Source organism: Selenomonadales bacterium (genome assembly GCA_018335585.1).
Lineage (GTDB): Bacteria > Bacillota > UBA994 > UBA994 > UBA994 > UBA994.
The window spans coordinates 1-82,976 of record JAGXRZ010000052.1 but is presented as its reverse complement, the minus strand read 5'-3'; the positions used below and the strand labels follow the sequence as shown (position 1 = coordinate 82,976).

The 82,976-nt window shown below is 55.7% G+C and carries 87 protein-coding genes, 1 tRNA gene and 1 riboswitch; of the genes, 62 read left to right on the top strand and 26 right to left on the bottom strand.

The genetic code is table 11. The annotated features are described in order from the left end of the window. Positions 1–332, top strand: a 332-nt coding sequence (locus tag KGZ66_10150; protein MBS3985943.1) for a hypothetical protein, incomplete at its 5' end; no start/stop codon positions are given. Positions 333–406: 74 nt separating this feature from the next. Then, complete coding sequence (locus tag KGZ66_10145; GenBank protein ID MBS3985942.1) at positions 407–1,186, top strand: transposase; 780 nt, start codon at positions 407–409, stop codon at positions 1,184–1,186. Between the two features lie 107 nt (positions 1,187–1,293). Here the strand turns inward: KGZ66_10145 and KGZ66_10140 are convergent, their stop codons facing one another. The 4 genes from KGZ66_10140 to KGZ66_10125 are packed head-to-tail and all read right to left on the bottom strand — an operon-like array spanning position 1,294 to position 4,703. After that, positions 1,294–2,163 (bottom strand): ABC transporter permease subunit, encoded by an 870-nt coding sequence (locus tag KGZ66_10140; GenBank protein MBS3985941.1) that lies wholly within the window; start codon positions 2,161–2,163, stop codon positions 1,294–1,296. After that, a complete protein-coding gene (locus KGZ66_10135) occupies positions 2,154–3,071 on the bottom strand; it encodes an ABC transporter ATP-binding protein (GenBank protein MBS3985940.1) in 918 nt (305 codons plus the stop codon). The genes KGZ66_10140 and KGZ66_10135 overlap by 10 nt, the downstream gene beginning before the upstream one ends. Further along, entirely contained in the window at positions 3,071–4,204 is a 1,134-nt protein-coding gene (locus KGZ66_10130; GenBank protein ID MBS3985939.1) for a zf-HC2 domain-containing protein, read from the bottom strand. Before KGZ66_10130 ends, KGZ66_10135 begins: the two co-directional genes overlap by 1 nt. Then, positions 4,161–4,703, bottom strand: coding sequence for a sigma-70 family RNA polymerase sigma factor (locus KGZ66_10125; GenBank protein ID MBS3985938.1), 543 nt, complete (start codon positions 4,701–4,703; stop codon positions 4,161–4,163). The genes KGZ66_10130 and KGZ66_10125 overlap by 44 nt, the downstream gene beginning before the upstream one ends. Positions 4,704–4,859: 156 nt before the next feature. On the opposite strand from KGZ66_10125, the gene KGZ66_10120 reads away from it, so the two are divergent. Continuing rightward, positions 4,860–6,188: an alpha/beta fold hydrolase gene (locus tag KGZ66_10120; GenBank protein MBS3985937.1), complete on the top strand. Its 1,329-nt coding sequence runs from the start codon at positions 4,860–4,862 to the stop codon at positions 6,186–6,188. A gap of 344 nt (positions 6,189–6,532) precedes the next feature. Here KGZ66_10120 and KGZ66_10115 read toward each other — a convergent pair whose 3' ends face one another. Genes KGZ66_10115 through KGZ66_10090 form a run of 6 tightly spaced genes read right to left on the bottom strand, consistent with a single transcriptional unit; the run spans position 6,533 to position 11,249 of the window. Further along, entirely contained in the window at positions 6,533–7,207 is a 675-nt protein-coding gene (locus tag KGZ66_10115; GenBank protein ID MBS3985936.1) for a histidine phosphatase family protein, read from the bottom strand. Then, complete coding sequence (cobS, locus tag KGZ66_10110) at positions 7,204–7,956, bottom strand: adenosylcobinamide-GDP ribazoletransferase (protein MBS3985935.1); 753 nt, start codon at positions 7,954–7,956, stop codon at positions 7,204–7,206. Before cobS ends, KGZ66_10115 begins: the two co-directional genes overlap by 4 nt. A gap of 32 nt (positions 7,957–7,988) precedes the next feature. Next, positions 7,989–9,461: a cobyric acid synthase gene (locus tag KGZ66_10105; protein MBS3985934.1), complete on the bottom strand. Its 1,473-nt coding sequence runs from the start codon at positions 9,459–9,461 to the stop codon at positions 7,989–7,991. Continuing rightward, on the bottom strand, positions 9,454–10,017 hold the full coding sequence (gene cobU / locus KGZ66_10100; protein ID MBS3985933.1) for a bifunctional adenosylcobinamide kinase/adenosylcobinamide-phosphate guanylyltransferase: 564 nt from the start codon (positions 10,015–10,017) through the stop codon (positions 9,454–9,456). Before cobU ends, KGZ66_10105 begins: the two co-directional genes overlap by 8 nt. A gap of 25 nt (positions 10,018–10,042) precedes the next feature. After that, positions 10,043–10,777, bottom strand: a complete 735-nt coding sequence (locus KGZ66_10095) for a hypothetical protein (GenBank protein MBS3985932.1) — start codon at positions 10,775–10,777, stop codon at positions 10,043–10,045. Between the two features lies 1 nt (position 10,778). Beyond that, positions 10,779–11,249 carry an ECF transporter S component gene (locus KGZ66_10090; protein MBS3985931.1) on the bottom strand — a complete coding sequence of 157 codons (471 nt, stop codon included), beginning with the start codon at positions 11,247–11,249 and terminating at the stop codon, positions 10,779–10,781. A gap of 105 nt (positions 11,250–11,354) precedes the next feature. Then, positions 11,355–11,542: riboswitch (cobalamin riboswitch) on the bottom strand. Positions 11,543–11,631: 89 nt separating this feature from the next. On the opposite strand from KGZ66_10090, the gene KGZ66_10085 reads away from it, so the two are divergent. Further along, a complete protein-coding gene (locus tag KGZ66_10085) occupies positions 11,632–12,090 on the top strand; it encodes a hypothetical protein (GenBank protein ID MBS3985930.1) in 459 nt (152 codons plus the stop codon). A 31-nt stretch (positions 12,091–12,121) separates the two neighbouring features. After that, a complete protein-coding gene (locus tag KGZ66_10080) occupies positions 12,122–12,829 on the top strand; it encodes an HD domain-containing protein (protein MBS3985929.1) in 708 nt (235 codons plus the stop codon). Here KGZ66_10080 and KGZ66_10075 read toward each other — a convergent pair. Together KGZ66_10075 and KGZ66_10070 are read right to left on the bottom strand one after the other, a co-directional pair. Further along, positions 12,759–13,619, bottom strand: a complete 861-nt coding sequence (locus KGZ66_10075) for a GNAT family N-acetyltransferase (GenBank protein ID MBS3985928.1) — start codon at positions 13,617–13,619, stop codon at positions 12,759–12,761. The two genes, KGZ66_10080 and KGZ66_10075, sit on opposite strands and share 71 nt — an antisense overlap. Before the next feature lie 40 nt (positions 13,620–13,659). Beyond that, positions 13,660–14,505, bottom strand: coding sequence for an EFR1 family ferrodoxin (locus tag KGZ66_10070; protein MBS3985927.1), 846 nt, complete (start codon positions 14,503–14,505; stop codon positions 13,660–13,662). Between the two features lie 237 nt (positions 14,506–14,742). Between KGZ66_10070 and KGZ66_10065 the strand changes: the two genes are divergently transcribed. The 34 genes from KGZ66_10065 to KGZ66_09900 all read left to right on the top strand — a co-directional run bounded on the left by KGZ66_10065 (position 14,743) and on the right by KGZ66_09900 (position 47,999). Next, positions 14,743–15,447, top strand: a complete 705-nt coding sequence (locus tag KGZ66_10065) for a hypothetical protein (GenBank protein ID MBS3985926.1) — start codon at positions 14,743–14,745, stop codon at positions 15,445–15,447. 275 nt (positions 15,448–15,722) lie between these two features. Beyond that, entirely contained in the window at positions 15,723–18,362 is a 2,640-nt protein-coding gene (locus KGZ66_10060; protein ID MBS3985925.1) for a valine--tRNA ligase, read from the top strand. Then, positions 18,359–19,657: a bifunctional folylpolyglutamate synthase/dihydrofolate synthase gene (locus tag KGZ66_10055; GenBank protein ID MBS3985924.1), complete on the top strand. Its 1,299-nt coding sequence runs from the start codon at positions 18,359–18,361 to the stop codon at positions 19,655–19,657. Before KGZ66_10060 ends, KGZ66_10055 begins: the two co-directional genes overlap by 4 nt. A gap of 308 nt (positions 19,658–19,965) precedes the next feature. After that, positions 19,966–20,400, top strand: a complete 435-nt coding sequence (locus KGZ66_10050; GenBank protein ID MBS3985923.1) for an ATP-binding protein — start codon at positions 19,966–19,968, stop codon at positions 20,398–20,400. 16 nt (positions 20,401–20,416) lie between these two features. After that, on the top strand, positions 20,417–21,712 hold the full coding sequence (locus KGZ66_10045; GenBank protein ID MBS3985922.1) for a 4Fe-4S binding protein: 1,296 nt from the start codon (positions 20,417–20,419) through the stop codon (positions 21,710–21,712). 35 nt (positions 21,713–21,747) lie between these two features. Continuing rightward, positions 21,748–22,098, top strand: coding sequence for a serine kinase (locus KGZ66_10040; GenBank protein ID MBS3985921.1), 351 nt, complete (start codon positions 21,748–21,750; stop codon positions 22,096–22,098). Further along, positions 22,091–22,786, top strand: a complete 696-nt coding sequence (locus tag KGZ66_10035; protein MBS3985920.1) for a PHP domain-containing protein — start codon at positions 22,091–22,093, stop codon at positions 22,784–22,786. The genes KGZ66_10040 and KGZ66_10035 overlap by 8 nt, the downstream gene beginning before the upstream one ends. A 53-nt stretch (positions 22,787–22,839) precedes the next feature. Next, positions 22,840–23,328 carry an NADH-quinone oxidoreductase subunit NuoE gene (gene nuoE / locus KGZ66_10030; GenBank protein ID MBS3985919.1) on the top strand — a complete coding sequence of 163 codons (489 nt, stop codon included), beginning with the start codon at positions 22,840–22,842 and terminating at the stop codon, positions 23,326–23,328. Between the two features lies 1 nt (position 23,329). Continuing rightward, positions 23,330–23,872: an ATP-binding protein gene (locus KGZ66_10025; protein ID MBS3985918.1), complete on the top strand. Its 543-nt coding sequence runs from the start codon at positions 23,330–23,332 to the stop codon at positions 23,870–23,872. Next, on the top strand, positions 23,869–24,225 hold the full coding sequence (locus tag KGZ66_10020) for a (2Fe-2S) ferredoxin domain-containing protein (GenBank protein MBS3985917.1): 357 nt from the start codon (positions 23,869–23,871) through the stop codon (positions 24,223–24,225). Before KGZ66_10025 ends, KGZ66_10020 begins: the two co-directional genes overlap by 4 nt. A gap of 11 nt (positions 24,226–24,236) precedes the next feature. Next, the gene (nuoF, locus tag KGZ66_10015; GenBank protein MBS3985916.1) at positions 24,237–26,030 is read left to right on the top strand and encodes an NADH-quinone oxidoreductase subunit NuoF; all 1,794 of its coding nucleotides are present in this window, start codon (positions 24,237–24,239) and stop codon (positions 26,028–26,030) included. Positions 26,031–26,045: 15 nt separating this feature from the next. Next, a complete protein-coding gene (locus KGZ66_10010) occupies positions 26,046–27,797 on the top strand; it encodes a [FeFe] hydrogenase, group A (protein ID MBS3985915.1) in 1,752 nt (583 codons plus the stop codon). 152 nt (positions 27,798–27,949) lie between these two features. After that, positions 27,950–29,266 (top strand): electron transport complex subunit RsxC, encoded by a 1,317-nt coding sequence (gene rsxC / locus KGZ66_10005; protein MBS3985914.1) that lies wholly within the window; start codon positions 27,950–27,952, stop codon positions 29,264–29,266. A 17-nt stretch (positions 29,267–29,283) separates the two neighbouring features. Beyond that, positions 29,284–30,237, top strand: coding sequence for an RnfABCDGE type electron transport complex subunit D (locus KGZ66_10000; protein ID MBS3985913.1), 954 nt, complete (start codon positions 29,284–29,286; stop codon positions 30,235–30,237). Between the two features lies 1 nt (position 30,238). Further along, entirely contained in the window at positions 30,239–30,838 is a 600-nt protein-coding gene (locus KGZ66_09995; protein MBS3985912.1) for an electron transport complex subunit E, read from the top strand. Between the two features lie 11 nt (positions 30,839–30,849). After that, positions 30,850–31,425, top strand: coding sequence for an electron transport complex subunit RsxA (rsxA, locus tag KGZ66_09990; protein MBS3985911.1), 576 nt, complete (start codon positions 30,850–30,852; stop codon positions 31,423–31,425). Positions 31,426–31,437: 12 nt separating this feature from the next. Then, a complete protein-coding gene (locus KGZ66_09985) occupies positions 31,438–32,247 on the top strand; it encodes an RnfABCDGE type electron transport complex subunit B (GenBank protein MBS3985910.1) in 810 nt (269 codons plus the stop codon). Positions 32,248–32,296: 49 nt separating this feature from the next. Continuing rightward, the gene (locus KGZ66_09980; protein MBS3985909.1) at positions 32,297–33,331 is read left to right on the top strand and encodes an FAD:protein FMN transferase; all 1,035 of its coding nucleotides are present in this window, start codon (positions 32,297–32,299) and stop codon (positions 33,329–33,331) included. A gap of 5 nt (positions 33,332–33,336) precedes the next feature. Further along, positions 33,337–33,876, top strand: a complete 540-nt coding sequence (locus tag KGZ66_09975; GenBank protein ID MBS3985908.1) for a Gx transporter family protein — start codon at positions 33,337–33,339, stop codon at positions 33,874–33,876. After that, positions 33,866–34,117 carry a hypothetical protein gene (locus KGZ66_09970; protein ID MBS3985907.1) on the top strand — a complete coding sequence of 84 codons (252 nt, stop codon included), beginning with the start codon at positions 33,866–33,868 and terminating at the stop codon, positions 34,115–34,117. Before KGZ66_09975 ends, KGZ66_09970 begins: the two co-directional genes overlap by 11 nt. 3 nt (positions 34,118–34,120) lie before the next feature. Continuing rightward, positions 34,121–34,708, top strand: a complete 588-nt coding sequence (gene maf, locus KGZ66_09965; GenBank protein MBS3985906.1) for a septum formation protein Maf — start codon at positions 34,121–34,123, stop codon at positions 34,706–34,708. A gap of 65 nt (positions 34,709–34,773) precedes the next feature. Then, positions 34,774–35,379 (top strand): DNA repair protein RadC, encoded by a 606-nt coding sequence (gene radC / locus KGZ66_09960; GenBank protein MBS3985905.1) that lies wholly within the window; start codon positions 34,774–34,776, stop codon positions 35,377–35,379. Between the two features lie 17 nt (positions 35,380–35,396). Beyond that, the gene (locus KGZ66_09955; GenBank protein ID MBS3985904.1) at positions 35,397–36,425 is read left to right on the top strand and encodes a rod shape-determining protein; all 1,029 of its coding nucleotides are present in this window, start codon (positions 35,397–35,399) and stop codon (positions 36,423–36,425) included. A 20-nt stretch (positions 36,426–36,445) separates the two neighbouring features. Beyond that, positions 36,446–37,279: a rod shape-determining protein MreC gene (gene mreC, locus KGZ66_09950; protein MBS3985903.1), complete on the top strand. Its 834-nt coding sequence runs from the start codon at positions 36,446–36,448 to the stop codon at positions 37,277–37,279. Further along, positions 37,276–37,773, top strand: a complete 498-nt coding sequence (gene mreD, locus KGZ66_09945) for a rod shape-determining protein MreD (protein MBS3985902.1) — start codon at positions 37,276–37,278, stop codon at positions 37,771–37,773. The genes mreC and mreD overlap by 4 nt, the downstream gene beginning before the upstream one ends. Next, positions 37,773–39,794: a hypothetical protein gene (locus KGZ66_09940; protein MBS3985901.1), complete on the top strand. Its 2,022-nt coding sequence runs from the start codon at positions 37,773–37,775 to the stop codon at positions 39,792–39,794. The genes mreD and KGZ66_09940 overlap by 1 nt, the downstream gene beginning before the upstream one ends. 77 nt (positions 39,795–39,871) lie before the next feature. Then, the gene (minD, locus tag KGZ66_09935) at positions 39,872–40,663 is read left to right on the top strand and encodes a septum site-determining protein MinD (GenBank protein ID MBS3985900.1); all 792 of its coding nucleotides are present in this window, start codon (positions 39,872–39,874) and stop codon (positions 40,661–40,663) included. Positions 40,664–40,680: 17 nt separating this feature from the next. Continuing rightward, positions 40,681–40,959 carry a cell division topological specificity factor MinE gene (locus KGZ66_09930; GenBank protein ID MBS3985899.1) on the top strand — a complete coding sequence of 93 codons (279 nt, stop codon included), beginning with the start codon at positions 40,681–40,683 and terminating at the stop codon, positions 40,957–40,959. A gap of 2 nt (positions 40,960–40,961) precedes the next feature. Then, complete coding sequence (gene rodA, locus KGZ66_09925) at positions 40,962–42,062, top strand: rod shape-determining protein RodA (GenBank protein ID MBS3985898.1); 1,101 nt, start codon at positions 40,962–40,964, stop codon at positions 42,060–42,062. A 62-nt stretch (positions 42,063–42,124) separates the two neighbouring features. Next, positions 42,125–42,739, top strand: coding sequence for a M23 family metallopeptidase (locus tag KGZ66_09920; GenBank protein MBS3985897.1), 615 nt, complete (start codon positions 42,125–42,127; stop codon positions 42,737–42,739). Positions 42,740–42,795: 56 nt separating this feature from the next. After that, on the top strand, positions 42,796–43,656 hold the full coding sequence (locus tag KGZ66_09915; GenBank protein MBS3985896.1) for a hypothetical protein: 861 nt from the start codon (positions 42,796–42,798) through the stop codon (positions 43,654–43,656). A gap of 140 nt (positions 43,657–43,796) precedes the next feature. Then, positions 43,797–45,626, top strand: a complete 1,830-nt coding sequence (locus tag KGZ66_09910; protein ID MBS3985895.1) for a TIGR03960 family B12-binding radical SAM protein — start codon at positions 43,797–43,799, stop codon at positions 45,624–45,626. Further along, positions 45,623–46,294 carry a TIGR03936 family radical SAM-associated protein gene (locus KGZ66_09905; protein MBS3985894.1) on the top strand — a complete coding sequence of 224 codons (672 nt, stop codon included), beginning with the start codon at positions 45,623–45,625 and terminating at the stop codon, positions 46,292–46,294. The genes KGZ66_09910 and KGZ66_09905 overlap by 4 nt, the downstream gene beginning before the upstream one ends. Before the next feature lie 4 nt (positions 46,295–46,298). After that, on the top strand, positions 46,299–47,999 hold the full coding sequence (locus KGZ66_09900) for an Rne/Rng family ribonuclease (protein MBS3985893.1): 1,701 nt from the start codon (positions 46,299–46,301) through the stop codon (positions 47,997–47,999). Here KGZ66_09900 and KGZ66_09895 read toward each other — a convergent pair. Genes KGZ66_09895 through KGZ66_09885 form a run of 3 tightly spaced genes read right to left on the bottom strand, consistent with a single transcriptional unit; the run spans position 47,981 to position 50,629 of the window. Beyond that, positions 47,981–48,508 carry a cob(I)yrinic acid a,c-diamide adenosyltransferase gene (locus KGZ66_09895; protein ID MBS3985892.1) on the bottom strand — a complete coding sequence of 176 codons (528 nt, stop codon included), beginning with the start codon at positions 48,506–48,508 and terminating at the stop codon, positions 47,981–47,983. The two genes, KGZ66_09900 and KGZ66_09895, sit on opposite strands and share 19 nt — an antisense overlap. A 23-nt stretch (positions 48,509–48,531) precedes the next feature. Beyond that, positions 48,532–49,728, bottom strand: coding sequence for an ABC transporter permease (locus KGZ66_09890; GenBank protein ID MBS3985891.1), 1,197 nt, complete (start codon positions 49,726–49,728; stop codon positions 48,532–48,534). Beyond that, positions 49,715–50,629, bottom strand: coding sequence for an ATP-binding cassette domain-containing protein (locus KGZ66_09885; GenBank protein MBS3985890.1), 915 nt, complete (start codon positions 50,627–50,629; stop codon positions 49,715–49,717). The genes KGZ66_09890 and KGZ66_09885 overlap by 14 nt, the downstream gene beginning before the upstream one ends. A 592-nt stretch (positions 50,630–51,221) precedes the next feature. Here KGZ66_09885 and KGZ66_09880 point away from each other — a divergent pair. From KGZ66_09880 to KGZ66_09870, 3 genes are all read left to right on the top strand, one after another. Beyond that, positions 51,222–51,815 carry a TetR/AcrR family transcriptional regulator gene (locus tag KGZ66_09880; GenBank protein ID MBS3985889.1) on the top strand — a complete coding sequence of 198 codons (594 nt, stop codon included), beginning with the start codon at positions 51,222–51,224 and terminating at the stop codon, positions 51,813–51,815. 82 nt (positions 51,816–51,897) lie between these two features. Beyond that, complete coding sequence (locus tag KGZ66_09875) at positions 51,898–53,955, top strand: MMPL family transporter (GenBank protein MBS3985888.1); 2,058 nt, start codon at positions 51,898–51,900, stop codon at positions 53,953–53,955. Next, positions 53,949–55,685 (top strand): hypothetical protein, encoded by a 1,737-nt coding sequence (locus tag KGZ66_09870; protein ID MBS3985887.1) that lies wholly within the window; start codon positions 53,949–53,951, stop codon positions 55,683–55,685. The genes KGZ66_09875 and KGZ66_09870 overlap by 7 nt, the downstream gene beginning before the upstream one ends. 3 nt (positions 55,686–55,688) lie before the next feature. On the opposite strand, the gene KGZ66_09865 is transcribed toward KGZ66_09870, so the two are convergent. Continuing rightward, the gene (locus KGZ66_09865; GenBank protein MBS3985886.1) at positions 55,689–56,642 is read right to left on the bottom strand and encodes a hypothetical protein; all 954 of its coding nucleotides are present in this window, start codon (positions 56,640–56,642) and stop codon (positions 55,689–55,691) included. Between the two features lie 162 nt (positions 56,643–56,804). Here KGZ66_09865 and KGZ66_09860 point away from each other — a divergent pair, with 162 nt between their 5' ends. Continuing rightward, the gene (locus KGZ66_09860; GenBank protein ID MBS3985885.1) at positions 56,805–57,326 is read left to right on the top strand and encodes a hypothetical protein; all 522 of its coding nucleotides are present in this window, start codon (positions 56,805–56,807) and stop codon (positions 57,324–57,326) included. A gap of 12 nt (positions 57,327–57,338) precedes the next feature. Here the strand turns inward: KGZ66_09860 and KGZ66_09855 are convergent, their stop codons facing one another. Both KGZ66_09855 and KGZ66_09850 read right to left on the bottom strand, forming a co-directional pair. Continuing rightward, positions 57,339–57,644, bottom strand: coding sequence for a type II toxin-antitoxin system PemK/MazF family toxin (locus KGZ66_09855; protein ID MBS3985884.1), 306 nt, complete (start codon positions 57,642–57,644; stop codon positions 57,339–57,341). Beyond that, complete coding sequence (locus KGZ66_09850; protein ID MBS3985883.1) at positions 57,641–57,892, bottom strand: hypothetical protein; 252 nt, start codon at positions 57,890–57,892, stop codon at positions 57,641–57,643. Before KGZ66_09850 ends, KGZ66_09855 begins: the two co-directional genes overlap by 4 nt. Before the next feature lie 215 nt (positions 57,893–58,107). On the opposite strand from KGZ66_09850, the gene rplU reads away from it, so the two are divergent. The 9 genes from rplU (at position 58,108) to KGZ66_09805 (ending at position 64,667) form a co-directional block, all read left to right on the top strand. After that, on the top strand, positions 58,108–58,422 hold the full coding sequence (gene rplU / locus KGZ66_09845; protein MBS3985882.1) for a 50S ribosomal protein L21: 315 nt from the start codon (positions 58,108–58,110) through the stop codon (positions 58,420–58,422). Between the two features lie 13 nt (positions 58,423–58,435). Beyond that, complete coding sequence (gene rpmA / locus KGZ66_09840; GenBank protein MBS3985881.1) at positions 58,436–58,699, top strand: 50S ribosomal protein L27; 264 nt, start codon at positions 58,436–58,438, stop codon at positions 58,697–58,699. A 79-nt stretch (positions 58,700–58,778) separates the two neighbouring features. Beyond that, on the top strand, positions 58,779–59,453 hold the full coding sequence (locus KGZ66_09835) for a hypothetical protein (GenBank protein MBS3985880.1): 675 nt from the start codon (positions 58,779–58,781) through the stop codon (positions 59,451–59,453). After that, positions 59,444–60,724 carry a GTPase ObgE gene (gene obgE / locus KGZ66_09830; GenBank protein ID MBS3985879.1) on the top strand — a complete coding sequence of 427 codons (1,281 nt, stop codon included), beginning with the start codon at positions 59,444–59,446 and terminating at the stop codon, positions 60,722–60,724. The genes KGZ66_09835 and obgE overlap by 10 nt, the downstream gene beginning before the upstream one ends. 4 nt (positions 60,725–60,728) lie before the next feature. Next, positions 60,729–61,355 (top strand): nicotinate-nucleotide adenylyltransferase, encoded by a 627-nt coding sequence (gene nadD, locus KGZ66_09825; protein MBS3985878.1) that lies wholly within the window; start codon positions 60,729–60,731, stop codon positions 61,353–61,355. A gap of 71 nt (positions 61,356–61,426) precedes the next feature. Continuing rightward, positions 61,427–62,602: an LCP family protein gene (locus KGZ66_09820; protein MBS3985877.1), complete on the top strand. Its 1,176-nt coding sequence runs from the start codon at positions 61,427–61,429 to the stop codon at positions 62,600–62,602. A gap of 8 nt (positions 62,603–62,610) precedes the next feature. After that, positions 62,611–62,946 carry a ribosome silencing factor gene (gene rsfS, locus KGZ66_09815; protein ID MBS3985876.1) on the top strand — a complete coding sequence of 112 codons (336 nt, stop codon included), beginning with the start codon at positions 62,611–62,613 and terminating at the stop codon, positions 62,944–62,946. Between the two features lie 26 nt (positions 62,947–62,972). Further along, positions 62,973–64,520 (top strand): NAD(P)H-hydrate dehydratase, encoded by a 1,548-nt coding sequence (locus tag KGZ66_09810; GenBank protein ID MBS3985875.1) that lies wholly within the window; start codon positions 62,973–62,975, stop codon positions 64,518–64,520. A gap of 71 nt (positions 64,521–64,591) precedes the next feature. Beyond that, positions 64,592–64,667: transfer RNA gene (locus tag KGZ66_09805), tRNA-Ala, on the top strand. Between the two features lie 229 nt (positions 64,668–64,896). On the opposite strand, the gene KGZ66_09800 is transcribed toward KGZ66_09805, so the two are convergent. The 4 genes from KGZ66_09800 to KGZ66_09785 all read right to left on the bottom strand — a co-directional run bounded on the left by KGZ66_09800 (position 64,897) and on the right by KGZ66_09785 (position 67,709). Then, positions 64,897–65,676, bottom strand: coding sequence for an ABC transporter permease (locus KGZ66_09800; GenBank protein MBS3985874.1), 780 nt, complete (start codon positions 65,674–65,676; stop codon positions 64,897–64,899). After that, positions 65,651–66,598 carry an ABC transporter ATP-binding protein gene (locus KGZ66_09795; protein ID MBS3985873.1) on the bottom strand — a complete coding sequence of 316 codons (948 nt, stop codon included), beginning with the start codon at positions 66,596–66,598 and terminating at the stop codon, positions 65,651–65,653. Before KGZ66_09795 ends, KGZ66_09800 begins: the two co-directional genes overlap by 26 nt. Positions 66,599–67,207: 609 nt before the next feature. Next, positions 67,208–67,606: a hypothetical protein gene (locus KGZ66_09790; GenBank protein MBS3985872.1), complete on the bottom strand. Its 399-nt coding sequence runs from the start codon at positions 67,604–67,606 to the stop codon at positions 67,208–67,210. Then, a complete protein-coding gene (locus tag KGZ66_09785; protein MBS3985871.1) occupies positions 67,545–67,709 on the bottom strand; it encodes a helix-turn-helix transcriptional regulator in 165 nt (54 codons plus the stop codon). Before KGZ66_09785 ends, KGZ66_09790 begins: the two co-directional genes overlap by 62 nt. 183 nt (positions 67,710–67,892) lie before the next feature. Here KGZ66_09785 and KGZ66_09780 point away from each other — a divergent pair, with 183 nt between their 5' ends. The 5 genes from KGZ66_09780 to KGZ66_09760 all read left to right on the top strand — a co-directional run bounded on the left by KGZ66_09780 (position 67,893) and on the right by KGZ66_09760 (position 73,316). Then, positions 67,893–68,468 carry a helix-hairpin-helix domain-containing protein gene (locus KGZ66_09780; GenBank protein ID MBS3985870.1) on the top strand — a complete coding sequence of 192 codons (576 nt, stop codon included), beginning with the start codon at positions 67,893–67,895 and terminating at the stop codon, positions 68,466–68,468. 105 nt (positions 68,469–68,573) lie between these two features. Continuing rightward, complete coding sequence (gene sleB / locus KGZ66_09775) at positions 68,574–69,272, top strand: spore cortex-lytic enzyme (GenBank protein MBS3985869.1); 699 nt, start codon at positions 68,574–68,576, stop codon at positions 69,270–69,272. Positions 69,273–69,292: 20 nt separating this feature from the next. Then, positions 69,293–70,654, top strand: coding sequence for a germination protein YpeB (locus tag KGZ66_09770; protein MBS3985868.1), 1,362 nt, complete (start codon positions 69,293–69,295; stop codon positions 70,652–70,654). Between the two features lie 178 nt (positions 70,655–70,832). Beyond that, positions 70,833–72,473, top strand: a complete 1,641-nt coding sequence (locus tag KGZ66_09765) for a 2-oxoacid:acceptor oxidoreductase subunit alpha (protein MBS3985867.1) — start codon at positions 70,833–70,835, stop codon at positions 72,471–72,473. Continuing rightward, positions 72,474–73,316 (top strand): 2-oxoacid ferredoxin oxidoreductase, encoded by an 843-nt coding sequence (locus tag KGZ66_09760; protein MBS3985866.1) that lies wholly within the window; start codon positions 72,474–72,476, stop codon positions 73,314–73,316. Between the two features lie 726 nt (positions 73,317–74,042). Here the strand turns inward: KGZ66_09760 and KGZ66_09755 are convergent. From KGZ66_09755 to KGZ66_09740, 4 genes are all read right to left on the bottom strand, one after another. Then, complete coding sequence (locus KGZ66_09755) at positions 74,043–74,270, bottom strand: DUF1858 domain-containing protein (protein MBS3985865.1); 228 nt, start codon at positions 74,268–74,270, stop codon at positions 74,043–74,045. Then, on the bottom strand, positions 74,270–74,725 hold the full coding sequence (locus KGZ66_09750) for a hypothetical protein (protein ID MBS3985864.1): 456 nt from the start codon (positions 74,723–74,725) through the stop codon (positions 74,270–74,272). The genes KGZ66_09755 and KGZ66_09750 overlap by 1 nt, the downstream gene beginning before the upstream one ends. A 79-nt stretch (positions 74,726–74,804) precedes the next feature. After that, on the bottom strand, positions 74,805–76,487 hold the full coding sequence (locus KGZ66_09745) for a hypothetical protein (GenBank protein MBS3985863.1): 1,683 nt from the start codon (positions 76,485–76,487) through the stop codon (positions 74,805–74,807). 75 nt (positions 76,488–76,562) lie between these two features. Then, complete coding sequence (locus KGZ66_09740; GenBank protein MBS3985862.1) at positions 76,563–78,134, bottom strand: methyl-accepting chemotaxis protein; 1,572 nt, start codon at positions 78,132–78,134, stop codon at positions 76,563–76,565. Positions 78,135–78,348: 214 nt separating this feature from the next. Between KGZ66_09740 and KGZ66_09735 the strand changes: the two genes are divergently transcribed. The 5 genes from KGZ66_09735 to larA form a co-directional block, all read left to right on the top strand. Beyond that, positions 78,349–79,080: a FadR family transcriptional regulator gene (locus tag KGZ66_09735; protein MBS3985861.1), complete on the top strand. Its 732-nt coding sequence runs from the start codon at positions 78,349–78,351 to the stop codon at positions 79,078–79,080. A gap of 11 nt (positions 79,081–79,091) precedes the next feature. Then, positions 79,092–79,889, top strand: a complete 798-nt coding sequence (locus KGZ66_09730; GenBank protein ID MBS3985860.1) for an electron transfer flavoprotein subunit beta/FixA family protein — start codon at positions 79,092–79,094, stop codon at positions 79,887–79,889. A 12-nt stretch (positions 79,890–79,901) separates the two neighbouring features. Continuing rightward, a complete protein-coding gene (locus KGZ66_09725; GenBank protein ID MBS3985859.1) occupies positions 79,902–80,903 on the top strand; it encodes an electron transfer flavoprotein subunit alpha/FixB family protein in 1,002 nt (333 codons plus the stop codon). After that, a complete protein-coding gene (locus tag KGZ66_09720) occupies positions 80,904–82,319 on the top strand; it encodes an FAD-binding oxidoreductase (protein MBS3985858.1) in 1,416 nt (471 codons plus the stop codon). Positions 82,320–82,341: 22 nt separating this feature from the next. Then, positions 82,342–82,976 (top strand): nickel-dependent lactate racemase (larA, locus tag KGZ66_09715; GenBank protein MBS3985857.1); only part of this gene is annotated, 635 nt, incomplete at its 3' end.

The following is an 82,976-nucleotide window of genomic DNA, read 5'->3' as shown; positions in this document are numbered from 1 at the left end:
GCCAGGATACAATGGATGCAGTTGGCCAGGATACAATGGATGCAGTTGGCCAGGATACAATGGCTGCAATGCGCCAAGATGCAGTGGACGCAGTGCGCCAGGATGCGGTGCTCTTAGAAACATTACGCTTGGCGATCTACTATCGACTTGTCTTAGCTAAGCATTTGGCGGAGTATTTCTCTGTCCTCAAGCGGTCTCCGCACGAGAAGCACGCCTCGCTCTCTATTCCTTACTGGACCGACGAGGCAGAGAGCCGCAACTTCGCCGCTCTACGCTTCTACCTGTCGCAAGACAGCAATCTCACCAGCCTCCTCCAGGCCCTGCCGCGTTGAACTAGAGAACAAAAGGGACGGTTCTTCTTGTTTTTTTGTTGATGAAACGGTATCATTGGCGTGAGGTGAGGATTATGCCAAGAATAGGACGTCAAGCAAGCAGCACCGGTTATTATCACGTTATGGTTCGCGGAATCAACAAGGAGTTTGTCTTTCAGAGCGATAGCGAGAGACGACTTCTGTTAGAGCTACTCTGTGAACAGCACGCTAAGGATAGTTTCGAGCTGGCGGCTTGGTGCATTATGAGCAACCATCTGCACGCCCTTGTTAAGGCTGAACTTGCGACGCTATCACGCGCGGTTAAGGTGATCAACCTGCGGTATGCGGCTAGGTACAATAGCATGCATCAGCGCGTGGGTCCTGTTTTTGGCGACCGGTACCGCAGTGAGGCTATCGAGGACGAGGCCTACTTGCTAGGAGCGCTCCGTTACATACACATGAATCCCGTGCAGGCAAACTTAGTGCAAGACCCGGCAGACTATAGATGGAGTAGCTACAAGGAATATACTGCGGACGCAGTTCACATAAGCGAAACACAGAAGGCGTTTGTGTTAGGACTACTCGGTGGAAGTGCGCGTAGATTCACGGAGTTTCACCGCCAAAGTGATCTCACCCTGTACCTCGAAACCGGCGAAGACCGCGAAAGCTATCGGTTAGCTGTCGCACACAAGGTCTTAGAGCAATTCTGTGCTCTGCATGGCATAGAAAGAGCCGAGCAGCTGAAGGGCGACCCAGAACGCTTCTCGGCCATCAGTCGGCAGTTGACACAAAATGTCGGCCTTACGTTACGCAAGGCCGCGGAAATGCTTGAGACTTCTCATACCAAGGTGTATCAGGCGTTGCAGGAGGACTAGCAGCTTACAAGCGGGCAGCTGATTTCCATGAAGAACCGTCCCTTTTGTTCCCGAGAAACTATTGCTCTCTTTTGTCCGTCGCGCCGCAGTGGACCGCCGACATTCCTTCACACATCGCGGCGATTAAAGATGCGTATCGCCAGCGTGAGCATAACAACAATGTATCCTGCTGTGTAGACCAGCATCCAGTCGCTCGGGGTCGAGTGACTGCCAAACGGGCCAAAGACATGGGCTGGGTTAAAGAAGACCATGTCAGGGGAGGTCCCCTGCAATAACAGGTGATTTACTACCGTTGCCACCACCCGCCGGTACACTGCGTCCGCAGGCAGTATGAGGCTCGTAATGACGCCGATATAGATGGCGGCGGTGCTACCTAGCATGGCCCCAATTTGTTCGATCATGCCCCCCATCACGGACAGCGCGTACAGGCCAAACGCCAAGACGCCATTGCTCAAGGTAGGGAGCCTTGTAGTCCCAAGCATAGTCACGGATAAAAGCACTAACGGCTTTAAGGCAAATAGGGCGAGCGCCACCCAACGACCCGGCAGGAGCAGACCTGTCTGCCAGTACACTAGGCCGACAAGCGCAAGAAAGAATAAAGCCGCATAAGTGACCAGCATAGCTGCCAAGCCGAAGTATTTCCCCAGCAGCAGGTCACGGCGGGTAAGGGGACGCGCCGCCAGCGGATAAAGCGTGCCGTTCTCTATTTCCCCGGCAATACTGCCTACCGCGGCAAGGATTGCCAAACCCGCGACCAAGAAGCTGGCGAGGTAAATCCCCATACTGAAGAGGACAAGTGGTTCTATAAGCTCAAAGACATCGGCGGCGGCCGGGTCGGCAATCCTAGCATTTGTCCCCACCATAAAGTGTAGGCCGATACCATACAGGGTGAGAAAGGCTAGGGTGAGAAGCGCAGCAACAAGAACGACTCGCTTGCGCAAAGCTTCCTTAAATGTAAAGACGGCCATCAACCACATGTCTTTTCGCCCTCCTGCACTAAACGGACAAAAACGTCCTCAAGGGAATTGTGGTGTGGCGTCACTTCGTAGATGCGGCAGCCATGTGCCGCGAGTTTGGCCACGACATCGGCGACTTCCTCGGGACTTGAGGTGCGCAACGTGAGTAAGTCCCCCTCTATTTGCAGGTCGGGGTACTTTGTCTGCAATTCCACAGCGAGCACTACAGGCAGGTCGCGCAGTTTTATGGCGACGGCGGTTGATGCGGCTTGCAGTTCATGCGGCTTGCCGTCGGCGACCACAATACCGTGATTGATGATCGACACACGGTCACAGACCTGCTCTACCTCGCTTAGGAGATGACTGTTCAAAAACACAGTTTTGCCGGCCGCTTTAAGCGAGAGGAGAATCTCTCGCACTTCGCGTCGTCCAAGCGGATCGAGCGCTGAGGTGGGCTCATCTAAAAACACCACGCGCGGGTCCCCTACTAACGCCGCGGCCAGCCCCAGCCGTTGCTGCATTCCCTTGCTGTAATTTGCAATGAGCTTTTCACCCTCTTTGGCCAGACCGACCAGCTCTAGGGCCGCTGATGCGCTGCGCTTAGCGGCCCTGTGGTCTAAGCCTGCGAGGTGCGCGTGGAAGTTGACGAGTTCTCGCCCCTTTAGCCAACCGTGCAAGCGAAAGTTCTCCGGCAGGAAGCCTATTTGCCGTCGACTCCGCACATCCTCCGGCGCGTATCCCGCAACCACGGCCTCCCCGGCGGTAGGGTAGACGAGGCCGACCAGCATTTTAACCAGGGTGCTTTTGCCGGCGCCGTTGGGGCCAAGGAACCCGAAAATCTGCCCCTCCTCCACGGAGAGGCAGATGTCTCGGCAAGCTACTTGTTGGCCGTAGACCTTGGTAAGATGCGTAACTTTAATAATCGCCACTACCTTATCTCCCCCGCGATGCTTAATGCCGCCTCTAGGGACAGACCGCTAATGGCCCTCCAGCTACCGCCCTCGCGCCACGCTAGGACGACAGTCCTGTCGACCTCATTCATGAAGTAGACGGCGGGGCTGCCGTTTACTGTAGTGTCTGTCCAGCTCATACCCGGTAATGCAGGGATGGGCAGGGTTTGCCGCCAGTCGTGGATATCGGCGAGTTGTCGGCGAAAGTTTTCCGGCAGGAAGGGCACCCGCACGAGCGCCTGGCGCAGATAGGCAATGTCGACCCCCGGCGGAGCTTCTATCGTCAGGTCGCGGGCAGCATAAATGGCGAACCCTTGCCCCGTGGGACCAAAGTATTGCGCCCGGATTACGGGTGGAATGTTAAAGATAACGGATTGCCCCGCTAAGGCTTGCGGCAGCACCACAGCGCTGTTGCGGCGCAAGTAGTTGTTAAGATTCTCGACATCGGGGGTAAAGGTGATAGTCGGGGCCTGCTCCACGATAATCTCGGTCCGCGTCTGACCGGCGAGCGTAGCGGGCAGATTAAGCTTAACGCCGCTTAACCCCTCGACTTGTGAGGGATCGGCTTCGACCCTCCAGTCGGCGGCGGTCGGAACAGTAACTTGCACGCGGCCGAAGTTCCTGATGTCGACGGTGCCACCCTCGCCGTGAAAGTTATCAAGTAGCTGCCCTAACTCCAGCATGTCCGCGGAAGTGATCTCGACGAGCTGTATCCTCTCCATGCGGAAAATGTTCAGAAACTGCGCGGCTAGAGAGCGGCCCGGCGGTGAACTTAAGATGAGCGCAAGCGCTAGGACCGCTGCGCTTACGCCGGTCAGCCATCTATACTTTTGCATCATGCTAATTAGCCTCCTCTGTTTGTTTTGGGATGCCTGACGATGGCGCAAGTAGCTCATGGGGATGACGTGCTCAGGGCGGCTTATAGCTGCGGTTGCTTGCATGTACGATGTTAAGGAAACCGCCGTGCAATTGGCAAGTTCTGCTAAACTACGCAGACGTTCACGGCATGCGGCACACTCCGCTAAGTGAGCCGCCACGTCTCCGGCCTGCTGCACGTCTAATTCGGCGTCAAGATAAGTTTGCAGAATCCCTTCTTCCAGACACATAATCACCCCTCCCCTCCAGTTCGTTGTACAGGTCGCGAAAGTGCCGTCTAGCCCGAGCGAGAATCGTGCCCACTGAGCCCTTTTCCACCTCAATGACCGAAGCAATTTCCGTATAACTGTGTCCTGCGTTTCTTAGCAGCAGACACATGCGGTCGCGCGGCTCTAAATTCGCCAAGCAGCGATGCACTCGCTTCGCCTCTTGGTCGCGGATAACCGCTTCCTCTAAGGGAACTACGTCGGCTTCCTCGCGGTACTGCCCCTCCTCGCGGCGGCGACGACGGGCCTCGCCTCGCAAGTAGTTGTACCCCAAGTTAGCCGCCACTCGCAGTAGCCACCCGCCTAATCCGCTTTGGTCGCGGGGAGGACTGAGGTGCAGTTTTAGGAAAACCTCTTGGGCAATCTCCCGCGCCGCCTCCCGCTCTCCAAGCAGGTAGTACAGTCGTTGGTACACCAAAGCCTGATAGCTCTGATACAAGGCATCGAATTCCCGCGTCGTTTGCGCCACCCTCCTTCCTTACATGCAACGTCTATCTTTATAACACCGACGACGCGAACTTTGTGACATGGGGCGAGACATTTTGGGAATTGACAGCAGAGAGTATGAGTTGTAATATGGTAATGATATCACTATGATATCTACAGGGCAAAGGAGATGATTCTATTGCGTAGATTGCTGGCCACCGTGCTGTTACTTGCTGTTTTCCCCCTGGTTGCTTGTCGACCTGTCACTGTGCAGCCACGTCCCGAAGCCGAAACCGTTCTAGCGTCTGCGTTAGTCTCGCATCTAGCGGGCGGCCAATACGCTTTAGCGGTGGGCATGTTTGACCGCACTATGCGCAGGCAGCTCCCGGCAGCTACGCTTAAGGCCGCGTGGGAGAATGCGACATCACGCTTAGGCGAACTGCGAGCACACCAGCCAAGAGAAAAAACACCGCTGGGAGAACATATGGTGGTCTTAGTGGATGCGACTTTTGCGCAGGGAAGCATGACAGTGCGGGTCGTGTTTGACGCCTCTAAGTCAGTAGCCGGGTTATGGTTTGACAATATCCAAACCGCTTCGCGCTACCAGTCGCCCTCTTATGTGGATTTTACTCGTTTTACAGAAGAACCGGCAACTGTAGGCGAGGGCGAGTGGGCGATGCCGGGCACACTAACTTTGCCGCTGGGCGCCGCGGGGCCGGTACCGGCGGTAATCCTCGTGCATGGCTCGGGGCCACAAGACAGAAATACGACCATCTTGGACAACAAGCCTTTCAAGGATTTAGCGCATGGTCTAGCCTCACGCGGTATCGCTGTTTTGCGCTACGACAAACGCACCAAGGTGCATGGCGCAAGAATGCAGAGCGATTTAGTAACACCCCATGAGGAGACCGTGGAAGATGCGGTCTTGGCTTTAAGGCTCCTGCTAGCGGACTCGCGCATTGATTCACAGCGCGTTTTCGTGCTAGGCCATAGTCTTGGGGGGATGCTTGCCCCGCGCATCGGGGAACTGGAGCCGAGAGTAGCAGGGCTAATCCTTCTCGCAGGTGCGGCACGCCCCTTAGAAGACTTAGTGCTCGCGCAGTCCGAGTACCTGTACAATCTCGATGGCGAGCTAACGAGCATAGAGCGACGTCACCTGCAGGCCATCCGTGCACAAGTCAACCGTGTCAAAGACCCAAGGTTGTCTGCCGGAACGCGTAGTGACCAACTGCCGCTCGGCATTCCTGCCGCCTACTGGCTATGGTTACGCGATTACAGCCCCATTAATACACTAAGGCAACTACAAAAGCCCACCTTCGTGCTGCAGGGTGAGCGTGATTACCAAGTTACTATGGACGACTTTGCCCTATGGATGAGCATCGGTGACCCCGTCGAGGGCCGGTCGTACCCCCACCTAAATCACCTGTTTATGGGCGGGACAGGGGTGCCGTCCCCGGCCGAGTATGAAGTACCCGGCAATGTAGCCGCCGAGGTTATCGCGGATATCGCGGCGTGGTTAAACCGATAAGCTGTCCCTCTCTTCCGTCAGACTATGCGAAAACATGGCCACCTCTTGCTGGTAGAAAGCAGGAGACAACAGAGATCCTGTAGATTTCCGGAAACAAAAGAAACAAAAGGGACGGTTCTTTTTGTTTTTCTGTAAGGATCATTGGCTTGAGGCGGTGGAGGCATTCTTCCTCTACACAGCAGCACAAATTGTGCGCAGCGTCTCTAGCCCGCGCGCCTCTGCTTCTTTGGCCTTTAGTAATGCATGGATGGCGGCATTTCTGTCATTCCCGCTAGTTGAATCAGGAGGGAAGGGGTAAATGCTCTTTAAGGTTGACAGGTGGCACAGGACTTTTTCATAGTTGTTTAGAGCGTCAGCAAAGAGCTCGGGAGAGCCCAATCGCTCACCAAAACAAAAGGGACGGTTCTTCTTGTTTTTTGCTGATCGTAGGGTGCCATTGGCGTATTAAATAGCTGCCCCCTTAGCGTTATGAACCCGGATAGCGGTATGGGGTGTGCCCTGAAAGGCTGTCCTAGGGCGTGGGAAAGCAGGAGATTACACACGCCGCCGTGGGTAACGAGGGCGACTGCTCGATAAGGTAGCTCCGCAAGTTCGCTCAGAAACGAAAAGACGCGCTCCCGGAGGTCCGCAAGTGACTCGCCGCCGGGAGGGGCGCCCAGCTCAATGTCGTTATACCACTGGCGCACTTCCTGACCATAGGCGTCCATCGCCTCAGCATATGTCATTCCTTCGATGCGGCCGAAATTGAGCTCGCGTAACCTCGCGTCACGATGCACGGGTAGCTTGGCGCGGTTGGCTAGGGGATACGCAGTTGCTAGGGCGCGGGGTAGGTCGCTGGCAAAGACCGCATCTAGGCCTACATCCGCTAGCCTTTCTGCCAGTTCCTCCGCTTGTCGCACGCCGAGCGGCGTGAGCGGGCTATCAGTGTGGCCGAGGTAGCGCATCTGTGTGTTAGCCTTTGTTTCGGCGTGCCGAATTACATACAAGCACAGGGATGATGGAGGAGCCATATTCTTCATAACTCAGCACTTCCGCTCACACCTAGCATCCCTACGGCAATTAACAGAAACAGTGCTTCGGCGAGTTCATTGAGCGCCCCATAGGTGTCGCCGGTAAGCCCGCCAAACGTGCGGGCGAGGAGCCGTGCCCAGAGCATGGTCAAAAGCAAAGCTGCTGTCGCGGCTACCGCACCTAAGGCGCCTGTCAGCATAAGTAACGGGGCGACCAGCGTGGCCAGCGCAAAAATCCAAGACGTGCGCGCCAGCGGTTGTGTAAAGCACTTGCCCAATCCCTGTTCACGTACATATGAGGAGGTTTGCGTGGCAAACAAAATAGCGCTTCTCCCAACCGCGGGTGCCAACAAAATTAGTGCTGGGCGAGCGTGCAACTCCGTTAACAATGAGAATTTTAGGCCTAGCAGCAGTACTATAGCCAGCGCTCCCATAGCCCCTATGCGGCTGTCCTTCATTACGGCGAGCATTTCGCCCCGTGGCTTGCGCGACCCTAGCGCATCAAAAGTGTCCATCCAACCATCGAGATGAAGCCCTCCCGTTATTAGCGCGTTAGCAATTAAGCTTAACCAGGTGGCCACGGAAGTGGTAAAAAGGGACAAGCCCAGCAAGTAGCAGAGGACATTAAAGAAACCAACTACGAGACCAACGAAGGGGAAGAATGCGACAGTGCGGCTCATCTCTTCGTCTGAGACGGCTCCTAATCTCGGGAACGGTATAGTGGTAAGGAACGACAGAGCAAGTTGCAGCACCGCCATGGCAGACGCCCTACTCCTCGGCAAGCGCTCCATCAGTTCAATCCCACAATCTTAAGTACTTGCGCTACATCAAGGTGTGCTCGCACGTGGGCTGCAAGGCGATCTAGCTCCGCTACCCTAAAGGCTTGGTAGTGAAACGGCGCACTGAGCGGCGCCAGCCCTTTCTTGTTCCGCAAGTAATTAATAAAGGAATGGCGGAACTCGTCGTTGTCAAAGACGCCGTGGATGTACGTTCCCCAGATCTCCCCCTGTACGCACCCATCACATTTGCCATCTATGGCGAAGGCGGGGGTCCCCAGCGCACTTGACTCACCCATATGAACCTCATAGCCATGCACGATTCCAGAGTAAAACGGCAAATTGCACTGTGCTACAGAGCGGACGGTGCGCTTAGTTTTGCGAAAAACAGTGGTTACCGGCAATAGTCCCAGAGCGTCGACAAAGGCGTCGGCGCCCTCTACTCCATCCGGGTCGTATATGCGTTCTCCGAGCATTTGGTAGCCTCCACAGATACCGACAATGCACACTCCACGCAGAGCTGCCGTAGCGATGCTTTCTGTCAGGCCAGTGGCCTGCAGAAATCTAAAATCGGCTGCGGTGTTCTTCGTTCCGGGGAGGACGACTGCGTCCGCATTAAGGATGTCGCCTGGTTTGGTGGTGTAAATCACCCGCACGCCATTCTCTCGCCCTAAGGGGGCAAAATCCGTAAAGTTTGAGAGCCTCGGAAGCCTTGGCACGGCGATGGTAATCGCGGCGTCCGTCGTGGTGTGCGAGTAATCCTCTAGCGCTACCGAGTCTTCTTCGTCGAGGGACAGGTGCGGCAAAAAGGGGATAACACCTAGCACCGGTTTGTGGGTAAGGCCCTCCAACATAGCTACTCCATCCGCAAAAAGCGATAGATCACCCCTAAACTTGTTCACTATAATTCCGCGCACTAATCCTCGCTCTTCGCGGGGAAGCAGTTCCATGGTTCCATAGAGGGAGGCAAATACTCCTCCCCGGTCAATGTCTCCCACAAGCAACACCGGTGCATTAGCGAGCTTAACCGCCGCCATATTGACAATGTCCCTGTCCCTTAGATTAATCTCCACCGGGCTGCCTGCGCCCTCCATCACAACAACATCGAAGCGTTGCATAAGGCTATTTAGGGCTTGCTTAACGAGAGGAAGGGCTTTGTCGAGGTAGTACTCGCGGTATTCTCTTGCAGTCATATGGGCTAGGGGTTTGCCCATAACTACTACCTGTGCGCTCATCTCCCCCGCGGGCTTAAGCAAAATGGGATTCATTTCTATCTCGGGCTCGATGCCACAAGCTTCAGCCTGTAACGCCTGGGCACGACCAATTTCAAGGCCATCGGGTGTGACAAACGAGTTAAGTGCCATATTCTGCGCTTTAAAGGGTGCTACGGAATAGCCCTCTTGCACAAGAATTCGGCAGAGAGCGGCAGTAAGGAGACTTTTGCCTACATGTGAGCCTGTGCCCTGCAGCATAATGGCCTTACCCAAGGCGCACCACCCCGTCCTTCTTTAATGTCACGGGCATTCCCGCCACGCAAAGGTATACATCCTCTGCAGAGGTAGCTATCTGTGCATTGACTAGCCCTAAGCAATCGCGAAAGATTCGTCCGAGCTTGTATGGGGGAACAAGGCCAAAACCCACTTCATTGGTCACCAAAATGGCCTCCCCGGGGCGTATGGACAATTCCTCTAGTAATGCGCAGGTGAGGCCATTCATTTTTTCAATAAATTCCTGCGCATGGCGCACATTGTTCTCCTCGTCAGCCAAGAGGTGATTGCTTACCCAGAGCCCCAAGCAGTCAATCAACAGGCAAGTCTCTGGGTCTTGACGTGTTATTGCCGCCGGCAAGTCCAGCGGGACTTCCTCTGTTGTCCAATGCGCGGGGCGTCGCGCTTGATGCAGGGAGATTCTATCGCGCATTTCTTCGTCGTTTGCCTCGCAAGTGGCAAGATAGACTACGCTCCGAGCCTTCATAGCAAAGGCTTCGGCCAAGGCGCTCTTGCCGCTACGCACTCCTCCTGTTACAAGGGTAATGCGTCCCATATGCTTCTTCTGCCTCCTTAGCCCCTTACGCCATTTTTTCTAACCTGCCAATACACGTGAGCGGCCTTATTGTCGCCAAAGCCTCTCTGTAGGCGGCTTCATTACAGGCAAAGACCAAAGCAGTAGCGGGGCCTGCCGACTTGTGGTAGTCGTAGGTGCAACCCGGAGCTAGCGACAGGTGGAGGTTTGCGGAGCTAGCAATGGCTTTGGCTTCGTAAAGGACGCCCTTTGAGCCTGCGGGGCTTATGTCTTTAATGCCCTTGGTGCCTAGCAGCCATTTGAGTTTGGTCAGATCGGCATTCTCGTGGTCGTCAAGCGCTACTTCATCTCCCACTTTAGGGTGTCCCAAGGCTACCACTAAGTCGCCAGCTTGTGCTATGCCCACCCGCCAGGATTTGTTAGTAGCTAGCCCGATACATGTTATACCTACACCCGTCTGTCGCGTGGGGACATTCTTCTCCGTGCTAACGATAGTCACGCTCTCGGGTGAGCGGTGGAGAATCGCACTCTCCTGATAAACACCCTGCAAGATAAGGTCGGCGACATGCGGAGTTACAGAGAGAGTGCAGGAGAGTGCCGTCAGAGATGCTCCGGTGGCATAGAGTTCCATGAGCGCTACCCGCGCTAAAAACCTGCCAACGACCGCAGGCTCGGCGCAGACGACGTCTAACTCTTGGTTGCCGATGCCACCTATTGAGTCGCACGTGACAACTATGGTGGTGTCGCCCTTGGGGATAGCCAAAAAATCTCTACTTGGCATGCTAGATTTTAGTAAGTAGGGGCAGCTTGGCAAGGGCTAGAGCTACAGACACATTAAGAACTGATGCTCCCAATATCGATGGTGTTGCAGCTAAGAAGAAGGCCGTACCAAAATCTGGGATGACAATAAAGAGGGCCGGTAGCGCTAGGCCGTTAATAACAACACCTACGGCACATCCCAGCAATTTGCTGCGTTTGGCTGCTACGCCGGTTAGATAGCCCGCCAACACCATTCCGAGAGCAACTATGGCGTGAATCGGTGCGCCTAGCGGCAGGCCGCTGACAAAGGCGGTAGCAACGTGCCCAAGACCGGCGACCACGGCACCACTTAGCGGAGAAACAGCTAAAGCCGCGTAATAGCCAGGTACTGCGTCAAAGGCTAGGGAACCTACTATGCTTGGAATTCTTACAAACGAACCGAGAACGGAGAGTGCAACGAGTACGGCCACGCGTGTGAGTTGCTTGATTTTCATCCCGGAAGTCTCCTCTCAATCAAAAAATCCTTAACCACACTCGGTTAAGGTAAGGTGAAAGCTTAGGCTGCCCACAGCTTCGACCCTGTCCCTTCGGCCGAAGGACGGTGTCACAATCTGCGAGGCAGGTTTCCTGGCTCCGGGAATCACGCGCTTAGCTCCTTCCCATTCGCATGGCGAACAGTGGCTTAGGCCAAACACTACCCGTTACAGTGGCGGGACCGCTCAGGACTTAACCTGATTCCCTTTTAACCCCCAATGCACTCGGGGGCACCCCACAGCGATATTAAACTACAGCAGGAGTATAGCGCAGCAATGCAGAAAAGTAAACCAACAACGCGCAGTAGCCCCGTGTACCGTCCACTAAATCGGAGGTGTCCGCGTGAAAATTCTCATTAACCCCGTGATTTCCCCCGATCAGTTGTGGGACTTCTACGCCCGCAACAACATCTGTGAAGCTGGCTACGGCAAGGAGACTGCCGGTAAGGTGCTTGAGCACAGCAGTGTTGTAGTTGCTGCATTTGCAGGGGAGCAACTCGTGGGTATTGCCCGGGCAATGTTTGACGGCTTGTCTGCTGACATTGGGGAGTTTTGCCTAGAAAACACGCTTCAGGGGGAGGGGCTGGTTTACCAGAACGGCTCCCTTATGGAGAAGGACCTTCAGGGCGTGGGCAAGGCCATGGGTGAGGTGCTGCTGGCGGAGCTGATGCGTATGGGAGCAACGTTTATTAGCTGCTACTTGGTTGGAAACTGCGAGGAACGGTTCTACGAGAGCCTCGGGTTCCGCGAGAATACGGGTCATAAGGTCTATGTAATAGATAAGCGCCCTTACATAACCTAGTGAACCAAAGGGGGGCGATTAAGAGGCCATTATGGACACTGAAAGAATTATGGCTTGGGGCCTTGAAAAAATGAAGTTTACGGACGAGAGTCCGCTTGAGACCGGGTATAGGTACTACCATGGGCTAAGAACGGCACGCATCGCCATATCCTTAGCTGACGGTTTGAACCTAGCTATAGACCGCGATGTATTGTTTGCGGGAGGCTTTCTGCATGATGTAGGCAAGGCAGGCTATAGGGGGCCGGATCACGGCGCGCGGGGCGAGGCGATGATTCGCAGTGAGATCCCAAGCTTGTTCGCAGATACCGAGCTTGACGCGGTGTGTAGTATTGTCAGGAATCACTACCATCGGCCGAACAGCCGGCATTATTGCGGCAAGGAGAAACCGTCCTTCCCCGCTCCGGTCTTACTCGTTCAGGATGCGGACACTTTGGATCACTTTGGTGGCAATGCGCTCTGGCTGGCGTTTCGCTGGGCGGTGGCGCATGGCCGCACTCAAAGCGATGCGTTGGAGTTTCACCGCGAACAGGACGCGACTTGGCGGCGCGAGGCCCTCGAGGGGCTGAACTTTTCTCTTAGCCGCCGCGAACTCGAAGCGCGTATTGCTCGTATCGACGCCTTCTTTGCGCTGTGGGAGAAGGAGGAGCAGGGAAAGTTATCAACGCCAATCACTTGCCAACGTACTCGTAGAGGAAGATATTTGTGTCGTGGTCGTCCCACTCCCCAAAACCTTTGTTAACAAGGGAGTCGCGTAAAGCAGTGTTTTTGGGACACATGGCAATGATCTCTTCTACCATGAGGCTCTCGGCTCGTGCAATGGCCGCGTCGATAAGCGCGGAATAATGCTCTTCGCCCTGAATGTAGCTAAGGAAGAGCGCTGAAACCTTGGAATGCCTAGTGCTGGCAATAGCCATGCCTTGTATGCGACCATCAATGCACAGTCCGTATACAGCCCCCTCGCTGACAAGACACTTTAGTAGGCGAGGAGTAATTTTCTCGAACGTAAAGTCAAAGGAAGCGTATCCATAAAATTCGCCTAGTGCCTCTCCGCTGAGAGCTGCTTCTACTAAGCTAGGGTCGCTCAAAGTTTGGTAGCATGCGGGAGTGGCCTCGCACGGGTTGATGGGACGAAACAAGGCCTTATATTCTGCCACTCGCTTAAAGCCATGGCTTTCAATGATGCCGATGCTTTCGTGATTGCCAATGTAGGTGCTGAGCCTAATATTTTCAATGTGGCGGTTGAGGCATCTCTCGATACAATAGCGGGTAAGCTGTTTTCCTAAGCCTAACCCGCGCTTGCTCGGGTCTACCCGCAGGCCCTCAAGCCAAGCATCGTTATCGCCATGCATGCTCACCTTAGCAAACCCTGCTATAGCCGAATCGTAAGTGACGCAAACAAAAAACCCGTCAATATCTGCTACCCACTTATCGTAGACAGTGCTAACATAGTCATGGCCATCCCAGATTTTCTTCGATATTGCTATAATCTCGGCTTTGTCCTCTGGTCCGGCGTGCTTAAAACCTATCATCAATATCGCTCCCTTATAATTGGTCGCGCCAGCTAACGCCTCAATACCGTTTACAGGGGCCAGTCAAGACCTCGGGGTCAAAGCCTGGCAGCGGGCCTCTATAAGGCGGGCCGTGACGCTTACGGTGAGACTTACCTCTGTATACGAAAGCGCTTACAGGGCAGAAGTTATAGCAGCGCATGCAGTTTATGCAGTGCCCTTGGGTTACTATTGTACCATTCTCAAAAACTAGGTTATCTGCGGGGCAAAGTCTAGTGCACAGCCCACAGCTCGTACAGACGGTCTTGTTTACTGCCATATCATTACGCCTGCCCTCTAAGAACCTGCGATAGGGGGCTCGCTGCAGGAGTCCGCTGAGTTCGGATAGTATGTTAAATCCGCGGGTTAAGGGCTTCTCTTGAACAATGTGCTCAGATAGCCTCTGGAGTCGGCGCTTAGAAAAGGCTAGGTATTTTGTCTTTTTACTGTGGTCGTCAGTGTGGATGGCAATGGGCAAGAGCTGTACCGAAATGTTGTTAGGCATATGCAGGTGCTCTCCCCATTTTACAGCAAACCTCTTTTCCTTTAACATAGCGGCTCCTATGCGTGCGCCATCACCTGACCACAGCCATTGCGTGCAAAAAACCATGGCGCACTTGCCCGTTGCAGGCTCGAGCTCTTCAATGAACTTTTTCATGGGAATGGGCAAATCAGAGCCATAGATGGGGTAGCCAAATCCCACTAATGTGGAGGTCCTTACAAGATCATTGGCAATGGCTGCAGGTAGCTTCTCTATCGAATGGGCGGTGGTTGCTAGACCGCGGTCACCGAGTTGTCTGCTAAGCTCGGCAGCCGCCCACCACGTGTTGCCGGTTCCCGAGAAGTAGAAAATGCTTGCTGTTTTCACTGCGTTCCCCCCTACATGTGAATTATACCATGGGCATAGGCCAGACGTGGTAAGACGGAGTTCTACACCCCGGCTCCTTCTGCGGCTGTGTACCACGCCTTACGGGACGACTAGGCGGTAGTATGGATAAGGATGCGTTATTTCCACGAGGAACCGTCCCTTTTGTTTCACTTTTGTTTCATTTCCACGAAGAACCGTCCCTTTTGTTTCTTTTGTTTCTTATAGAGGAGGGAGCATGTGAATCGAGTCCGAAGAGTCTGGGTCTATGTTCTGGCATGTACGGCTCTAGTTGTCTTAGGCGGATTGCTGGCACCTTTACATCCCAATGTGATGCCTATTCAAGGATTTATCGCAGCATTCCCTAATGACAGAGTAACTATTGTTATCCCGTACCGCTTTCCTTGGTGGAACTTTCTTGGAAGAACTCCGAGGATTGCAGAGATAGACTTGGCTTCGAGCGCCTCTGTGATTTCCTATAGTGTCGACAGGAGCACGCTGTTTTCTGGAACCATTAATATCCTTATCAGACCGGACGATGCGCAGGATAGCCACCAGCTCAAGGAGGCCAAGTTTCGTTATGCCCAAACATGGCATTCCGTGCATATTGGCGATGTCAACATCGAAATCATTGAGGATACAGGCGACAGAAGCCTGTTGTTGTCAGAAGGTGCGATAATCAGACATAGCCGCTTCGAGGAGCCGTATGAAATGGCTGTAGTTAATGTCTCTCAAGAGAGCGTATCAGTGCTTGATGTTGGGGGACGTGGGATCACGTATTTGGGCGAAGGAGTTGTATTAGAGCCCGGGACGACAGCAGTCTTGGCTGTGAATATCGATCCGAATTATAAAATGGCGCGGCCCTGGATTCTGTACAGGACATCTGTCGGTGAACACATGATGCCCGGTGCAGCATGCTATCGGATTGTGGCGGGAACGGACTAGCGCTTGACTTTTCTGCAAAGTCGGCTTATGCTTAAGCAAAGCTGTGAAGGGAAAGCGAGCTTGAGCAAGGCAGTAGAGAGGGAGACCGTGGCTGAAAGTCTCCTGCCCGCTACTTAAGTGCGCCGTCGCCCCGGAGCTCTTGGCATGAAGGCTAGTAGTGCTAAGCGGGTGGCCCGTTAAAGCTTTGAGCCGCGCAAGCGGGAACTAAGGTGGTACCGCGGGACGTCCCGCCCTTTATGGGCGCGGGCGTCTAATTTTTTTAAGGAGTGAGATTAATGCATGCGGACATCCCAAAAATCTATGACCCCAAGCAAGTAGAGACTAAGTGGTCGCAGTACTGGAATGAGCAAGCTTTCTTTACCCCTAGCAAGGAGGCTAAGGGGGAGCCCTTTACCATCGTTATTCCGCCGCCGAACGTGACAGACCGCCTGCACATCGGCCATGCCCTGAACAACACCTTGCAGGATGCCATTATCCGCATGAAGCGTATGCAGGGCTTTGACGCGCTCTGGCTACCCGGCACCGACCATGCCGGAATTGCCACACAGAACGTAGTCGAGCGCAGATTGATGCGCGAGGGTAAGTCACGCCACGACCTTGGCCGCGAAGCGTTTGTAACCGAGGTCTGGAAGTGGAAGGAACAGTACGGTAAGGAGATAACCGACCAGCTCAAGACGCTCGGCGCCTCGTGTGACTGGACGCGGGAGCGCTTTACCATGGACGAGGGCTGCAGCCGCGCCGTGCGCGAGACGTTTGTTAAGCTTTACCAACGCGGGCTGATTTACCGCGGCAGTTACATCGTTAACTGGTGCCCGCACTGCCGTACGGCTATTTCTGACGACGAAGTGGAGCACGCCGAGCGTCAGGGTAAGCTTTACTTGGTGCGCTATCCGTTAGTTAACGGGGGGCACATCACGGTGGCCACCACGCGCCCCGAGACCATCCTCGGCGATACCGCCATAGCGGTAAACCCAAGCGACGCGCGCTACCAAGACCTAATCGGACAGGAAGCCATACTCCCGGTGCTAGGACGTCGCATTCCCATAATTGCGGACGACTATGTCGATGCCGAGTTTGGCACCGGTGCGGTAAAAGTGACGCCTTCCCATGACCCCAATGACTTTGAAATCGCGGAGCGTCACGGCTTGCCGCATGTAAAGGTACTTAACCTTGATGGTACGATGAACGCCGAGGCCGGGCCCTACGCCGGGCTTGACCGCTACGAGTGCCGCAAACAGCTGCTACAGGAGCTTGCCGCAGGGGGGCTCTTGGTTGAAACGCGCGAGCATCAGATGCAGGTGGGCGAATGCTACCGCTGCGACACGACGATTGAGCCTTTGGTGTCCCGCCAGTGGTTTGTGCGCATGAAGCCGCTCGCCGAGCCGGCCCTAGCCGCGGTGCGCGAAGGCACCGTGCAGTTTGTGCCCGAGCGCTTCGCTAAGGTTTATCTGCATTGGGTGGAGAACGTAAAGGACTGGTGTATCTCGCGCCAAATCTGGTGGGGGCATACGCTTCCGGTATGGTACTGCGATTGTGGCGAAACAATCGTGGCCACCGACACCCCGGCTGCCTGCCCTAACTGCCACGGGCATACGCTCACGCAAGAGACAGATGTGCTGGATACATGGTTTAGCTCCGCCCTCTGGCCGTTTGAAACGCTTGGTTGGCCGGACGAACAGGCGAGCGACCTGCAGCGCTTCTTCCCGACGCAGGTGCTTGTCACCGGCTACGACATAATTTATTTCTGGGTAGCCCGCATGGTATTTATGTCCTACGAGTTGACGGGTAAACCTCCCTTTAGCCATGTGCTAATCCACGGCCTAGTTCGTGACGCAGAGGGCAGGAAAATGAGCAAATCTCTCGGCAACGGCATCGACCCCATGGCGGTAGTCGAATCGTTCGGCGCGGATACCCTGCGCTTTACGCTGCTCTCCGGCAATACCCCGGGGAATGATATGCGCTTCTACCAGGAGAAGTTAGAGGCAAACCGGGCGTTCTGCAACAAAATATGGAATGCCGCCCGCTTTGTCTTGCTTAACCTAGGGGAGAGCGACCTTGCCGCTAACGAGCTTCCGGACGACGGCCTACTAACGCTAGCCGATAAGTACATCCTCGCGCAACTCAACGCTACGACCGAGAATGTAACGCGCCTAATGGAGCAGTTTGAGTTTGGCGAGGCTGCCAGGCACCTCTACGACTTCCTCTGGAGTGAGTACTGCGACTGGTACATTGAAATGGCCAAGCCGGAGCTACAAGCCGGGGGCGAGCGCAAACAGACGACACTCCGCGTGCTTTGCTACACGCTCTCGCGCACACTAGAGATGCTCCATCCCTTTATGCCCTTTATTACCGAGGAGATCTGGCAGGCCCTGCCACACCGCGGCACATCAATTACGGTCGCAGCTTGGCCTAAGCACGCGGGCAAGGCAGATGATGACGCGCAAAAACAGATGGCAGCCCTAATGGAAGCCATTCGCACTATCCGTAACCTCAGGGCCGAGATGGGTGTACCGCCTTCACGTCGCCTAGAAGTGACCGTTGTTCCGGCTACCGCCGAGTGGGACTCAGTGTATAGGGCAGGCTCGCCCTACATTTTGGCTTTGGCGGGGGGCAAAGAAGTGAGCTTCGCGGAAACTAACCCCTTTGCCAAGGGAGAAGCCGTAAGCCTAGTCGTTACCGGCGCACAGATTCACCTGGCCCTAGCTCAACTTGTCGACGTACAGGCGGAGATTAAGCGCTTACAGACCGAACAGAGTGCGGTGCTTGCCGAGATTGACCGCGCGCGCGGAAAGTTGCAGAACGAGGGCTTTAGGGCTAAAGCTCCGGCCGCATTAATCGCTGCCGAAGAAGCCAAGCTTCTGGCCCACGAAACAAAACTTGCCCAACTCGAAAAGAGGTTAGCCGAGCTGCAATGAATTACCAGCAGGCAGTAGACTACATCCATGGGCTCGGAAGATTTGGGAGCGTCTTAGGGCTCGACCGCATGCAGACTGCGCTCGCCTATTTGGGGAACCCCGAGCGGCAACTCAAAGTGGTACATGTCGCGGGGACTAACGGCAAAGGCTCAACGTCAAGCATTATCGCGAGTATCCTAAGGAGCGCGGGCTTGCGGACAGGGCTTTACACGTCGCCTTACCTTGATTCGTTTACCAATCGCTTTGGCCTCGACGGAGACGATATTACCCCCGCAGGGTTAGTCGAGATGGTAGAACGGCTGCGGCCTGTCGCCGAGCATGTGGGATTGACGCAGTTTGAGTTTATCACCGCGCTCGCGCTCGTCTATTATGCGCAGCAGAAAACAGACGCCTTGGTCCTTGAAGTAGGACTTGGAGGGCGTTTTGACGCCACTAACGTAGTGACGCCCGCACTTAGCGTAATCACGAACATTGGCTTTGACCATATGGATGTGCTCGGCGACACGCTAGGCAAAATTGCCTTTGAGAAGGCAGGTATTATCAAACCGAGTGTGCCCGTGACAACTGCGGTGCTAGACAGTGAACCCTACGCCGTCATTGCCGAGGTAGCAGCGCAGAACAACGCACCCCTGCGCCTACTGGGGCGGGACTACAGCTTTGTTGCGCAAACGGCCTCGCTCGCCGGGCAGACGTTCGACTACCGGGGTCTTGAGGCCATCGAGAAGCTCTCAATATCACTGCTTGGTCCGCACCAGCTGCAAAATGCCGCTCTCGCCGTGGACGCCGCCTTGATGCTTAGGCAGCAAGGTTGGCCGATTGGCATCGAGCACGTCAGGCGGGGCGTCGCGGCGGCGCGCTGGCCGGGGCGGTTTGAGGTTATGCAGCATAGCCGCGCACGAGTCATTATGGATGGCGCGCATAACATGCATGGAATTAGCGCCCTTGTCGCCACGCTTCGCCAATACCTGCCGGGGCAAAAAGTTTTACTGGTAAGTGGGATTATGAAAGACAAAGAGCCGCAGGCAATGTTAGCGGCTCTCTCTCCCTACGTTAAATGCCTCTACGCCTGCGCGCCCGCGCTGCCGCGCGCTACTCCCGCAGGCGAGCTTTGCCTGCTGGCCGAAGCTCTAGGCCTACCCGCCGCAGCCTACACCTCGGTGGCCGATGCCCTAAGTGCCGCTATCGACGCTGCCCGAGAAAGCGGCGAAACCGTGCTTGTAGCAGGGTCCTTGTACACTGTGTCGGAGGCGAGGAGAGCTTTGAGCGGTGGGGCAATCGTGAATCATGAATCGTGAATCGTGAACAGGGGGCTTCAGCACGCAGCACGCAGCGCTCAGCTTGAAGGGTTGAAAGGTGGAAAGGTTAAATAGAGCCGGATACCACCGCGACACGCTCTACTGGGCACTGTGCACTGTGCACTGGGCACTCCCCTCTACCAAGAGCCAGGAGCCAGGAGCCAGCAACCCCCCCGTCATCCACCAAGTGCCAAGTGCCAAGTGCCAAGTGCAAAGTGCAAAGTGCAAAGTGCACACTCAACACACAAGAATTGTTGTATAATGAAAAGCAGGACTAGTTCCGCAAAAGGCAGCGGGGAGGACGGCACATGGTCGAACAGGCGGTGCTTGAGGTTGCATACCAAGTAGTTGGCGGTGACTTCAGCCAAGCTGGAGATGGAGCCTCGCGACTGAAGCGAGTTCTGCAGCAAATCGGATTAGCTCCCGCTTTATCAAGGAGAATAGCCGTCGCGGCTTACGAAGCCGAGCTTAATATTGTTATTCACGCCTACAGCGGCGTGCTTAAGGCCAAGGTGAGCCCCATCAAAGTAGAAGTGTGGGCCGAAGACCAAGGACCTGGCATTCCTGATGTAGAATTAGCTATGCAGGAAGGCTACTCAACCGCGCCGGACCACGTGCGAGCGCTTGGCTTTGGCGCGGGCATGGGCTTGCCAAACATGCGGCGCAACGCCGACGAGCTGGATATTAAGACAGTGTTAGGCGAGGGCACCGTTGTTTATATGTGCTTTGCCAATCGCGCCTAAGTGATTGAGGTAGCATATGACATACTTTCATTCCGTTAAGTTGCACGAAGACAGGTGCAAAGGCTGCACAAACTGCATTAAACGCTGTCCCACCGAAGCCATCCGCGTGCGACAGGGCAAGGCCGTAATCGATGACGCGCGGTGCGTAGATTGTGGCGAGTGCATCAGAGCCTGTCCGAATCGCGCTAAATCCGTAATCACCGACAGTCGGGCACTGCTTGACAGCAAGAAGTACAACGCCTGCCTAGTGGCCCCTTCATTCTTTGGCCAGTTTCGCAGTGAAGTGTCCTTAGGCAAAATTCTCTCCGGCATTAAGTCGCTTGGGTTTTCACATGTGCTCGAAGTCTCGCGCGCGGCAGACGTTGTAGCATCTGCCGTGGCCAAGCACTTACAGAGAGGAAACGCCCGCTATCCGGCACTTAGCACCAGTTGTCCTGCCGTGGTGCGCTTAGTACAAGTGCGCTTTCCAGACTTAATCGACCATTTCGTCCCCTTCGACGCACCGATGGAGGTAGCCGCCTATGCCGCGCGGCAGGAGATACAGAGCGCAACAGGGTGCACTGACGAGGAGGTAGGCGTCTTCTTCACTACTCCTTGTCCGGCTAAGGTCACGGCAGTGCATCAGCCCGTCGGGCAAGGTCACTCCCAGCTGACAGGCGCCTTCTCCATGGCTGATATATACGCCGATGTATTTAAGTCCCTGCCCAAAGTAACGCGTGAGGAGCCCGTGTACGGTTCTGCCCGCGGGTTAGCGTGGGCAGTGAGTGGCGGGGAGGGCATAGCTATCGCCAAGGACGAGTATCTAGCGGTAGACGGCCTGCAGCATGTCATTTCGCTGCTTGAGGAAGTGGAGCTTGGCAGACTGCGGTCCGTAAAATACATCGAGGGGCAGGCTTGCATCGGCGGCTGTGTAGGCGGGGTACTGGTAGTAGAGAATCCCTTTATCGCCCGCGTGCGCATTGCGAGAATGGCGCAGCGCCTCGAAGGCGCATCCTTACCACAACTTGACCTACCGCCCTCTGCGCTCGCTCTGCGGCAGACGCTTCTCCCGCGGCCCTTCCTGCAGCTTGACGGGAACATCGAAGTCGCACTGCAGAAACTAAACGACTTGGAAGCGTTAGTCGAGCAGCTGCCCATGTTAGACTGTGGGGCGTGCGGGGCACCGCATTGTCGAGCGCTAGCCGAAGATATAGTAAGGGGTAGTGCTAGCCAGAGTGACTGCGTTTTTGTCCTGCGCAAGCAGGTGAGTGCTTTGGCGGGCGAGCTGATGGACTTAGCAGGAAAACTACCGCCAGCCATGGGGCGCGGGTAGTAACCGATTTGCACTAAAGAGGAGACTGACTGACGATGAATCTCAAGGCACTGGTAGAAGCACTCGACTTGCGCGTAGTATGCGGTGAGGAGCACCTCGAGCGGCATGTATCCGGCGGGTACGTTTCCGATATGCTAAGTGATGTTTTAGCACACGGCGCCCTTGATTGCGTATGGGTGACGCGCCAGTCGCATCGCAACGTTATCGCCGTGGCCTCTCTGCTCGGACTTGCGGCGGTTGTCCTCGTTAACTGCAAAGAGCCGTCGCCGGAGCTAGTCAGTAAAGCTCAAGCGGAGAGTGTCGTGGTACTATTTAGCGAGGTGCCAGCGTTTGAGCTTGTCGGCAAAATGTATGCCCTAGGGATTAAGGGGTGTCACCGTGCCTAAGGTGCGCTGTGACCTGCATATTCACAGCGCCTTATCCCCGTGTGCGTCGCCGGAGATGACGCCAAGAAACATCGTCAATATGGCCCTGTTGGTCGGCGCACAGGTCATTGCCGTGACCGACCACAATACGGCGCGCAATGCCCGCGCCGTAACCGAGGCAGCGGGGGATCGGCTGATAGTAGTCCCGGGGCTTGAAGTTTGGTCGCGAGAAGACGTGCATATCCTGTGCTTGTTTCCAAACCTCGCTGTCGCCGAGAGTTTCGACTGCTACGTATTTGACGCTTTGCCTAGCAGGCGATGCGACGCCGAAGTGTTTGGCCAGCAATACTTGTTCGATGCCGAGAGCAAAATCATTGGCTGGGAAGACAAACTGCTTCTGTCGCCGACCTCGCTCTCTGTAGATGACATTTGCTGGGAGGCAGCGCGGCTCGGCGGGGTAGTGATACCTGCACATGTAGATAAGAGCTACGGCATGGCTGTGCAGCTAGGATTTGTACCTGAACACCTAGGAGTGCGCGTAGTAGAGGTGTCTAAGCGCGGCAAGCAGCCCGCATCGACGCGCAGCTATCCTTATGTCGTCAACTCCGACGCACACAACCTCTCAACGCTCGCCGGGAGTACCCCTTGGGAACTCGATATTGCACTATCATCGCCGTTAGGCGTTATAATGGCGCTCTCAAAGTACTAATTTATGGCGCTGCTAGTGAAAATCATCACCAGACAAGTTAAGGAGGTATCTAGATGTCAGTCTGCAAATGTGGCTCTAACGTCGAACACGACCCGCGTTGGGAAATCCTAGAGGATATACTCAACGCACATCGCGGCAATGCCGGCGCGCTGATTCAAGTGCTGCACGCCGCGCAAGATGTATTTGGCTATGTCTCAGAGGAAGTGCAGGAGAAGGTGGCAGAGGCTCTTAACGTACCGCTAAGTGAGGTGTACGGAGTAACGACGTTTTACTCTCTCTTCTCGCTCAAGCCGCGCGGTAAGTATAAAATTGGGGTGTGTCTGGGCACGGCATGTTATGTGCGCGGCGCCGCGCAAGTGCTTGCCGAGCTAGAGAAAGAGCTAAGCATCAAGGTAAACGACACTACTCCCGACGGCAAGTTCACTCTCGAGGTTACGCGCTGCATCGGCGCCTGCGGCCTTGCGCCGGTAATTACAATTAATGAGGATGTGTACGGGCGTCTGCAGGTAGAGAAAGTAAAAGAGGTCCTCACTAAATACTAAGATGGAAGAGATAGCGCTACACATCCTTGACTTAGTACAGAACTGCGTAGAAGCAGGTGCATCGGAGGTTGGCATTGCCATCACCGAATGCAGGCAGGAGAATCGCCTGACCGTAAAGATAAGCGATAACGGCAGAGGTATGGACCAAGCGACGTTAACGGCTGTGACTGACCCGTTCTTCACTACGCGCACTACGCGCAAAGTGGGACTGGGCATTCCTCTGCTCAAGGCGGCCGCCGAGCAGTGTAACGGTTCCTTCTCCATCACCTCGTCCCCAGGAAAGGGCACGGAAGTTGTCGCGATTTTTGCCCTAGACCATATCGATAGGGCGCCCTTAGGTAGCATGGCCGACACGCTAGCAGCCGTGTTTGCGGTGCACCATGTCGACGTGGTCTATCGGCACGAGGTAGATGGGGAAGTATTTTTGCTTGACAGTAGAGAGATTAGACAATTGTGTGGCGACGAGATTAAGAACCCGCGCATCATTGCGTGGCTCAGGGATTACATTGCGGAACATGAGAAGCAAGTGGGGGGAGAGCAGTGAAGACGGTTGCCGATTTGCGCAAGCTGCGTGAAGAAGTTCGCCAAATGACTAAGCTCCGCGAGGGAGAGCCCGAAGTGCGGATAAACGTAACCATGGGTACTTGTGGCATTGCCGCAGGAGCGCGCGAGACGCTTAATGCATTTATGCAGGAGATTGCCGCGCGCGGCCTAGTGGGTGTTTCTGTGACGCCGGTGGGCTGCATGGGGCTATGCGACCGCGAACCTATCGTGGAGGTTAACGCCAACGGGGTTCGCACGCTGTATGCGCGCGTCAATGCCGAGAAAGCACGTCGTATCGTGCGCGAGCACGTGCAGGGTGGCCGGGTCATAGAAGACTGGGTTACGCGCAACTAGGAGGGGTTATCTTGAATCTGTTTAGATCACATGTGCTTGTGTGCGCTGGGGCCGGTTGCGTGTCCTCCGGGTGTTTGGTGACGGAGGAGGCGCTCGTAGACGAAATCGCTAAGCTAGGACTTGACCGAGAAATCAAGGTAATCGAGACGGGATGTATCGGCACCTGCGATTTGGGCCCGGTTCTGGTCGTTTACCCAGAAGGAATTTTTTATCGTAATGTGACCGCTGCAGACGCCAGGGAAATCGCGAACGAGCATTTACTCAAAGGTCGCCCGGTACAGCGCCTTTTGTACCGCGATCCCTTAACCAGCCAAATAGTTCAGACTTACGGCGAGATGGAGTTTTTCAATCGTCAGCTGCGTATCGCGCTGCGTAATACCGGCGTCATCAACCCGGAAGTAATCGAGGAGTACATTGCCCGCGACGGCTATGAAGCTCTAGCGCGCGTGCTGACGACCATGACCGGCGAAGAGGTCATTGCGACGATTAAGGCTTCCGGCTTACGCGGTCGGGGCGGCGCGGGCTTTCCCACGGGTCTTAAGTGGCAGTTCACGGCGCAGGCTCCCTCCGAAGTTAAGTACGTGGTCTGTAATGCCGACGAGGGCGACCCCGGTGCCTTTATGGACCGCAGCATCTTAGAGGGCGACCCACATGCCGTGATTGAAGCTATGGCCATTGCGGGCTTTGCCGTGGGCGCTAACCAAGGGTACGTCTACGTGCGCGCCGAGTACCCTCTAGCGGTAAAGCGGCTACAGCACGCTATCGAACAGGCGCGTGAGTATGGCTTCATTGGGGATAATATCTTTGGTACAGGCTTTAGGTTTGACCTAGAGATACGCGTCGGCGCCGGAGCCTTTGTCTGCGGTGAAGAAACTGCGCTCATCGCTTCCATCGAAGGAAGGCGCGGTGAGCCGCGGCCCCGTCCGCCCTACCCAGCCGCCAAGGGGTTGTGGGGCAAGCCTACTCTCATTAACAACGTCGAAACCTTTGCCAACATCTGTCCCATCATTTTGCACGGCGCGGCCTGGTACGCGCGCATCGGCACCGAAAAAAGCAAAGGCACAAAGGTCTTCGCTGTGGCCGGCAACATCAACAATACCGGCTTAGTGGAAGTTCCCATGGGCATTACGCTCAGGCAGTTAGTGTTCGATGTGTGCGGCGGCATTCCCGGCGGCAAGGAGTTTAAGGCGGCACAGACGGGCGGTCCTTCGGGCGGCTGCCTGACGAAGGAACACCTAGAGATTCCTATGGAATACGAGACGCTCCTGCAGGCCGGCAGTATGATGGGTTCAGGCGGTCTGATTGTCATGGATGAGAACGCCTGCATGGTGGATATGGCGCGCTTCTTCTTAGATTTTACGCGCGATGAATCCTGTGGTAAATGCACGCCGTGTCGTATCGGCACTAAGCGCATGCTAGAGATACTAGACCGCATCACGGCAGGGGAAGGGCGCGAAAGCGATATTCCCGCACTGCTAGCTCTAGCCGAAAACATCAAGTCGACCTCGCTGTGCGGGCTCGGGCAGTCTGCACCGAATCCGGTGCTCTCCATGCTTAAGCAGTTCCGCGCCGAGTACGAGGCGCATATCTACGATAAGCGCTGCCCGGCAGGAGCATGTCAAGCGTTGCTAAACTTTAATATTATCCCGGACAAGTGTCGCGGTTGCGGTCTCTGCGCAAGAGTTTGCCCGACTGCCGCGATTAAGGGTAAGCCTAAAGAGCTATATCGCATCGAACGCCAGAAGTGTGTCAAGTGTAGCGCCTGTCTAGAAAAGTGTCCGTTTGGCGCAGTAGTGCGGGCTTAACGTGGAGGTGCAAGCATGCAGGAAATGATTAAAGTAACCATAGACGGCCGCGTGGTTGAGGTTGCGGAGGGCAGCACTGTACTGCAGGCCGCTCGCGCAGCCGGCGTAGACATTCCCACACTCTGCTACATGGAAGGCATTAATGAAATTGGCGCGTGCCGCGTCTGTTTGGTGGAACTCGAAGGAGGGCGCGGATTGCAGGCTGCCTGCGTCCTGCCGGCTACAACGGGCATGTCTGTGCGCACAAACACTCCCGCGGTACGCAAGGCGCGCAAGATGAATGTAGAGCTCTTGCTCTCTAACCATCCCACCACCTGCCTTACCTGTGCCCGCAATACCAACTGCGAATTGCAGAAGTTATCACACGACCTCGGCGTGACAGCGGTACCGTGGGTCGGCGAGAAGTCTGACTGGCCGCTTGACCTGTCGAACCCCGCCCTCTTTCGCGACCCCAACAAGTGTATCCTATGTCGGCGCTGCATGGCAGTTTGCCACGCCGTGCAAGGTGTAGGCGTTCTTTCCACAGTGGCCAGAGGCTTTGAGACAGTGGTCAGCCCGGATGCGAACAGGCCGCTCGGACAGGCTGCCTGCGTCTTCTGCGGGCAGTGTTCCGCAGTTTGTCCGACCGGCGCAATCACCGAAGTAGACGCTATCGAACCCGTGTTCAGTGCCATCGGCACGGGGAAACACACAGTCGTGCAGGTTGCCCCGGCTGTGCGCGTAGCGATTGGCGAGGAATTTGGCTTGCCCCGCGGCGCAGTTACCACGGGCCAAATGGTCACGGGCCTGCGCATGCTCGGCTTCTCGGCCGTCTTCGATACCGATTTCGCGGCCGACCTTACTATCTTGGAAGAGGCCAACGAGTTGATTCACAGAATAACGCACGGCGGCGTGCTGCCGCTCGTTACCTCGTGCAGCCCCGGGTGGGTTAAGTTTGCGGAGCATTATTTCCCCGAGTTCCTGCCGCATCTCTCTACCTGTAAGTCACCGCAGCAGATGATGGCCGCGCTAATTAAGAGCTATTACGCGGAGAAGGTAGTGAAACTACCGGCAGAAAAAATCTTCTCGGTCTCTGTTATGCCTTGTACGGCTAAGAAATACGAGGCGGCTCGCAGCGAAATGGGACACGACGGACAGCGGGATTTAGACGCAGTACTGACGACGCGCGAGCTAGCGCGTATGTTCCGTACGGCAGGTATAGATCTAGCCAGTCTCCCCACGTCGGAGTTTGATGCACCGCTCGGCTTGTCGACAGGTGCCGGGGTTATCTTCGGCGCGAGCGGCGGCGTAATGGAGGCAGCCTTGCGCACCGCTTACGAATGGATAGCTAAAGAACCGCTCGAGCAGCTTGACTTTGTACAAGTCCGCGGCATGCATGGCGTGCGGGAGGCTACAGTCGATATCCCACGGCTTGGCACGATTAGGGTAGCCGTCGTCAGCGGCCTCGCTAATGCCCGCGAGCTGCTCTCGCGCATTGAGTCAGGTGAGAGCTATCACTTTATCGAAATCATGGGCTGTCCTAGCGGGTGTCTCGGCGGCGGCGGTCAGCCTCGTACGCGGCGCGAAGACGCTATGGAAGCGAAGCAGGCTCGCCAAAGCAGTATCTACGCGATTGACAAGGGGCAGAAGCTGCGCAAGAGCCATGAGAATCCTGCGGTGCAACGTCTCTACGAAGTCTACCTCGGTGAAGTAGGCGGCGAAAAAGCGCATCACCTCTTGCATACTTCGTATACGGCGCGCGGTCGTTTCCCGTGGAGAAAGCAGTAGGATAATAGTAGAGACAAAATCTCTGGAGCGGTGTCGAAACCGCTCTTTTTTTCCGTCGATAAAGATGTCGCAAGTTATTGTTTTGTCAAGCTCAGTCGTGTAGACTGAAAAGAGTGTTACGCGTTTACTCTGCATTCTAGGAGTGACTGAGAGTGGCTAGATCTTATACTGGGGGAGTACATCCTCCCTGTCGGAAGGACAGGACGTGTTCCCTACCTATTGAACGCCTGCCTGCGCCTAAGACCGTGGTCATCCCTTTGCTGCAGCATATCGGAGCGACAAATGCTTCACTCGTGGCAGTAGGTGACAGAGTGCTGTTAGGGCAGAAAATTGGCGAGAGCGAGGCAGCAATTGCCTGTCCCGTGCATGCTTCGGTTTCCGGCCGCGTTACGGCCATAGAGAAGCGGGCGCACCCAAACGGGCGCGAGGTGCTGTCGGTAGTCATTGAGAATGATTATGCCGATGAAGTGCATCCGTCAATAGAGCCGAAGCGCTTAGAGGATTTGTCCCCGGCCGACTTAGTGACCTGGATTCGCGAAGCCGGGATTGTCGGCATGGGGGGCGGCGGCTTCCCTACGCATATTAAGCTCACCCCTCCGGCCGGAGTGACTTTAGACGCTGTGCTGCTTAACGGAGCCGAGTGCGAACCGTATCTCACTACAGACCACCGCATTATGGTGGAGTGGGCACAAGACGTGGTGCTCGGGTTAAAGTGCCTGATGAAAGCAACCGGCGTTGCGCGTGGCTTTATCGGGATTGAGCTTAACAAGCAAGACGCTATTGCCGAGCTCCGCGGGGCGATAGCGAACGACCCTAATATTAGCATTGTTCCCCTAGCGGTAAAGTACCCCCAAGGGGCCGAGCAGCAACTGATTGCCGCCTGCCTGGGGCGCCGGGTTCCTAAGGGCAAGCGTCCTGTCCATATCGGCGTGATCGTAAACAACGTGCATACGGCACAGGCCATAGCCGCGAGTCTGCGCACAGGGTGGCCTTCCATCGAACGCGTGGTAACGGTTGACGGAGCCTGCGTAGAGCGCCCGGGCAATGTCTTAGTGCGCATCGGCACTACTTTCGGCGACATATTGGCAGCGAGGGGCCTCGTGGGCGAGCCACACAAGCTGCTTTCCGGCGGCCCGATGATGGGTATGGCCATGTATACGCCAAACGTACCGGTATGCAAGTGCACCTCGGGCATTCTCGCGTTGTCCCGTGCCGAGTCTCCTGCTGCCGAGGCCATGACCTGCGTGCGCTGTGCTGCATGTATAGACGCCTGTCCGATGCTCATTTACCCAACCCTCATTGCGCAGTATGGTGAGCGCGGCCGTACGGAGGAAGCAGAGAAGTACGGCGCCTTAGAATGCCATGAGTGCGGGGCCTGCACCTATGTTTGCCCGTCGCGCATTCCTTTGGTACAGTGGATACGGCGTGCGAAGTCAGACATTTACGCAGAGCGCAACCGCGGTAGCTAGAGGAGGAAGCACACAAAATGGAGATTAAAAAGCTTCTGGTATCGTCCTCTCCTCATGTACACAGCCAAAACAGCGTGCGGCGGGCCATGCTTTGGGTGTTAGCTGCGTTAGCGCCGGCCTCTCTGTTCGCCGTCTACTACTATGGCGCTTACGTCCTGCTGCTCTTAGTTGCAGGAATTGCGTCTGCCGTTCTTTGCGAAGCGTTAATTCTTAAACTGCGGCATAAACCCATCTCGCCTGCTTTCGACGGCAGTGCCGCCGTGACAGGCCTGCTCTTGGCGCTTAACGTCCCCGCCGGCGCACCTTGGTGGTTGGTGGCCATTGGCGCGGTTTTAGCCATCGGCATTGGAAAACAGGTCTTTGGCGGCATCGGACACAACCCCTTTAACCCAGCCTTGGCGGCGCGTGCAATTCTCGTCGTTTCCTGGCCGGCACGCATGACTAGCTGGGTCGGGCCGGGGTTAGTTTCAGCCGCAACGCCGCTGGCTGCCTACCGCGCAGGGAATGCCGTGCCCTCCCATTTTGACTTGTTCCTTGGGTTTAGGCCCGGGAGTCTTGGCGAAATGTCGGTCTTTCTTCTGTTAGTTGGGGGTCTGCTGCTCATTAATCTCAAGATCATTGATTGGAAAATACCGGCCTCCTTCATAGGTACCGTGGCGCTCTTAACATGGATATTGCCGCGGGAAGGGCAAACCGCGTTCTTTGCCGGCGACCCAATCTTTCATGTGCTATCCGGCGGACTCATACTCGGCGCGTTTTTTATGGCCACGGACTGGACAACCTCACCTATTACTAAGCGGGGGCGCATTGTGATGGGTGTCGGTGCCGGCATTATAACGGCTATCATTAGGCTTTACGGCGGCTTGCCGGAGGGAGTAACTTTCGCTATCTTGATTATGAATGCCTGTACACCACTGATTGACCGTTACACACTCGGGAAGAGCTTTGGCTCTGTACGGGGGGCAGCGTAAAATGAACGACCTAAGAGTATTTTGGCGCGGTATTTTCGACGAGAACCCGACCTTTAGGCTACTCCTCGGCATGTGCCCTACGCTAGCCGTGTCCATTGCTGCCGGACAAGGACTAGGCATGGGGTTGGCGGCGACGGCGGTGCTCGTAGCTAGCAATATCCTTATTTCCCTCCTGCGGTCTGTTATACCCGACAAAATCCGTATCCCGTGTTTTATCGTTGTCATCGCCACATTTGTCACCATGGTCGACCTGATTATGGCGGCGTTTGTACCTGGGTTGCACGAGGTGCTAGGCATCTTTATCCCGCTTATTGTTGTTAACTGCATTATTCTGCAGCGCGCCGAGGCTTTCGCTTCTAAGAACGGCGTATGGCGGTCGACGCTCGACGGCCTAGGTATGGGGGTAGGGTTTACGCTCGCGCTGGTCTTGGTCTCAGCTATCAGAGAAATCCTCGGTTCCGGAACGCTTTTTGGGCTAGAGATTCTTGGGTTCTGGCAGTCGTTTGAGCCGATGGGGATTATGGTCTCTCCGCCGGGTGCCTTCATAGTGCTTGGCCTCTTAATCGGACTTATCAACTTTCTTAGCCTGCGTAAGGCGTAGGGGGTGGGAGCATGAATCAAATTGCCGTTATCTTCTTTAGTGCGATTCTCATCAACAACTTTGTCCTGATTCGCTTCCTAGGAATATGCCCCTTCTTGGGTATCTCGCAAAAGATAGAGACCGCACTGGGCATGAGCCTTGCCGTCGTCTTCGTAATGACCGTTGCTTCCTTAGCCACGTGGATAGTGCAGACCTATCTCTTGCTGCCCTATGACCTCGTGTACTTGCGGACGATTGTCTTTATTTTGGTCATCGCCGTGTTGGTGCAGTTTGTGGAGATGGTTATTCAAAAGAGCAGCCCGACGCTTTACCAAGCGTTAGGCGTCTATCTTCCTCTCATTACGACCAATTGCGCGGTGCTCGGTGTCACCATTCTTAACCTTAACGAGGCCTATAACCTCGTTGAAGCGCTAGTGCATGGGTTTGCGGCGGCGGTGGGGTTTGGGTTGGCCATCGTGGTGTTTGCCGGCATTAGGGAAAGACTAGAGCTCGCCGAGATTCCGGAGGCACTGCAGGGCTTTCCCATTGCTCTAATTATCGCGGGGCTGTTGTCGATTTCCTTCTTCGGATTTCAGGGCTTGCTATAGGGAGGCCGGGCCATGCAGATAGATCTACGTTCCGTTTTGCTCGCACTTGGTTCGTTAGGTGCGCTAGGGCTGCTTTTTGGCGCAGGTCTGGCCATAGCCGCCAAGAAGTTCGCCGTGCAGGCCGACCCGCTGTACACAGAGGTGTTGGCGGTGCTGCCCGGTGCTAACTGCGGCGCCTGCGGCTATCCGGGCTGTGCAGGGTACGCCGGAGCTGTTTCCAAGCGATTAGTCGCGATTGACAAGTGTCCTGTCGGCGGCAACGACTTGCTGAGTAACTTGGGGCGCCTAATGGGAATCGAAGCTAAGCTCACAGCCGACCGTCTCGTAGCTACACCCTACTGCGATGGCGGGTGTGCCGAGGCCCCTACGCGCTTTAACTACGAGGGCATACAGGATTGCGTGGCGGTCGTTGCTCTCTCCGGCGGAGATAAAGCCTGCCAGTATGGCTGTGTGGGCTACGGCACTTGTGTCAAGTTATGTAAGTTTGGCGCCATTACCATGGATGATAACCGTATCCCGGTAGTGAATACGGAGAAGTGCACCGCGTGTGGCTTGTGTGTGGCGGGATGTCCCAAAGACATTTTCAGCCTACGGCCAAGTGGGAAGCACGTGCATATTCGCTGTCGTTCGCACGACAAGGGGGCGGTAGTGCGCAAAGTCTGTTCCGTCGGGTGCATTGCCTGCTCACAGTGCGTGAAAGTATGCCCGGTAGATGCCATTACCATGAACAATTTCCTAGCGGAAATCGACTACGAGAAATGCATTAACTGCGGTCGTTGTGTAGAAAAGTGCCCAACTAAGACAATCCACTCCGGACTTTAGTCACCGAATTGGCCGGGCCGCGTGCTCGGCCCTCTCTCTAGGAGGATGAATGAAGAATATCGCTGTAGTGCTGGCCCTGGCTATACTTTTGGTAGCTGTCGCCTGGGTCGGACAAACTAGGGTTATAGTGCGGCGCGCAGAGCGAGAAGTGCTGCTTATGGATACCTTTGTGCGGCTCGTAGTGCACGGGCGCCAATCGCAGGCTGCTCTGGATGATATAATAGACGCCACGGTCAAGGAAATGGCACGCTTAGAGAGCGTTCTGTCGGCTCATGCGGCGGGGAGTGACGTGGACAAGCTTAACACCGCAGCCACCGCACCGCGCGTGGTTAGTGACGAGACTATCGCCGTGCTGGAGCGGGCTAAGCAAGTTTACGAACGCAGTCAGGGTGCCTTTGATGTAACCATCGGCGCACTGATGCGAGCGTGGGGGTTTGGCACTGACGCGCGTGCCGTGCCAACGCCTGCAGCCTTGGCAGAGGCTTTGCCCGGGGTAGGTTTTGAACACGTAGAGATGGACGTGTCGCAGCGCACCGTACGGCTAACTCACCCCAACACTCAGCTTGACCTTGGCGGCGTCGCCAAAGGCTATATTGTCGACCAAGCCATTCTGTTTCTGGCACAGCGCGGCATCACCAATGCTTTTGTCGAAGCCGGCGGAGACGTGCGCGTTCTAGGTGGCTTCCCGGGGCAGTTTATTTGGGAGAAGCCGCGTGCCGTGAGAATCGGCGTGCAGCATCCGACACAACCGGACGCGTTAATCGCCGTCGTTTCTACCTATGGCGGCGCTGTCCTGACCTCGGGCGATTACGAGCGCTACTTTATCCAAGACGGCGTACGTTACACGCATATCGTAGACCCGCGCACCGGGATGACAGTGCGCGGTATCGCTAGTGCAACGATTGTAGCCCCGGAGGCCGCGCTAGCCGATGCGATAGCTACGGCAGCCATGGTGCTAAATGTCGAGCAGGGAATAGCTCTGATTGAGTCTTTTCCCGGTGTAATGGGACTACTGGTAACAGAAGACGGCACCGTGGTGATGTCACAAGGCATGTCAGCCATAACTGAGCTTACGGGTAGGTAACCGACATGCAGGCAAACAGGATGGTGCGCTTGGCGTTACTTGTGGCAGGAGCTGCGGCGCTGCACGCGGTAGAAGGCGCGATGCCAAATCCCCTAATTGTCACGCTAGGACCAGGTGCCAAGCTGGGATTAGCGAACGTAGTAACGGTAGCAGTAGTTATGCGCTACGGCTTGCGCGACGCACTGGTAGTAGCGGTTTTGCGTGCGCTACTGGGCAGCCTGCTCGGTGGCACTTTTCTCACTTTGGGTTTCTTCCTGAGCCTAAGCGGTGCGGTAGTCAGCGCAGCCGGAATGGGGCTTGCTTATCTGATTTTTGGTAGTCGGCTCAGCGCGGTAGGACTTAGTCTGCTTGGAGCGCTTCTCCACAACCTCGCTCAGCTGACAGTCGCGTCGCTTTTGGCGCGTCATTTCGGTCTCTTTGTGCACCTGCCTTACCTGATGTTGATGGCGATTCCCACCGGGTATTTTGTAGGTGTAATAGGTGCACTGTTAGGTCGCTATCTTGCCCAAAGTAACATGCGAAAGGGTGGGCCGCGTGAAGTCTAAGCGCAATACTTGGATGCTCTTGGTGTTCCTCATCGTAGGTCTTTTCCTGGGTGGCCTCCTAGGCGAACTGGCTACTCCCGTACTGCCGTTCCTCGCCTTATCGAGTCCGACCTACGGTCTCTATCCGCCCCTCACCTTGACACTCGGCCCCCTGACGCTTGTCTTTGGGGTTACCCTGCAGGTGTCGGTCGCGATGGTCTTCGGACTGATGCTCGCCTACTTGGCCTACCGTGCCCTCTAACGCATGACCATCTTCTTGGCCTCCGCTTCACCTAGGCGGCTTCTACTGCTTAGGCAAATCGGCGTAGAGCCTGTTGTCGTGTCATCCTCGTTTGTCGAGGGCACAGAGTTGTCTGGCGACCCCGTAGCTTGCGCGCGTGAGTATGCCGAAATGAAGGCGTTAGGGGCCTTGCCACTGCCTAGCGCGGGCGTCTGCATCGCTGCCGATACGGTCGTGCACCTGCACGGCCGCTTGCTTGGCAAGCCCGAAACGCCGGAGCATGCCGCTTGGATGCTAGGGCTCCTTTCCGGGGAGTCTCACGAAGTAGTAACGGGCGTCGCCGTCCTCCGGAGCGCCGAGCGTTGCATAGTGCGCCACGCCACTACACGTGTAGACTTTAGAGCGCTTTCGCCTGCTGAGATTCGCAACTATGTGGCCACCGGCGAGCCTCTAGACAAAGCCGGGGGCTACGCCATACAAGGCGCGGCGGCAGTGTTTGTGCGCGGCATCGCCGGCTGCTACAGCAATGTTGTAGGGTTGCCGCTGTCGCTCCTCTACGAAATGCTACAGGAGCTCGGCGTTGACCTTATGGGAATGGGGGCGAGTAGGTGACGATTCGTGCGTTGCCGGAACGCGAAAGGCCGCGGGAGAGGCTGCTAAACCGCGGCGCGCATCACATGTCAAACGCCGAGCTGTTAGCTATCTTAATGGGTACGTCAGGTCAAAGAGGGGAAAGCGTACTCGAGCTTGCCGGCAAGGTGCTGGCAAAGGCGGGGGATATCAGCAGTCTCACACGGCTCACCAGTGATGAGCTCTGTGAAATAAAGGGTATCGGTCCCGCCAAAGCGGTGCAAATTTTGGCCATGGTCGAGCTGTCGCGGCGCTTATCTGTACAAGGCGCCCCGCCTCGCTCCATTCGTTCACCCGAGGATGTGCGAAGTCTCCTCTTGGAGCGGCTGCGCCATGAAGAGCGCGAGCATTTCTTTACCGTCTTGCTTAACACCAAGAATCACTGCCTCGGCATCGAGGAAGTCTCCGTCGGCAGCCTAAACTCCTCTATTGTGCACCCGCGAGAAGTCTTTCGCGCAGCCATCAAGCGTAGCGCCGCAGCTCTGATTATCGCCCACAATCACCCAAGCGGGGATTGCACGCCGTCGCGCGAGGACATGGAAGTGACGCGCCGCCTCACGGAAGCAGGTCGGTTGCTAGGCATCGACGTCTTGGACCACGTTATTTTTGGCGACGGGGTTATACTAAGTTTTAAGGAAAAGGGCCTCATGTAAAGGAGTCGAAGCGTTAAATGAACTTTCTTACTCGCTACTTTACCCGCGACATGGGCATTGACCTCGGCACGGCAAACACCTTGGTCTTTGTTAAGGGTAAGGGCATCGTGCTGCGGGAACCGTCCGTAGTAGCCATCCAGCGCGACAACCACGAAGTGCTGGAAGTCGGCGACGCAGCGAAGGCTATGATTGGCCGTACCCCCGGGCACATAATCGCCGTCCGCCCCTTGCGCGACGGAGTGATTGCCGACTTTGACGTAACACAAAAAATGCTTAAGGCCTTCATCAAACGCGCTTTGCCGGGCTCAAGTTTCCTGCGTCCGCGCGTGGTAGTGTGCGTGCCGGCGGGCGTGACTGAGGTTGAGAAGAGGGCGGTGAAAGACGCGGCGCTCTCGGCCGGAGCGCGTGAGGCCTACACGATTGAAGAGCCCATGGCCGCGGCTATCGGGGCGGGGCTGCCGGTGACGGAGCCGATTGGCAACATGATTGTCGATATCGGCGGCGGAACCACGGAAGTTGCTATTATCAGCCTCGGTGGCATTGTGACGCACAAGTCTATCCGCGTCGGCGGCGACGAAATGGACGAAGCCATTGTTGGTTATGTCAAGAAACATTATAATTTACTTATCGGTGAACGCACTGCCGAGGATGTCAAGATTGCCATCGGCTCAGCTTACGCTCTGCCGGAAGAAGAAATGGACGTGCGCGGCCGCGACCTAGTCAGCGGTCTCCCAAAGACGCTTAAACTGACAGGCACCGAAGTGCGCCAAGCCTTAGCGGAGCCCGTGCGAGCGATAGTGGAAGCGGTTAAAGCAACGCTCGAGCGCACTCCGCCGGAGTTAGCGGCCGATGTCTTTGACCGCGGCATCGTTCTGACCGGCGGCGGCTCATTGTTGCGAGGCTTAGACAAGCTAATCGCAGAAGAGACAAGCATGCCGACGGTCATAGCGGACGACCCTTTGACATCGGTTGTACAGGGTGCCGGGCGCACCTTCGAACACATCGATTTGCTGCGCAGGTTAGACGCGTCGCCTAGGCGAAGATAGAACAAGCGGAGGTGGTGGGGATGGGGTTTTTAGGTAGAAATCGCTCCTTTATCACCTTGTTGCTTGCTGTGTTCGTGCTCCTAGTGCTGCTTAGCTTCTCGGCGAGGGAAGTAGTTGGCGTGACCTGGGTAGAGCGCGCACTTCACCGCGTAGGTGCTCCTATCTCCCGCGCCATCGCCGCCGTTGTGTCATTTGGTCGCGAAACGGCGGAATCTGTGCGGGAGCTAGGTACGCTGCGACGTGACAATGAGCGGTTACGCCGCGAGCTAGCGGAGCTCGACTTTAAGTATCAAAACTTGGTGGAAGCAAAGCTCGAACTAGAGCGAGTGCGGGCTTTACTCGGGTATCGCGAGCAACAGGTAGCGCTTGACCTTGTTATGGCGCGCGTCATCTCCCGCGGCATAACTACTTGGCACCACGAAGTAGTTATTGACCGCGGGTTGGCGCATGGTTTGCAGGCGGGTGACGCAGTAGTCACCCACCGCGGAGCCGTGGGACGAATAATCGAGGTCTTTAGCATGTCTGCGCGGGTGCTGCTAATCACTGACCCGCGGAGTGCGGTAGCCGCAGTAGTGCAAAACGGGCGAGACGGTGCCATAGCAGAAGGGGACAGCGCTGTGTTGGGCATGGTTAGAATTGCCCGCTTACCGTGGGACTTTCCTATTGCTGAGGGCGACCTAGTGCTCACCAGCCGGTTAGGCGACGTGTTTCCCCGTGACCATGCTTTCGTCATCGGCGTGGTGAGCGAAATTGTCGTCAGCGCCGACGGTCTGCTAAAGCAAGCCCGCATTGAACCGGCGGTAGACTTTGGCCGGCTAGAGGAAGTACTCGTAGTGCGGCGAGGGCAGCCGTGAGCCGCGCCACGCTAATACTAGGCGTCCTTACCGGAGCCTGCGTCATCTTGCATGGCGCCCTTATGCCGAGCTTAGCCCTCTTTGGCGGCAGGCTTAATCTATTGGTAGCTTTAGTCGCCGGGACTGCACTGCATTACGGGACGACCACCGGCATGACTATCGGTCTTGCGGCGGGTCTTTTGGCCGATGCGCTTTTCGCAGGTGCCTTCGGGCTTACGGCAATTCCGTTAGTGGTTATCGGCTACCTGGCAGGTCAAGTAGAAAGGCAGTTTTTCCGCGACGAGCTGCTAGTTACGGTCGCGGTAGGCTTCATCTCGATAGTGGGGTTCGAGCTCCTCGTTCTTCTGTTGTCCCGCCATGCGTTTGGAGTTTGGTGGGGCGGCGCGTTTTACCGCGCCTTTGTCCCGACGGTGTTAGTGAACGGAGCGTTTATGCCTGTTCTTATCTTCTGGCTTTTTAGGATTTTACCGCGCCGCAAGCGTGAGGTGATCTAGTGGAGAGTTTCTTTCACAAGCGCTTAAACGGAATGACTATGGCAGTAGTTGTGGCCATCAGCGTAGTCATTTTTCGCTTAGCTTACATCCAGATTGTGCATGGGGCCGATTACCGGAGGGACGCGGACAACAATCGCTTACGGGAGGTTGTGCAGGAAGCTCCTCGCGGCAAAATTGTCGATGCACATGGAGTAATCTTGGCTGCAAACCAACCGGGGTACTTTGTCTCAATGCATCATACCCGCAGCCCGGAACTAGACGATATTCTGGCGCGCCTAGTCACCATACTTGACCCCTTGGGTGAACAACCGGAGCAAGTCTCGGTGACTGAGTTTAGGCGGCGCCTGCAGGCGGCGCGTTTTCGCCGGTGGCGTCCCGTCCGGCTGATCGATGAACCTCTCACCTTTGGCGACGCCAGGCTCATACAGATTGAGGAACGTCGCATGGAACTACCCGGGGTTATTGTGGAAGTGCAACCGGTGAGGAGCTATCCGTTTGGTCAAAGTGCCGCGCATGTCTTAGGCGGTATGGGACGTATCCTCCTTAATGCAGCACAGATAAGGGCGGAAAACGAGCGAATCGGATTTAGCCGCTACCGGCTCGACAGCGTAGTCGGAAGGTGGGGTTTAGAGCAGTCACATGAGTTCGCCCCGCGCCACCTTTCGCTAAGAGGCGTGGACGGCTTTCAGCTCGTGGAAGTCGACCACCTGAGTCGCCCCGTCAGGGAGGTAGGTGTGCAAGAGCCTATCCCCGGCAATAACTTGCACCTCACCTTAGACGCGGCCTTGCAGCAGCAGATTGAAGCTTGGCTACCGGGGCACCTAGAGCGCGTGCGTGTGGCGGCGCGTGCCGCAGGGGTCGTCGGGAACGATTTGGATTTGGTGGCACGCGAGGCAGCGGTTGTGGCTATCGACCCCCGCACGGGTGCGGTGCTAGCTATGGTGAGTCACCCAGCCTTTTCTCCTGCGGAGCTTGCGAAGAACTTCGGGGTGCTCGCCGCCGACCCTAGTCGTCCGCTAGATAACAAGACATTTGCGGCGTTTGTCCCGGGCTCTATCTTTAAGCCGGTCACGGAGATTGCCGGGTTACAGCATGGCGCGCAGAGGGCAATGCCGCGCGTTGTGTGTACCGGACGCCTAATGGATGGTTGGCTGGGAGAGCGGGGCAAACCGTGCTGGATTGAGCACTATCGCACCGCGCATGGCAGCGTTGACGACGTCACGGCGATGCGTGTATCCTGCAACATTTACTACTACCAGATAGGTCTGCAACTGATTAGGCAGCTCGGCAACGCTACCGTCCTCGATGCCTTTGCCAATGTGGCAGCAGTGTTGGGACTAGGCGCACCTACTCCGCTGCAAACCGAGCTATTCGGGTTCGGCGGCCAGACCGGGGTGCTGCCTACCAGCGAAACCTTTCGCGCCGTCATCCGCAGAACCGGCGAGCCACGCCCAGCAAACCCGTACCCCGGCGAAGTGGCCGACATCACCATCGGCCAAGGTATTCAGACCTATACTCCCTTGCAGATGGCCAATATGATGGCTATGCTGGCCACGGGGCATCGCTACGAGAACTTTATTGTCGACAGAGTGGTAAGTCCCTTTGGCGAGGTTGTCAGCCAGACGCAACCGAGGCGACTTGCTTCCTTGGTGCGTACGCCTGATAACCCAAGCGGCATAGTCAGTGCGGCGGAGCTCTCTAGGATTCAGGAAGGGCTGCGGCAAGTGACCCAAGTGGGAGGACTAGGGCTTAACAGCGGGACAGCCGTGGGTGCGTTTCGCGGCGCGACCTATTTTGCCGCTGGCAAAACTGGTACGGCCGAAGTCTACCGGGGTCGGGTCCAGCTGCCATCCCACGGCTGGTTTACCGGTTGGGGGGCAGACCCAGTCACACGCGAGCCGGAAATTGTAGTCTCAGTGTTTGTGCGTCACGGCCGGGGCGGAAGCCTCGCGGCTGCGCCTATCGCCCGCCATGTGCTCGACACGTACTTTAACCTCAGGGCAGAGCGGGCAAACCAGTAATATGTTTGGGCAGGAGGAATTCACTGCCTTGACAGCGAAAGTTAGCCTAGAATGTTTCCCTAAAGGAGGGGAGGCGCTTGGGCAAAGTTTATGTCGTAACTTCCGGGAAGGGTGGCGTCGGCAAGACTACGACCACCGCAAATCTTGGGGCAGCGCTTGCGCACCTAGGTAAGAGCGTGGCTTTGGTAGATGGTGATACCGGGCTGCGCAACTTAGACCTGTTTCTTGGCCTCGAAAATCGCATTGTCTATCACCTGACTGACGTGTTGGAGAAGCGCGTCAAGCTAGACAAGGCGTTGGTGCGAGACAAACGCTTTGCCAACATGAGTCTGTTGCCCGCAGCGGGGCAGCCTAGCTCACGTGCTACCGAACGCGACATGAAGCGTGTGATGGAGGACTTAGCCAAGCAGTTCGATTTCGTACTGATTGACTCGCCTGCGGGCATTGACCACGGCTTTCACCTCGCCGCCGCCGGAGCGGAGGACGCCATCATTGTGACCACACCTGAGCTACCCGCCGTACGCGATGCCGATAAGGTAGTAGGACTGATTCGCAGCAAAGGCATTAAGTCGCCTAAACTAGTGCTAAATCGGTTGCGGCTTGATTTGGTGCGCCGCGGAGATATGTTGAGCCAGAGCGACGTACTTGGCTTCCTTGGGTTAGATTTGTTGGGCATTGTACAAGAGGACGAAGTTACCATTGTCGCCACCAATAAGGGGCAGCCTTGCGTGTTGTTGCCGGAGAGCAAGGCAGGACAGAGCTACCGCGACATGGCCCGCCGCATGTTAGGGGAAGCGGTGCCCCTGCGGCTCACCGCGGAGCGGCGCGGCATGCTTGGGTTCCTGCAGAAGTTTTTGGGTGAAGCGTAGGTACAGGAGGGAGAGCCATGAGTAGCGGAAGCCGCAGTATCCTGGTAGGGCGCGACCGCCTGCGTAAGGTCTTGGTGCAAGACCGTTCTCCTGTTTCGCAGGAATGCCTTGATGCCTTGACGGAATCTCTCGTGCGGGTGGCGCGCGCTCATGTGGATTTGGCGGAGAGCGATATCGCCAGAGCGGTGGAGTACAAGGATGGCGAGGTTATACTCACTGTGCGTTTGCCCATTTTGCGTGAGGCGACGCGTGTAACTAACCACGTGACAACAGGCGAGCGAGGCGACGAGAGCTAATGGTGGATAGAAAACTACTCCGCACAGTAGACTGGTCGCTGTATTTGGCGTATCTTGGGCTGTCGCTGTTTGGCGTCTTGATGATTGCCAGTGCGTCGCAGAACAACGAGCTAGGTGATCCGGCATTCTTTTGGACGAAGCAGTTGCAGTGGGTAGTAATCGGACAGGCAGTCCTTTTGGTTGCGCTCCTGTTTGACTATCGGTTCTTTGCTAACTTGGCTATCCCCATCTATGTGCTTAATCTTGGTCTGCTGCTTGGGGTTCTGGCAGTAGGCGTAGAGGGTGGTGGTGCACAGCGCTGGATTGACCTCGGCGCATTTACTCTGCAGCCGTCCGAGTTTGCCAAAATCGCGGTAATCGTCACCTTGGCTACGCACGTCGAAAAACTCCGCCGGGTAGACACCTTCGTTAGACTGGCACTGGTGCTCTTGCATGTGGCGGTGCCTATGCTCCTAATCATTGCGCAGCCGGATCTTGGCACGGGGTTGGTCTTTCTCGGTGTGCTAGCTGCTGTGCTGTATGCGGCGGAGATCCCCCGGCAGCTCATATTGTTCTTGGGAGCCGGAGCGATAGCGGTTGCGCCTGTAGTGTGGTCCTTTGGCCTCAAAGCTTACCAGCGAGCGCGCCTCTTGGTTTTCCTTGACCCGTCGCTTGACCGCATGGGGATAGGTTATCATCTCTCACAATCGATAATCGCCGTCGGTTCCGGTATGTTTCTCGGACGCGGCTTCTTTAGAGGACCGCAAAGCGAACTCAACTTCCTGCCGGAGCAGCATACCGACTTTATTTTTTCGGTTATCGGAGAGGAACTTGGCTTTCTAGGAGCGGTAGGCGTGGTGCTGGCCATGTTCTTTGTCGTGTATCGCTGTATCCAGATTGCCGCGATAGCTAAAGACGACTGCGGGCGCTACATTGCGGTTGGCGTCGCCAGCTGGATTGCTTTTCAGTTAATCGTCAATACCGGCATGACTGTAGGCATGATGCCGGTGACAGGCTTGCCGTTGCCTTTATTAAGTTATGGCGGCAGTTCGTACCTAGCGCTATCGCTGGGCATCGGCTTAGTCTTAAACGTAGGTATGCGCCACAGGAAAATCTTGTTCTAGGACTCGGACATAGTTCACCGGAGAGCGGAGTATACATTAATGATGCTCCGGGAGGTGACCGTGTGGCTAGGCAGTGGTGGAAGAAAGGGCGACCGCGTAAGCCCTGGCGACAGAAGCGGGGCGAAGCTCGACGCGCGCTCACGCTGTGGGTCACGCGCGGAGTTTTGGCGGCTCTGTTTGTAGTGATGACGTGGTTAGGCTCGCAATTTGCGGAACTGCGCGAGTACCTCCGGTTTGTCTTCGTCCCCGGGGCGGCGGCAGGGACCCCTTGGTCTGGGTGGCTAGATTGGCAGCCGCGCGAGGAGGCTGTTGTGCCGGTGTGGGTAGCACTTACCGGCCGGCAGGACTCATTGACCTTCGCTTGGCCCGTAGCGCATGCGTCTTACACCGCCGCGGAGGGCGGGGTGTACCTCGCGAGTGCGCGCGGCGCCGCTGTGCAGGCCGTGCTGGCGGGCGCTGTTGCTGAAGTTGATGAGCAGCTAGGACAAGTGACGCTTGATCACGGCAGCGGCATGCGCACTGTGTACAGGGGCCTAGGGGAGCTATTGGTGAGTCAAGGCGACAGAGTCGAAGTAGGCCATGTGTTGGGCAGAGTAGGCCCAAGCGAGCGCCTCTTTTTTGCCCTTAGCCTCGCGAACAGGCTAGTTGACCCCACTACACGCGTGCGTTCACCCTAACGCCGATGTATCTGGGCCAAGTTCTCGGAGTGAGCCTCAAGGTTCACTACCTTTTTTTGTTGTGGCTCTTTGTTTCGGCTACACTTGGCGACTGGGTTTACACCGTCGTGTTGGTTGTTTCCGTTTGCTTTCACGAGCTAGGTCACATCTTGGCCGCCGCAAACTGCCGTACGAGCGTGGAGGAAGTTGTGCTGATGCCCTTTGGCAGCGTGGCTAAGCTTGGGCGCTGGCTAGGTACCGAGCCAAAGACCGAAGCTATCATCGCGCTTGCCGGTCCGGCCAACAGCCTAGTCCTCTGCGTAGTAGGGCTCCTGCTAGGGGATGGTATGCTAGGGGATAAGCTGTTAGAGGTAAATCTACTGCTCTTAGCCGTCAACTTGCTGCCCATATTGCCGCTTGACGGCGGTAGGGTAATCAGAAGCGAGGTAGTAAAGCGGCTAGGACTTAGCGCCGGCGGGGGTAGCCTAGTGCGTTTTATGGACGCGGCCGCTTTTGGGCTGCTTGGAGCGGTTATCCTGCTCAACATCTACGGCATGGCGAGCGTGAATGCGGTAGTGTTGGCGGTTTTTCTGGTCTATGCGGTAGCACAAGAGAAGAAAATGATGCCCTACTTGTTTATGAGCTATGTCGGGGGCAAGCAGGGAGAGCTTGCCGCAGCTGGCTCGTTAGTCGGGAGATTAATCGTGGTCTTGCCCGAGACCCAGGTAACTAAGGCCCTTAAAGACATGGTGCCGGGATGCTACCACTTATTTCAAGTCGTGCATCAGGGAGGCGCAGTCGCCACCATAACCGAAGAAGCCCTTTTCGCCGCGCTAGTAACCCACGGCTCAACAATAACCTTCGCCGAAGCCGAAGCAAAAGGGACGGAGCCTTTTGCTTCACACACGCCACCCCACCAGCGACAAGCGACCAGCTGAAGCAAAAGGGACGGAGCCTTTTGCTTCACACGAGCCCAAGGTGCGACGAGAGGGAAGGCATGCACTCCTCCGTCCCTACGCGACATCCCTCTACGTCGTGATATAATAACTCCAACGCATATCGAAATTCAGGAGGCCTCATGATTCCACAGCACATTCGTGATCTATTGCCACACGTGGACAAGCCCGCTCGCTACATCGGGGGCGAAGTCAATGCGGTGCGCAAGGACCCTGCCGCAGTAGGCTTGCGCCTGGCTCTAGCCTTCCCCGATACATATGAAGTAGGGATGAGCCACTTAGGGCTTAAGATTCTTTACCAAATCGTCAACGCCCTGCCTGATGTCGCCGCAGAACGCGTGTGCGCGCCGCATGCAGATATGGGCGAGCTGATGTTTTCGCGCGGAGTTAAGCTGTATTCACTCGAAAACTACAGCCCATTGACGGAGTTTGACGCAATTGGGTTCACCCTGCAGTATGAGCTTAGTTACACCACTATCTTGTGGATGCTTGACCTCGGAGGTATCCCTTTAACTAACCGCGAGCGCGCCGAACATCATCCGCTCATTATCGGTGGAGGTCCCTGTGCGTTTAACGCCGAGCCTGTCGCGGACATGTTTGATGCTTTCGCTTTAGGCGAGGGAGAAGAAGTCATTCTTGATATAGTAGAAGTGCTGCGCATAAGGAAAAAGCGCAGTCTTAGTCGGCAGGAAACCCTGCGCCTTTTGGCAGATGTGCCCGGAGTGTATGTGCCTAGCCTGTACCGTGCCGCCTACCATGACGACGGGACATTCGCGAGCCTCCTACCCACAGACGCTGTCGCCAAGCCACGCGTACACAAGCGCGTACAGCAGGAGCTTAAGCCGGAGTACCTAGTGACGTCTCCCGTAGTGCCGTTTGCCGATATAGTACACGATAGGATTATGCTGGAGCTTTTTCGCGGCTGCACACGGGGCTGCCGCTTTTGTCAGGCAGGCATGCTCTATCGCCCCGTGCGCGAGTTTGCGAGTGTGGACATCAGTACGGCTGCAGACTTAGCCGTAAGAAGCACCGGCTACGAGGAAGTATCCTTAACCTCGCTCTCCACTATGGATTACAGCAATATACAGGTCTTGCTCCCCGAACTGGTGAAGAGGATGGACTGCCACGGCGTAAACCTTTCCCTTCCGTCCCTGCGGGTGGACAGCTTTTCCGTAGATCTAGCCAGTCAAGTCGCGAAACGCAAGAAGTCCGGGCTAACCCTAGCTCCGGAAGCCGGTTCACAGCGCCTGCGCGACTGCATAAACAAACAGGTAACAGAAGAAGACCTGCTCGCCGCTTGTCGGGCCGCGGCTAATCTTGGGTTTAAGAGCATCAAGCTCTACTTTATGATTGGCTTGCCCACCGAGACGGAACAAGACCTCGCGGAAATGGTCGAGCTTATCCTTAAGGCGGCAAGGATTTTACCCCTTACCGTCAGTGTTTCATCGTTTGTGCCCAAGCCTCATACGCCCTTCCAGTGGGAAGCACAGTGTTCGATGTACGAACTTGAGGCACGGCAGCGCTACCTGCGCGATAGGCTGCGCGCGCAAAGGCGCGTGACCTTTAACTACCATGACCCTGACACGAGCTTTCTCGAAGCGATTTTCAGCCGCGGGGACAGGCGGCTTGGGGCGGTCATCATAGACGCATATCGCCGCGGGTGCAAGCTAGATGGTTGGAGTGAACACTTTAGGTTCGACCTGTGGATGGACGCCTTTGCGGAAGCGGGAGTGGACCCTTGCTTTTATGCTAACCGCGAACGCGGCGCAGGCGAGCTGTTCCCGTGGGAGCGCCTCCATGCAGGGGTGGAGCGGTCGTTTCTCTGGCAGGAGCGTGAACACGCGCTGACGCTTAGTCATACCGTAGATTGCGCCCGCGCGAGCTGCACGGTTTGTGGAGTGTGCCCGACGCTACAGGTGAGAACGCACACGGAACGGGAGCGCGCGCAATGAGAGTATGGCTTAAGTTTGCGCGTGCGACTGAGTTGTCCTATATCTCTCATCTTGATGCCCAGCGCGCCTTTACCCGCCTGTTGCGTCGCGCCTCTCTTCCCTTGGCCTACAGCCGTGGCTTTAACCCGCATCCGCTGCTGTCACTAGGTGCTCCGCTCCCGTTAGGTTTCGGCAGTGAGGCCGACTACCTTGATGTAACGCTGGCCGTGGCCATGCCTCTAGAGGATATCGCCAACGCCTTGCGCAGCTCTACAGGCAGCGAAGTGCTCAAGCTTGTGGGTCTGCGGGCAGTCCCCGAGCGGACGCCCGCTCTAGCAGCACTAGTAAAATGGGCGGAGTACACAATTGAACTTAGCGTCAGCAAAGATACGCTAGAAAGTGCGGTTTGGGAGTTCTCTGCCAAGACTGCTGTGCCCTTCGTCAAAGAAACAAAGCGGGGGAGCCGCACAGTCGACGCTAAGGGTTTGGTACGCCGTCTTACTCGCACCGACCTCGGCCTTAACTGCGTGTTGAGCATGGCCGAGCCGGCAGTCCTTCGCCCGGAGGAACTGCTGCACATTCTGGCTCCGGGTCAGGAGACATGGAAAACAGATGCAATTGTGCGGCGAGAGCTCTACACTGAGCAGCTAGTCGCGCCGCTAGTGCTCCGACTAGATGGGAAGGGGTGAGCAAATGTCTAAAGACATCATCATCAACTGCGGGCCTAGGGACACACGCGTCGCAGTACTAGAGAACGGCGAACTGGTGGAGCTCTACCTGGAAAACCAGAGCGAGCAGCGCCTAGTCGGTAATATCTACAAGGGCAAGGTCTCGAACATACTCCCCGGGATGCAGGCCGCGTTTATCGACGTGGGTTTGCCTAAGAATGCTTTTCTCTATGTCGATGACGCGTTGGAAAACGTCGTCGGGGTTGACGAACTTCCCGAGAAGATCAACAACAAGACGACAATTAAGGACGTTCTAAAGCCGGGGCAATCAATTATCGTGCAGGTAGCAAAAGAGCCCTTCGGCACAAAAGGTGCAAGGGTTACACGTCACATCACTATTCCCGGCCGGTTCCTCGTTTTTATGCCCACTGTCGACTACGTAGGTATATCGCGCCGCATTGCCGAGGGTGACGAACGCGACCGCCTGCGCAAGCTTGCCCACGAACATAAGCCCGCAGGCACGGGGCTAATTGTGCGCACCATGGCCGAAGGTGTGGAAGGCGAAGAACTAAAGAAAGATATAGACGCCTTAGCTAGGCTGTGGAAGCGCATCCGCACGCGCGGCAAAACTGCCAAGGCACCGTCTCTTCTACACAAAGACTTCGATTTGCTCTACCGTATTGTGCGCGACTCGTTTGACCACGACGTAGCACGCGTCGTCGTCGACAATGCACAAGCGTATGAAGTAGTGCTCGGTCTCCTTGAGGACACTTTGCCGCAGCTTAAAGACCGCGTGTTTCTCTTCCAGCAGAATCGGCCTGTCTTTGAAGTCTTTGGCATTGAACCACAAATCGATAAGATAGTTGAGAAGAAGGTATGGCTAAAGTGCGGCGGCTATATTGTGATTGACCAAACCGAAGCTCTTACCTCTGTTGACGTCAATACCGGAAAGTTTGTGGGCTCGACTAACTTAGCCGACACAGTACTAAAGACAAACCTAGAAGCAGCACGTGAGATTGCGAGGCAACTTAGGCTGCGCAACATTGGCGGCATCATTATAATTGACTTTATCGACATGGAGAGCGCGGAACACCAGAAGAAGGTATTAGCCGCCCTCGGTGAGGCGGCCGCCGGCGATAAAGTGAAGTCTTCCATACTGGGCTTAACACAGCTTGGTCTGGTCGAGATGACGCGCCAGAAAGCCCGGCTGGGGCTGGCTGATTCGCTGCTTAGGCCGTGCCCGTGTTGTGACGGCAGCGGTCGCGTGTTGGCGGAGGACGTAGCGGGTAGCCGCATAGAAGGCGAGCTTAAGCGCTTCCTGGAGACGTCCGAGGAGCCGGCCGTCCTCGTGCAGGTGCACCCGATGACTGCCGGTAACCTCATTGGCGTGAACGCCGCCAACCTTGAGCGGCTGGAAAAAGAAAGCGGCAAGCGTATTTTTATCCGGGGCTCTATACAGATGAAGCCGGACGAGTACAAAATTACCCTGTCCGGCTCAGTTCTGGAGGTAGAGCGTGCCGCCATTCCTGTGAGTGTGGGGGAGATCCATACCCTGCTAATCGACAGCGCACACAACACCCGCCCGCAAGACGGCGTTGCGCGGGTTGAAGGCTATGTGATTCAGGTCGAACAAGCAGGGACACTCGTCGGCCAAAAAGCAACCTTCGAAGTCACTAAGGTACACCGCACCTTTGCCAAGGCCAAGCTTTATTTCCAATCGACGTAAATTTGCTGTCCTTCTAAGAAGCGCGCTACGGCGTAGAGGGCATCCGACAGCCTGTTCACGTATTTGATTAACTCGGCACTCACGGCCGTATGGCGACTAAGTGTGAGGATGCGCCTTTCCGCGCGGCGGCAGACCGTGCGGGCGACGTGTAGCGCTGCCGATGCTTGCGTGTTGCCCGGCACGATAAACTTGTCGACCTGCGGCATGCGGGCGATGTATTCGTCAATGGCGACTTCGAGCGAGGCGGTTTCCGCCTCGCTAATTCTATGCGGGAACTTTGAGGCATCGGTTGTCGCCAGTTCTCCCGCTACGCGAAAGAGGTCTTTCTGCCAAGCATGGAGCAAGCGCTGTATTTGTTCATCTTCGACAAAGGTCTTGGCTAGGCCAATGACAGAGGTCAGTTCATCTATAGTGCCGTAGCTCTCGACCCGCACGTCGTCTTTCGCCACGCGCGTCCCGTCATAGAGGCTGGTGTCGCCTTTATCGCCGGTCTTAGTGTAGATCTTCATAGTAATCGTTACCCTCCTTGCCTTTATTGCCTTATCCAACGCCACATTTCGGCAGACGTTGGATTTTTGCCGTACATTAGCATGGCGACGCGAAACACTTTGCCTGCGAGTTTCATCATTAGTCCAGTCAAAACTAACATGGCGAGGGCGGGCAGCGCAATGTCTATCGCCGTCAGGGTAGTAGAGAGCGCTAAGCGCATCACCATAACTCCGGGCGCGGCGAAGGGGAAGTAAGAGCCTATTGCCGCCACCAAACCATTCGGGTTAGCGATAACAGGGCCAATGAACAGCACCGGCAACATCGGCAATAGAAACACCATGCTCTGAAAGTTCGTAGCGGTGGCCATATCCTCGATAGTTGCTCCCATCGCCACCAGCACAGAGGCCGAGAGAACATAGCCTCCTAGGGCGAAGAAGATTATTAGTGGCAGATTAGGTGTCGCTAGGTAGCGGAGCACCGGAATATCATAGAAGAAATGAGCGGCTGCGATGCCAAAAACTAACCACGCGGTAACTTGTACTATGCCTAGCACGCAGTTGCCGAGAATCTTCCCCTGCATGAGATTGTCCGGAGTCACCGACGAAAGCAAGACTTCGGCCATGCGGTCCTTTTTCTCCGTTACCGCGCTCTGGAGCGTCATGATGCCTGTGATAAAAATGGTCATGAGGATGAGTCCTCCAAATATAAGAGGAACAATACGTGCATACGGATCAGCCTGCTGCGTGAGTGAGGCTGTGGCGACGTGAAAGGGAGCGAGTGCCAAACTCATCACCTCGTTCGATACGCCATGTGCCTGCAAGGCGTGAAAGCGCAGCACCGACGATAGCAAGAGAGAAAAGCCATGTAGAGGCGGCGTACCGTCGCCGCCGAGGGTTATTGTGGCCGTGCGTGCGGCTAGCGCTGCCTGGTCGAGCACGACAAATCCCTGTGTGCTCGCACCGCGAACTTCCTCCGTCAATGTTGCTACACTACCGTCATAGCGAACTAGCTCAATGTTTAGATCAGGCGGGCTCATTTCCCTAAGCGTACTATAGACGCCGAGTTGATCAATGACAAACAGACGGAACGGCTGCTCCGCATCAATCCTTTCTAACAAGGCCGGGATGCCACCAAACACAAGCATGATGATAGGTGTCAGCAGAATCGAAATTATAAACGACGGATTTTTTAGCATCTTGAGAGCTTCCCAACGAGCGACTTTTAGGCTATCGCGCCACATGTGCGGCACCTCCTTGGGCTACGTTAACGAAGATATCGTGCAGCGAAATGCGCTCTATACGCATCTCCGAAATCTCTGTACCCACTGGCAACGCCTTAAGCAGGTCTGGTACGTCTAAGCCCCCCTGCAAGTACAGCGTCGTCCTGGCGGTATCGCGCTCTACGCGCCGGACTCCCGGTAGTCGCTCGAAGTTCACGCGCGAGTTGTCGCCGTGGATAATGCACTTTTGCTCGGCATAGCGCGCTTTAATCTCACTCATACGGCCATACACAGCCTGTTGCCCTTGGTTAATGAGCGAGATGCGGTCGCATAGCTCTTCTACAAGGTGCATTTGATGTGCCGATAAGAGGATTGCCGTTCCCTGCGCGGCTAAGGCACGCACCTCCGCCTTAAGCACGTCCTGGCTTACGGGGTCTAAGCCCGAGAACGGCTCATCAAGGATTAACAGCTTTGGCTCGTGAATAATCGAAGCGATAAACTGCACTTTCTGCGCCATACCCTTGGAGAGCTCTTCTACTTTGGCCTTGCCCTTCTTTGATAAGCCAAACCTCTCTAACAGCACTTCTGCGCGCTGTTTGGCTTTGTCGAGAGGATAGTTCTTGAGGCTTGCTAAGTACAGGATAATGTCAAGCACCGGCACATCCTTGTAGAGGCCGCGCTCTTCCGGGAGATAGCCAATGTGTCGGCGTGAGGTGCCCTTCTCGGCAAAGCTGAAACTAATCTCGCCGCCGTCCGGCAGAATGATGCCGAGAATGCACCTAATCGTAGTTGATTTGCCCGCGCCGTTAGGCCCGAGCAAGCCGAATATTTCCCCCTCCCGCACCGCAAAAGAGAGGTCGCGCACAGCCTTCGTCGCGCCAAAGGTCTTATTGATACCCTTTACGCTTAGCAGTTCGTTCAAGCGCATCAGTCCCTTCTCACCTTGTTTAGCACACCACATTCTATTACGCAAGAGCGAGCGCGGAGTTCCGAGGGTTGGGGACGGAGGAGTGTCGTTTTGGGACGGAGGAGTGCGACATCCAGGTAATACAGCAGGAACTTGTTAAACCTTGTCGAAAATGCAAGAGAGTACTTTTTCGCCCAAGTCACTGAGGAGATGGTCGGGCGTAAGAAGCTAGGAGGTAAATGTACAGTGAGCGTGTTGCTTGAAACGGTATTTATTTTAGGAGTGGCATTAGGCACCCTAGCCGAAGTAATAGTCAAATTAGTGCGATACCGTGCGATCGTTCCAGCTGAGTGGGCAGCTCAGTCTGCGTTTTCTGTGGGCTTCGCGATGGCGCTCAACGTAATGTATCCTTGGTGGCGTATTGGTCTATGGGTCAGGACTGCAACTATAGGACTACGGTGGTTATTGGGCAGGGATACCAATGTACTTCAGCGGCCGTAGCCCACGGCGTGGGCATATCCTGCGGGTGGGGGAGTAGACGGCCTGCTATCTTGACGCCTTGCTGCGCAAAGGGCTATACTAGACAAAAGTGAATCGAGGTTCGCTAATGCAATACCAAAAAGAGGAAGTGCGCGCGCGGATATTAGCTGCGGCTCTTGACGAGTTTGAGGAGTACGGGTACCTAGGGGCGCAAGTGCGCCGCATAGCAGAGCGGGCAGGGGTCTCTACTGGGAACCTCTATCGGTACTTTGCCAGCAAGGACGACATCTTTGATACGATAGTCCGCGCGAGCTACGAGCGCATTGCCGCTCTGATGGCCGATGCGGCGAGCTTTTGCAGTGGCCATCAAACTAGGGGTATACGCAGCTTAGCCCGGCATCTTGCGGCGGGAATCATGGAGGTGTATGCCACACACGGCCGCCAACTCGCCATTATCCACGAGAAGAGCGTCGGTTCTAAGCACGAGGATTTTTTCCCCACCGTAACCGCGATGATTCACGAACGCATGCGGACAGAACTCGCGCGCGAGGGCATCAACGCCGATGACACGCTGCTGGGCTTAATTGCGGCAGGTTTCTTTGCAGGCATGGTCGCCCTACTGCGTTCCGTGCAGGAGCCTAAGCGCTTGCACGAACTTATCAGCCGCATGTTAGTGTTCTTCTTTGACGACCTTGAGAAAAGGTTGACAGAGCAACAATAAGCGCACGTAAGAACATAGCTCTTGGCTATGTATCTTATTGAACTAAAAGTGAACCAACGTTCACTATTATAGGGGGAAGCATGTGAAACGATTGTCTGAGTCCATCGTGGCGGGCCGCAAGCTGGTTGTCGGTGTCTTTGCCCTTGCCACACTCGCAGCGCTGATGCTGCTGCCGCAGGTAGTCATTAACTACGATCAAACCGCCTATCTGCCTGCCGACATGCCCACGCGCCGAGCCATTGCGGTAATGGAGCGAGAGTTTGGACTGCATGGCTCGGCCGAGGTCTTAGTTAGTGGTCTCGACATTGTGGCCGCAAAGCGTCTCCGCGATGCTATAGGCGCCATTGACGGCGTGCGCACCGTTGTCTGGCTCGGCGACATCGCCGACACAACCCAGCCCTTGGCCATGCTGTCGCCCGCCGACGTGGCACCGTACTTTGCCGATGGTGTATTGCGTTTTAGCGTTAGCTTTGCGGAAGGTGACCACGCGCCTGCTACCGGAGACGCAGTTGATGCTTTGCGCGCGCTTAACGGGGGCGAAATCTTGGTGCGGGGACCGGCCGTTGATGCTCTGAACTTGCGCCGCACCGCTACCTCGGAGATTGCGACTATCGTTGCGCTGGTATTGCCAGTCTTCTTGGCTATTCTGTTCTTCGCCACAAGTTCATGGATCGAGCCGCTTCTATTCTGCTTCGTCATTGGCGTGTCTATCTTAATTAACATGGGGACTAACGCCTTTCTTGGGTCGGTTTCCTTTATCACGCATACAACGGCTAGCCTCCTTCAGTTTGCGGTCACTATGGATTATGCCATCTTTCTCTTGCACCGCTTTAGCGAAGAGCGGAGCCGCGGGCTTACTGTGGAATCCGCAATGAGCGCCGCTTTAAGCGGCTCATTCATCACAGTCCTCGCGAGCTCTCTGACAACTATCGCAGGCTTCGTCGCGCTGATGTTTATGCGATATGGCCTTGGACCGGACTTAGGATTAGTGCTGGCCAAGGGCGTGGGGCTTAGCCTAATCACCGTGCTTACGCTTCTCCCTGCTTTAGTAATATACTTTGCGGCCTGGATTGAACGCACGCACCACAAGCCGCTCCTCTCTGCGTCAGGTACCGTCGCACGTCGGATAGTTAGGATGCGCCTTATTCTTCCGCTTGTGCTCATTCTGCTGCCGCTAGCTATAGTGGCGCAGGATGCCAATCATTTTCTCTATGGCGAAGGGACTCCCGCCGCAGTTGCCGCTCGCCATCCGCAGTTTGGCTGGCACAACCCGATAGCGCTTATGTTCCCTGAAGGCGACATACCGCGTGAAATCTCCATGGTTAATGCCTTGCGTGCTCTGCCCGATGTGCGTGCGGTAGAGGGGTTAACTACGTTAGCCGATGCCTCAGTGCCGCGCGCCATGTTGCCGCAGGCTGTAGTTGACGAGTTTGTCGGCCAGGAATACTCGCGGATAGTGCTCACTCTCGACACCGCCGTAGAAAGCCTAGCCGCAGAGAGTGCACTTGCCGGCATCCGCCGCGTCGCCAGTGAGCACTACGGCGACAGAGCATGGCTGCTTGGCTCAACCCCGGCTGTCAGCGACATACGCGCGGTGGTAGAAGAGGATTTTAGAATTACAAACTTAGTCGCCATCCTAGCCGTGGGGGCCGTTATCGCTTTGTCGTTTCGTTCCCTAAGCCTGCCGTTTATCTTAGTGCTGACTATACAGGCTGCCATTTGGCTCAACATGGCCATACCGTACTTTACGGGCTCGCCGCTTGTCTTTATCGGCTACATGATTGTGAGCGCCGTGCAGCTTGGGGCGACGATTGACTATGCAATTCTTCTGACGGGGCGCTACATGGAGTCTAGGCGCGACATGGGAGTGGGTGCCTCTGCTGCGAGAGCCGTACAGCTTTCCCTCAGCGCGATTGTTACATCGGCGGGGATTCTCGCCGCAGCAGGCTTTACGCTTGGTTTTGTCTCGGGCGTGCCGGCTATCGCTGCTCTTGGGATGCTTATCGGGCGGGGTGCCGTGTTGTCTGGCACTCTAGTGCTAGTCTTTTTGCCTCAGATCTTAATGGTCAGCGACAGGCTGATTCAGGCGACTACCATAAATCCCGGGTTCATAAACGAAAGGCGGGCGAAGGCATGTTAACGCGAGTGCAGAGAAACCTAAAGCAAAAAGGTGCGTGGCGGAGGCGCCTCGGTGCAGTGTTATTAGGGCTGCTAGCCGTAGTACTGGCCTCTACCGCCGCCAGTATGCAGGCGCAAAGCGCAGTCCCCCGCGGCGCATTGGTCGCAGGGACTACGGCATCGCCTAAGGATGAGACGGTCTACGTAACCCTAGGTCACGACGGTGCGGTGCGCGAAGTCTATGTCGTCAACACTTTTCGCCGACCGACAGGGCCGCTTACCGACTACGGTAACTTTAGCGCCGTGCAAAACCTAAGCGACGAGCGCGAGATTGTCGTCCATAACGGGCGGGTAGAAATTGCCGCCGGGACGGAGGAGCCCGCCGTGTTTCGTTACCAAGGAAGGCTCGAAAACGTCGCTACGCCCTGGTTGTTTGCCATTAGGTACCACCTTAACGGGGAAGAAGTGACAGCAGAGCAACTGCTCGGCGCAAGCGGCAGGCTGCGCATGACTATCGACGTGCGCCCGAACCCGGCAGCCCCTTCGCACTTTGCTGGCCGCTACACCGTGCAAGTGACGGTGCCAATGGTTGTAGATAGGGTAGCTGCCGTCCATGCGCCGGGAGTAACGGAGCTTTTGGTGGGGAATCGACTGACGCTTGGGTTTGCCGTGCAACCGGGAGAAAGTCATCTGCAAGTCATCGAAGCGGACATAAGCGATTTCGCTCTTCCTCGCCTGGAAATCATGGCGTTTCGCGCGGCTGCCCCCCAGGGCGCCTGGCGCGACAATCTTGAATCTGCCTTCAGCGGTCTGACCTACGGTTTGGCGGAGATGGTCGCCGGGAGTTCGGCCCTGCAAGGCGGACTAAGCGAGTTGCATACCGGAGTGGGAGAGATAGACTCCTCGCTTGTGCCTCTCAGTAACGGAGCAGCTCAGTTTGCTGCGGCATTAGCGGCGTATGCGGTCGGCGTAAGCGATTTTGCAGCGGGGCTAGAGGCACTCGCGGCCGGAGAACAGAAGTTGCAGCAGGCAGATCAACAGGTTCTAGTGCACTTGACGGCTCTGCAAGACGCGTACACGGCTGTTGGCAGCGGTTTGAGCCAGCTGGCGGCAGAACAAAGCGGTGTGCGCGAGCTGGCAAATTCGCTGTTAGCAAGCCCTGACCCAGCTGTCAGACTGCTGGCCCAAGCGACGATGCAGCAACTCGCTGCCGCACAGGAGCTAGAGCGGGGTCTCTCCCAAGCAAACGCAGGCATGGCAGAGCTTGTAGCCGGCCAGGCTACGCTCGCGCAGGAAAAAGAGGCCTTTAGGCAAGGCCTCGGGCGAGCGGCTACATCAGCTACAGAGATAGCGTCGGGTGGGGGCGAGATTGCTCGCTCGGGAAGAAGTTTGCTAGCCGGAATCCCTGTCCTGCGTGACGGCATCAGCTCTTTGTACGCTGCCACGGGCACTTTGCCGCAGCGTATCGGGCAACTGGTTGCAGGACAACGCCAAATGCTTAGCGGCGTGCGTGACGCGCGCAGTGAGATGAGTGAGTTGTTGGGAGACGGTCAGGACGAAGCAGTAATCTCGTTTGTCGACCCTAAGCGCGCAAATGCCCGCTCAGTACAATTTGTGTTTTTTACTCCGCCGCTCGAAACTGAACGCCGCGCGGCAACCCCTCCCGCACCGGAAGTCACCACAACGCTGTGGGAGAGAATTGTTGAACTCGTGCGCCGTGTCTGGTTGTTTGGGCGAGAATCGACGCGCTAAAGGCTACTGATAGCGGCAGTGCGGGCAGAAAGCCGCCTTAACCGGACGATTGGCGCCGCAGCCTAAGCACCGCTTCTGCAGTTCCTCTCCGCATGAGGGGCAGTACACATTGTCTTCCGCCGCGGCACCGCAGCTAAAACACTGCCCGCGGCGGACGCGTGTCCTTATAACGCGCTCCGGGTCAAGCCAGTATCGCCTTATCAGGACGATGCCAAACATGCACAGCGCCGTGCCGATGACGGCAATGGCGATTTGGGCGATATCGCGCAAGAGATGCCACGAGTACAGCGCGACAAGATACACGAGCTGCAGTGTGCCAGCGCCGATTAGAGCGGTGGCGAAAACTAGGTAGTTGCTGTTTTGTTTGCGCAGCCGCAAGAACAACAGAAGCGCCAACAAAAAGACAGGCACAGCGTAAAACAGGCGTAGCCCAAACAACTGCAGTTCAAAGGCACGCAACCGACGTGCATGTTCTTCACCTATCTGCGTGTGCAGAGTCTTCCACTGTGTCTCAAGCGGTCGCAGTCGCTCGTGCGCGCTCTCTTCCACGGCCATGGCCAAGCCAATTTCCCGGCGCAAGCGCTCAAACGCAGCCAGAGCATCAAGGTATGCTTTTTCGCGCGCAGGATCTAGGATGCCGCGTTCATTCATAACGCGGAACTCTTCCCGCCTAAACTCGTATTCTGTCGTGGCAACTGCTAGTTCTTGACGCAGTCGCTCTGTCGCCGCTCTAGCCGCATTCAGGGTGTTCTGCGCCTGCCAGTACTCATTCTGAAGTTCGCTGCTGATATAGCGCTGTTCGATAGCATGGTAGTCCGGCCGCGCAGGTATGCGCTGGATGCGGTTAAACACCCAAGCTCCGCCTACCAGCAAGAAGATGACCATGCCTAGCGCTAAGATGCGCTCCGCACGCGAAAACTCTATCCCGCTACTTTCTTCGCTGATTGATGCTCGCATACACTTATCCCCCTTAATAGGACTGCTCCACCGACCGCTAACAAAGTCTTTCGTGATAGCTCCGCAGTCTCCTGCGTCTTTGATTACATATTTTACTGGTTAAACATGTTACAAGTTTGTGCTATACTGCCATTAGATTATGTAAAGTTGGAGGTTAGGGCAGTGGACTGGCACAAGCTGAAATGGCCAGTGGTAGCGATAAGTTTTCTTGTCGGCCTGGGGCTGTTGGTGTCTGCCCATTACTTGTGGCAGCGTACGGCAGTGGAAAAACCATTGGTAGAAAGGCTGAGACAGGACCCAGACGTAAGCAGTGTAACGCTGCGCAATGAAAATGGCCGCCTTGCCGTTCTGGTTCTGCTTAAGGCCGTGCCTAGGTTAGCCACCACAACCGAGCGCATAGGTAGCTTAGTGAGGCAGGCCTACCCGCGCGTGGCACGCATAACGTATAAGGACCAGAGCAATACAGCGCTCGAGGCGCTCTATTACGACATGCACTTTGCGCTGCACCAAGCGGCAAGGAACGGGGATTATCGCGAGATGGCCGACTGGGTACACGCTTTGGCGCACAATGGCAACTTGACTGACTATCGCGTTGAAGTCGGTTCCACAGCCATCTATCTTCAACTACACGCAGAAGGCGCCTACCTCTACCGCATCGTTCCGCTAGCTGGCGTTAAGCCATAAGCGCCTGTCCTCTTACAGGCCGAGCAGTATCCTTAGTCGGTCTTCGACTAGTTCCATGGTACCGATGCCGACCACCCCTAACGGACGATATAGTCTCTCTATGGAAACAGATCTAACGTCCTCACACTTCGCGTAGCTAAGGTAAGTTAGACCCGTTTCCTGTGGGCTTAGTTCCACGTGTAGCGGAACGCCCTTGGCCTTTGTGGTAATTGGCACAAGTACAACCAGGTCGGCGGGTCCATGGTTAAACAAGTCGACCGATACTATCAGTGCAGGGCGCTTCCCAACTAGCCATATCTGGCCTCGCGACGGCCTCACGGCCGATTCTCCCATTCATCTCCTAGGGTAGCTTCCCATGCCTTTCGTTCGGCGACTTCTTCTGCCCATTGTAGAGGATTGCCTCTTAAGGCCTGAAACGCTTCATTTGTGGCCTCAAGCAAGACTTTTCTGCGATAGTCCTCGATTGCTTGGCCAGCAATTACGTGCATAGGCAGATTGACAGTGCGTGACAAATCGCGTAGAATTTTTGCATGCTCTAGGCTTAATCTTATGGTTGTGCTGGACATGGTTGCACCTCCTCTACGCTCTAGTATACAGATTTGTCTACCGTAACGCAACAAAGCTAAAAACCAATTTGACGCGCCTAGGGTTCTGTGCTACAATTAACACTCGTAGGATTACTGCGAGTTGCCTGCTTGCGGTAGTCCCCAACCGCTCGTCTAGGGAAGAAAGTGCGAAAGCCCCCGCAGGACGGCGAGTCTAGAATACAGGAGGCCTGACAATGTTTGCAATCATCGAAACGGGCGGTAAGCAGTACCGCGTCAAGCAGGGCGACACTATTCGGGTGGAGAAACTCAGCGTCAACGTAGGCGACCAAGTCGAGTTTAAGGAAGTGCTGGCCATCGGCGAGGGTAGCAATGTTACATTCGGCGCGCCACTCCTTCCTAACGCGTGCGTCGTGGCTAAAGCTATCGAGCACGGCAAAGAGAAGAAGGTTATTGTCTTCCGCTACAAGGCCAAGTCGCGCTACCGCAAAAAGAACGGCCACAGGCAGCCATTTACCAAAGTTGTTATTGAATCCATCGTCGCTAACTAAGGAGGTGTAGAAAATGGCTTCTAAGAAAGGCGTAGGTAGTTCACGCAACGGTCGGGACTCTCACTCGCAGCGTCTCGGTGTTAAGCGTCAAGACGGCCAGCTGGTGAACGCAGGTTCTATCCTCGTTAGACAGCGTGGCACCAAGATTCACCCAGGACAAAACGTCGGCATCGGCGGGGACGACACACTATTCGCGCTGATTGAGGGTAAGGTCGCTTTCGAGCGGTTAGGCAGAGATCGCACTAAGGTCAGTGTCTACGCAGCCCCGGCCAACTAACACAACCCAAACCCGGGCTTCCGGGTTTTTTTCTTAGGTGGTGTTTGCCATAAGAAAACGACTTATTCTGGCAGCAGGGGTGACCGCACTGGTCCTCCTGCCGTCTTGGCCGCTGCGCCTCATTGCGGCGATTGCCTTGCTTGCACTACTAACCGTTCCACGCCCAACGCCCACCGAGCCCGCGGAGCCTCGGGGCGATGCTTTCGGCCCACGCTTTGGCAGGTTTCGCCACGACCTCCTTAATGACCTGCAGTTAGTGTACGGTGCCGTGCAGCTACATAAACCGGCTCCGGAAGTGCTGCAGCGCATCGACAAGGCGATTTGGCGAATTCGGGCGGCTGGCCTCATCTTTGGTATTCGTAACTGGGAGTTGAGTTGCTGCCTTTTTGACGTGTGGGAGGAGGCGGAGCTTTCTGGTATCAGACTTGCCTTCTCGGCATCCGGAGACTTTGGGGGGGCAACAGCGAAGTGGCCCGCTTGGGCTGACGGCATCACGGCTGTATGGGCATACTACCGCGGTCTAGCCGAGGCTACGGGCCTAACTGAGGTAGAGCTCGAACTCCGCGAGGAGCCGCGCGCTTGGAAGTTGCAGTTTGCCGCTCCCAAATCACCCGTCACAGGCTCAGCACTGCCGAAAAAACTAGATATCGCCTTGGTTTCAGGCGCACGCGTTAAATGGAGTCATCAGGAGCACAGTGTCACGCTCGAGGTACAGAAAGAGAGCCCTAGCGAGGAGGAAGACCTGTGTTTATAGACAGCGTCGTAATAACTGTCAGGTCAGGCAATGGCGGCAACGGTGCGGCGACTTTTCGCCGTGAAAAGTACGTCCCCTATGGCGGACCTTCCGGCGGAGACGGCGGCAAGGGCGGCGATGTATATGTCATGGCTGACCCGGAGGCTCATACCCTGATGGCCTATCGCTTTCGCAAGCGTTTCGCGGCTGGCGACGGGGACAACGGAGCTTACAGAAACAGACATGGACAAGCCGGTGAAGACCTCGTGCTTAAAGTTGCACCCGGCACCGTCATTATAGATGTAAAAACGAATCGTGTCTTGGCAGACCTCGTAAACGCGGGCGACAAGGTGTTGCTGTTTCCCGGCGGCCGCGGCGGCCGCGGTAACGCCCACTTTGCCACGCCGGTAAGGCAAGCTCCGACATACGCCGAGAAGGGCAAACCCGGGGTCGAGCGCGAAGTTCGCTTGGAACTAAAGGTCATTGCCGACGTCGGATTAGTAGGGTTTCCTAATGCCGGCAAGTCTACGCTCTTGGCCGCCGTTTCGGCTGCTCGCCCGCGCGTCGCCGACTACCCCTTTACTACATTAGAGCCGCATCTTGGCGTCGTATACCTCGCAGGGCAGAGTTTCGTCATGGCTGACATTCCCGGACTCATTGAGGGGGCACATCTCGGGCAAGGACTAGGGCACGCCTTTTTGCGGCATGTAGAGCGCACGCGTGTGTTGATTCACGTCGTAGATGCGGCAGGGACAGAGGGACGCGAGCCACTGCGAGACATTGAGATAATTAACAGCGAACTGGCCGGTTATTCTCGCATCTTAGCCGAGCGCCCACAGCTCTTGGCGTTAAACAAAGTCGATGCCATGCCCGAGCGGGAGCAGCTTGCACTCTTAGTAGACAAGCTTAGGCGAGCGGGGTGTGAGGTTTTTCCCATCTCGGCGGTTACAGGCGAAGGAGTTTCCGCCTTACTGCATCGCGCCCTAGAGCTTGTGCTTACGCTGCCGTTGCCTCCTGTGCACGTTATCGAGAGTTTGCCTGTTGAATCCGACGTAGTGCCGTTAAGTGTCGTAAAAGAGGGCGACGTCTACATCGTCAGCGGCACCGAGGTAGAGCGTTTGGTTAGTCGCGTCGACCTAGATAACGACGAAGCCGTGCACAGAATGCAGCTCGCGCTGAAACGCCTAGGCGTTTTTGCCCTGTTAAGGGGGGCGCATGTTCCCGAGGGTGCCCAAGTGATAATCGGCAACAAGCAGTTCTCATTCTACGACGAGGAGCCGCGAGAGGAGTGATTCCATGCGTATCGGCGTAATGGGAGGTACGTTTGACCCGATTCACCTCGGCCACCTTGTCACCGCAGAAGCCGTGCGGCATCGTTTCGGCCTGCACCAGGTGGTATTTGTGCCGACCGGGCGGCCACCCCATAAAAAGGGGGATAACGTATCAAGTGCTGAGCACCGTTATGTCATGACCTTCCTGGCCGTCGTCAGCAACCCAGAATTTAGTGTTTCGCGTGTAGAGATAGACCGCCCCGGATACTCCTACACCTTTGACACGATGCTTGCGCTAGGCGAAGTCTACGGGCCTGGCTGTGAGCTGTATTTTATTACAGGCGCTGACGTTATGCGGGACATACACACGTGGCACCGCGCCGAGGAACTGCTGACACTGTGTCATTTTATCGCGGCCAGCCGCCCCGGCTACACGTTAAGCGATTATATAGCTCAAACCGACATCGAGAGATTTCGCGGCAATGGACACATTCAGCTCCTAGAAGTTCCGGCAATGGCCATTTCCTCGACCGACTTGCGCCGACGAGTCCGCGCCGGAGAGCCAATTCGATACTTAGTGCCAGAATCAGTAGAAAACTACATCCACGAGCATGGCCTGTATTTAGACAACGTCAGCGGCGGGTCCCTCTAGCTTCCACTATCCACAACTTCTGTTTCGTCCTATAATGTAATTAGCTTGAACATACGAAAAGGAGGCGGCAAATGCATACTGCTATGCGCTATTTGGTGGCCGCAGTCTTTCTTATACTAAGCGTTGCGGTAGGCTCGACCGTGCTTGTGCTCAACGGCCTTGCGCCAGTACCGCTCGATGAAGGACCTGTTACGCTTACGCCTCCGTGGGTTAACGCCAAGGTGAACGTCCTGGTACTCGGGACAGACGCCGGCTTACTTGACGGGGGAAAGCAGGGTGCGCTGCGGACGGATACCATGTTAGTTGTAAGCCTAGACCCCGTGACCTATGAGGTAAGGGTCTTGTCGCTACCCCGCGATAGCCGCGTGTCTATCCCCGGACGCCGACACCCCGATAAAATAAACGCCGCGCACGCTTACGGCGGCATTCGACTCGCCGTCGACACCGTAGAGCGATTGTTAGATATTCCACTCCACTACTACGTGCGCCTTGAGCACCGCGCGTTTAGGCGCTTAATTGATGCCATCGGTGGGGTAGATTACTACGTAGAGAAGAACATGTTCTACGAGGACCCTTACCAAGACCTCGTGATTAACCTTCGTCGTGGACAACAAATCCTAGACGGCAGTAAGGCTGAGCAATACGTAAGATACCGCGGCAGCGACGGGGACATCGGCCGCATTGCCCGTCAACAGCGCTTTATGCTCGCGGCACTGCGCACTATGCTTCGTCCTGCTAATATCATGCGTATAAACTCCATTGTCGATATCGCCCTAAGCAGCGTGCGCACTAACATCGACCCGCAAGCTATTCTTAAGCATCTGCCGCTATTAGATAACATTAGCCCCGAGAAGGTGACCATGCTCACGTTACCCGGCATTGACGGTTGGATAGGCGGAGTAAGTTACTGGCTAGTCGAGGAGCAGGCCATGGATGCCATGCTGCGCGAGCACTTCTGGGACACTTTAACGAGCGAGCCGTCGGAAATTACCGTACGTGTGGAAGATGCCAGTGGCAACAACCTAGGCGCACGTGCGGCCGAGGTTCTTACGCGGCGTGGCTTTCAGGTTTTAGACGTGCGGGCGGCGTCCGAGGTGACAGAGAAAACACGCATAACCGTGCACAACGGCTATGACGAAATGGGCCACACGGTCTATCGCGTACTCAGACAAGGCAACGTGTTCAGTGAGCGGGCCACACGCGACGTCAAAGTTACCATCGTGCTTGGTCAAGATTTCTGGCGATAGGAGGATGGATTGTACTGCAACTAGCATACCAGGCGGCAGCGTTAGCTGCCGACAAGAAGGCGCTTCGTCCGGTTCTGCTCGACCTCTCTTTGCTTGCTCACGCGACCGACTACTTTCTAATAGTCACCGCCACGTCGCGCACGCATGCGCTAACCATAGCTGACCACATCGAGAAGGAGCTTGTCTTAAGCGGCAAGCCTTTTCTCGGACGCGAGGGTGACCAAGAAGGCCAGTGGATACTTCTAGACTTTGGTGCCGTGGTGATACACATTTTCCGCGAGGAAGCACGCGAGTTCTACGCGTTAGAACGCTTGTGGGGCGGGGCGAAGGTAGTCGCGCTATAAGCAAATCTAGCGAGGGGAGAAGCCTTATGAAACTCGTCACCTCAAAAGAAATGCGAGCACTTGAAACACAGGCTATGTCGCAATGCGGCCTGCTTGGCGTTGTCCTCATGGAGAACGCCGGCCTCGCCGTGGTGGCGGCCGGACAGGAGATGCTAGGGGATTATCGTGGCAAGCTTGTTGTCGTGTTGGCCGGCATAGGCAACAACGGCGGAGATGGCCTTGTTGCGGCGCGCCACATTGCGAATCGTGGCGGGGAGGCGAGGGTGTTTCTGCTAGGTACGCCAGACGCGTTGCGCAGCGACGCTCGCACTAACTACGACATACTTGTTTCGATGGGTGTCTCTATACGCGAACTCAGTGAGGATGCCTTGCCTTCGTTAGCGGATTTGCTTAAGAGTGCACCTCTGATTATCGATGCTCTTTACGGCACGGGTTTTGCCGGGCAAATTACAGACCTCGCGGCTGTTGTTGTGCGTCTCGTTAACGATTCAGGTCGCCCTGTGTTGGCGGTAGATGTCCCATCGGGGCTCTTGGCTGACACGGGCGAGGTCTTAGGTCCCTGCGTGCAGGCTACGATGACGGTAACATTTGGGTTACCTAAGCTTGGGCTGTATCTCGAACCCGGCGCACGCTATGCTGGCGCTGTCAGGCTAGCGGATATTTCGCTGCCGCAGCACTTAGTCGCCGCTAGCCGTTTCCGTCACAATCTCATTACGGCGGAATGGTGCCAAGGGCTGCTGCCGGCACGCTCGCCCGACAGCCACAAAGGAACCTTTGGCCGCGTCTTGGCAGTCGGGGGTTCCACAGGCATGACCGGCGCAGTGTGTTTAGCCGCAGAGGCGGCCTTGCGTAGCGGGGCGGGACTAGTCGAGGCCGCGCTGCCAAAATCACTTGAAAAAGCTGTAGCCGGAAGGACCAGTGAAGTCATCACCCATGCCCTAGATGACAACGATACGGGGTATATCGCCACCGGCGCGACAGAGGCGTTTCTGGGCCTAGCTTCGCGCGCCTCGGCGGTAGCACTGGGCATGGGGTTAGGCAGACAGCCAGAAACCATCAACTGGCTCCGCCAAGTCTTGCCGGAAGTGCGCGTACCTCTTGTTCTGGACGCGGATGCCCTATATGCACTTCTGGGCGACACAGCTCTTCTTGCCGGGCATCGGGGGGCGATAGTGGTTACTCCTCACCCGGGCGAGATGTCGCGCTTAACCGGGCTGACGGTTGACGAGATTCAGCGTCGGCGCGTGGATGTGGCCAAGCATTACGCCATGGAATGGCAATGCACCGTTGTGCTGAAGGGTGCGCGCACCGTGGTGGCTGACCCCGGCGGAGAAATCTACCTTAACCAGAGCGGTAACCCCGGCATGGCCACCGCAGGTATGGGAGACGTGCTTGCCGGCGTAATAGCCGCGCTGATTGCGCACCGGCTGTCCCCTTCGTTAGCCGCAGCGTTAGGCGTCTACGCCCACGGCACGGCAGGCGATGCCGCCGCCCGCGCCAAAGGGTTTATGGGTCTCACGGCGAGCGACGTAGTGGCGGCCTTGCCGCAAGTCTGGCGCGACTTAGGACGTTGATTTTCATTGACAGCTCCGTTTGCCCTCAGTATAATAGAAAACGTACCTGCCGAGGGCGGCACTTAACACGTGGGGCTATAGCTCAGCTGGGAGAGCGCTTGACTGGCAGTCAAGAGGTCAGCGGTTCGATCCCGCTTAGCTCCACCAAAAGAATGAGGAATACCAAGGGTTTTGCGCCCTTGGTATTTTAGTTTTTCCGTGAATTTTGCCTTTAAATCGCAAAAGTTCTACCATGAGTTTCAACAAGCGATTTGGCCAACTCTCTTTGGAAACACCTTTTGCATCGCTAGCTCTCCAAGAGGCAGTGAAGGATCGCCTTGGTCTAAACGACAGTCCGCGAGTTGGCTAACGAGCTGCAAATGTGTTTTGGGGAAGCCTACCTTGCCTCCGAGGCTGTGACGCGCCAGTCGGCTTTATAGACGCTGGCAGCAAGACCTATGACTCCAAAGAGTGTAATGACAGCGACGCTAGACCAATAGAGCGGCGAAAAGGGCTGAGTAAGGGCTTCCCGTAGAGCTGCGGCCACGTAGGTGGTCGGGATAAAGCGCGAGGTAACTTGCAGGAAGAACGGCAGTCGTTCCATCGGCATAAAGACTGGAGCAAAGAGAGTCACCAGCGGGGCTACAACTTGCGTGGCCAGACTAGCGGCGTCGGGGGTAGGGGAGTAGAACCCAATGATGGCTCCTAGTCCTGCCAAGCTAAAGGCACCCAACACATAAACGATAATCGTCGGCAGCAGCGCGGGGAGCAGCGGCAGGCCTAGACTGATGCTGCCCACGATCAGCACGATAAATGCGGAGGGCGCGGAAAAGGCCACGCCTCTTGCGGTTAGAGCCATAACAAAGGCCAGCTTGGAAATGGGCAGGGTGGCATACACCTCTAGGACATTAGCCGCTCTCAGGCCAGATATAGTCTGGCCTAAGCCCAGCATAGCGGCCGTTACGGTGCTACTGGCCACGGAGCCAGTCACAACAAATAAGGCTACGGACGGGTCCGACAGGTCGGCAAAGAAACTCAGGAAAAACAAGTAGCTAAGGGGAGAGATGGTAAGTAATATGACGTACCAAGACCACTGGGTGCGCATACTATAGAGCTGTCCTTTGGTAATCCACCAGAAATCCACCAGTGCTTTACGTAGGTTGCCCACTGTTTTCATCCCACTCCCTCCGCGTCAGTTGTGTGTAGACGTCTGCTAACGTAGGTCTTGCCACCTTGAAGTCATCTATCGCGCTGTCCCCTAGCATCGCCTGAAGCTGCCCTAGGGCGTACAAGGTTTCCCCACTTGGCACAGTAAAGCACCATCGCTGACCGTGCAGGTGTGCTCCGGGGAACGGCGTTGCTCCCATGGTGTGCCCGGGCTTTAGCGTAATGATAATCTTAACCACATCGCCAAGAGCGCTCTTTAATTGTCCTGCCGTGCCCAGCGCGCACAGGGTACCGCGGTCAATTACCGCTACTTGGTCGACGACAGAGTCGGCTTCATCTACGTTGTGCGTGACCAAGACGATGGTCGTCCCTTTGTTCTTGCAGAGCTCAAGTAGATACTCCCATACTTGGCGCCGATGCTCGGGGTCTAAATCATTCGTCGGTTCATCGAGGATCAGAATCGGCTTTTCGCCGATAAGGACACTTAGCAGGATGGAGAGCTTTAGCTCCCCGCCGGACAATTGATAGCGCAGCCGTGATGCTTTAGCCTGCAGCCCAAAACGTGCGATCAGGCTCTTGGCGTCGGCAAGCGCTTGTGCCTTACTTAAGCCACGGTGAATCCCCGCATGGACTATCACCTCGGCGAAAGTAAACGAACCAAAGGCTGCGACAGTCTGACCTAGGTAAGCGACGTAGTGTGGGGCCATACTAGGGCAGGCCTGCAGCGAGCGTCCGTAGAGGGTGATGGTTCCCGCAGTCGGCCTAAGCAGGCCCACCATCTGCTTAATCATAGTGGTTTTGCCTGCGCCATTGGGGCCAAACACCCCTAAGATTTCGCCTTTGGCTACGCACAGACTGATATTATCGTTAGCCTTTGTGCCGTTGTCATAAATCTTAGTAACCCCAGAGAGCTCGTAGATATTCTTACTCACGATAGCTTCCCTCCAACAAAGCAAGTCTGGTTCTCATGTACTGGTAACCTGCTACTTCGGTTTTCCCACACAGCAGCTGCCTTTTCCGCAGCCGCGTGCTAAGACCTAGTTCCCCTCCGTGTCCTACTATTGATAAGTACCTATAATACTCTCACACCTCCCTCAATTCACACCAATTATAAAGGAGGCTTGTTAGTATCACAAGGACATTATACTAGCATGTGGTAATCAAGCCTTCCCCTTGAGGGGCCTACGGCTGCTTCCACTAGCTCAATTGCTTCTGCAAAGCATCCTTGGCTTTTCATGATTTCCGCGCCGAACAGCAGGACATCTGCAGCGTCTTTGTGTCTCCCTAGGTCCCGGAACGCATTGGCGAACCGGGTAATTTCCTCTCTAGCGTTATTCGAGTCCTTCTTCAATCTGCATTTCTCGAGCGCCCAAAGACTCTTGACACCTTAGATAGAGCTCGAGCGATAACTCCACTGACACTATCGACATCTCCCATTTTTACGAGACAGACCGCAGCTGCTATTAGCGCCTCTGCCTTGAGATGCTCTCGGCTGGATTTATCCGCTAGCTCGGCTGCCTCTCGCGACGTCTGCAACGCTTTTAGCTTTGCGCGGCTGCCACATCGCCTTTGGCGGAGTAGGCACAGCCAATTAAGTAATGCGTAAGGGCTAGAAATTCCACGCTGCCGGTGCAAGGAGCAAGGTTCTTGGCCGCGTCTACGGCAACATGGATTGCATGATCTATATGACCGGCGTTGTACAGATCGTAGGCTGCGGTGTATCTGCACTCCCACGCCTTGGTGTGGTTGTTGAAAGCGGCGTATTCCTTGGCCGACAACATGTAAGCCATGACAGACTTGATTAAGGCGCCATTTCTCCCCTCAACCTCTGCCTGTATTTCGTAGTACAACGCCAACGTGGCGGGCGGGAACGTGCCACTAAACAACGCGGTGCACACTTGAAACGCATCCGAAGCAAGCAGTTGGTCTGATTCTCCCATTTTCTAGAGCTGTGATGTATGACCGCGAGACCATGCCCTGAGCTAGTTGCCCTTGAGATAGTCCCTTGGCCTTGCGGGCCTCTCTTATGCGTTGGCCTATCACACTTGCACCTCCTGATTTTGGGTCTGACAGTAAATTCTCCACCAATAGCGTGAATCCTTGCAGCTTGCTACCAGATAATCGGCAATAGTGATATTCGGTTTTGCCATCGTTTGGGTGAATCCATAGGACTTGCAGGAATCGCGACTACTGATGTCGTAATGAGCCTTGAGGTGATGGCGAAGTATGCGGACGGTATTGATTGGATTAGGCGTTGCACTGGCAGTGTCGCTAGGCGCAAACGCCTATTTGTACAGCCTAGCTATGCAGACGCCGGAAGTTGTCTACATAGAGAAGGAAGTCCCCACAAACGAGGCTCCCACCGCGCCGCAGTTTGTGGTTATACATGTCAGCGGTGCAGTGGCAAAGCCAGCCGTGTACACACTGCCGGCAGGCAGTCGTGCCCACACTGCAGTGGAAGCGGCAGGCGGTGCCTTGGCCACAGCCAACCTTTCGGCCATAAACCTTGCGAGAGTGTTAACTGACGGCGAGCAACTGCATATTGCCGCTATGGGCGAGACAGCTCCGCCTGCCGGAGCACCCACAGGGTCAGGGCAGGCGAGAGGGGGCACCGTCAATATCAATACCGCTTCGCAGTCCGAGCTTGAGACACTTCCCGGCATTGGGCCAACTAGGGCGCGAGCAATCATCGCGCATCGTACGCAGCATGGTCCCTTTGCGCGTATTGAAGACATCCAGAACGTGACCGGCATAGGGGAGAAGACATTTGAGAGCCTAAAGAGCTTGATTCGCGTGCGGTAAAGTCGTCGTGCCAAGGCAATGGGGATGTTTGCGCCGGAGGGCTCGCTATGAGCCCTCTTAACTATTTGCCCCGAACTTGGACAAACTAGGTCCGAGGTGAATGAATTGCGCAAACTGATATGTGCAAGCATCGTCGTCGTGCTCATGGTTCTGCTCCCTCTGACGAGCCTTGCGCAGGCACCCGGCAGCCGTAACCTACGGCAAGGCGATTCTGGTCCGGATGTGACTGAAGTGCAGCGTCGATTACAGCGCTGGGGCTACTACCAGGGGCCTATCAGCGGTACGTTCGGCCCCCAAACACTTGCGGCGGTGCAGGCGTTTCAGCGCCGCCATGGTCTGCCCGTAACGGGGATTATCGCTAGCCGCACTTTTGCCGCGCTAGGCATAACCATGCGCCCGGCGGCAGTAGCTCCTAACAGGGCGGCAGCGGTAACTCCCACTCGCGGCGTTAGCCCAAACGATATGCAGCTGCTCGCGCGTGCTGTCTACAGCGAGGCGCGCGGTGAGCCATTTGAAGGGCAGGTAGCTGTGGCGGCAGTGATTATGAACCGTATCCGGAGTCCCTTGTTCCCTAATACAATCAGCGGAGTAATTTTTCAGCCCTTGGCTTTTACCGCGGTAGCCGACGGCCAGTTTTATCTTACCCCTAATCAGGAAGCTTTCCGCGCCGCCCAATTAGCCGTCAACGGGTGGGACCCGAGCGGCGGGGCGCTGTACTACTTCAACCCACGCACCGCTACTTCGCCTTGGATATGGACGCGCCCCTACATCAAGACCATTGGCCAACATCGCTTCCTGCGTTGACGGCGAACAGGAGGACAAGTATGCACAGGAGGACCTTTTGGGTCGCAATAGCTCTGCTTGGCAGTGTTGCGGCAGGTAGTGTGTTTTGGGGTCTGCATCAACTTGGCATTCGCAACCGACTGCAGACGCGGCTCGAAAACACTTACCAGCGGGCTTTCCACGAACTAAATTTCAATATGGGGGCCATCGAGGCTGAGCTGGCCAAAGCGACAGTGGCCAGCACCGCAGAGCAGACGATGATTCGCCTCGCGGCAGTATGGCGTCAAGCTTACGCTGCCCAAGAGAAGATGGGTCAAGTGCCGCTAGGGGTAGCGGAGTTCGAAAACACAGAGCGTTTTCTCGCCCGCCTTGGGGATGCCGTGCTGTCCGTTGCCTCTACAGGCGTTATGCCCACGGCACAGGAGCGAAAAATGCTTGACAAACTAAGCAGGCAGGCCCGGGAGCTCTCTAACTCTCTACTTGTGCTGCAATCTACAGTGCTTGCCGAAAACGTGCGCTTTACAGACCTTGAACTGCGGACATTAGGGGATCGTGCACCTCGCGACAGCGCAGTGCTTGGGCAATTTCGCCAAGTGGAGGAACAAGTGCAGCAATTTCCGGAAGTGCCGATGGGCGACCACGTGAACATTGCCGTACCGCCACCGCTCGCCGTGACCGTAGCTCCTACTCCAATCGCTACGGCCGAGGCCAATGCACGGCAGTTTGTTCGCCATATTGGCGCGGACTTACGTTTACAGAGCCAAGTGACTGTGACGGACGCAGTCGTCCCACACTACTCCTTTGTCTTTGCACATCCCGAAGACGCAAACCGCCGCGTAACAGTGGAAGTGGTAAGAAACGGCGGGCGAGTATTTCAGATGTTTGCCGAGCGCGCTACTGCAGCACCTGTGCTGCCCGGAGCCGAGTTGCAGGCCAGAGCCGACAGGTTCCTGTATGAGCGCGGCATCGCGAACATGAAGCTTCTCGGCGTGGAAGAGTGGGGAGGCTCGGTAATCTTCACCTACTGCTATGCGGCCGATGGCATCCTCTTCTATCCAGACCTGCTGCGGGTGCGAGTGGCGCAGGACAACGGCGAAATACTGAGCTTTGAGGGCAACGGGTATGTGAAGTATCACCGCGAGCGGGGCAACTTCAGCGAAGTAGTAGGCATAGCCGCCGCTACTGCTAAGCTTAACGAAACCCTTGAGGTAATTGCGGGACCGCAGCGTGTGGTGTTGTTTGACCGCCGCGGTGTAGAAGTGCTGTGTTGGGAGTTTACGGTGCAGCGCCGTGGGGGCACAGAGCAGTTCTTGGTGTACATTAATGCCGTTACCGGGCGAGAGGAGAATATCGTGCGGTTAGACGCAAAACCGGCAATTATGCCTCCGGCCCATGCTCGTTAACAGCTGACGCGCCAATCATCAATGACCTATTAAGCCCGCCAATATTATTGGCGGGCTATGCTTGCGCTGCTGTATAGGGATTCTATTGCAGGTAACGAGATGTTTGCGGCGAAAGAATACTTGGGAGGGGATACTATTGGACCATACGATTCTCATCGGCGGTGCAGCCGGGCAGGGCATGGACACCATCGGCCACTTGCTGGCCAAGGCACTTAAGGAGCTAGGCTTTTGTGTTTCCCTGCACAAGGACTATATGTCGCGCATCAGAGGCGGTCATAACTTTGTCAAAGTGCGTTTCTCCGACCGCCCCATTTATGCCCACGCGGATGAACTAGCAGTGATTGTAGCGCTAAATCTTGAGACAGTCGAGCTACATAGTGACAAGCTCGCAAATGTGGGTAAAATTATCTCTTTAGAGGACGCAGATAAAATAGACAGCGCACTCAAACAGAGGACGATACCCCTGCCGTCCACGGAGATTGTCCGGCAGGCAGGTAATAGGTTAGTTGTCGGGACTGCGGCGCTAGGGTGCGTGTTTAAGCTGTTTGCCTTGCCCCTAGACGCTCTGGTAGCTACAGCGCGCAGCACCTTTTCGCAGGAAGCCTATGTGGCCAACAAAGTTGCGGCTGAAATAGGGTATGACGCCGTGGAGCCGATAACCAAGGTGGATGAGGTCGCGCCATGGGACAACATCTTTATCAACGGGAATGAAGCGATAGCTTTAGGCGCGTTAGCCGCCGGCTGCAAGTTCTACGCGGGCTACCCCATGACCCCAGCCACCGGTATTATGACCTATTTGGCCAAGAAATCCAGTCAAGCTCCGATTCTTGTCGAGCAGGCCGAGGACGAGCTGGCCGCGATCAACATGGCGCTCGGAGCCTCCTATGCGGGCGTCAGGGCGATGACAGGCAGCTCCGGCGGCGGCTTTGCGCTTATGGCGGAAGGCGTCAGCTTGGCAGGCATCACCGAAACACCGCTGGTAATTGCCGTGGCGCAAAGGCCCGGCCCCGCTACAGGTCTACCCACCCGCACCGAACAGAGCGACCTAAACTTTGTCATACACGCGGGACACGGTGAGTTTCCGCGCCTAGTAACTGCCCTGCGGCACCCGGCGGATGCGTTTTACCAGACGGTTAGAGCCTTTAACCTAGCAGAGAAGTATCAAATACCGGTGTTCCTGTTGACCGACCAATACTTGGCGGACTACACAGAGACCGTAGAGCCATTCGACTTTTCCGCGGTAAGCATCGAACGGCATTTGGTCAGCGAGCCTGCTGTCGGGGAATATTTGCGCTACGAGTTGACGGCAAGCGGCTTATCGCCGCGCATTGTACCAGGAAGATTTGCGGGTAAGCTCGTGTACCTCGACAGCGACGAGCACGACGAAGCCGGACGGATAACGGAAGCTGCCGCCGTGCGGCAAGCAATGGTGGAAAAGCGACAAAGAAAGGTAGCTTGCTTAGCCGCCGATCACTTGGAGCCTGAGTATATCGGCTGTGAGGAGCCAAGAACCTTGCTTGTGTGCTGGGGTTCGACGTATGGGGCGGTAAAGGAAGCAGTGTTGACACTAAACAAAGCAGGGCATGCTTTGGGGGCCTTGGTCTTCGGGGACATATATCCGCTGCCAACTAAGTTGCTTGCGCTTTACGCGCGCAGAGCGGAGAAGCTAGTAAACCTCGAGCAGAACTCAACAGGTCAGCTCGCCGGCTTAATTAAGCAGTACGCCGGGCTAATCTGCAACGTAAGCCTGCTTAAGTACGACGGCAGGCAGTGGAGTAAAGACGAAGTGCTAGCCGCGTTGAAAAGGGAGGTGCTGTAAGTGTTTACTGTCAGTAAGGACACGGCGTGGTGCCCCGGCTGCGGGAATTTTGGCATACTCGAAGCGCTAAGAGACGCGCTAATCTCTCTTAATCTAGAACCGCATCGGGTAGTTATAGCTTCAGGCATCGGGCAGGCGGCCAAAACCCCGCAGTACATCACGGCCAATATGTTTAACGGCCTCCACGGACGTTCCCTCCCCGCAGGTATAGGCATTAAGCTAGCCAACAAGGAGCTTACGGTCATAGTCGAAAGTGGTGACGGCTGTTCCTATGGCGAAGGCGGCAACCATTTTATCCATGCCGTGCGCCGCAACCTAGATATTACGCATATTGTCCACAATAACCAAGTCTATGGCTTGACGAAAGGTCAGGCTTCGCCCACTACCGCCAAGCAACAAAAGACCGAGCTACAATTTGACGGCGTGCAAATGCAGCCGCTTAACCCCCTAGCCGTGGCCTTAAGTCTTGGTGCGGGGTTTGTGGCGCGCGGTTTTTTCGCCGACAAAAAGCAGCTTGCCTCACTTATCGCAGAGGCCATCTCCTATCGCGGTTACGCTCTGCTAGACATCCTCCAGACGTGCCCTTCATTTAACAAGGTGAACACCTTCAAGTGGTACAAAGAGAGGGTCTATTATGTGCTCCCCCAGTACGACCCCACGGATATCGCACAAGCGCGTCAGACCGCCGAGGAGTGGGGCGAGCGTATCCCGCTCGGTGTCATATACAGGAGGGAGCAAGCAGAATATGCCGCTCTGCACCCGATGCTCTGCGCCAATCCACCACTCGCCGACTTGCCGCTCGACCCCCAGAGTGCCAAAAGATTCATGGACGACTTCCGCTGAAGCAAAAGGGACGGAGCTTTTGCTTCATCCCTCTTCTTCTCATTCTTCATTCAGCTCAAAATCGCGTTGACTAAAGAAACATTAGAGGTGTTGTATGAGTACTAGAAGTTCATGGAGGAGAGTATTTGCAGTAGCCCTCATTGCTGTGGTTCTCCTCAGCAACTATTCCCTCGCATTACTCGATGGTTTTTTATCGGCATTATTGAGAGGATTTGGTGATTTATCGGGTCCCTTCCTAATCAGCATGTTAGCTGGCCCCATCTTTGTTTTAGCTTTTGCGTCCATATTCTTGTTGGTGCTAGGACAACTAGGACCAGAGGCAGACGCCTCTACCTTTGTAGCAAGGTATCGATTTCGCGCTAAGGTTATCTTGCTGTTTGGGCTCATAACTAGCCTGAGCACCTACTCACAGATCCAGGGGAACGCATTGCTGTTTATGATTCCCTTATCACATATCTTTATGTCTCTGACGGTTTACGTTAGCGCTTTCCTCAGGACTGACAGGTCTCTGCATAAAGGCATGTTCCTCATAACGCTGCTACTGCTAGTGGGGGCGTTCTTTACGGCAGGACCAATCCTTCACTATAGGAATCTGTTCTTTCACGCGTCACAGATCATAGCATGGATATGCTATTACTACTGTGAGACTCGGGGTTTATACCGGTTCGCAGTGAGGGCACCGTAGAAGCAAAAGGGACGGAGCTTTTTGCTTCATCCCTTTTCTTCTCATTCTTCGTTCAGCTCGAAACCACGTTGCCTGAAGCACTCTCTGATGTGCGACATGGGTATCCTCTTGACCTTGGAGCCTTTCTCCAAGGTCATTATGCGTCCTACCGTCTGCAACATGCCCGGCAGGGTGATGTCCTTAAAGCCGAGCTCGACCATGATATGGACGATTTCCGGGTGGTCGGTAGCAAGTTTATAGATGCTGTCGCTAGCTTTAATCTGCTTCATTAATTAGCCCTATCGGGACTGCTACTTTCATCCAAAGTCCTGCCGCTGTCGTCTGCTATCCCTAAAGCATCGTCCATCGGGACAGCATTTGGATCATCGCTTTGCATGCAATCCCCTATTGCTTGGAGCATCAGGACAAACGAGGTTCCCGCAAATGCTCCAAGACCAACCCAAACCCACCACAAAACCGGCGAATCCACTACGAACAGGCTGGCTCCAACGAAAGCAAACAGAAGCACAGACACCATTGTTCGACGAGGATGACGCCAATGGCATCTTCCAGCGAGCATGGCAGACGATAGCATGATTGCGAGGGCACTAAATATTGACGCGCTAAGAAGTTCTGCCTGCCCTCTCAGCTGGTTTGATACGAAGACATGAAGAGACAATGCGATTAAGAACGCTCCAAATCCTACAAACCATGGAGCATCAGGCGGCCGGTTTGACTTATCCACGTTAGGGTCCTCCTTCACTTTCACTGTCCGCACGTTCCTCGCGAAGCAAAAAGCTCCGTCCCTTTTGCTTCCTTTTGCTTCAGGGCCTACTTAGTTCTAGGTTACGAAACGCAGCCAAGGGGACAGCTTCTTCGGCAGTGTCGAGATATGAAATCGCCACGCGGTCACCGGGCTGCGTCAAAGCTACGTGAGGGCTAAGGGCTGCAGTTGCGGTAAATGTGCGGCCGGAGGCTTCCAAGCGGAAGTAGAACAACGTGGTACCTTCGGTTGTGGCTGCACCGACACGCAAAACTTTCCCCTCTAAGCTCTCAAGGAGCGCGACATCGGTGGGCACCACCGCACCTAAACCTTGCCCCAGATACTGCTTGTAGGCCAGCACGGCTCTTAGCAAGGTCGGCTCGACAATGGTCCGTCCGGTGCGGGCATTCACTATACCCACGGCCTTTAAGATGTTGGTGTCAGAGAGCACCGGTACCACGTACGACTCGGCTCCGTAAAGGTTATACAAGAGGGGCTGCGAGCCATGCCAGCCCACAAAGTCAGCTACTGCGGCATTAACCGATGATACTGCCGCTGCTTCGTTAAAGAAGCCGACGGCATAGCGATAGTAGGTGATTTCGCCCGTGCGCCCGTCCATCATAGTGTAGCCCATCAGCGAATCATCGCGGCCTGCGGCTGCCGTGTGACCGGTAAACCAATAAAATCTCCCGTCGGGCCCAACCACGCCGAACACGTCGCTGGCACCTTCCCAAGCAGTGGGCAGGTGCATGTCGCGCTTCGTGAAGAGGGAGTTCCAGTAGCCATGCACGAAACGACCGAACCAATCGTTATGCTTTTCGGCAATGAACTCAGGGATTACCTGGTCTACCCACGTCGGCACAGCATCTAGGGCATACTCCTGCATTTCGCCGGTAGCCGGGTCTACTATGACAACCCCGGTTACTACAGTGCCGGTTTTCCCGACGGTCGGCTTGCCAATGCTCATTACCCAGCGCGGATTTGCCTCGTCATCTAGCTCAAAGCTTGGGTCAAGCAGCAGTACATCTCTGTGTTGACCATAGATGTGTCGGCGCAAATCGCTGCCAAAGTACGCGCCGACAGTGTAGCGCATGGGCGAGGCTCGAAACTCTGCTGGCACCCCAGCATCTTCTGCATCTACTATAACGTATCCGGGTGCTTCGCGGAAGTTAAACCAGCGTAAGAGGCCGCGAAAGTCCACGGGTCCTACCCAATACAACTCGCCGTCGACAAGCTGGATGTTTAGGTGCCCGATCTCAAACCCCGCACCCATGGCTCCGAGCACCTTCTGTGCGCGCCACAGCGCGTTTTCGTAGGGCACGAGTCTGATATGCTCAAGGTTCATAACAGGCGCTGGCACGTCGGACACAGTGACGACGGGCACATCGCGCAAGTCCGTTGCCCTATGCGGCACGACAAGAAAGTTAAGATATAGGGTCACAAGGAGGGAGGCCGTCAGTAGCGCTCCCGTAAAGCGCGCGGTGGCCTTGTCTTTTTTCGCCCCGCCTACGAGGACCTCTAGCAGTGTATAGAAAGCGTTGATAGTCAAGGGGAGCAGGACCACCGTGTAGCCCACCCACGGGACCAAAGCGGGCAACGTCAAATACACCCATAGCCAGCATAACGGTACCCCGACCGCTAACCGCCATACCTGCCCGCGCAAAAACTGCAACGGGCGCGACCTGAGCAGATCAATACGCAAGTTAATTAACCCAAGACACATCCACAGCAATACTTCTGCCATGCCTATCACCTTGCCTTTCTGAATTCACCTTGCTATACGCAGGAGCAGGGCGGGAGTTTCACGCGTTCCCGAGAACTACAGGCGAAATTGGTCGGCTGTCTGCTGTAGCTCGTCGGCCAAGGCGCTTAGTTGTTGTGCCGCAAGCGAGGTCTCCCGCGAAGATGAGGCAACTTGGTGGGTTATGGAGCTGAAATTATCCATAGAAGCTGCTACTTCGTTAGCAGCGGCAGCCTGTTCTTCGCTCACCGCAGATATGCCCTCGATGGTCAACGCAATGTCGTTAATGTTGGTGATAATGCCCGTTAACGCTGCTTGCGCCCCTGTAGCACCTTCGGCCCCTTGCGTACTCAGCGCGATAGCGGCGTCGATTTGCTGGAGGATGGTACTCGTCAAGTCTCTTATCTCTTTCGTGGACCGACGGCTCTGTTCAGCTAAGCTGCGCACTGCGTCGGCAACCACGGCGAAGCTGCGCCCGTGCTCACCCGCGCGCGCGGCCTCAATCGCGGCGTTAAGAGAGAGCAGATTGGTCTGGTCGGCGATATCGCCGATGACTGCCGCCATGCCCCCAATTTGGTTGGAAACAGAGGAAAGGCTGAGCACACTCTCCTGTACAGTTTTAAGCGTGTCGATAGCCTTGCCAATCTTCAGGGTACCCGCTTGGGCAACCTCTCTTGCCGTTGCTCCGGCAGCCGCGGCGTTCTGGGCATTAGCGGCGATCTCTTGCGTTGCGCCCGCCAAGTGCTCTATGGTTTGAGATATCTCTTTAGTGATACCGACTTGGTTGTCATTGCCGGTGGCTACTTCTTTAATGGAGCTACTTAGGCCTAAGGCGCTGGCCGCAACTGACTGACTCGCGGTCTGCACGGAAGAGACAAGAGCTCGTAGATTTGTGATTGTCGCGCATAGCGAGCGCGAGAGGTCGCCAATTTCGCTGCGATCGCTTAACGCCTGATAGGTGGAAGTCAGGTCGCCTGCCGCTAATCTGCCGACTTCGTTCTTAATCCGAATGACCGGCCGCACTATGCTTGCATATATGTAGATAATTACCGCCAGCGCCGCTAGGCAGCTGAAAACTACATTCAGATATGTCATACGGTTAGCGGTGGCAGCGGAGGTGCGCAGGCTGGCTAAAGCTGCGGCGGAAGCATGTTTATAGTGACCCTCAATTAGCTGTAACGACTCAAGGATGCTCTCGCCGGCCGGGATATACTCCGCAAGGAGCAGAGACGTGGCTGCACGCATGTTGCGGGCACGACCGTAAGCGAGGATGCGCCCGCCTAGATCATGAAAAGCAGCCAGTTCACTCTGCAGGGTTGAGGTAAGAGCGGCAACTTCCGGTGTCAGGACGTGCCCTTCTAGTCGTGCTATGTGGTTGGTTAAGTCCTCAGCCTGTGTCAAGATCCGGCTTTCATAGAACGTAAACCGCTGCGGATCGAGGATGGCGTCACGAATATCGACCTTAATGCGCGTAAGAGTAAAGCCGGCCCCCTGCAGTTCGTGTAGTGCCTCCAAGCTGTTGGAGGTTAACTGCCGCGCTTTGGCATCTTTACTCCCTACCACACTCACGCGGTAATAAGCAACCAATAAAATAGCCGTAAGCACCAGCAGCGTAGCACTAACCACTTTAGTAATAACCGAGTGTCGCATATGCTTCCTTCTTTCCTGCAAATATAGGCCCTTATCACAGCCTTCTGCATTTTATCGATTAGATGTTAAAGCAGTATTACACACGTATTGTGTTCACAATGGCTCCGAGGTGCTGTTGACGGGAACAAGGCAGTCAGATAAAATTGTTGCGTAAAATGGTCAGGCCACCTGATGATATGGCGTATCGCCATGAACCAAGAAGGCGGGAGTAGCGGTGTTTAAGCCCATTAAAACGAAGCGTGTCTACAGACAAGTGGCTGAGCAAATTCAGGCGCACATACGGGCAGGCAACCTCAGACCGGGCGACAGGCTGGTGTCTGAGCGCGAACTGGCAGACCTACTGCAAGTGAGTCGGGCTGCCGTACGTGAGGCCTTAAGCGCGCTCGAGTTTGTGGGCGTGGTCGAGAGCAGACAGGGCGAAGGGACATTTGTGGCAGAGGTCAGCGAACACGCTTTTGCCGAGCACTTGGCTTTACTCCTAGCCTTCGAGCGCCGAACAAGCCTTGATATGCTGGAGATGCGCAAAATCCTTGAAGTAGCTGCGGCAGAACTGGCCGCACAGCGGGCTGACCGCCACGACCTCGAGAAGATTGAACATGCGCTTTTGCAGATGCAGCGTGACCTAGAGCGCGACGTCCTAGGTGAGGAGAATGACGGCTTGTTTCATCGCGCTATAGTGGAAGCCGCGCGAAACACCATGTTGTCAAAAACTATGAGTCTCATCTACGACTTAGTCGTGCACAACATGCGCACTAGCAGGCAGCACCTGTTTCATAACCCGCATAATCGCCAACTGCTGTATGAGCAGCACCAGAATGTGTTTAATGCCGTAAGACGTTCCGACAGCGCAGGGGCCCGCCTAGCTATGATTGCGCACCTCGAGTTTGTCGAAGCAGAGCTCTTGCGGGACGAGATTTCCCGAAGTGATGCCGATTCTACTGCATAGGAGGCATAGTAGTGAACATTTGTATTCCAATTAAACAAGTGCCGGAAACTAGCGACGTCAAAATGGACAAGGAAACCGGGACGATGATTCGCGAAGGCGTAGCCAGCGTCATCAACCCACTCGACTTGTATGCCATTGAAACCGGCTTGCTACTAAGAGAGCAGCACGGCGGCAGTGTCACTGTCTGCACAATGGGCCCTCCGGCCGCGGCCAAGGCGCTAAAAGAGGCTATTGCTATGGGTTGCGACGAAGCAGTTTTAATCACCGATAAGAAATTTGCCGGGGCCGATACTTGGGCGACTTCGTATACTTTATCCGAAGCAATTAAGCAAGTTGGTAGCTTTGACCTTATCCTCACCGGCGAGAGGGCGACGGACGGCGACACCGGGCAGGTCGGCCCGGGCATCGCCGCTTGGTTAGACTTACCATTAGCCACTTACGTCAGCAGGATTGACTCAATCAGCGCAGAGGGCATCGTAGTAGAACGGCTGGTTGAAGAGGGGTACCAAATTTTAGAAATGCCCTTACCGGCGCTGCTTACGGTCGTTAAAGAGATTAGCAATCCTCGCTTGCCGACGCTGCGGGGCAAGAAGAAGGCGCGAGCCTATACTCTGCGCACCATATCGGCAGAAGCGCTCGCCTTAGACGAAGGCAAGCTAGGCCTGCGCGGTTCGCCCACAAAAGTTGTCCGCATTGGCTATCCAAAAGTAACGCGTGGCGGTAAGCTGGTAAAGGCTGTAGGCGAAGAAGCGCTAAACAGCGCCGTCGACACTTTGCTTGACTTTCTCAAAGAAAAGAAGCTGGTTTAGGAGGAAGAGAACATGCCCTACGTTTGGACGCTAGCCGAGCAAAGCAATGGACGCCTGCGGGAGGTCTCTTTCGAACTGCTAAGTCGCGGCCGCAAGCTCGCCGATAAGCTGGAGACGAAGCTATGCTCGCTGTTATTAGCAGGTAACGTCAGTGACGAAGCGCTCCGCGAACTCATAGCTCGTGGCGCGGATGAGGTATACGTCGTCGACGACCCGCGGCTGAACAAGTTTGTCGTAGAAACGCATAGCAACGTCCTGGCAGACCTAATCAGGCGGTACAAACCGCACACCATCTTGGCCGCAGCTACCTCTACCGGCCGCACCTTAATGCCCCATGTGGCGATAAAGGTTACCGCGGGTCTTACGGCCGACTGCACCGAACTCGATATTGAAGAGGGCACAAGGCTCCTGCTCCAAACTCGCCCGGCGATTGGCGGCAACATTATGGCGACGATTAAGTCTCCTAACCATTGGCCGCAGATGGCCACTGTACGGCCGAAGTCGAGCAAGCCTTTACCGCTAGATTCCACCCGGCAAGGCCACATTACGCGCATCACCATGCTCGATGAGCACTACGACGACCGCGTCAAAGTCTTGGGGCTAAGGCCTTATGAAGAAGGTTTGGCAGGTATAGAGGAAGCCGACGTGGTAGTGGCCGGCGGAAAAGGCATGAAGAAGGCCGAGAACTTTGGCCTGCTGCGCGAGCTAGCTCGTCAATTAGGGGGCGCAATCGGCGGCACACGCGATGCCGTAGACCGCGGCTGGCTCACGTACCCACATCAAATCGGGCTAAGCGGCAAGACCATCTCGCCGAAGCTCTACGTTTGTGCCGGGGTATCAGGCTCCATTCAGCACTTAGCGGGTATCAAGACCTCGGAGTGCATTGTCGCGATTAACCAAGACCCGGATGCGAATATATTCCAAGTCGCAGACTTTGGCATCGTTGGCAACCTATTTGAGGTTGTGCCGCTGCTTAACGCCAAGCTAGAAAACTGCAAAAAGGAGGGCAAGTAGGTGCGCTACAATGCTGTTACAGCCAAGGTCGTAGACGAGCTTAGGCGAATTGTCGGGGCCAAGAACGTAATTACCGACGAGGAGCGGATGGAGGCCTACTCGCACGATGAAACTAACAAGGCGGAGTACGGACGCATGCCCGACGTGGTGGTAACGCCAAGCACTACCGCGGAAATTGCCGCCATTGTTAAGCTCGCGAATCGTGAACTCATCCCCATTACGCCGCGCGGCGCGGGCAGCGGTCTCTCCGGCGGGGCAATCCCTGTTTTCGGGGGCATCTTGCTGTCGGTTGAGAAAATGAACAAGGTCCTAGACATAGACTATGCTAACATGACGATTACGGCCGAAGCCGGTATCGTAACGAATGACATCAACGCCCTGATCAAAGAGAAAGGGCTGTTCTATGCGGGATACCCGATGAGCCTAGAAACCTGCTTCTTGGGCGGGAACATTGCCGAAAATGCCGGCGGAGGCAAGGCTGTTAAGTACGGGGTAACCGGACGGTATGTCATGGGCATGGAGTTGGTTACGCCGTTAGGCGACGTGGTCAAGCTAGGCGGCAAGCTCACTAAGGACGTAACCGGCTACGACCTAAAGCAGCTCGTGGTAGGCTCGGAAGGAACTTTAGGCATCGTCACCAGTGCGACGCTTAAGCTGACCGGCCTGCCGACCGCTAAGTCGAACCTACTGGTGCTCTACAAGACGCCTAAGGAAGCTATCGACACAGTGCCGGTTGTTATGGCAAAAGGGACCATCCCAACCGGAATAGAGTTTATGGACAAACTTTCCGTACAGACATCGTGCAACTACTTAAATGAGAGCCTGCCTTACCAGCAAGCCGGGGCCATGCTGCTGTTTGAAATCGACGGGACAAACCAAGAGCAAGTCGACCTAGAAACAGAGGCAGTCGGCGACTTGTGCATGGAGCACGGCGCTATCGAAGTCTACGTCGCCGATAATTACACTACGCAAGAGCGCATCTGGAGTGTGCGCCGCAACATTGCCGAGGCTTTCAAAGTGGTGTCGCCGGTGCAGAGCCTTGAAGACATCGTAGTGCCCATTGCCGCGATTCCTGACCTGATACCGGAGCTAGAGCGGCTCCAGGCGAAGTACGACATTAAGATTCCGTGCTATGGGCACGCCGGTGATGGGAACCTGCATGCGACGCTGGTGAAGAACCCAGCACACACAATGGAGCATTGGCGCGAAATGCTGCCGCAGGCGTTGCGTGAGCTGTACGCCGCGACAAAAGCCTTGGGCGGCAAGATTAGCGGCGAGCATGGCATTGGGTTAAAGCGCAAAGAATATATGCTCGAGAACATGGACCCGGTTGAGCTTAACTTAATGAAAGCCATCAAGAGTGCTTGGGATCCCAACAACATTATGAACCCAGGCAAAATCTTTGACCTCGCGTAGTTTGTTAAGAGGAGGGGGAGAGATGGCCGTAGTAAAAATACCTTACTCTAGGGGCTTTGTTGACCTTACGGTAGATGACCAGAACCTTGTCGGAGTGCTGGAATCACAGGCGCATCACTATACGCCAGCCGCCAGCCAAGCTGACTTGGTCAGGCAAGCTCTAGAGCACCCCATAGGTTCGCCGCGCTTGCGCGAGCTGGCCAAGGGCAAGGCCCGCATAGTGATTATTACAAGTGATCACACCAGACCGGTGCCAAGCAAAATCACCTTGCCGCTCCTTTTGGCTGAGGTGCGGGAGGGGAACCCGCAGGCAGACATCACTATCTTGATTGCGACAGGTTTTCACAGGCTGACTACGCCCGCAGAGATGCTTAACAAGTTTGGCGAAACGATTGTACAAAATGAGCGCTTGGTAAACCACGACTGCAGGGACGAGGCGAGCTTAGTCGAGGTAGGAACTCTCCCTTCCGGCGGTAGGCTAGTGCTGAACAGGCTTGCCGTCGAAGCCGACCTGTTAATATCCGAAGGGTTTATTGAGCCGCACTTCTTCGCCGGCTTTTCCGGCGGACGCAAGAGCGTTATGCCCGGCGTGGCCTCGGCGACTACCGTGCTCGCTAACCACTGTGCGCAGTTTATCGGCAGCCCCAAGGCGCGAGC

Excerpts from the sequence above, each read along its gene's own strand:
- KGZ66_09985 (MBS3985910.1), top strand. The coding sequence starts at position 31,438 with ATGCAGATAGATCTACGTTCCGTTTTGCTCGCACTTGGTTCGTTAGGT.
- KGZ66_10045 (MBS3985922.1), top strand. The coding sequence starts at position 20,417 with ATGACATACTTTCATTCCGTTAAGTTGCACGAAGACAGGTGCAAAGGC.
- cobS (MBS3985935.1), bottom strand. The coding sequence starts at position 7,956 with ATGGCGGTGCTGCAACTTGCTCTGTCGTTCCTTACCACTATACCGTTC.
- mreC (MBS3985903.1), top strand. The coding sequence starts at position 36,446 with ATGGGGTTTTTAGGTAGAAATCGCTCCTTTATCACCTTGTTGCTTGCT.
- KGZ66_10145 (MBS3985942.1), top strand. The coding sequence starts at position 407 with ATGCCAAGAATAGGACGTCAAGCAAGCAGCACCGGTTATTATCACGTT.
- KGZ66_09745 (MBS3985863.1), bottom strand. The coding sequence starts at position 76,487 with ATGGCAGAAGTATTGCTGTGGATGTGTCTTGGGTTAATTAACTTGCGT.
- KGZ66_09810 (MBS3985875.1), top strand. The coding sequence starts at position 62,973 with ATGAAACTCGTCACCTCAAAAGAAATGCGAGCACTTGAAACACAGGCT.
- KGZ66_09975 (MBS3985908.1), top strand. The coding sequence starts at position 33,337 with ATGCAGGCAAACAGGATGGTGCGCTTGGCGTTACTTGTGGCAGGAGCT.
- KGZ66_10080 (MBS3985929.1), top strand. The coding sequence starts at position 12,122 with ATGGACACTGAAAGAATTATGGCTTGGGGCCTTGAAAAAATGAAGTTT.
- KGZ66_09980 (MBS3985909.1), top strand. The coding sequence starts at position 32,297 with ATGAAGAATATCGCTGTAGTGCTGGCCCTGGCTATACTTTTGGTAGCT.
- KGZ66_09910 (MBS3985895.1), top strand. The coding sequence starts at position 43,797 with ATGATTCCACAGCACATTCGTGATCTATTGCCACACGTGGACAAGCCC.
- KGZ66_09740 (MBS3985862.1), bottom strand. The coding sequence starts at position 78,134 with ATGCGACACTCGGTTATTACTAAAGTGGTTAGTGCTACGCTGCTGGTG.
- rsxA (MBS3985911.1), top strand. The coding sequence starts at position 30,850 with ATGAATCAAATTGCCGTTATCTTCTTTAGTGCGATTCTCATCAACAAC.
- KGZ66_09905 (MBS3985894.1), top strand. The coding sequence starts at position 45,623 with ATGAGAGTATGGCTTAAGTTTGCGCGTGCGACTGAGTTGTCCTATATC.
- rpmA (MBS3985881.1), top strand. The coding sequence starts at position 58,436 with ATGGCTTCTAAGAAAGGCGTAGGTAGTTCACGCAACGGTCGGGACTCT.
- KGZ66_09870 (MBS3985887.1), top strand. The coding sequence starts at position 53,949 with ATGTTAACGCGAGTGCAGAGAAACCTAAAGCAAAAAGGTGCGTGGCGG.
- KGZ66_09820 (MBS3985877.1), top strand. The coding sequence starts at position 61,427 with ATGCATACTGCTATGCGCTATTTGGTGGCCGCAGTCTTTCTTATACTA.
- nadD (MBS3985878.1), top strand. The coding sequence starts at position 60,729 with ATGCGTATCGGCGTAATGGGAGGTACGTTTGACCCGATTCACCTCGGC.
- KGZ66_09900 (MBS3985893.1), top strand. The coding sequence starts at position 46,299 with ATGTCTAAAGACATCATCATCAACTGCGGGCCTAGGGACACACGCGTC.
- KGZ66_09930 (MBS3985899.1), top strand. The coding sequence starts at position 40,681 with ATGAGTAGCGGAAGCCGCAGTATCCTGGTAGGGCGCGACCGCCTGCGT.
- KGZ66_10040 (MBS3985921.1), top strand. The coding sequence starts at position 21,748 with ATGAATCTCAAGGCACTGGTAGAAGCACTCGACTTGCGCGTAGTATGC.
- KGZ66_10025 (MBS3985918.1), top strand. The coding sequence starts at position 23,330 with ATGGAAGAGATAGCGCTACACATCCTTGACTTAGTACAGAACTGCGTA.
- KGZ66_09800 (MBS3985874.1), bottom strand. The coding sequence starts at position 65,676 with ATGAAAACAGTGGGCAACCTACGTAAAGCACTGGTGGATTTCTGGTGG.
- KGZ66_09755 (MBS3985865.1), bottom strand. The coding sequence starts at position 74,270 with ATGAAGCAGATTAAAGCTAGCGACAGCATCTATAAACTTGCTACCGAC.
- KGZ66_09850 (MBS3985883.1), bottom strand. The coding sequence starts at position 57,892 with ATGTCCAGCACAACCATAAGATTAAGCCTAGAGCATGCAAAAATTCTA.
- KGZ66_10000 (MBS3985913.1), top strand. The coding sequence starts at position 29,284 with ATGGAGATTAAAAAGCTTCTGGTATCGTCCTCTCCTCATGTACACAGC.
- KGZ66_09780 (MBS3985870.1), top strand. The coding sequence starts at position 67,893 with ATGCGGACGGTATTGATTGGATTAGGCGTTGCACTGGCAGTGTCGCTA.
- nuoE (MBS3985919.1), top strand. The coding sequence starts at position 22,840 with ATGTCAGTCTGCAAATGTGGCTCTAACGTCGAACACGACCCGCGTTGG.
- KGZ66_10115 (MBS3985936.1), bottom strand. The coding sequence starts at position 7,207 with ATGAAGAATATGGCTCCTCCATCATCCCTGTGCTTGTATGTAATTCGG.
- KGZ66_10140 (MBS3985941.1), bottom strand. The coding sequence starts at position 2,163 with ATGTGGTTGATGGCCGTCTTTACATTTAAGGAAGCTTTGCGCAAGCGA.
- KGZ66_10075 (MBS3985928.1), bottom strand. The coding sequence starts at position 13,619 with ATGATAGGTTTTAAGCACGCCGGACCAGAGGACAAAGCCGAGATTATA.
- rplU (MBS3985882.1), top strand. The coding sequence starts at position 58,108 with ATGTTTGCAATCATCGAAACGGGCGGTAAGCAGTACCGCGTCAAGCAG.
- KGZ66_09770 (MBS3985868.1), top strand. The coding sequence starts at position 69,293 with ATGCACAGGAGGACCTTTTGGGTCGCAATAGCTCTGCTTGGCAGTGTT.
- KGZ66_09890 (MBS3985891.1), bottom strand. The coding sequence starts at position 49,728 with ATGTGGCGCGATAGCCTAAAAGTCGCTCGTTGGGAAGCTCTCAAGATG.
- maf (MBS3985906.1), top strand. The coding sequence starts at position 34,121 with ATGACCATCTTCTTGGCCTCCGCTTCACCTAGGCGGCTTCTACTGCTT.
- KGZ66_10050 (MBS3985923.1), top strand. The coding sequence starts at position 19,966 with ATGGTCGAACAGGCGGTGCTTGAGGTTGCATACCAAGTAGTTGGCGGT.
- KGZ66_09790 (MBS3985872.1), bottom strand. The coding sequence starts at position 67,606 with ATGGGAGAATCAGACCAACTGCTTGCTTCGGATGCGTTTCAAGTGTGC.
- radC (MBS3985905.1), top strand. The coding sequence starts at position 34,774 with ATGTCAAACGCCGAGCTGTTAGCTATCTTAATGGGTACGTCAGGTCAA.
- KGZ66_10010 (MBS3985915.1), top strand. The coding sequence starts at position 26,046 with ATGCAGGAAATGATTAAAGTAACCATAGACGGCCGCGTGGTTGAGGTT.
- KGZ66_09725 (MBS3985859.1), top strand. The coding sequence starts at position 79,902 with ATGCCCTACGTTTGGACGCTAGCCGAGCAAAGCAATGGACGCCTGCGG.
- KGZ66_09865 (MBS3985886.1), bottom strand. The coding sequence starts at position 56,642 with ATGCGAGCATCAATCAGCGAAGAAAGTAGCGGGATAGAGTTTTCGCGT.
- KGZ66_09955 (MBS3985904.1), top strand. The coding sequence starts at position 35,397 with ATGAACTTTCTTACTCGCTACTTTACCCGCGACATGGGCATTGACCTC.
- cobU (MBS3985933.1), bottom strand. The coding sequence starts at position 10,017 with ATGGGACGCATTACCCTTGTAACAGGAGGAGTGCGTAGCGGCAAGAGC.
- KGZ66_09995 (MBS3985912.1), top strand. The coding sequence starts at position 30,239 with ATGAACGACCTAAGAGTATTTTGGCGCGGTATTTTCGACGAGAACCCG.
- KGZ66_10060 (MBS3985925.1), top strand. The coding sequence starts at position 15,723 with ATGCATGCGGACATCCCAAAAATCTATGACCCCAAGCAAGTAGAGACT.
- KGZ66_10095 (MBS3985932.1), bottom strand. The coding sequence starts at position 10,777 with ATGCCAAGTAGAGATTTTTTGGCTATCCCCAAGGGCGACACCACCATA.
- KGZ66_09765 (MBS3985867.1), top strand. The coding sequence starts at position 70,833 with ATGGACACCATCGGCCACTTGCTGGCCAAGGCACTTAAGGAGCTAGGC.
- KGZ66_09880 (MBS3985889.1), top strand. The coding sequence starts at position 51,222 with ATGCAATACCAAAAAGAGGAAGTGCGCGCGCGGATATTAGCTGCGGCT.
- KGZ66_10090 (MBS3985931.1), bottom strand. The coding sequence starts at position 11,249 with ATGAAAATCAAGCAACTCACACGCGTGGCCGTACTCGTTGCACTCTCC.
- KGZ66_10055 (MBS3985924.1), top strand. The coding sequence starts at position 18,359 with ATGAATTACCAGCAGGCAGTAGACTACATCCATGGGCTCGGAAGATTT.
- KGZ66_09895 (MBS3985892.1), bottom strand. The coding sequence starts at position 48,508 with ATGAAGATCTACACTAAGACCGGCGATAAAGGCGACACCAGCCTCTAT.